The following is a 110,770-nucleotide window of genomic DNA, read 5'->3' as shown; positions in this document are numbered from 1 at the left end:
CCGACGTGTCTACTTTCCGGGGGTCAGGCCCTTCCGCAATTTCGGAGAACGATCAATCGTCTGCGCCAGCGCGGGGAAGGTTTGCAGCGTACAAGATAAAATTCGTTTGCCCTGGGTTAGATAATGATTGAGTTTCTCCGACTTGGACGTGGCATCGTTGGTGATGTTGATGACCATGCCCTCGGAAGCCTGGAGTAGCGAAAGCCCATCAGCGACGTTTTTATCCAGTACAGTGCGGTCAGTCACGACGATGACACAATCAAACAGTTTCGTGCCGTCCGTGTGGATCATCTTGTTCGCGCGGTGCGCCATCCACGCAATTGTTTTTGTCTTTCCAGAACCAGCAGAGTGCTGAATGAGATAGCGCTTGCCTGTTCCGTTTGCGACAACATCGGCGGTGACTCGCTCTACAGAGCGCAACTGGTGGAAACGCGGGAAGATTAAGCGTCCTTCATTTCCTTTCGAGGACGGCTCCCACAGCGCGTAATCCTTTAGGATGCGCAACAGTAGATCCGGCGAGCAGACCCATTCCCAGAGATAGGAAACGTTATAGCCTTTCGGGTTGTCGGGGTTGCCCGCGCGCCCTTCTTCGGTTCCCTGGTTGAACGGGAGGAAAACCGTTTCCGCACCCTTCAACTCGGTGGTCATCAAGACCTCGCGAGAAGACACCGCGAAGTGGACAAGGCAGCGTCCAGGGTTGAGCAGCGGGCGCTTCGCCTTATTCGGTTTACGATCCTGCCTGTACTGACGAACAGCATCATCGATGGTTTGAGTGTTGTCTGTCTTGAGTTCCATCGTGATGACGGGAATTCCATTGACCAACAAAACAAGGTCAATTTCATTACCGTCACCTTTTTCGAAGTGTACTTGTTGGAGCACACGTAGGCGGTTGTCTTTCGCCTTCTCGATAACGTCCGTTTTCGCCGGGTCGTAAGGGAAGAATCCCGCCATGTCCGGGAAATTGACGGTGCCAAGATCCGTCTGGGTGAATGAGAAACCATCTCGCAAAGTGCCGAGAAGTCCACCATTGACTTTTTTACTGATTCCGTCCAACAGCGGAGTGGAATCGAGCTCTTTTTTCAGGCGATTGAGCAGTCGGCGTTCGCGGGACTGACGTTCCGCGTCGTTCGCAGTCGGCGGGATAGCCCGCTCATATTTCTCGGGGTACTGGGCTTTCAGCCAGTGGAGCACGTCTTCAGGAAACAATCCCAGTTCGGGGGAGAAACCCTTGTCGTTGTCTCCCTTATTCCAAATCCAGCCTTGGTTATTGAGGGCTCGACAGATAGTCTCTTCCATTGCTTCTTCGTGGACTGGGTTCACCATGATTAGACCTCTTTTCGCCCGGTAACGACTTCAGTGATCAGAGCTGTCTTACGTGCTTTCAGGTTCTCGATGAGTCGAGTGGATTCCTCGATGAGGGAGTCCATTTTGGAGGTTTCTCGTCGCAATCGATCAGCGATCGACTGCTGCACTTCTAAAGCCAGAACCGGATAAGGAAGAGATTTGATGGAACTCACATTTATCCGCTTCAGAGTGGAACCTACTGTATTCATATCGACTGTTTGCTTAAGTGCATTGGATTGCAGAAAGTAAAACAGTAGACGAGAGTCGTTCTTTTCGTTGTTTTTGAAAATCACCACATCCTGCCCTAACGCAATTGGTGGGTCAGACTCCTTTACAATTGATGATTTTCCAACACTTGCATTTCGACTCATGATCACGTCACCTGGGGAGGGCTTTCGTTCGCCCTCCCGCAAGTTCGAGAAGGTACCGCTATCTGTTCGATTTGCACCATCCAAGATGAGATCCTCGGAACCGAGTTGCTCAATACTCACCAAATAGTTTTTACCACTGTCAATAAAAGGAGCTGTAATGTGAAGGCAATCGACTACCTTCCAGGAAAGTGCTAATGGTGCGACCGGGAAACCCGCAAGGAGGTTGTCGATTAGCATTGGCTTTCTAGCACGGAGATTCCGGACCAGCTCCTTGAACTCTTCGATCATCGCGTCCATCTCGCTGATTTCCTTATCGAGGTAATCCGCGATACGGTGCTGGGTCTCGAGATTGGGAAGTGGAATTGTCAATGACGAAACTACTTGCTGGGGAATCGAGACACGAGTAACTCCGTTTGCTCGCTTTTCCCAGTATTCGCCGGTCTCCCTAGTGAGCATCGAATAGTAGAGAAACTTTGGGAAAGCTTTTTGGGGATGAGCACGAAGAATTGTCAAGTGATAACCACAGACGAGCGAATCATGAGTTGAATCTACGTATGCAGGGATGCCGATATCATCCGCTGTTTCGGAGTCCTTTGTGATAATGACATCACCCTCGGACAACCGGAGCCTCTCAATCTGATCCGGGGAAGCGGTTGCTTTCATGAAAGCTAAATCCGCTGTGATTGTGTCGTTGTAGTAAACGTCCGTGTAATTGCACAGTTCGACAGCGGGTTCATCCGGCTTTGATTTTTTATCGACATTCGATTGCAAGATTGCGGAGATTAACCCCAACTTGCTTGGCTGGAACTCAGTCATCTGAACGTACCTCCCCAAACATTGCGTAAATACGTTCCAGGGAGGCAGCAATATCTGCGTCCAACTCTTCCAAGGAGCGCGACTCTTCCGGTTTGTAGAACAAACGGGTCAGTGGCAGTTCCGTTCCCACCTTCGCTAAGGACTCATCCCACTGCATATCTGGTACGAACGGCAACACTTCACGCTCCATGTGCTCGGATACGTCTTCTAGGTACGGCACGCGCTCAATCACCTTCGAAGATGTATCTACAACCGGATTCCCCTTCTCGTCCAGGGATGCGGGCGCGTTCTCATCTTCCGCAGCCAATGATTTCATGATGTGGCGAAGCAGTGGCGCGCCCATTTTCACCCCGTGCGACTTGGCGGAAGCCTTCAGCGCTTTTGGCAGATCGTTGTAATCGCGTCCCTGCATCTCGCGGATGACGTTTTCGTGTTCTGGAAAAGCGGACTTGTGCTTCATGGCTTCTGAAACGGTCTCGTCAGTCACGTTTACGGCGTAGTGCGCCACCTTAAACATCGGTACGTCCCGGTACGTGAGCTCATCAGCGGTGACGATGAGGGAGTGCTCGGATTCCGCGAAATCCTTGTAAATCTTCGTAATCTCGCGGATATTGTCTTCTGAAAATTCGACCCGCTTTTGTCCCATGTTCTTACGCATCGGAGCACAAATATCGGTCGCGTCGATGAACTGGATCTTGCCACGGCGACGCGGTTCCTTGTTCTGGTCCAAAATCCAGACGTAGGTGGCAATGCCGGTGTTGTAGAACATGTCATTTGGTAGCGCAATAATCGCGTCAAGAACTTCAGTCCCGCCTTGTGCACCGATGAGGTATTTGCGGATGCTGTCCGGGCCGGATTCGGCATCACCCGTAAAAAGTGGGGAGCCGTTTGTAACAACAGCAGCCCGCCCGCCCTTCGTGGCTCCATCAGCCGGCGCAAGTTTGTGCGCGATGTGCATCAAAAACAGCATCTGTCCGTCACTGACAGCGGGTAGACCTTCAGCAAAACGGGGATCGCCCTGGTCTTGCAGTTTCTTAACGTCCTTTTGGAACGCCTTCCAGGATGTGCCGTAGGGAGGGTTCGCCATGATGTAGTCGAACGTGTCACCGGCGTATTGATCGTTAGTCAGTGAGTTACCGAACTTGAGCACCTCTGGGTCTTTAAAACCCTGCATGAGCAGGTCGGACTTGCCCATTGCGAAGGAAGCTTCCTTCAACTCCTGTCCGGCAATAACAACCTCAATGCCTGGGTTGATTGCACGAAGCGCGTCACGAGCAGCGATCAACATGCCGCATGTACCGGCAGTTGGGTCATAGACGGAACGGATAATGCCGTCTTCCTCTAACTCGGTGTCATCTGAGGTAAACAAGATGGAAGTCATCAGACGGATCGCATCGCGTGGGGTGTAGAACTCACCGGCATCTTTCGCTTTGCGGGCGAAGGAGCGGTACATCAGGTTCTCAAAGATGTCACCCATCGTCTGGTCCTGGAGCGCTTCATCAGACATGTCGATGGATGCGAAATGGTTAACCACATTCCACAGTTGATTATTGCGGTCGAGGAAATCGATGAGTTTGTCAAACTCGAACGCATCCCAAACCTCAAGAATGTTCGGGGAGAAGGTGTTGAGATATTGCTTCAATCCTGGCTTGAGAGCGTCATCTGACGTTGCCAAGCGCTCTAGTGACAGTTCAGATGTGTTCCAGAAGCGGAGTTTGAACAGGTTCTCGATCTTGAGGGCGACGATTGCGGGGTCTGTCCCCTTCGCGTTCTCACGGTGAACGAGGTCAAGTACGCCCTGTTTGGTGGATTCCAAGCGTCCTTCGAGTCGGCGGAGCACTGTGAACGGGATGATGTAATCACCGTAATTTTCCGCGGGGACGATAAGGCGTAGGTAGTCATCGGCAGTCTGCCAGATTGCAGCATTAAGGCTGTTGACCTTGGAGTTTTGTTTCGGCGTAATAGAATTGAGAATTTCTGAAGTACTAGACATAAAGCATTACCAATTCGTGTGAATTGTTCTATCTACTAATTCTTTGATTGTTTCACAGTTCGTTGTCCTCAGAACGCCATACCTGGTGTTTCCAGCATGCGGGTTAGGGCTTCAGGGCGAATTCGTTGCGAGTACTGATGCGGCGGCCGAGTGTGTCTCCTATGCGCACTAGTGTTAGAGAACGAAGCTTCACTTCGTCTTTGACACCCCAAGGAGAACCACCCATGACGCACCGCGCAGACGCAGGGCTTGAGCCGGCTCGGGAAACGTCGGCGTCGCAGACGTCGTTTGTGCCGCAGCCAGGAAACCAGGAGGCGCGCCGGGCGGACCTGCGCCGCTGGAAGGCGATTGCGCTGTCCTTCCTGATTGCTGCGGCGGTGATCTTTCTGGGGTGCTCGTGGTGGCAGGCGTCGGCAAGCGGGGCTCCCGTCTGGGTGGGCTACGTGCGCGCGGCAGCGGAGGCAGGAATGGTCGGTGGACTGGCGGACTGGTTCGCAGTGACCGCGCTGTTCCGCCGGCCCATGGGGCTGCCCATCCCGCACACCGCGCTCATCCCCAACAACAAGGACCGCGTGGGTGATGCGCTCAAGGACTTCGTTGAGGAGAACTTCCTCACCGCGGATGCACTCAGCGCCAAGGTGCGGGAGGCAGAGATACCGCTGTGGCTGGCGCGCCAGGGCGTGGAGCCTGGGCGGGCGGAGGAGGTCTCCGCGTGGATTGGTGAGCGCGCAGCCAGCGTGGTCGCAGACCTAGACCCAGCGGAGGCGGAGCAGTTCATCCGCACCCAGGTCATGGACCGTCTGGCAGAGCCGGAGTGGGGTCCGCCGCTGGGCCGTCTGCTGGAGGGCTATATCGCCGAAGGCAAGGCGCGGCCGCTGGAGGATGACCTGATTGACTGGGCACACGGCAAGATCCTCGGAATGGAATCCACCGTGGTCACCGCCATCGATGAGCGCATGCCCGGCTGGGCGCCGCGCTTTGCCCGCGAGATGGTGGGGGAGAAGGTCTACGCCGAGCTCGTGGAATTCGCCGATGAGGTCCGCCGCAACGGCAACCACGAAGCCCGCCTGGCCATTCGCCGCAACCTGTCGAAGCTGGCTTCGGACCTGCAGTGGGATGAGGACATGCGCGGGCGAATCGAGGGAATCAAGCAGGAGATGCTGGCCTCCGATCAGGCGCAGAAGGCCCCGGCGGCAATGTGGGCGACGGTCTCCTCCACGCTCATTGAACAGCTCACCGACCCGGAGTCCTTCTTGCGCCAGAAGATCACCGCCAAGGTGAAGGAATTGGCGCACCGTCTGCTAGAGGATTCGGAGTTCCTGACCCAGGCCAACGAGCTGGTGGATAAGGCCGCGCGCTACGCGGTGGAGAAGTTTGCACCGGAGATCATCGCGATTATTCCAGAGACCATTAAGCGCTGGGATGCCCAGGAGGCTTCCGAGAACATCGAGCTCATGGTGGGCAAGGACCTGCAGTTCATTCGCCTGAACGGCACGGTCGTGGGTGCACTGGCTGGGTTGGTTATCTACACTGTTAATCATCTGCTTTTTGGCGTCTAACAAGGAGTGACGACCATGTCCGTATTTGACTCAATCAAGAATGCCGGTTCCTCTGCTTTTGATGTGGCCAAGGATTTTGGTGGCCGTTTCAAGGAAGAGCGCCAGAACCAGGCCCAGAGTGCGCAGGCGGATCGCATTGCCCGCGCCGCCGATGCGGCGGGCATGGGTGATGGCACCGCGAAGGAAGAGTCCTTCTTCGACCGCGTGACCTCCACGGCGAAGAACCTGGGGGAGTCCGTGTCCTCCGCAGCGCGTGAGACCCGCAACTCGGAGTCTTTTGAGAAGGCCCGTGAGGATTTCAACACCGCCTTCACCGAGACCCGTGAGGGTGTGCAGGGCGCTATCAACAACGCCAAGGAGCAGCGCGCGGAGGGCAAGCATGCCCAGCAGCCGCAGAGCCCACGCAACCCTTATGCCCCGAAGCCGAATGATGATGTCATTGACGGCGAAGTAGTTGACGAGAACTAGTTAGTCTTTCTTGATGCACACTTTTTTAAACATTATTGCGTCGATACCGCAGTACATTTTCATGGCGGTATCCCTCTTTGCCCTCATCGGTGCTGTCCTAGCGGCGATGACGCGGGAGGACGCTTTCCGCGCCGGTGACCGCCAGAACAAGTGGGTATGGGTGGGGCTGCTCTTTGGTTCCGCCCTGGTGATGAACCTGCCGCTGCCCTTTGTCAGCTGGATTGGTGCCATCATCACCGGCGTGTACTGGTTCGACGTGCGCCCGCAGCTCAAGGCCATCATCAACGGCGATTATTCCTACTAATGCTGAATTTGCTTGAGGCCTCCGTGGAGGAGGTGCGAAACCAATCGGCGGGGCAGCAGCGAGTGCTTGTCTCCCCGCATCACGTGCTTGCCGCTGAGGGCGCCGAGCACGTCATTGCCGTTGCCGGTTATCCCACCGGGCGCCACCACTCTTTGGTGAAGGCGGCGGAGGCGCGGCTGACCGTGCAATCAGGCGCCGCAGAGGTGTGGGTCGCGGTGGACGCCGTGCTTGGCGACGCCACCTCGCTCCTCTCCGAGCTCGTCACCCTCCGCGAGGCCTGCCCGCTGCCCGTGCGTTTGGGGCTCATTCTTCCTGAGCATTCGGCTCTGCCGTTGCCGGAGTATGTGCGTGCTGCAGAGCGGGCGGGCTATCAGTGTCTGGTGGATCCGGGGGCCGTCGTTCCAGACGACGAACCCTTGGATACGCAGCTCTCCGTGGAGAGTCTTAATTCTTAATTAGCCGGTGCCTGCTGTGCTGGTGCGGTGGCGGAATCGAGCTCGCTCATTGGAACGTCGTGGCCAATGAGGGTCAAAGTGAGCTCGCCAGCGCCAACGTCCACGGACTCAAAGGTCAGCTGCTGGCCCGCGAGCTGTTCCTCCATGCCTTCGGCCAAGGCATTCGAAATCGCGGAGGTTGCCTGCTCCGGCAGGTCGAAGCCGAAGAGTGATGCCTCCTTCGCATCGATGGCGAGCTTGCCGTCGCGAGCCTCCGGCTTGAGCTTGAGCGTGGCCAGGCCACCGGCGAATTCCACCTCGAGGTCATCCTCGGCATCGTTGGCGGTAATCGCGGTCACCACGAGGTTGCCCACAGAGTCATAGCCGGACTGCTCAGCAATGGCCTTCTGGAAGCTGGCCAGTAGGAATTGATCCGGGACCGTGGTCGAGGCCCGCAGGGTGCCCGCGACCGGCTCCTGGGACAGCGTCATGTCTTCGACGTGGACATCAGCGGCCGGCTGGCCGGTGATGGTGGTGCCCTCAATCTTCAGCGTGGACGGGGTCTTCATATCCATCTGCGGAATCTTGCCGTTGAGCAAACCAAAGACCATGGGGCTGGCACCAAAGCTCACCTCCGGTTCCTCGGAGGTCTCCACGCCTTGTTCCTTGGCCGACTGGGCGAATTCGCTCTTCATCTGTGAGCCCAAGAACCAGCGTATGCCGAGCTCCGCTACCAAGATGATGAGCAGGAGTACCACGAGCACGCCGATGAAGATTTTCCAGGCCGTCGAGGCGGGAGATTTAGAAGAAGCCATGACTACTAGTGTGGCGCACGGGCTTAAAGTTGGCCAACTACGAGGTCCCAATCCACTGTGAGCACGTTATCCCGCAGGCGGCGGTTCACCGGATGGATGGGCACTGATTGCCGGAGTTCTTCGCGCGCCATGCGCCAGCGCACTCGCGGGCCATAAGGAGACCAGCCGGCGGCACGGTCCCAGGCAGCGTCCGCTGCCTGCAAGAGCTCGTGGATCGGCTCGCCCGGCACGTTGCGGTGGATGAGGATTTTGGGCAGGCGCTCCGCGATATCGCTGGGGCGCTCAACGTCGAAGGGATCCCAGGCGAGGGTCAGGGAGCGGGGACCGGCGGCGCTGAGAAGCACCCAGGCCGCCCTTCGCCCCAGCTCGTCGCAGGTTCCCTCCACGAAGAAGCCGCCCGGTGCCAAGCGCGAGGTCACCGTCTCCCAGGCCTTCTCTACCTGGTCCACGTCGTACTGGCGCAGCACGTTGAAGGCCCGCACCAGCTGTGGGCGGTAGCCGGCCAGCTCGAAGCCTCCGAGCTCAAAGGTGACACCATCGCGCGGCGGCAGCACGCGCTCCGGGGAAATCTCAAGGCCCGTTACCCGAGTGTTCGGGTTAACGCTGCGCAGCCAGCCGGCCCACTCCACCGTGGTGGTGTGGGAGGCGCCGTAGCCGACGTCGAGAGCCAGCGGCTCATCCGAGGAACGCAGCAGCGAAGAGATTTCCGGGTGCGCCACCATCCACCGATCGCAGCGGCGCAGGCGGTTGGGATTGGTGGTGCCGCGGGTAATAACGCCAAAAGGCCGACCAGCGCTTTCCTGAGCTTTCAGGTTATGCGCGTGATCGGCCATAGCAACAACTGTGGTGTAGGGAGTTGTTTAGAGGTTGTTGGAGATCCACTCTTCGGTGAGCTTGCCCTCGTTGGTGTAGAGCTCCTGCAGAGCCTCAGCGACCTTCGGCTCGATGGCAGCGCCCATCATCGGGATGTTGACGGAAACCTCGGAGACATAGTCCAGAACGGTGGTCTCATCCTGGGACTTGTAGGTGATGTCACCCTTGAAGTCGACCGGGGTGCCCTTGACGTCAGCGGTGAAGGAGACGGAAATCTGATCGTCGACCAACTCGCCGATGGTCACGGTGCGCTTCTCCTTGAGGTCCTGGGAGACCATGGCGCGGACGGCCTCCGGCAGGAGGGAGGTCGGAAGAATCTCGTAGAGCACAGCGGTGTTGCCGGTGAACTCGTGCACGGTACCCGGTTCCGGGGACAGCTTGGCCACGATGAAGTCCCAGTACTCCCGAGTGGTCAGTGCCTTGTGCACCTTATCGATGGGCTGGTTGATGATAACGGTGTTTTCGCTACGGGTTGACATGAGTTACAGACTACCTTGGTAGACGTGCTAGATAAATTCCTGACCCTCGCTGATATTGACGGAGTCACTCTTGATTCCGAGACCACCTTCGCCGATCTCACGACGTTGCGCATCGGTGGTGCACCGCTGGTGACGGTGCGCTGCGACAGCGCTGAGGCCGCCATTGCTGCGTTGGCCGCGCTTGACGACGTCTCCCAGGACTACCTCGTCGTCGGCGGCGGCTCCAACCTCGTGGTGGCAGAAGGCCAGCTGGATATCGTGGTGGTCATCCTCGACTTCGAGGACATCGACGTCACCGTGGCCAACGGACTCGTGCGCGCTGATGCGGGCGCGGTGTGGGATGACGTGGTGGCCCTGACCGTGGACTGCGGCCTGGGCGGCATCGAGTGCCTTTCCGGGATCCCGGGCAATGCGGGTGCCGTGCCGGTACAGAACGTCGGCGCTTATGGCGCGGAGACCTCCGATGTCCTCACGCAGGTATATCTCTACGAGCGCGCCACCCGGACCGCACAGTGGGTACCGGCGGAAGAATTGGAGCTGGCCTACCGTTATTCCAACCTGAAGTTCACCGGGCGCGGCGTGGTGCTGGCTATTGAGCTCCAGCTGACCACCGACGGCCTGTCCAAGCCCTTGCGCTTTGGCCAGCTCACTCAGAACCCCGGTGAGCGCCGCCCCGTGGCCGACGTCCGCGAGGAAGTACTGAAGCTGCGCCGCGGCAAGGGCATGGTGCTTGACCCAGAAGACCACGACACCTGGTCTGCCGGCTCCTTCTTCACCAACCCCATCGTGGAGCCCGCGCTTGCAGATTCCATCCAGGAAGCAGTCCGCGCCGCCCGCGGCGACGAGGATGCGGACCGCATGCCCCGACATGCGGTGCCATCCACCGCATCTGGAGAAGAAAAGGAAAAGCTCTCCGCCGCGTGGCTCATCGAGCGAGCCGGCTTTGCCAAGGGCTACCCGGGTGAAGAATCGGGTGCGAAGGCAACGCTGTCCACCAAGCACACTCTGGCGCTGACCAACCGCGGTGAGGCCACTGCGGACGATATCGTTGCGCTGGCCCGCGACATCCGCGCCGGGGTTCAGAAGGCCTTCGGCGTGACTCTGGAGCCGGAGCCCATCTGGCTGGGCGTGAGCATTTAAGAAGAAGTGGAGTGGCTGAGCGGCTAGGCCATGACGTTAAGCCACTCATCCTTGGCCGCGAGGAAATCGCGTGCGGCCTCCTGTGCGCCCTCGAGTGAGTGGTGGGCGCCCCAGCCGCACTGCACCTCGTTGGCGGCGGGAACCTCGGTGGCGTTGAGGATGTCATTGAGCGCGCTCTCGACGGCACTGAGCAGCTCGTCCTGCTCCATGCCGTTGGTGATGGCGTAGAAGCCGGTGCGGCAGCCCATCGGGGCAAAACCAATGAGCTTGTCGGTGTAGTTGCGCATGAAGTTGGCCATCATGTGCTCCACCGAGTGGATTGCCTCGGTGCCGAGGTGCGCCTTGTTGGGCTGGCAGAAGCGCAGGTCATACTTGATAATCTCGACCCCGCCGCCCAGATCAGTGCGGTCGGCGACGCGGATATAGGGGGCGTCGACAAGCCGGTGGTCAAGCTCGAAGGACTTTACGTTGATCTTGTTCTCGGAGTTCTTCTCAGTCATGCCTCCCCAGTGTAACCACGGCTTAGCCTGTGGCCTGAGTGTCCTTCCCCTGAATGCGGGCTGTGCCGCATACGCTGGTCAGATATGAGCGAAGAGGAGACCCGAGGCAACGCTATGCCGGCCGAGGAGCCGGAGACCATCGTGCCGTTTAAAGGCCCGACCGTCTTGGAGGTCCAGGGACACGATGATGAGCGCAACCCCCTCGCCAAAGGTAATCGCCTGCGCAAGGAGAGCTGGGGGCTGGTCATCCGCCGCACGTGGAATGACTTCTTCCACGATGCTTTCATGGACCGCGCCGCCGGGATGACCTACTTCACGCTCATGGCTTTTGCGCCCACGGTGCTGGCTGCCTATTCCATCGCCACGCTCATCTTCTCCTCCCGCCAATCGGAAGTGGAGCAGCTGACGTCTGAATTCATTGAGCAATACGTTCCCGGCTCGCTATCAGAACAAGCCCATACGGTAGTTGGCACGATTATTGGATCCAGCGCGCAGGGCACGTTGGCACTGATCATCTCGCTGGCTATTTCGCTGTTTTCAGCGTCGGCATATGTGCGGGCCTTCTCGCGGACAGCCAATACCGTGTACGGCCGGGTGGAGGGCCGTGGCATCATCCGCACGTGGGCGCTGATGTGGGGGCTGACAGCAGTCATTGTGGTCGGCGCGGTGATCGTGCTCTTTGCCAACTTGCTGCGTGATGCAGTTCTTAATGAGGGGCTGATTCCGCTTGCACGCAACGTAGGACTGGAGGATGCCGCCACGTACTTGGTGCGAATCTTCCTCCCGGTGTGGAACTGGCTGCGCTTCCCAGTCACTGTGGTTGTGGTGCTCACGCTCATCGCGGTGCTTTATCACTTCAGCCCCAACGTGCGGCCCGGGCGCTTTAGATGGATTACCTATGGCTCCGTGGTGGCGCTCGTAGGCACGGTCGCGTCGTGGGGCTTGGTAGGCCTCTACCTGAAGTACCTCGCTGCGGCCACTGCCTATGGTGCATTGAGTACCGTCATGGCGGTCTTCGTGGCCACGTGGTTGATGAACACGGTGCTCATCGTCGGCATCAAGATTGATGCCGAGGTGCTGCGCGCTAAGGAGCTGCAGCTGGGATTGCACTCCGAGCGTTTCATCCAAGCTCCGCCGCGTTCCGATAGCTCCTCCCAAGCCCAGGCCCGCGCCCAGGAGAGCTTGGAACAGAGGGCGCGTGAGATTTCAGATAACGCGCGGCAGGCGCAGGATGAGCTTCCAGAGGAAGCAATGGAAGAACGCGCCTAGTTGACAAAACCTTGCCCTCGCGTTGCATGGATCGGCGCTAAGTTTGGCAGATAGGGCAGTTGTGAAGCTGGGCGGTTACTGCGCAGATTCTTCAGCTACCCGGCGGTGGCTAGAAGCTTTGTCTTGCCTGCTTTTATTGAGGAATGCTGAGACTAGGAACCCAAACCCCATCACCGTTGTGGCCCTGGTTGACCACTCGTAATCAGCGAAGAGCCAACCGGCAAGGGAAATCACGCTGAGCACGCCGACCGCTGTCATGAGGAATTTTTCAATATCCATGCTTCGTCCTCTGGTTCGTGGAAGTCTCGCAATTAAGTAAACGGTGCCTTATGGGAAAACTATCACGAGGCGAGGGGCGCAGGCAGAAAACAAGCCGAGGAGGCCCGCTTTTTAGCGGGCGTCCTCGGCTTGTTCTTAGCGCTTGTTGTTAGAGGCTAGCGCCTTAGGCGGAGGGATAGGTGCCGTCCTCGGTGAGGCGCGCGGAGTCGTCGAGAAGCATGGCAATCTCGGCGGCCTTGGCGTCGCGTTCCGGGAGGCGGCGGCCTTCGATGACCTCGAAGAGCGGGGCGCGGCCCAGCATGCCGGCCTCGAAGTGGGCGCGGCCGGCGCGCAGGCGCTGCTCGGCGCGCTCACGCCACTGGGCGGCGGCATTTGCCCCGCGCTGCTGGGACACGGCCTGCTCGAATACGCCTGGGTGGGCGTAGACAATGAGCGCGCTGACATGGCCGAAGCCAAGCGAGGTCAGTGCCGCGGCCTTCACGCTGTGGCCCGCCGCAGCGAGATCCAGCGGGGAGCGCAGCCACACCAGGTTCGGCGCCTTCGGTGCGATGAGCGGGTCGACGCAGTCCAGGGACACGTTCGCCGGGATGCGGTGCGTGCGGAAGACGTCGATGATGCCGCCGGTTTGGAAGAGCGCGGCACCTGCCTTGGAGTGGCCGGTGAGCGTCTTCTGGGAGATGACGAACATCGGCTGATCCTCATCGCGGCCAATCGCCGGCCACAGCAGGGAGTGCAGCTCCGACTCGTTGGGGTCGTTGGCGTTGGTGGAGGTGTCGTGCTTGGACAGGACACTGACGTCGTTGGGTGTGAGGCCCAGACCGCGCAGCGAGCGCGCCAGGCGGGAGTTCTCCCGGCCGCGGCCAGCACCCAGCGCACCCAGGCCAGGGGCCGGGATGGAGGTGTGGGCGCCGTCGCCATAGGAGGCAGCGTGGGCGACCACCGCGAGTACCGGCAATCCTAAGTCGGCTGCTAGTGAGGCGCGAACTAGCAGGACCGTGCCGCCGCCCTCGCCTTCGAGGAAGCCGCCGCGGCGGCGGTCGTTGGCGCGGGAGATGAAGCGATCATCGATTCCCTTGGCGGTCATCTTCGCGGTCTCCGCGGTGGCGTTCATATCGCCGAAGCCCTGGAGGGATTCCACCTGGACATCGTCGATACCGCCGGCCACGACCACATCGGCCTTGCCCAGGGCAATCTTGTCCACGGCCTCCTCAATCGAGACCGCCGCGGTAGCGCAGGCACCGATGGGGTGAATCATGGAACCATAGCCGCCCACGAGGGACTGCATGGTGTGCGCCGCGATGACGTTCGGCAGGGCCTCCTGCAGGATGTCGGACGGGCGCTCCTCACCGAGGAAGCGCGTGACGAAGACCTTGTGCAGGGACTCCATGCCGCCGATACCGGTGCCCTGCGTGGTGGCCACCTGGCCCGGGTGGATGGAGCGCAGCAGCTCCGCCGGGGAGAAGCCGGCCTGGGTGAAGGCATCCACCGCGCTGACCAGGTTCCACACCGCCATGCGATCCAAGGAATCGAGCATGTGCTCCGGGATGCCCCACTTGGCGGCGTCGAAGTCATCCGGCATCTGGGCAGCGACGGTGCGGGTCAGCGTAGCCTTGCGCGGCACCTTGACGGTGGCACCCTGGCGGCGGGTGACCTGCCATTCGCCGTCCACCTCGACGATGCTGACGAACTCCGGATCTGCTTCTTGGATATCGCGGGCGGTGACCTCCGAATCGACGGTGAAGGTGACGTCGCGGTCCAGGAAGACGGTGGTCAGGTCGATGGAGCCGCGGTCGGTGAGGTGATACTTATCCGTCAGCGTGCGCACACCGGAGCGTGCGACGACCTCATCGCGGAAGCGCTCGAAGATGTCCTCCTCAGCGATCTCCTCATCGCTCTCCACGACGAACCAGCCCGGGTGCGGGTCCTCGCGCCATTCCACCAGCCCGGTCATCCACGCCAGCTCCAGCACACCGGCGGCGGTCAGTTCCGCGGAACCATCGCGCTGCAGACCAAACTCGGCCTCGAAGCGCGTGCGGCCAGAGCCCCACGAGGAGACCTCGCCGATGCCGGCGATGACCACCATGTCCTCCAGATCCGTGGTGACCTGGCCAACTTCTTCCTCCAGGCCCGGCTGAACCGCCTGCACCTGGTTGGGCAGCGCGGTGATGGTCGCGGGGGCGTCCTGTTCCTCGTGCGGAACGACGTCAGTCGGCTCCACATCGGCAGCAAGCTCGGTGAGGGAGAAGCCCTCCAAGCCGCCGGTGAGGTCCTTCTCCACCGGTGCGTGGGCTGCCTGCTCGCGCGAGTCGGCGCTGGCCAGGTCCATGAGCTCGGCGGAAATCTCCTCCGGGCTCCACACCTTGATGCCGGCCTTCTCAGCGGCGGGCACCAGCCCATCGTTGCCGCCCATGAGGTGCGTGCCGGCAACCCAGCCGATCTTGGCCTGTGCCAGGGTGACACCCTGCGGCCAGCCGGCCTCGACCTTCCACTTATTGAGGATGGCATCGAGTGCCGCCTTGACCTCGCCGTAGGCGCCGTCGCCGCCGAAGGTGCCGCGGTTGGGCGAGCCCGGCAGGACAACGTGGCAGCGCTTGTCCACGTCCTCCTGGCTCAGCCTTGCCAGCCCCGCGATGGTGCGCTCGACGGACCACAGCAGCAGGCGGGCCTGCGTCTCGGTGGTGCCGGAGGCATCCGCCAGCGAGCCGGACACGCTCGGCGCGGCGAAGGGGAAGGCCAGCGTCGGGGTCAGCGCTGGCTTGAGGATCTTGACCTCGTTGCCCACCGACTCGCGCTGCTCGGAGCCGATCCAGTCGATGAGCGCGTCAATATCGCGGAAGCTCGACAGGTTCGCCGGGACAAGCCACAGGGCGGAACCGGCAGCGCCGTGCTCGGCGTAGAGCGTGCGCGCGAATTCCTTGCGGGCCTGGCTGACGCGGGAGGCGGTCATGATGACGGTCGCGCCACCCTCCAGCAGGCGCTCCACCAGCGCGGTGGCGATGGAACCGGGGGCAGCGCCCGTGACCAGGGCGACCTCATCGGCGAACGCGCCGGGCGTGGTGTCCACGGCGGCCTTGGCGATGTCCTCGCGCTTCCACCAGCGGGCCTGACGCGCCAGGTCCTCGCCGGCACCGCGGAAGCTGTCCACCGTGTACTCGGCCTGGCCCAGTGCCAGGCGGGCGAGGCGCTCGCGGGCGATGGCCCAGGAGTCGTCGAAAAGCACGGCCTTGTTGGCATCGAAGGAAGGCGTGACGGACTTGAGCCAGCCGGAGCCGAGCTCTGCCTCGACGGCATCGATGACGGTGGTATCAGGGGCTTCGATGAGCTCCGGCTCGGAGTCCAGGCCGAGCTGGGAGAGAACCTGGCGGGCGGCCGTAGCCAGCACGCCGTTCTCACCGGTGACGGTCTCGGCGAAGGCATTGAGCGCAGCGGAGTCCACCATGGCACCGCCACCTGCACCACCGGCGGCCGCGCCCTTGGATACGGACGCACCGTGGGTAGCGGCGACGGCCTGGACGGCGGCGTCGATCAGCTCGTGCGCCGCGGACTTGGAGGTTGCACTCGCCGGTACGGTGCTCAGCGAGCCGCCGCGCACCGAGTCCTCCTCGCGGGAGCCGAGCAGGATCTCCGCCTCGACGTGGGCAACCCAGGACTCGGGCAGTCCCCAGGTACCGGTGACATAGTCCGCCACGGCGGTGGGCTTGAGGCCCGCAGCGCCGAAGAGCTGGCGCAGGCGCGCGCCGACGGCCTCACCCAGTACCGGGCCGAAAGCGGAGTAGCCCGGGGCGGCGGTGGCGACCTTCTCGCGCAGCGTGGCCACGTCGGCATCGGCGGCGCCATCGATGGCGGGCACGCCGATTTCCGCGGACATGTCCATGAGCAGCTGGTTGCGGCGCGAGGATACGCCGTTGGTCAGCTCCTCCACGGTGTCGGAGTCCGTGATCTGGTCCACGCGAATCTTGTTCTGGAAGGCGAAGAGCACCATGATGGCCTCCGCAGCACCAAAGCGCAGCTCGGGGGCATCGCTCGCAGCTGCCGCGGTAGGTGTAGGGACCGGTGCTGGTGCTGCCTCAGTCGGTACTTCGGCTGGCGCTTCGCTCGCCTGCGGTGCATCCTCGGCGTCGGATTCCGGTGCCGGTTCGGCGGCGGGGGCTTCGGAGACGTCGGCAAGCATGACCTGCTCCTGGTCGCGCTCCACGTTGAGCACGCGGATGGTGCCCTCCGGGATGCCGGCGACGGCCAGCGAGCGGGTGGCCAGGTTGGTCAGCGTCGGGGAAGAAGCCAGGCCGACCTCGATGATCTGCTCGACCTTTCCGAAGAGGAGCTCCTGGGTCTCAATCCAGCGCACAGGGGAAGCGAACTGCCAGGACAGCAGCTCGATGAGTAGCAGGCGGGCGAGCTCGTGCTCGGAGAGGTCCTCCACCTTCAGCCCGTCCAGCTTGCCGGAGGGCGCCAGCGGGGCCACGGCATCGACGAAGTCCTGGGTCAGCTCGAAGGGGCGGGCCACCAGGTTCGGGATATAGCGGCCTACCAGGGCATCCAGGTCCAGCTCCTGAGGCAGCAGCTCATCGAGCTTCTCAGCGAAGGCCGGAACGCCCTCGCGCAGCACGCGGGAGTGGAAAGGAACATCGATGCCCGGGACCATGACGGCCGCGCGCGGGGCGATGGCATTGGCCTTGTCCACCAGGGTCTTGAGTCCCTTCTTGGTGCCGGCGACGGAGTACTGCTGGCCGCGGATGTTGTAGTTAACAATCTCCAGGAACTCGCCGGTGGCTGCGGCGACCTCAGCCACCCAGGCGTCGACGCTGTCGGCATCAATACCAGCCATGTTCGGGCGCAGTGCTGCCATGGCGTATTCGGAGTTGCCCTCCGCATCGCGCGGGACCAGGCTGCCCATGGCGGAGCCACGGGAGTAGACAATGTCGATGACACCCTCAAGGTCGAAGATATTCGCCAGCGAAGCCAGCGCGGTGTACTCGCCCAGGGAGTGGCCGGCGAAGTAGGAGGTCGGGGCCAGCGCATCCTCGGCGCGCAGGCGCTCGGTCTGGGCATAGGCCACAACAGCCAGGGCCACCTGTGTGAACTGGGTCAGGTGCAGCACACCCTGCGGGTGGCGGAAGGTGGTGCCACGAACGGTGAGCTCCGTCGGGTTCTCATCGATGATCTTTTGGATGCTAAAGCCCAGGTTCTCCCGGGTATGCGCATCCGCGCGGCGCCACGCTTCGCGCGCTGCCGGGGAGGCCTGGCGGTCGCCCTTGCCCATACCTTCGGACTGGATGCCCTGGCCGGGGTAGACATAAGCCGTGGTCGGCGCGGCGAGCAGGGCCTGGCCGCGGGAGACCACCTCGCCGTCGATGCGGCAGGTGACCTCGAGTGCTTGGTGGATGCCCTTGCGGCCGACGCGCTCGACGGTAACCTCGATGTCATCGCCCAGCTGCACCATGCCGTACATGGAGTAGGTCCAGCCCACCACGCGGCCGTGGCGTCCGGCCACCTGCTGTGCGGCGGCCGAGAGCCACATGCCGTGCACCAGCGGTGCCTGCAGGTTGACCAGCTGGGCCGCGTTATAAGAGGTATGGATCGGGTTGTAATCACCGGAGACCAGCGCGAAGGGCGTCATATCCTGCGGGGCGGTGACGGTGGCGCGGTCGACGAAGGAGCGCGGGGTCGGCACCACCTTGGTGGCGGACTTGCCGCCGCCCCACTCCGGTGCCTGGCTCGGCGCGGCGGTGCCGGTGGCGCGGCCGCGGATGGCAAAGCGGTGCATCTGCGTGGCCACGACATCACCGGAAGCGTGGTCCTTGAGCTCGAGCTCCACCGTGACGATGCGCCCGGAGACGGATTCCTCGATGGCGGTGCAGGAGGAGGTGACGTCGATCTGGCGGCCGTCGGCAAGCTGCTCCAGCGGCACGCGCACGTCGATGACGTGGTCCAGGTGCACCGCGTTGAGCAGACCTTCGATGACGGGGTAGCCATCCTCGAGACGTCCGGAGCCGAGCGCGGCGTAGATGGCCGGCCAGCACGGGCCGACCAGAACGTCAGGGGTGCCGGCCTTCTCGGCTGCAGTATCGCCGCAGGTCACCGCGCTGTGTGCGGAGAGCAGCGAAGCAGGGAAGTGGAAGGAGTAGCCGGACTCGACGGTGGGCATCTTCGTGATTTCATCGCCCTGCTCCGCCGTGGAGCCGACACCAGCAAGGCCCTCCAGGAGGGTGAAGACGGAGTTCGGCAGGCGCTCCTCGGAGACCACCGGGGAGCCACCCGTGGCCACATCCTCCGGCAGGTCCACCGGGACGGTGACCTCGCGGACGTAGAAGGGGCGCTGCTCCTCCGGCAGATCATCCCAGTAGGAGTCCGCCGTGATGACGATCTCCCAGTTGCCCTCGGCATCCTGGCGCAGGTCGAAGGCGTTCTCATCCATCTCATAAGCCGGGTTGGCCATGAGGTGGCCGTGCCACAACAGGGTAGGAGAAGTACGCAGGAACGCGGCCTCATCGGCGGCGGAATTCAGGCGGGAGAAGGCCTTCTGTGGGGTCGAGCCCTGTTCCAGCAGCGCATCCGTGGTGGCCTGTTCGAAGCGGGCAAGCAGGTCCGCCACCGGCTCGTTCTTCTTGGTAATGCCGGCCACGGCCACGGGGCCGGGGATGATGCGCACCTGGTCGGCGGTATAGCGCTCATCCTGGGCCTGCCAGAGGGTGTCCTTGCCAAACCAGCTCTTGAGATCACCATCGATGGCGGGCACCCACGGCATGGGCTTGACGTGCTTGTAGTGCAGGGAAATCCACCAGGCAGCATCGCGCGCGGAGACCTCGGTGTTGCGCGCGGCGGGGTACTCAGACAGCAGCTTAGCCACAGCCCGCGGTGCATCGTGGACGTCCTCAACGCTGGTGAAGAGAGTTTCAATCTGGCCATGATCAGCCGGGTTGAGGCGGGCCTCGACGCGGTGCAGGAGATCCAGGAAGCGGTCATCCCAGCTGGGATCCACGAACGGGTGGGCCAGCTCCACGAAGCGCTCCAGCCACTCCGCGTAGGTCATGGACTCGACATCGCCGAAGTAGGGCTTGCAGGTCTTGGCCAGGGCGTCGATGATTTCCTGGCGGTGTGCCGGGTACTCCTCGATGCTCAGGGAAGTAATCAGGCGTGAGGCCGCCGCGAAGGAATTATCCAGGTCGTGGATATCCGCCAAAAGGTGGGACTGCGAGGATGCTACGCCGTTCGCACCGGTGCCGCGACCTACCCAGCCGTCGTTCTGCTCTGGGCTGATACCGGTGGTGTTGACCAGCAGGTCCTTCACCGAATCGGTGGCCTTGGCTTCCTTGGTGGCCATGGCGACGGTGCCGAGGAAGACGGCGTCGACAGGCATGGCGGGCATAGCGTGCTTCTTCGCCCACTCACCGGTGAGGTAGGAGGTGGCGCGATCCGGGGAGGCGATGCCGCCGCCGACTGCCAGGTAGACGTTGGGGTGCTGGCGGATTTCGGCGTAGGTATCCAGCAGCATGTCATCCAGGTTGACCCAGGAGTGGTGGCCGCCGGCGTGGCCGTCCTCGACCTGCATGATGATGCGGTCCTCCGGGTAGGCCGTGGCGATGGCCAGGACATCCCGGATCTGCTTTGCGGTGCCGGGCTTGAAGGAGATGAAGGGGAAACCGTCGGCGTGGAGGCGGTCCAGCAGCTCGCCGGCCTCCTCTACCTCCGGGATACCGGCGGAGATGCACACGCCGTTGAAAGCCGCACCGGCCGCGCGGGCCTTGGGCACGATGCGCGCCTGGCCGAAGTGCAGGTTCCACAGGAAGCGGTCAAAGAACATGGTGTTGAACTGCGCCGTGCGGCCGGGGCGCAGGTGCTGCTCCATTGTGGCCAGGTGGGCGCGGAAGACCTCATCGGAGTACATGCCGCCGCCGGCCATCTCCGTCCAGTGCCCGGCGTTCGCCGCCGCGGCGACGATCTCACCATCAGCGGAGGTCGGCGTCATGCCGCCCAGCATGATGGGGGATAGACCCGTGAGATCGGAGAAGCGGGTCTGGGTATAGGTGCGGCCATTGGGAAGCTCGATGGTGCGCGGGGCGAAGTCGGCGTAGTTCAGGGCCTTGGGCAGTTCAGTGCCCGGCGTCGCCAGTGCATCGAGCTCCTGCGGGGTGGCGGCCGAGACCACTGTGACTCCCGTGCCTTCCACCACGCGGCGGGTGAGGTTGGTCAGCGCACGGTCGAGAACAATGAGGTGCTCCGAGTTGAGCGCGGCCAGCGTGGCCGGCCAATCATGTTCGTTGACCAGGATGGCTTCGGCCTGCGCGCGGGCCTCATCCACGTCGAGTTCGCACTTCTGAGCCAGCGCCACGGTGCGCTCGGCGGCCGGCGCTAGCACCGGGTTGTGGAAAGGAAGAGCCACGGGCAGCTCGTCAAAGCGCGGGCTGAGCTCATCGCCGCCGACGGTACGCTTCTCCAGCTCGGCGTTGAAGCTCTTGACGGCCTCCTCGATGGCGGTGCGGGTGGCAGCCAGGTCCTCCGGGCTGCCGGACAGCGCAAAGTGACGGCGGCCGTTGACCACAGCGATGGCGGCGGTGCCGTGCAGGTACTCGGTGACGAAGCTGCGCTCCAGGCCGCGAATGGACAGCATCTGGGAGCGCGGATCGGCGCCGTTGACAGCACTCGCGGCGGTGCCCATCAGGATGGCTAGGGCCAGGGCTTCTGCCGGCTTGTCGACGGCCATCGCCCCCAAACTTCCCTGCGAATGCCCAGCGCGCTCGTCGATGTCGACGCTGAGATCGCGCAGCTGCTCGATAGCGGCAATCTGGCCCAGGACGATGCCCGGGATGGATACCGCCGGCAGGGCGTCGAGGGACGTGGACTCGGTGGAACCAGCAATGAGCTGCTCGAGGCGCTCGAGCGCGCCGGGGCACGCGGAGGCGATGGTGCGTGCGGCGGGGCCGGTGAGGCTGCGTGCCTGGGCGAGGGTCTCGCGTAGGGAGTCGGCAGCGGCAGCAGTCTGCGCAGCGGTGGTGATGAAACCCTGCCAATCGGAGCCTTGTCCGGCGAAAAGTACGGCCGGGTGGGGCATGGAATGCAGCATAGTAACAGGCATCTTTCCTCTTTTGAGCTGATGGGGAACGGTTTTATGAAGAGTTGCGGGCAGAGTTAGTTAGCCCTACAGAACAATCATGATGTGCCACCGTAGTCGAAGCTTTCGTCCAAAGCTGCCTCCCGCGCGGAAAATGTGAGGTTTTTCTCACGTTTGGGTGTTGGGGGTGCTCGCCGCGTCTCCGCCGCGCGAAGTTGCGCAACCTTTTGTATTCTTGGCCTCACTGCAACGGCTCGGGGAGGAGCAGGGGTGGCTCAGCATCGGCTCGCGCAGCATAGAGAAAAGAAAATCAAGGGGGGACTATGTCTCAATCAGCAACTGAGAAAACAATCAAGACACCGGCTCGGATTAGCAAGAGCCGAGTTATCAAAACCATGACCAAGCTGGCAGGCAAGATTGAGGAGGATTCCTCAACCGGCCTGCCCACCATCAAGATTGCCGGCGGATTCTTAAGCATCGACGTCAACGAGGAGATGGGCGGCCTCTGCGTGCTCGGGTATTGGGGCGGTGCAGTGCGCTTCAACCCAGACCGGCAGCCTTTGCGCATGGAGGTCAACGATCTCAACGGCGGCGGGCTCTCCGGCAACCTCGTGGCCGAGTCCTGTGGAAGCTCCGCTATGCATACCCACCTGCGGATCTTCGCACCGCCTTATCTGCCGTCGACGGCCACGAATGCTCAGCTCAAAAGCATTATTGCGGGCTATGCGGCAGAAATGTCTGCGGTCTTCGCCCGTCTGGATGAGCAGTTTCCGGAGCATCCCTCGAAGCCGCGCAAAGGGGCCGGGATCAAGCCGGTCTCTCCCCACTATTTCAGTGAAGCTTATGGTGTTTCAGTAGTGGGGATGTGGCGGGTCCACGAGCGCGCCACGCGCCTGGCGATGATCGGCACGCCCGTTCACGTGGTGGACCACCGGAATGGGGCCGTGAGCATCCTCATCAACGAGCACTCGATCACTATTGAAACCGCTCGTGATGGCTCCGGGGACATTGAGCTCAGCCTCGTCACGCCCTCCGGCCGTTGTGTGTGCGACCTTGATGCGCTCGTGCGCTGGGCCGAGTTTATGAATGACAATCAGTATGTTTACTCCGCGCGCATCGAGGCGGTGAACCTCGATGGCGCCGACGAGCAGGACCTGGTCCTGGTGGCCACGGCCCGCATTCCCACGAAGTGGGGCTACACCGATGAGCAGCTGGATTGGCAGCTCAGCACGTTGGTGAGCCACCTTGTCGGTGCTGGTGAAGGGTTCTACCGAACCTTCAACCCCACGCGCGTGATGCGCTATATCGACCGCGCGGCTTAGGCGGAAGCTTCTTTGCCGAGCAGTTTCAGCAGGTCCTTCTGCACTTCGCGGCGGCGGACCTTGCCCAGCTGGTCAGAGGCTAGGTGCTCGAAGTGGTAGAAGGTGCGCGGCACCTTGTAGCGGGTCAGGCGCTCGCGGCAGTAATCCTTGAGGCCCTCCGGATCGAGCACCGCGCCATCCTCCAGGATGATGCAGGCCACGACATCCTCGGAACCGTCCGCGCGCGGGCGGCCAACGATGGCCACGTTGGTGACATCCGGGTGCTGGCGGATTACGTCTTCCACCTCGGCTGGGTACACATTGAAGCCGCCGGTAATGATCATCTCCTTGATGCGGGAGACGATCTTGATGAAGCCATCGGACTCCATGAGTGCCATGTCACCCGTGCGGTACCAGCCATTGTGGAAGGCATTCTCCGTGGCTTCTGGCATGTTGAAGTAGCCCTTGAATACTTGCGGTCCGCGTACGAGAAGCTCGCCCGCGGTGCCATCCGGCTGAGTTTCATCGAGGTTGTCTGGGTTGCCGATGCGCACCTCGGTATCCGGGAAGGGGATGCCGATATAACCGGGGCGGCGGTTCTTGTTGAGCGGGTTCGCGGCCACGATCGGCGAGGTTTCCGTGAGCCCGTAGCCTTCCACGAGCAGGCCGCCGGTGGCCGTTTCCCATTCCTCAACGATGTCTGCCGGTAGTGCTGCTGCACCTGAGAGGCTGTTCCCGATGCCGTGGAGATCGATGTTCTGTTCCTTGGCTGCCTCCATCACCTTGGAGTAAATCGTGGGCACGCCCGGCATCCAGGTGGGCAGGCGCTTCTTCATGATGTCGAGGAGCAGCGGCACCTTAGGCGCTGGGGTGAGGACGAGCTCGCCGCCAATGTGCACGCCGAGGGCGGCGATGAGGGTGAGGCCATAGACGTGGAAGAGGGGGAGGGCGGCGAGCATGCGCTCGGGCTTCTTGCCCAATTCGGGCACCCACGCTTCCGCCATCTTCATGTTGCAATACAGGTTGGAGTGGGTCAGCTCCGCACCCTTGGGCCTGCCGGTGGTTCCGGAGGTGTACAGGATTAGCGCGGTATCTTCGCGGTTGACCTTGGCATCTTCGAGCTTCTGGCCCTGCCCGCCGATGGCGCGGCCCGTGAGCGTGCCCCACGGAACAGTGTTGGGGGCGGGAACTGAAAGCTCGGCCCGCTTGTCCTTAATGAAAGGAAGGGGCAAGCGCAGTAGTAGCTGCTTGGGACGCGGCATGGCCTCAATCATGTTGACCGTGACGATCGTTTCCAGCGGCGTGGAATCACGCAATTCCTCGAAGACCGGGCTCGCCTTATCCCAGACCACGGCAACGCGGGCGGCGTGATCCTGGAAGAGGGGCTCGAGCTCAGCCGCGGTGTAGAGCGGGTTGTGCTCCACGACGGTCGCCCCGAGCTTCAAGATGGCATAGAAGACCGCCACGTGCTGGGGGCAGTTGGGGAGTGCTACGGCGACACGGTCGCCGGGGCGAATGCCGAAGGCCTTAAGCCCTGCTGCGGCGGCGCGCACGTGGGTATCGAGTTCGCGGTAGGTCATCTGGTGGCCAAAGAACCACGTGGCGGGTCTTTCGCCGAATTCCTCCACGGTTTCTCGGTAGGAGTCCAGAAGCGTTTCGGTGCCGTAATCCAGATTGGGTTTAGTCCACTCAGGGTAATACTGGAGCCAGGCTTTCGTCTCAAAGGCGGAGGGGGCCTGGGCAGGGGATCCGGTCATCTTCGCGAACTCCTTAGGTGGTCAAACTTGTTATGTGGGGAACAGTATAACCAATCTGTGACAGAAGTCTCGCAAAACTTAGCAAAGTTGCTTAAAGTAACGAAATCTTTCCGGGACAAATCAATAACCCCGGTGATGTGCGTCTAACGCGCAGGGATCGCTCCGGGGTTATGGAGTGCTATCTCTCTGTTTACTTCTCCGCGTTCAGGCGCTCGAGCAGATCCGCCTGTACTTCGCGGCGACGAATCTTGCCCAGCTGGTCGGTGGCCAGCTTCTCAAAGTGGTAGAAGGTGCGCGGCACCTTGTAGCGGGTCAAGCGCTCGCGGCAGTAGTCCTTGAGGCCCTCGGGGTCGAGCGCGGCGCCGTCGTTCAGCACGATGCAGGCCACGACGTCCTCGGAGCCGTCCGAACGCGGGCGGCCCACCACGGCGGCCTCCGCGACGTCTGGGTGGTCCAGCAACGTTTCCTCGACCTCGCCCGGGTAGACGTTGAAGCCGCCGGTGATGATGATTTCCTTGATGCGGCTGACCAAGCGGATGAAGCCATCTTCCTCCATCACGCCCATATCACCGGTGCGGAACCAGCCATTGTGGAAGGCCTTCTTGGTGGCTTCCTCATCGCTGAAGTAACCCTTGAAAACCTGTGGGCCGCGGGCGAGAACTTCGCCCTCCTGGCCATCGGGCATGGTTTCATCCAGGTTATCCGGGTTAGCGATGCGAATCTCCGTGTCCGGGAAAGGGAATCCCACGTAGCCGGGGCGGCGATCATCGTTCATGGGGTTGCCCACGATAATCGGCGAGCACTCCGTGAGGCCATAGCCTTCCACGAGCATGCCGCCGGTGTACTTCTCCCACTTCTCCACGGTATTGACTGGCAGGGTGGACGCGCCGGAGAAGGCCGCGCGCACGCCGTCGAGGGAGACGTCGTTTTCTTCCGCCTTCGCCACGATGCGCTCGTACAGAGTTGGCACGCCCGGCACCCAGGTCGGGGTGTGCTTCTTCATCAGGTCCATGATGAGCGGCATCTGCGGGCTCGGAAGCAGAACCAGCTCGCTGGCGATGAGCGGAGCCAAGAGGGCATTCATGGTCAGGCCGTAGGCGTGGAAGAAGGGGAGTGCGGCGAGCATGCGCTCAGGGGAATCGCCCAGGCCCGGTACCCAGTGCTTGCCCATCAAGATATTGGAGAAGAGGTTGCCGTGGGTCAGCTCCGCACCCTTGGGGCTGCCGGTGGTGCCGGAGGTGTACAGGATGAGCGCGGTGGTGTCCTTGGTGACTTCCTCCGGGGTGATGACATCGGAACCATCGCCACCGATCGCGTTGCCCACGAGGGATTCCCACGGCACCGTATTCGGAGCTGGGGCGGTGAGCTGATCGCGCTTGGACTTCAACGGCGGAATAGGCAGGCGCAGGGCCAGGCGCTGCGGAGTCGGCATCGCGTTGATCATGTTGATGGAGACGACGGTCTCCAGGGAGGTCGTCGGGCGCAGCTTCTCCAACGTGGAGGCCGTCTTATCCCACGCGATGGCGATTCGCGCGCCGTGGTTCTTAAACAGACCCTCCAGCTCGTGAGCGGTGTAGAGCGGGTTGTGCAGCACCGCGATGGCGCCCAGCTTAAGCACGGCCCAGAAAGCAGAGATGAACTGCGGGCAGTTGGGGGCGACGATGGCAACGCGGTCTCCCGGGCGCACGCCGAAGGCGCGCAGACCGGCGGCTGCGCGGCGGACCTGCTTGTCCAGCTCGGCGTAGGTCTGCGTGCGACCGAAAAAGTAGGTTGCCGGCTTGTCGGGGTGGAGCGCGAGGTTGTTGTCGTAAACGTCGAGAAGCGTGGTGTCCCCGTACTCCAAGCTATGCGGGGTCCACTCCGGGTAGTACTGGAGCCACGCCTTGGACTCGTATGCCGACATCGATTCACCTTTCGGTCGCGTAGGTTGAGGTACGGGCCAGTATAACGTGGCTCGTTTCGGGATACACTGGACAATTATGCGCATCGCGATGATTTCCATGCACACCTCGCCCCTTGAACAGCCCGGTTCCGGGGATGCGGGCGGCATGAACGTCTATGTTCTCAACACTGCCCGTCAGCTCGCGCGCCTCGGCGTGGAGGTCGATATTTTCACCCGCGCCACGCGCCCCAGTCAGGGCGAGGTGGTGGACGTCGAGGAGCGCCTGCGCGTCATCAACATTGTGGCGGGACCCTATGAAGGTTTGAGCAAAGAGGAACTGCCCACGCAGCTGGCCGCGTTCACGGGCGGCATCTTCAACTTCGCGCGCTGTTTTGAGGTGGACTATGACGTCATCCACTCCCACTACTGGCTCTCCGGCCAGGTGGGCTGGCTGTTGCGTGATCTCTGGGATATCCCCCTCGTCCATACCGCGCACACCTTGGCTGCTGTGAAGAATGTGCACCGCACGCTCGATGACACCCCGGAAACTGAAGCCCGCCGCATCTGCGAACAACAACTGGTGGATAACGCCGACATCCTGGTGGTCAACACCGCCCAGGAAACCCGCGATCTGATCGAGCACTACGACGCCTCGCCGGAGAATATCCTCGTGGTTTCCCCGGGTGCCGATACCGAGCTGTATACCCCGGGCACGGACCGCATGACGGAGCGTGCCCGCCGCCAGCTGGGCATCCCGCTGCACACCAAAGTTGTGGCCTTTGTGGGCCGCCTGCAAAAGTTCAAAGGTCCCGACGTGCTCATCCGCGCCGCCGCGGAGCTGATGGAGCGCGATCCGGATCGCCGTCTGCGCGTGGTCATCTGTGGCGGTGCCTCCGGGGCGAATTCCTCTCCGGATACCTATCACAATTTGGCCCGTGAGCTGGGCGTGGAGCGCGTGGTGCGTTTTCTCAGCCCGCGCCCGCCGCAGGAGCTCGTGGCCATCTATCAGGCCGCGGATATCGTCGCGGTGCCCAGCTACAACGAGTCTTTTGGGCTGGTGGCCATGGAAGCGCAGGCCTCCGGAACGCCCGTGGTGGCAGCGGCCGTCGGCGGCTTGCCCATCGCCGTCGCGGATGGTGACACGGGCTTGCTCGTCCACTCCCATTCGGCGCAGGATTGGGCTGACGCACTAGAGCAGTTGCTTGACGACGACCCCCGCCGCATCGCCATGGGCGAAGCCGCCGTCGATCACGCCCAGCAATTCAGTTGGGCGGCGGCCGCGGCCCAACTGGAGAATATTTATGCCGACGCGATGAGTATTGAGATTCCGGACTGTCACGCGCGCCGGGCAATCGGATACTAATCCCACACAAGTGGGCATAAACCCACACTTAGGGGTGATGTGCTCGGGTTCACAGGCGAGCCGCCGAAAAACGTGGCATGCTGGTGTTTATGAGTAACGGAAAGCTGATTCTACTTCGACACGGACAGTCCGAATGGAACGAGTCCAACCAGTTCACCGGTTGGGTTGACGTCAACCTCACCGCCAAGGGTGAGGGTGAGGCCAAGCGTGGCGGCGAGCTGCTCAAGGAACAGGGCATCTTGCCGAACGTTGTCTACACCTCCCTCCTGCGCCGCGCCATCCGCACCGCCAACATCGCGCTCAACGCCGCGGACCGCCACTGGATCCCCGTTGTGCGTGACTGGCGTCTGAACGAGCGCCACTACGGCGCCCTGCAGGGCCTCAACAAGGCTGAGACCAAGGACAAGTACGGCGAGGAGCAGTTCATGGCATGGCGCCGTTCCTACGGCACCCCGCCGCCGGAGCTGGAGGACGGTGCCGAGTACTCCCAGGCCGGTGACCCGCGCTACGCCAACCTGGATCAGGTTCCGCGCACCGAGTGCCTGAAGGACGTCGTCGAGCGCTTCGTTCCTTATTTCGAGGAGGAGATCCTCCCGCGCGCCAAGAAGGGTGAAACCGTTCTCATCGCCGCACACGGCAACTCCCTACGTGCGCTGGTCAAGCACCTAGATCAGATCTCCGATGAGGAGATTGCCGGCCTCAACATTCCGACTGGCATCCCGCTGGTCTACGAGATCACCGAGGATGGTTCCGTGGTGAACCCGGGCGGCACCTACCTGGATCCGGAAGCTGCCGCTGCCGGCGCTGCCGCCGTGGCCGCTCAGGGTGGAAAGAACTAACCACCGAGAGAGCTGCGTGCTGCGCACAATCCCCAGGGAGCATATACTCCTTGGGGATTCTTTGTAGGGGCGTGAATGATTGTGGAACTGGTTTTAGCTTTTCTAGCCGGCGTGGTGGCCTGTGGCCTGGCCATTCCGGTGCTGACTCGGTTCCGTGAACGCATGGAACGCCGCCGCGTCCGCGATGCGGACGCCAACCAGGTCACCAGCGTGAGCCAGGTCCTGCACCTCGCCGTGGCGGGATCGCCGGCCGGCATGACGGTGCTCTCGCGCGACAAAGAGGTCATCTTTTCCAACCCAGCGTCCCATGAAATGTCGATGGTGCACGACCGTGCCGTGAACCCCGATATTTGGAAGGTGGCGGAAGAAGTCTTCGACGATAAGGAGACCCGAACGCTGGACCTCGCCATTCCCAAGCGGCGCACCGGTAACCGCGTGATTCAGGTACGCGCGGTGGTTCAGCCGCTGACGCTTAACGACGATCGCTTCGTCATCGTCTATGGCACCGACGAGTCCGAATCGGTGCGCATGGAATCTGCCCGCCGTGACTTCGTGGCCAACGTGTCGCACGAGCTGAAGACCCCGGTGGGCGGCATCGCCCTGCTGGCCGAGGCCCTCCTCGAGGACACGGGGGATCCCGAGCACGTCGAATACTTCGGCAGCAGGGTGCAGAAGGAAGCCGCCCGCATGGCCGAGATGGTCAGCGAACTCATCTCCCTGTCCAAGCTGCAGGGCGCGGAGGCGCTGCCGGAGATGGAGCCGCTCGACCTCGATGATGTCATCGATGAGGCCATTACCCGCAACCAGCTCGCCGCCGATTCCCACCACAACCAGCTCACCCGCGGCGAATCCGCAGGGGTTCACGTGATGGGAGATAAATCCCTCCTGGTTACGGCGATCTCGAACTTGATCTCCAACGCCATCCACTATTCGCCGGATGAACTACCGGTGTCGGTGACGCAGAAGGTCGTTGGTGGGAAGGTCGTGCATATCCGAGTCACCGACCGCGGCATCGGCATCGCCCCCGAAGATCAGAAGCGGGTATTTGAACGCTTCTTCCGCGTCGACAAGGCGCGGTCCCGGCAAACCGGCGGGACTGGCCTCGGCTTGGCCATTGTGAAGCATGTCGTGGCTAATCACGGCGGCAATATCAAGCTGTGGTCGCGCCCCGGAACTGGCTCGACCTTCACTATTGAGCTCCCTATATACGCAGAAGAGAAGCCAGCAGATAATCTTATTAACCGGGATAATATAGAAGACGGAGCCGTCAGTTCCGCCGCCCCTGGTTTGCAGCGCGCCGTGGCGCGTGTAGCAGCTCGTCGAAAGGATAAAGCGCAATGACCACCATCCTCATCGTTGAAGATGAAGAGTCGCTGGCCGATCCCCTCGCCTTCCTCCTCCGAAAGGAGGGATTCGACGTTCTCCTCGCCCCCGACGGGCCCAGCGCGCTCGAACAGTTTGCGGCAAATAACGTAGATATCGTCCTGCTGGACCTCATGCTGCCGGGAATGTCTGGAACGGACGTGTGCAAGCAACTGCGCGCGACGTCCTCCGTGCCGGTGATTATGGTGACCGCGCGCGACTCAGAGATTGACAAGGTCGTGGGCCTGGAGTTGGGCGCGGATGACTATGTGACCAAGCCTTATTCCTCCCGCGAGCTCATCGCCCGCATTCGCGCGGTGCTGCGCCGTGGCCAGGATGTCTCTTCTGAGCACGCTGAGGAGGAGCCCGACGAGCAAATCCTGGAAGGCGGCCGCGTGCGCATGGACGTGGAGCGCCACACGGTTCTCGTGGCCGGCGAGCCGGTATCCATGCCGCTCAAGGAGTTTGATCTCCTCGAGTACCTGCTGCGCAATGCCGGGCGCGTGCTGACTCGCGGCCAGCTCATTGACCGCATCTGGGGAGCGGATTATGTGGGTGATACCAAGACCCTCGACGTTCACGTCAAGCGCCTCCGCTCCAAGATTGAGGCCGAGCCTTCCCGCCCACAGCAACTCGTGACGGTGCGCGGCCTGGGCTATAAGTTCGAGGCTTAAGCTCGGGGGTCCGCTGGGTGCCGCGGGAGCTCGACTCCGGAACGTGCTCGGGCCTCGCAGTGCGTGGCCAGAATTTCGTAGCACTCCTCTCCGAGTAGCGCGATCAGCTCGGTTTTCTGCGATTTCCACAGCGGTTCTTCCGCGATGTGGCAGGAGGGATCTGCCGAGCAATACCAATCGAAGTCCTCGCCGCCGTTGCCCCACCCGCGGCGGTCATATTCGCCGATAGTGGTGCGCAGGATTTCCTCCCCATCGGGGCGCTCCTCATAGTCTTCGTGCCGGCGAATCGGCAGCTGCCAGCACCCCTCGGGCTTGACCACGGTGAGTTCCTCACCCGCCTCGAGCGCCCATTGGTGGATAGCGCAGCCCGCGCCCGTGGGCCAACCGGCGCGGTTGGCGAAGATGCAGGCGCCGTCGACAAGCGGCGTCTTCAGTGCCGGTTCCGGCTCGCCATCCTCGCCGTCGAGCTCATCCCACTCCAGCCAGGGCTCCAACTCCTCAGGTTCTCCGTGTTTCAGGAACTCATCTACCCCCGCAGGGCGGTGCTGCCAGAAGCGGGCGGGCATGCGCGCGACGGCGTCGCGAAGCTGCTCCCGATCCGTCTCATCAGCCATGTAGGCACCGTGCACGCAGCAGCCGACGTCGGGCTGTTGCTTATCGATGCCGTGGCATCTCTCCGTCCCAAACTGGCAGGCATAGTGCGATTCGAGCCAAGTCAGGTCGATGGAAAAGATGTGGAGTGGATCGTTTGGATCCGTAAATTCAAACCACTCTCTGGGGAAGTCGGGGGCCTTTTCGCGGCCGGCCAAGATGGAAGCCGCCGCTGGGGAGGAGGCGGGAAATCCCAGGTAAACTTCATTTGATTTCGGGCGATTCACACCTACCCACGGTAGACCTACTACTCTAGAGGCGTGCGATTAGGTGTATTAGACGTCGGAAGTAATACCGTCCACCTCGTTGCGGTCGACGCCGCAACCGGTGGGCGGCCTTCGCCGATGAGCGATTGGAAGACCCCGCTGCGTCTGGTGGAACAGCTAGACAAGGACGGCAACATCCACGAGAAGGGTATGAAGAAGCTCATTTCCGCCGTGGGTGAGGCCGCTGAGCTGGGCCAGAAGTTGGGCTGTGATGAATTCATCGCCTTTGCTACCTCCGCCGTGCGCTCGGCCACGAACTCGGCCAAGGTTCTCGATGAAGTTGAGAAGCAAACCGGCGTCCGCCTAGAGATTTTGTCGGGTGAGGAGGAAGCGCGCTTGACCTTCCTCGCCGCCCGCCGTTGGTATGGCTGGTCCGCTGGCCGCATCACCAACCTCGATATCGGCGGCGGTTCGCTGGAGCTGTCCACCGGTACCGACGAACACCCGGAGATGGCTTTCTCCCTCGATTTGGGAGCTGGCCGTCTGACCCATAACTGGTTCGATACTGATCCTCCGCAGAAGTCCAAGGTGAACCTGCTGCGGGATTACATTGACGCGGAACTAGTCGGCGTGGCCGATAAGATGCGCGCGCTGGGTCCTGCCGGGTTGGCCGTGGGCACCTCCAAAACGTTCCGCACGCTGGCCCGTTTGACCGGTGCTGCGCCTTCGTCGGCAGGCCCTTATGTGAAGCGCACGCTCACGGCGCCGGGTCTGCGTCAGCTGATTTCCTTCATCTCCCGTATGACTGCAGCTGACAGGGCGGACCTTGAGGGTGTAAGTTCTACCCGATCGCATCAAATCGTCGCCGGTGCTTTAGTGGCGGAGGCGAGCATGCGTGCCCTGGGAATCGAAAAGTTGGAGATCTGCCCCTGGGCTCTCCGAGAAGGTGTCATTTTGCGCCGTACCGATAAGGGACTGGAATAGGAAAGAAACGTGGCTGACAAGAAACAGTTGACAGTTGCGGAGCTGCTGGCCCGTAACGCGAAGGACCGATCCGGCGAGGAGAAGACCCCGCGCCGCCGTCGCCGGAGCCTTGAAGAAGGCGGCATCTCGGTTGCGGAGCTGACTGGCAACCTCGAAAAGGTCAAGGCAACCCCTGCCGAGGCGAAGCACTCGAGTGTCTCCATCGATGAGACAGCCCCGGTTATTCCTGCGCCGAAGAAGGAGAGCAAGGAAGAGGCTCCAAAGAAGGTGGACAAGAAGGCCGACGACAAGGCCCAGGCTGCCGCCGTCTCTACGGAGAAGCCCTCTGACGATGACACGCGCGTCATCCAAAAGGTCAAGGACGAGCCTAAGAAGAAGACCGAGGACAAGCCTGAGCAGAAGGCTGATGCAAAGGCAGCTGAAAAGCCTGAGGTAAAGACGGCCACCAAGCCTGAAGCAAAGACCTCCGCACCGGTCGATGAGAAGCCACAGGACGCCGCCGAGGACACCTTCACCACGGGTGAGCTCGAGGCAGTCGACAACGACGTTGAAGAATACGACGACTATGACGAGGAGGAGGACGAGGACAAGCTCAACCCCTTCGCCGTCGTCCTGCTCGCCCTCGTGGGCATCGTGCTCGGTGCCATCGTGTTCAAGGGCTTCGAGATCCTCTGGGACCGCTTCGACCGCCTGGTCGTTCTGGTGCTCGGTGTTGTTGTCACTGGCGTCATCGTCGGAATCGTCCATGCACTGCGCACCAGCCGCGACGGCCTGTCGATGTTCCTGGCAGCAGTAGCTGGCCTCGTGCTGACCTTCGGCCCGCTCCTTGTGGTGATGTAAGAACCAGTTCCGCAGGGCACCTTCTCATAAGGCATCTGTCAAAAGACAGATGCCTTTTGCATGCGCGGGGTCAGTGAGGCAGCAGCTCAGATCGCAGGCAGCGCTCTTGCCTGGTGGCCGCATCCTGGCCTTTCTGGCACCCTGGAAAGCATGACAAAAATTGCAGTACTTGGTGGAGGACAAATCGGTGAAGCCCTAGTTTCCGGGCTGGTGAATGCGGGCTATGACGCCGCGGACATCGTGGTGACCAACCGTCGTTCCGAGCGTAGCGAGGAGTTAAAGAGCGCCTACGGCGTGTCGGTCACGAGCGATAATGCCGCGGCTATCGACGGCGCGAATTACATTTTTGCGTGTGTGAAGCCCTATGCCATCGAGGAGCTCCTTGAAGGCCTCGACATCCCCACGACGGCCGTGGTTGTGTCCATGGCTGCTGGCCTGACCCTCGAGACGTTGGAGAAGGCCGCCGGCGAAAGCGTGCCAGTCGTCCGCGTCATGCCTAACACCCCCATGTTGGTGGGCAAGGGTATGTGCACCTGCGCGGGTGGTTCCCACGTCACCGAGGAGCAGCAGGCTGGCGTGGTCAAGCTTCTGGAAGCCGTTGGCGAGGTTGCCGTCATCGAGGAAAAGCACATCGACGCCGCCACCGCACTGGCAGGCTCTGCTCCTGCCTACTACTTCCTTGTCACCGAAGCGCTGATCGACGCCGGCGTGCAGCTCGGCCTCACCCGTGACGTCGCCGAAAAGCTAGCCACCCGCACTGCCCAAGGCGCGGGCACCATGCTGGCTGAATCTGGCAAGGATCCCGTGGCTTTGCGCGCAGGGGTAACCTCCCCGGGGGGAACCACTGCTGCCGCCCTTCGTGAACTTGAGGAGTCTAGCCTGCGGGGCGCGTTCTTCCGTGCCGCCGAAGCATGTACCCAGCGTGCGCAGGAGCTTGCTTAAAATTTCCCGCCGTTCTGGTAGCCCTGTGGCATATGTTGTCACACGGGCTTGATGGGGAATAGCGGTGCGAAAGAGGAAAAAATTAGCTCTTGGGTCGCATTAGTCACACGTTTCACGCTAAGCTGGCAGGAGCGCGTGCGTGATAGTCCTGTGGGAGGGGAAGCCTACAGCGCGTCACGTGCTGAAGGGTTAAATAAACTATGACGAATGAAGATAAGGGAACTTTCCTGACCATCGCCGAAGTTGCGGAGATCATGCGTGTCTCCAAGATGACGGTGTACAGGTTGGTTCATGCAGGTGACATGCCGGCCGTGCGCGTGGGACGCTCCTTCCGCGTCCACGAATCTGCCGTCAAGGAATACCTTGAGGCCTCCGTATACGGAGCCTAGGGTTCACCTCTTTCTGGCAGCGCCCACCACTGCGGACCACTCGCGGTCCGTGGCGGTGGGCGCTGCCCTTAGTTTTGGTGCTGGGCAGGCCGCTAGGTAAGATAGTGAACATTCGTTTCGGCACTGGTATGCCTGTGTCTCCCTGTTTCGCAGGGGCCGCCACGAGTGCACCGTGTGTGGTTTCATTCCAGGCGTTGCCGGCCGGTTTACGTACGTACTGATACCGAAAGTGAGGAAACCTACTATGGGTTCTGTCATCAAGAAGCGCCGCAAGCGCATGTCCAAGAAGAAGCACCGCAAGATGCTGCGCCGCACCCGCGTTCAGCGTCGCAAGCTGGGCAAGTAAAACTTCGCCTGCAACTCCCCGCATGGTCCTTTTGGGATCGTGGCGGGGAGTTTCTGTTATTTTCTCCTTCCCGTCGTTTCGGATGACCGTGCCGTCGTTTCAGACGACGAAGCCGCTTAGAACGGAATGTCCTCCTGTGGGGAGGTCGGGGTGCGGGGTTCCTCGGCTGCGGCTTGTGCTTCCTGAGCTTCCTGCTGGGCGCGCTCGCGGGTGGCCGAAATCTTTTGAGCCACCGTCTGCGCCCAACGCTTCGTCTTCTTCGCCAGCGGACCAGTCGGCTCCGTCATGGCCCAGGTCCCGTCTTCGTAGAGCCACACGATGTCTCCGGTGTGCGGGTCCATGATGTAATGCGCGCGCCCATCAGTCTTCATATTGTGGTGGTGCTGGCACAAGCTGGCTAGATTGCGCGGGTGCGTGGCGCCGCCGTCGGCGTAGTTGACGCGGTGGTCCATCTGGCATAGGTAAGCCGGCCGGTTGCACCCCGGAGCGCGGCAGGTGCCATCCCGGCCTTCCACGTATTTACGGATGAGCTCCGAGGCGATGTAGCTGCGTGATTCCGGCGGCTGCGAGGAGAGGTCGCGCGTGCGTGTGGCGGGCATGTCCTGCGACGTCCATCCATAGCCTTGGACGAAGGTGGGGGCGTTGTCGATATCGCTGGCTTGATAGGTGTGCAGAATCACGGTCACCGGCGGGGAGATACTGCCGGCGATGAGCTTCTTTAAAGCATCGGCCTGCGAGAGCCCATTCTCCTTCGCTGCCTGTTTGATGTAGCCATCCAAAATCATGCCCGTGGCGCTATCCGTATTGAGCTCAAGGATGCCGCGCTGGCCGGTATCGGTGAAGGTATATGAGTCTTTCTTCGGGGATTCGCGGAAGGAGAAAGTCTTATCGATGCTCTTACAAATATCGCGCAGCTTGCGCCCAATCTGCGCCGGGGTAGGAAAGACCTGGTTCGGGGAGGTGGGGGTGAAGAAGGTGATCAAGGCATCGTCGATAAGCGCGAGCGTTTCCGGCGGCAACGCGCCCAGCTTTGTCAGGGTGCGGTCGATGGTGATGAGAGCCTTCATGTCCAGTAGGAATTGGCTGTCCTGTAATGCCTTGACCTGCGGGAGCTCCGTAAGGCGGTGCACGGCCAGGCAGCATTCACTCACGGTATAGTCGCCGACGCCAAGCTTGGCGACGAGCCTCTGGCACGCGACATCAAAATCCTCATCAAGGTCTGGCATGGCAGCTACCCACGAGCGGTAGTCTGCGCGGCGGGCGGCACTGCGCTCCACGGCGAGGGCGCAATCAGGATTCATATGGGAAAAGTAGGCGGTTTGGGTTGCGGTGTTCACGGTGTCCCCCGGGTTTGGCGTATCGGTTATATGTTCTAAACGCACTATAAAACATGCTCCGGACATCTATCCTGACCAGCCAATATGTCTGTATGTTAGTTCTCCCTATTGAGCGTGTATTTGACCTCAAAGTCGGGATGGGGAATCCTATTCCTCCGCCCCACAGGAGCCCATCACGTACGTAGAATGGCGAACTATGTTGCCTAGACTCCTCACCCTTGACAGCCTGGTTATCTCACAAACCAAGTCTTTTATGCAGGATGAATTCCTGATCGCCGATGAACAAGGTGTGCCCGTCGGGACGATTCTGCAGTCGACGAGCCTGAAGGACATGTTCTTCAACTCTTCCCGCAGCCTCGAGGTTGCTTTTACCGATGAACAAGGTAATCCGCAGCAGCCACTCATGGTGATTAAGGATCCGCCGAACTTTGTGCGGGATACCTATGAGGTGTACCTTCCGGGCGTCGAGAAGCCCATGGCGGTCGTGACCAAGAAATTCTCCCTCCTGAAGACGCGCCTGAGCTTGGAAATGGAGGGCTTCCCGGAGATTGAGATCGAAGGCGATGTGTGGGATTGGAATATCACGATTACCAGCCAGGGTCAGCCGTTGGCGGAGGTGCGCAACGAGTGGGGAGGAGTGGGCCGGTTCCTCGCTGGGGAGAATACGTACCGCCTCAGCATCGCGCCGGGGCTTGACCCGCAACAGCATGCCGGGCTGATTGGTGCGGTCATGTGCATGGACATGCTGCGCACCAAGGCTCAAAACAGTAGCTAGCGGCGCACGAAGCGCCAGCTGCCATAGGAGAAGAGCGCGGTGGCTAGCGCGGGGAGACCGTAGGTGCGCACGGCCTTGCGCACGGAGCGGTAATCGCGGATGAGCCAGCCTTTTTCTTCTGCAATATCGCGCAGCTTGGAATCCGGATTGATGGCCACGGGGGTTCCCACCATGGAAAGCATCGGGACATCATTGGCGCTGTCGGAGTAGGCGGTACAGCGCTCAAGATCGAGATTCTCCAAGGTGGCCAGCGCCGCCACGGCGTGCTTCTTACCCGGCCCGTGGAGGATATCGCCTACGAGGCGGCCGGTGAAGCGGCCATCTTTGACCTCCGCCACGGTGCCGAGAGCGCCGGTGAAACCGAAACGCTGCGCCAGAATCTGCGCCAGCTGCACGGGGGTGGCGGTGACCAGCCATACCTGCTGGCCGGCATCGAGGTGCATCTGCGCCAGCTGCTTCGTGCCCGGGTAGGCCTTGCGGGCCATGGATTGGTCCACGATGCTCTCGCACAACGCCACCATTTCCTCCACCGAGCGGCCCTTGACAAACTCGAGCGCTTGCACGCGCCCCGCGGCCACGTCGGCGGCATTCTCCGAACCGGAGACCCGGAATTTCAGCTGCTTCCATGCGATGGGAAGGATCTCAGAAAGTTTGAAATAGCGGCGGCGTGCAAGCCCCAGAGCGAAGGACACGAGCGAAGAGCCCTGGACCAAGGTGTTATCCACGTCGAAGAAAGCCGCAGCGCCGACGTCTTGGGGGATGTCCGGGTCTGGCTCAGTGATGGAGCGCGCGCCGGCGGATTCGAAGGAACCCCGAACAGAATCCACGCCAGAAGAAAAAGCTTCCAGGTCGATGCCGAAGAGGTGCTCCACCGCCGCGGCTGCCGACGCCTCACCGGCCGCGCGCTGGTGCTCTTCGCCGAGCGGGGCGAAAGCCTGTTGCTCCAGGAAATTGCGCAAGTTTCCCCTGCTTGCGGTCCAATTGGCAAGGAACTCGCGGGGAGAATCGGGCATACCAGGAGGGAGCGGGAGAGGCACGCGTTCAGCTTTCATAGGGTGGGAAGACTAACGTGTCCATAGTAAACCGCGAACCGTTCTACGTCCTATCGAGGAGTTCTTAATGTCTCACGTCGTCGAGCTGATGGTGCGTACCACGTGTGGCTCCTGCGCGCGCGTTCTGGAGCAGATTACCCCGGTGGTCCGGCAGGCTGGGGCAGAGCTTAAAGTACGCAACGTCGATGAGGATGCGGAGCTGGCCATGGAATATGGTGATCGCGTCCCCGTTGTAGTTATTGATGGCGAGGAGTTCTCCTGCTGGGAAGTGGACAACGAGGAGCTAGCGCAGGCGCTGGCGGAGTAGCTTTCCTCGGGGACTCCCGCGAGTTTCGGAAACGAGCTGAAAACTAGTAGTCTTTCGGATGATCTATGTCATCCAAAGGGATGATGCAAAACTGGAGGGTTGTGCATGAGTGTGCTCGTCGTGGGCATGTCGCATCAGTCGGCGCCGGTGGCGCTGCTGGAAAAGCTGAGCATGGACGAGACCGTGCAGAATGACACCTGCCGTGCCATGGTATCGGCAGGCTCGTTGAGCGAGGCGATGATTATCTCCACCTGTAACCGCCTCGAGGTCTATACAGTCACTAACTCTTTCCACACCGGCGTCCAGGATGTCGTGCGCAACCTCGCTGAAGTCTCCGGGGTGGAGGAGGAGAAGCTGCGCTCCTATCTTTATGTGCGCTATGCCGACGCCGCCGCCGAGCACCTCATGATGGTGACCTCCGGCTTGGACTCGATGGTGGTGGGTGAGCAGCAAATCATCGGCCAGGTGCGCACCGCCTACCAGTTTGCTTCGGAGCAAGGAACCGTCGGCCCGCGCATCCACGCGCTGGCACAGTCCGCGCTGCGTACCGGCAAGCGGGTGCATTCCGAAACTGAGATCGATGAGGCGGGCTCCTCCATGGTCTCCTTTGCTTTTGATCAGGCGCTAAGCCGCATGGGCAGGGAAGATCTCGCGGGCAAGCGAGTGCTCATTTTGGGCGCAGGTGCAATGGCTTCGCTGGCGGCAACGCACGCGGGGCGCCTGGGTGCGCACCTGATTATCGCGAACCGTACCATCGCCCGCGCGGAGCGTGTGGCGCAGCACGCCCATGAGGCGGGCGTGTACGCAGACGTCATTGAATTCTCGGAGCGCGCCCAAGCCCTGCGCGATGTGGACGTGGCGATTTCCGCTACGGGAGCCCAGGGTTTCACAATTACGGCTGCCGACGTCGAGCGTTATCACGTGGCCGACCGCGAACTCATGCTCGTGGACCTGTCCCTGCCGCGCGATATTGATGATGCCGTGGCAGAGGCAGAGGGGGTCGACCTGGTCAATATCGAGCGTCTCAACAACTCTCTGCAGGCGGCCGATACCGATCTGGCAGCGGGTACCAGCCCACACGCGCAGGCGCGGCGCATCGTCAGTGAAGAACTGGAAGCCTATGCTTCCGAGCAGCGCGTCCGCGACGTCGTCCCAGCCGTATCGGCACTGCGCAAGCGGGCGGCAAATCTGGTCCAGTGCGAGGTAGCGCGGATGGAGCAGAAGCACCCCGAGTTGGACGAGCGCCAGATGGGAGATATCAATCGCGCACTCAAGCGCGTTGCGGATAAGCTGCTTCACGAGCCCACGGTTCGCGCGAAGCAGCTCGCGGCCAACTCCGGCACGGTTAGCCATGAGACCGCGTTGCAAGAGCTTTTTGGACTCCAGCTGGAGGGCAGCGGCGTGGCGGTAGACATGGCGGAGCTGCCGGATGCCGCGCAGATGGAAGCCGCGGAAAATACTAAGGAAGAAAAGGACGCATAGATGTTGAAGATCGGTACCCGAGGATCCCTCCTGGCCACGACTCAGTCCGGCCACGTGCAGGAGTGGTTGCAGCAGGAAGGCTATGCGGCTGAGCTGCACATCGTTACCACGCAGGGTGACGTCAACATGGCTCCTGTGGAGCGCATCGGCGTGGGTGTGTTTACGCAGGCGCTGCGTGAGGCCGTCGACCGCGGCGAGTGTGAGATCGCGGTGCACTCCTTCAAGGACCTGCCCACGGCTGCCGACGAGCGTTTCGACCTCGTGGTGCCGCAGCGCCAGGACGTCCGTGAGGCGCTCATCGCCCGCGATGGCCTGACCCTCAAGGAGCTGCCGAAGGGCGCGCGCGTGGGCACCTCCGCGCCGCGCCGCATCAGCCAGCTGCGCGCTATGCGCCCGGACCTGGATATTCGTCCGCTGCGCGGCAATATCGATACCCGCATGGGCAAGGTCACCAGCGGCGAGCTCGACGCCGTCCTCCTGGCCTACGCAGGCCTCGTGCGCGCGGGTTACGCGGATCGCGCCACCGAGGTCTTCGATCCGGAGGTCTTCATGCCCGCGCCTGCGCAGGGCGCGCTGGCCATCGAGGCAGTGAAGGGAACTGAGGCGGCGAAGGCTATTGCTTTGCTTGCCGACGCCCCCGCCACCGCCGCCACTCGCGCCGAGCGCACCGTGCTCTCCCAGCTGGAGGCTGGTTGCACTGCGCCGGTCGCTGCTACTTCCCACTGGGAGGGCGAGCAGCTGGTAGTCCGCGGCGGTGTCTTCGCTCTCGACGGCTCCGGTCAGCTCATCGCTCAGGCCCAGGGCCCGGCAAGCGAAGCAGAAGAATTAGGACGTGCGGTGTCCAAGGAGCTCTTCGCACAGGGAGCTGCAGACCTCCTGGCAGCGGAGTAATCGCACGTAATTTTTGCTTTGGGGCCTTTTCCTTTAGTGTGTATCTAGCACACGATCATTGAGAGCAATGATTTAGGCCCCCTTAACTCGCGAGTGAGGGGCTTTCTTGTCTCCATTTCCCGCGCCTGCCACGCGTGGCGCCGGGGCACTCGGAACCCACAAACTAGAAAAGAACCTTATGAGCAATGCTGCGCCGGATACCCAGCCTGAGCTGGGTAAGTCTGATCTGGGCAAAGTCGTTTTCGTCGGCGCTGGTCCAGGCAACCCCGACCTGCTGACCGTTCGCGCCCGCGAGGTTCTGGAGACGACCGTCAACGTCGTCACCGACCCGGGGGTCTCGCAGGGCGTGCGCGACATGGTGGCGCAGCAGGTGCCGGTTCCGCAGGAGCTTCTCGACGCCGCCGAGGAAGAGTACGAGCGCATCTGCGCCGCCGCCAAGGAGGCGGGCGTGCGCCGCAAGCCGCCGCGCCCGGCACCGCCGACGGCAGCGGTCTTTGAGGAGGTCGAGGGGGACGTCGTCAAGCAACTGCGTAACGCGCTCGAGCGTGCCGAGGGGCATGACGTGATCCGTCTGGTGACCGGTAACCCGCTCAACCGTGAGTCCATCAAGGCGGAGATCACCGCCGTGGCCAATGCGGGTATGGAATTCCAGGTGGTCCCGGGCATGTCTCTGCCTTCGACGGTTCCTTCTTTCGCGGGCATCGCTCTCGGTGCGACCTATACCGAGGCCGATATCACGGAAGGCGCGGACTGGGACGCACTGGCCACCGCGACGCAACCGATGGTTTTGCAGGCCACGGCAGATGACCTGCCGGTCATTTCCGCCGAGCTGGTGGAGCGCGGGATGCCGGCGGAGACGGAAGCATACGTCACCGTCCACGGCACAACGCGCCTACAGCGCACACACGAGACCACGCTGGGAACACTCGGCAAGCTCGACGCTGAGCTGCCGGGCGAGCTCGTGGTCACGCTGGGGCGCAGCTTTGACGATCGTTCGAAGTATTCCTGGTGGGAAAACCGTTCGCTCTATGGTTGGCGCGTGCTGGTGCCGCGCACGAAGGAGCAGGCCGCAGCGATGAGCGCGCGCCTGGCTGGCCACGGCGCCATCCCACAGTCGGTTCCCACCATCTCCGTGGAGCCTCCGCGCAACCCGGCGCAGATGGACCGCGCCATCAAGGGCATTGTCGAAGGCCGCTACAAGTGGGTCGTGTTCACCTCCGTCAATGCGGTGAGCGCGGTGTGGAAGAAGATCGCGGAACTCGGCCTCGATGCCCGCGACTTCGCCGGCGTGCACCTCGCCGCGGTGGGGCAGAAGACCGCCGATGCGATTCGCGCCAAGGGCATGGTCCCGGAGCTTTTGCCGCCGGCAACGAAGCAGAACGCCGAGGGGCTCGTGGAGGTTTTCCCCAACTACGTCGAAGACATCGACGCCGTGGGGCGTGTGCTGCTGCCGCGCGCTGATATCGCCGGCGAGGCGCTGGTGACTGGCCTGCTGGACTTGGGCTGGGAAGTCGATGATGTGGTGGCCTACCGCACGGTGCGTGCGGCCCCGCCGGCGGCGGAGATCCGCGACATGATCAAGACCGGCGGCTTCGACGCAGTGGCTTTTACCTCGCCCTCGACGGTGCGCAACCTCGTCGGCATTGCCGGCAAGCCGCATGCCCGCACCATCATCGCCTGCATCGGCCCCTCCACCAAGGCGGCGGCTGAGGAGGTGGGTCTGCGCGTGGACGTGGTCCCGGAGGTCGCGGATGTGCCGATGCTTGTCGACGCCCTCGCCGAGCACGTCGCCGCCCTGCGCGCTGCCGGCAACCTGCCTGCTCCGCGCAAGAAGCGCCGCTCGCGCAAGAAGACGGCGTAGACCGCGTCTGGGCGGGCAGGTGACGGGCGACTAGAGTCGGGAAGGTAGTTCAATTTTCTCGTAGCTCAAAGGAGAGTTTTTACTCATGAGCATTGCTCGCCGCCCCCGCCGCCTACGCCAGAACCCGGCTTTTCGGGATTTGGTTGCGGAAACGTCGCTGCGTCCCTCCGACCTCATCCTCCCGATGTTCGTGGTCGACGGTCTGAATGAACCCCGTGACATCCCCTCCATGCCGGGCGTGCAGCAGCACAGCCTGGATTCCCTCAAACGTGCCGCGCACGAGGCCCTTGATGCGGGCGTGACCTGCGTTGACCTCTTCGGCGTGCCGCGTGAGGAAGATAAAGACGCGACCGGCTCCGTGGCCTGGGACCCGCAGGGCATCCTCAACGTGGCGATTGCGGAGCTGCGCCAGGAATTCGGCGATGACCTCATCGTCATGGCGGATACCTGCCTTGATGAGTTCACCTCCCACGGCCACTGCGGCGTGATTGATGACCAAGGCCGCGTGCTCAACGATGAAACCGTGGAGCTTTACCAGGATATGGCTCGCTCCCAGGCCCGCGCTGGTGCGCACATGGTTAGCCCCTCCGGCATGATGGATGGCCAGATTGCCGCCATCCGCGAGGCCCTCGATGAGGCCGGCCACGAGGATGTTGCGATCATGGCCTACTCGGCCAAGTATGCTTCGGCCTTCTTCGGCCCCTTCCGCGATGCCGTGGGCTCCTCCCTGGAGGGTGACCGCCGCACCTACCAGCAGGACCCGCGTAACTTCCGCGAGTCCATGCTGGAAGTGGACCTGGACATCGAGGAAGGCGCGGACATCGTCATGGTCAAGCCTGGCTTGCCGTACCTCGACGTGCTGGCCGGTGCCGTCGAGCGCTCCTCCGTGCCGGTGGCTGTTTACCAGGTCTCCGGCGAGTACGCGATGATTCAGGCCGCTTCCCAGAACGGGTGGATCGATGGCGAGGCCGTTATGCTGGAGTCCTTGACCGCGTTCAAGCGCGCGGGAGCGGATCAGATCCTGACCTACTTCGCCACGGACGCCGCCCGCTTGCTCAAGTAAAAGGAGAATCGTGACGTTCAGCCCGAACACGGCTTCGTCGGCGCCGAAGCCGACGGGGCAGAATAAGGAGCCGGATAAGGAGCAGGCCAAGCGTACAGAGGCCGTCTCCCTCATGCTTAAGGTGTGGACCGTTGCCTTGGTGCTTGAGGTGGTCCACCTAGTCTTGAGCATCGTGCTGACCCTGCTGAATAGGGATGAGCTCTTTGCCCAGGCCCGCAAGACCGCGGAGTCTGCGGCGGAGAAATCCGGGCAGGACGTGAGCGATGCCCTCGTACAACTCGTGGGCTATGGCTCGGTGGCCTTCAGCTCGCTGATTTCACTCGCCATCGTGGTGCTGCTGGGCATCATGCTGGGCTTTATCCACAAGAACTCCAAGGCAGCCGGTACTGGCCGGCGCCTGTGGTTCGCCTTCTCCCTCTACTTTGCCCTCCGCGTACTCATCGTCTTCATCAGCAGCCCCGCCGGGGCGAGCGCGCCGGATTGGCTCTTCCTGCTCGACGGTGCCGTGCAGATCCTCGTCGGCGTGGCGGCCGTGATGGGCTTGATGTTCTCCACCAAGGAAGAGGTACTCGAGTACACCGGCGAGATGGAGCAGCTGCGCCAGATGCGCAAGGAGATGGAGGAGCAGCGCCGCCAGGAAAACCTGGAGGAGCGCGAGAAGAAGAGCAAGGACCGGGAGAAAGAAGACAACAAGGACGGCAAGCGATGAGCGAGCGCCCCGGCCCCGCGGACTATAACCGCCGCCCACGCCGCCCCAAGAAGCAGGGGGAGCAGGATTCTTCCACCTGGCCGTCCCAGCTGCGCATTGCCTATTGGGTCTGCGTAGTTGCCGCAGTTGTCATGCTCACCGCCGGGATGGTGGGGCTCTTTGGTTCCTATACATCGGTGACGAACACCCAACTCAGCCCGGAACAAGTGGACTATATCCGCTTCAACACACGTTTCGCGGCCATCTCCAACGTGGTGGGCGCCGTCGTCATTGCGGCGTGCTCCGCGCAGTTGGCGAGCGGCTCGATATGGGCGCGCCGCATCATCACCGCGGTGTCTGCCTACATCATGTTCGTCAGCATTGCGGCGCTGATCGCGGGCGTGGGCGGGTTGCTCTTGTTGCTTATCCCGATGGCACTCTTGGTGGCCATCTACTTCCTCTTTCACCCGGATTCGACGGCTTTCATTAAGGCCCGCCGCGCCCAAAACTCCTGATTGGCGCCTACTCCAACTTTTGATTCATAATGGACGGTATGTCTCGACTGTCTGATGCGCCGCTGATTGCTGCCGCTACTGGCCACACGCCCTCCCGCCCGCCCGTCTGGTTCATGCGCCAGGCAGGGCGCTCTTTGCCGGAGTACCGCAAGGTGCGCGAGGGAATTAGCATGCTGGATTCCTGTTTCATGCCGGAGCTCCTCGCGGAGATTACCCTGCAGCCGGTGCGCCGCCACGATGTTGATGGCGCCATCCTGTTCAGCGATATCGTTGTCCCGCTCAAGGCCGCGGGCGTCGGTGTGGAGATCGTCCCCGGCCGCGGTCCCGTCATGGATGCGCCCGTGCGCACCACGGAGGACGTGGCCAACCTGCCTATCCTCGACGTCGATGTGCCCGAGGTACGCCAAGGCATTGAGATTATTCTGAGCGAGCTCACCGACAAGCAGGCCCTCATCGGTTTCGTCGGCGCGCCCTTCACCTTGGCCAGCTACCTCATTGAGGGCGGACCGTCGAAGAACCACGAGCGCACCAAGGCCCTGATGCATTCCGATCCGGAAACCTGGCACAACCTCATGAAGCGCCTCACCCCGACGATCATCTCCTTCCTGGAACTCCAGCTGGATGCCGGCATCGACGCGATGCAGCTCTTCGATTCCTGGGCGGGCTACCTCAACGAGCGCGATTACCGCGAGTTCGTGCTGCCCTATTCGGAGCAAATCCTCAAGGTCGCTGAAGGCCGCGTGCCGCGCATCCACTTCGGTGTGGGGACCGGCGAGCTGCTCGGCGCGATGTCTGAAGCTGGCTCTGAGGTCATGGGCGTGGACTATCGCGTGAGCATGAATGCCGCCGCGGCCCGCGTCAACGCGGACATCCTGCAAGGCAACCTAGACCCGGCTCTGCTGTTTGCCGGCGAGGATGCGGTGCGCAAGGAAGTACGCGCCATCAAGGCAGAAGTAGATGCCGCCCGCGCGGCAGGCAACCTGCATGGACACATCTGGAATCTCGGCCACGGCGTGCTGCCGACTACCGACGCTGACGCCATCACCCACGCCGTCGCCATCATCCACGAGGAGGGCTAAATGAAGATCGCAATCATCGGTGCGGGCCTGGCAGGCCTCACCGCAGCGTGGGAACTCAAGCAGAACACTGAGGACACCCACGAGGTCTACGTTTTCGAGGCGGCCGATCGCATCGGCGGCAAGCTGCACACCGTGGCTTTCAACGGCGGCCCCACGGACATGGGCGCGGAGGCCTTCATCCGCCGCCGCCAAGACGCCGTGGACTTCTTCACCGAGCTTGGCCTGCAGGATTCCTTCGTCGAGCCCAATCCGCAACTGCGCCCGCGCGTGTATACCCGCGGCGAGCTGCGCTTCCTCCCACAGGGCGGAGTCATGGGCATCCCGTCGGAGCCGCAGGACTTCTTCTCCGCGACGACCAACGAGCGCATCACCAACGAACAGCCCTTCGAGTGGGAAATCGGCGGGGACGTCTCCGTGGGCCAGCTCGTGCGCCAGCAATATGGTGATGACGTAGTGGACCACGTGGTCTCCGCGCTGCTCGGCGGTGTCTACTCCTGCTCGGCCGATGACCTGGGCCTGCGTGCCACGGTTCCGCACCTGGCAGCCACGCTGGACTCCCTGGCGAAGGACGGCCCCGTCACGCTGTCGGCCGCAATCAAGCAGATCGAGTCCGGCCGCAGCCCGGCCGAGGGCTCCGTCTTCGGCACCTTTAAGGGCGGCTATGCCGAGCTTTACGAAGCTCTGGCTGAGAAGTCCGGCGCGCAGATCCACCTGGACACCTTCGTCTCTGGCGTGACGCGCAAGGGTGATGCCTTCGAGGTCAAGGGCGCGCCGGGGGATATCGGTCCCTTCGACCGCGTGCTCTTTGCCACCCCGGCACCCACCACCGCGCGCCTGCTCAAGGCCGTGGCCCCGGAGGCCGCCCAGGAGTTATCTTCTGTCCAGCTGGCCTCCTCTGTGGTCGTCGGCTTCAACTTCGCCTCCGCCACGGACCCGGAAGGAAATTCCCTTCCGGAGGCCACCGGCATCCTCGTCGCCTCGGACGAGCCCGGTGTGCGCGCCAAGGCCTTCACGCTCTCCTCCAACAAGTGGCCGCACCTGGCAGAGCGCGAGGGCTTCCTCGTGCGCGCCTCCTTCGGCCGCTTCGGCGATGACTCCCTCGTGCGTGCGGAGGAGGATGACCTGGTGGACTATGCCCTCGATGACCTGCAGAAGATCACCGGCTTCGACGGCCGCGCCGCCGGTGTGGAGGAGATCTACACGCAGCGCTGGTTCGGCGGCATCCCCCGCTATGACGATAAGCACCTGGCCACTGTTGCCGCGGTCCGCGCCAAGCTTGCCGACGTCCCCGGTATCGTCACCGCCGGCGCCTGGGCTGATGGAGTCGGTGTGCCCGCCGTTATTGCCGGTGCCCGCGCTGCCGCGCAGGCGCTCGTCAGCTAGCTCGCTGTCGGCGCCTGCTTTTTAGCACCTCACAAAGGGCGCCCCGCAAAAGGCGTCTGATAAAAGGTATCTTTGGGTGTAAAAACGCCATCTGCAATGCGCAAAAGGCGTTTTTGGCCGTGAAAACGCCTTATGACTGATGCCTTTTGTCAGATGCCTTTTTGGGCAGAGGCGATAGGGGAAGTTGACGCTAGTTAGTAGTGGTATCTGCACCCAGCAATCTCGATGGTCGCGCCCTTAATGCGATAGATCAGTCGGTGCTCTTCCGTAATTCGCCGAGACCAGAACCCGGCTAACTCGAACTTGAGTGGTTCGGGTTTTCCTATCCCTTCATTGCCGTTTCGTGCAATGTCTTTAATGAGGCTATTGATTCTCTTGAGGATCTTCTTGTCGTGAGCTTGCCACCAGAGGTAGTCCTCCCATGCTTCCTCTGTCCACGAAAGAATCATGAAGCTTAGTCTTCCTCAATGAGTTCGTGCTCCGTTGCTTCCCCGGCGTTGAGGCTCTCGATGGAGTCAAGCAGGCGCTGGGCATTGCGAGGGGAACGCAGAAGGTATGCGGTTTCGCGAAGAGAGTTGTAGTCATCTAAGGAAACGATGACTGCAGACTCATGACCATTGCGAGTGATGATGACTTCTTCGCGGTCATCAACGACCGACTGTAGGACCTCCGCGTATCTTGCTCGCGATTCCGAGTAGGACATGGTTTTCATAAGCTATCTCCCTTCTTGTACAAGAAACTGTACAACGAAAAGAGGGTGAGTGCTAGAGAGGTTTCAGTTTATGGGGCCACGTGAACGGTGCGCGTCAGATCGAGCTGCTGGCATACATGCTCATCGTGGCTGACCAAGATGAATGCCCCGCGGTAGCTCGTGAGCACCTCAATCAGCCAATCAGTGGTGGGGATATCGAGGTTGTTGGTTGGTTCGTCGAGAAGCAGAAAGCGCGGGGCTGGGTCGCTGAGCAGGACGCGGGCGATTTCGACGCGGAAGCGCTCGCCACCAGAAAGCTGGCCCACGGGCTGATGGATCTTGTCGTTGATAAAGAGCATCTGGGCCAGCTGGTCGCGCAGGAACTGCGGGTCCGCGTTGGGATTGGCCTCCCGCACGATGTCGAGCACCGACTTCTCTGCGGGCAAGACGATGCGTTGGCGGATGTACCCGCAGGGCAGCGCGTACTCGACGTCGCCGCGGGCGATGCGGTTGAGGAAGGTGGTCTTGCCGCTGCCGTTGGGCCCGGCGAGGCGAACCCGTTCGGGGCCAGTAATGCTGAGCAGATCGCTGACCAGCACGCGGGTGCCCGCGGGCAGCTCAGTGCCGGGGAGATCGATGTGGACATGGGCGTCGTCGCGAAGCGCGCGCTGTGCCTTGTCATGCGCCGACTGGGCGGCAGCCACTGCATCGTTGGCCTGTTGAGAACGCCCAGCGGCCGAGCGCTCGGAACGGTTCTTGTCCAAGCCCATGGCCATGCCGGGTTTGCGCTTCGAGGCGGCGAAGTTCTTGCCGCGGCGGGCATCGCGCGCAATGCGGGTCTGCATGGCGGCGCGCTCGCGGATCTGTTTGCGGTGCTCAGCCTTGGTTTCCCTGACCTTGGCCTGCGCGGAATCCTGCTCGGCATCAATCGCTGCGCGGTAGGAGGAGTAGTTTCCCTCGAACTCGCGAAGAGTGCCGTGGTAGAGTTCCGCGATGCTATCCGCGTGCGCGAGGAGCTCGCGGTCGTGTGAGACGACGAGAACCGGCATCGGCGCGGTGCGAATGAGCTCGAGCAAGCGTTGACGTGAATCGGAGTCCAGGTTGTTGGTGGGCTCGTCGAGGATCAGGAAATCCGGCTTGCGGAAGAAGGCGGCGGTCAGCGCCACAGTCACGGCTTCACCACCCGACAATGTGCCGATAGTGCGATCCAGCGGGAAGGGGATACCCGCAGCGTCGAGAGCTGCTTCAATACGCTCTGCTAAATCCCACTGCTCACCAACAGTGGTGGCGAGCTCTTCCGAGTATTCGCCAGCCTCAATGCGGGCAATGGCGCTGAGGATCTCTGTTGCGCCAAAGACATTGGCGATGGTGTCAGACGTGTGGAGGCCTAAATCCTGGTCGACATAGAGGACTGAACCCGCGGATACCGTGCCCGAAGTCGGGGCAATGAGACCAGCAAGGACCTTGGCCAGCGTTGATTTTCCGGAACCATTCGCACCCACCAAGCCCGTGAAGCGGGAAGAAAACGTTCCGGTGAGGTCCGTGAAACATGGGGTGCCGTCGGGCCAGGTGACGGTGAGATGAGAAAAAGAAATAGGCATGAAGAAATCCACCTTCGAGTAAGTCGCGTAAAAAGTGTGACGTCGAATTAGGAAAAAATCTTCATGCCCGAAAGACTAGCCCCGGTTAATACCCCAGCGCAAGGGCCGCCACGCCAAGGCCGAGAGCGCCGCGGGCAATGTAGTGCAGCACCTCGGGGGAGAAGGAGACACCGAAGCCGCCGCTGTCCAGCATGGACATGCTGTCCACCCGTGCCGGGCGGGAGCGCTTAAACGACGCCCAGCTAAGGCCGGCGATGATGAGCGCCACTGCGATGGCAGAGAGCTTCCACACCAAGAGGAGGACACCGGCGCCAAGGAACGCCGTGCCCACAGAAGCGATAAGAGGAAGGCCCCAGTCGGGCCATGCATCGTCGCTGACGCGGCCGAAGGAGGCGGCGCGCCCAACCGCCGCGCCGACGATGCTCCACGCGGACATGAATCCGACGATAGCCAGCGCCCCGAGCTGTGGGGCAAACCCTAACGACAAGCCGAGGACCGCGAGCGCACCGACGCCGATGTACCACCGTCGTCCCAGACGACGGAAGAAGAGACCCATCAACGTGGAGGGCGCATGGGCACGACGAGGAATCCAGGCGGACTGGCTCGCAATGGCATCGGAGGTGACCTCCGAATCAAGCAGGCCAAGACCAGATCCACCGACCAGGCGCGTGCGCCCAGCGCTGAGAAGCGAAGCCAGCGTGAACGAGCGCCACCCCACGACAAAACGCAGGGCTGGGACTGCCAGCGCGAACCACGGGGATAGCCCGGTGGACACGCAGATGCCGAGGCCCAAGGCCCCGAACCCGATCAGCTGCGCCCACGTGATCCAGTCCGTGCCGCGGAGCCGGCCGCGCGGGCGGTCAACGTACACCCAACGCTCCCGGGATAGCGCCCGTAGGGGATAAAGAATCTCGGCGAACACGATGAGAGCGAGCAGTCCCACGATGCCGGCAATAGGAGCGACACCAGTCAGAGTGATACGCGCCGGGATGATAGGCAGGACTGCGTCGACTTCTTGCCAGACTGTATAACCGAAGCCGATGACGATACCGGCGAGGATGAGATACCAGATGCCATCACCTAGCCGGGATAGCGTGCGCATCACAGCTGCACCACCTCGTCGCAGGCCTGGGTGATGGTGTCGGAATGCGCGGCCACGACGATGCAGCGATTCTCCTCGTCGGCTAGGTAGCGCAATTCGCTGGCGAGGAACTCGGTCCAGGTGGCGTCGAGGTGGCGCTCGGGTTCGTCGATAAGCACTGCACGTGCCGGCTGGTACAGCTGTGCTGCCAGAAAGACGCGCTGGCGTTGGCCCGAGGACAGGCGCGAGGCGGGGTGCGGAAGGAGAGGCTCAAGCGCCCAGAGCTCGCAGAGCTTGGCGACGTCCACCCCTGCCGCTTTTCCTATCAAGTCCAAGTGCTCGCCCACAGTAAGGTCGGGAAGGAAAACCGGCTCGGCCACCGTAATCACAGCACCCGGCTGCTCCTTTGTACCGACGGGATAGCCGTCGCACTCCACTGCGCCTTCGAGAGGCGCAAGTTCACCGCCGAGCGTGGCTAGCACCGTGGATTTACCTGAACCGTTGGGCCCGGCGAGCCCATAGATGCGGCCTGGGGTGAAGTCCTTCTCAAGATGTCCAAGGGGAGTGGAATGCCCATAATCGGCGTCGATGGAAAGCATTGCTGGGCGGCGAGCTCCTTACATTGGGCGGCTAGACAATAGTTAAAACTTATTGATGAAGTTTAGCAAAATGCACGCCCTGAACGTTGTTCTCGAGATGGGAAGCGCCCTTGGGATTGGTGTTATGAGCTGCTAAAATGAGAGAAAATGTAGTTGAAAACTCGGGAGGATAACCACATGACAAGCACAGTAAGAACAGGGAAGAGCGTTGAAGATAGCGTGACGTTTGCCAAGGGGGTTTCTTTGTTGGCTGGACACGATATGGATGCGGAGCAGGAAGAGCTTGTCCGTGCCGTCGCTTCAGGAGAGATGACGGTCGACGAAGCTATCGCGAAGGCTAAGTCCCAGCTCAATTAAATTATGGGAGGAATCGGGGGATGAGACAAAAGAATTGGGATGACTACTACATTCCAGGTACGAGGACTCTACGCAACCTCTTTTTAAGTGAGGAACATCCCTTTGGGGAGCCAGACTTAGAACGACTGAATCATCTTGAAACCGTTGCCGTCAACGCTCGGATTGCTCAGCTTTGCATAGTGCCTGTGGAAGGTGCTTTTGACTACGCGCACTTCAAGGCTATACATCGACATCTGTTTCAGGATGTGTATGACTGGGCGGGGGAGGAGCGGACTGCCCCTACAGGTCAGTTCATGATTAAGGCTGGGCATGCCTACTATCCGGCGGGGCCGGAAATGACGAAGGCAGCAGAGAAGCTGTTCGCGGGGCTGGCGAAGGATGACTTTCTGCGTGGCCTAGAGATTGATGAGTTTGTGGCCAAGCTGGCGGAGCTGTGGGGCGAGCTCAATGTGGTGCACAGTTTTAGAGAAGGAAACACCCGCACACAGACGGTGTTCTTTGACGCGCTGGCTACGGCGGCAGGATACCGACTTAATGTGGAGCGGCTAGCGAGTGATAGCCGCGTGCGCGCGGAGTTTATTGCAGTGCGTTTCACAGCCAGGACACGGGGGATAACTCGCAGCTGGAGGAGGTGCTGCGCGGGCTCGTCGTAAAGCGGGGCGTCTAACTCTTGGCCCTAGCCCTTGTTGCGGAAGACGAAGATGGAGGAGAAGTCCTGGTCGCCGTGGCCCATGGCCTGCTGCTCCTCAAAGCGCTCGATGGCGGCGGCCACTGCAGGAAGTGGCTTGTTGGCGGTCATCTCCATGAGCTTGGCGTCCTTGCACAGGGCATCCACGGTGAAGTCACCCGGAGTGGTGTTGCGCTCGCCGGTGATGAACGGCCCCTTCATATTCTTCATAAAGGCCAGGCCAGTGATGTCGAGCATCTCGAGGATGACTTCGGAATCGAGGCCCTCAGACTCGCCGAGATGCAGTGCTTCCAGTACGCCCTCGGCGGTAACGGCGAGGGCTAGGTTGGCAAGGAGCTTTCCAATCGCCGCGGTGGCGGCGGATTCCACGCCGATGAGCTTGTTCTCATCGGCCCAGGACTCGGCGATGGTCATGGCGAGCTCACGGCGGTCGTCGTCAGGCGTGCCTACGTAAACACCGAGCTTGCCCTCGCGCGCTGGGCCCAGCGAGCCGACGACGGGCGCGTGGACATAAGAGTCAACCGCGGCGGCGAATTCGCGGGCGGCGTCGGGGGAGACGGTCGTGGTATCGATCCAGGTCACGCCCTCCGGGATGAGGTTGGTCTCGATGACTCGCTCACGGATGTCATCGGGGCCAAAGAGTGAGGTGATGATGACCTCTGCGCCCTCCACGGCGGCGGTGGGGGAATCGGCGAGGGTAGCGCCGCACTCAACCAGCGGCTGCGCGCGCTCGGCGGTGCGGTTCCAAACGGTGAGCTCATGGTTCTCGAGGAGGTGTCGGGCGAGCTCGGTGCCCATGCGGCCAGTACCCAGGAATGCAATCTTCATGCCGACCAGTGTGCCATTATTGTGGGCAGGCTCGCCGCGATTTATGCGAGCCCCGGACGAGGGAGCCGTACCCGGTGACGCGACAAGACGGCCAGAAAGGGCTGGCCATGTCGTGGTTCGTGTTGATTTTCTCCGGTGCCTTTGAGGCTGTGTGGGCAGCGGCGCTGGATAAGTCGGAGGGCTTTAGCCGCCTGTGGCCCTCGGTGATCTTTTTCGTTGCCTGCGCCATTTCCATGGGTGGGTTGGGCTGGGCCATGAAGTCCATCCCCGTGGGCACGGCCTATGCGGTGTGGGCCGGCGTGGGCGCGGTGGTCACCGTCATTTACTCCTTCGCCGCCGGGCACGAGGCGGCCACGGTGTGGAAGGTGCTATTCCTCGCCATGATCATTGGTGGGATTGTGGGGCTGAAGGTGGTGCACTAGGGGGCGTCGTCGTTTCACACGACGACGCGGGACCTATTCGTAGCGCAGCGCCTCAATCGGGTCCAGCTTCGCGGCCTTGCCCGCAGGGTAGTAGCCGAAGAAAAGGCCAATAGCCAGCGAGAAGAGCAGCGAGAGGATGACCGCCCACAGCGGCGGCGCCACGAGTGAGCCGATGGCGGCCGCGCCCGCCATGCCGGCGGCGGTGCCGATGGCGATGCCGATGACACCACCGATGAGGCAGACCACGATGGCCTCCGTGATGAACTGGATGCGGATATCGCGGCGGCGTGCGCCAAGCGCCTTGCGGATACCAATCTCGCGGGTGCGCTCCGTGACGGTGATGAGCATAATGTTCATCACGCCGATACCGCCGACGAGCAGCGAGATACCGCCGATGGCCGCGAGAACCAGGCTCATCGTGGTGAAGATCTGGTTCAGGGACGCGAGGTCATCGCTGAAGTCAGATACCTTCACCATGTAGTCAGGGTTGTCCTCGTAGTAGCTATCGAAGACGCGCTGCAGGTTGCTGGCTACCGCGGCCTTATCCAAATCCGGGTTGCCGCGAACGGTGACCTCGCTGAACGCGGTGCCAGCACCTGGGGAATCGGAAAGCTCGGCCTCCAGCGGGTAAGGAACGAAGGCGGTTTGGCTGGGGCCACCGCCCACCAGAGGCCCAGTTTGGGGCTCTTCAAAGACACCGATGACAGCGAGCTCAATGGGGGAGGCCTCCTGGCTTTCAAAGCTCACGTATTGGCCAATGGCGTCTTCAGGGGCGCCGAAAAGCTTGGTGGCTGTTTCCTTATCCAGCATGGCCACTGCCCGGCTGGAGTCGATATCGTCTTCGCTGAGGAAGCGCCCGGCCACGATGGAATAGGACGAGCCTGAGACATAGTCCGGGTTGGTCGGGCGGACCAGGAGGTTGGCGGTCTCCTCCCCAGACGTGCCCTCGACTACGAGGGCGCCGGAATAAGAGCTGTACTCGCCGATATTGATGCCGGCGATCTGATCTCCCAAGACCTCCTTGGCGCGGTCCAGCATGTCAGGGGTGAGCATGGAGGATTCGTCTTCGACGAAGCCGCCGCCCATGAAGGGATCATCGGCTTCTTCCTCTTCGCCCTCCTCAGGGCGCTCCTTGACCTGGACGGTGAAGTTATTGGCGCCGACCTTGTCCAAGTCCTTTTGCACGGAAGACTGCAAGGAGTGGCCGAGCGTGACGATGGCGATGACCGCGGCGATGCCAATGATGACGCCCAAGAGTGTTAGCGCCGAGCGCATCTTGTTGGTGCGCAGGCTGGTCAGCGCCATCTTGGTGGATTCAGCGAAATTCATGACAACACCCCGTCCTTCATCGTGACGGTGCGGCTGCATTCATCAGCCAATTCCGGGTTGTGGGTAATGAACAAAATGGTCTTTCCATGCGTGCGGTGCAGTTCGTGGAAGAGGTCCATGACCATGCGGCCGGTCTGCGAATCCAGCGCGCCGGTGGGCTCGTCCGCCAGCAGAATCTCCGGCTGGTTGGCCAAGGCGCGGGCCACCGCCACGCGCTGCTTCTGACCACCGGAGAGCTCATTGGGCAGGTGGTTCATGCGGTCACCCATGCCGACCATCTCCAAAAGCTCTTCCGCGCGCTGGGTGCGCTCGTGAGCCGAAACGCCCGCATAGACCATGGGCATCTCCACGTTCTTCAGCGCGGACATACGGCCGATCAAGTTGAAATTCTGGAAGATGAAACCGATTTTTTGGCCGCGGAAGGAGGCTAGTTTGTCGTCGCCAAGCGCCAGCGCATCCACGCCAGCCAGCTGGTACTCGCCGGCGGTGGGGCGGTCGAGCAAGCCGATGATGTTCATGAGCGTGGATTTGCCGGAGCCGGACTGGCCCACGACGGCCACGAACTCGCCCTCCTCCACACTGAAGTCGAGGCCTGGGATGACGGTCAGCTCGCTGTCGAGGCCCTCGTTGAAGCGTTTGACGATTCCCCGCATCTCAATGAGGCGGCTCATGCGTTCTCTTCCGCATCATCGGAGCCATCGACGGAGGCGGACATGCCGACCATGTCCTTGTGCGTATCCGCCTGGCTGATGACGGTCTCGCCTTCCTTGAGGCCGGAGGCGATGGCTGCGGAGAAATCAGATTCACTTGCGATCTTGACCTCGCGTGCCTGGATCGTGCCGTTGTCGATGACCAGGACGTTCTTCTTGCCACCTTCTTCATAGATGGCGGAGAGCGGCACGGTGATGGCGTTCTTGTCCTTCTCCGTGATGATCTTCACCTTCGTGGTGGAACCGAGGCGCAGGCCCTCGCGGTTGCCGTCGACGCGGATGTGCACGGGGAATTCGGGCTTGGTGGAACCAGATGGTTTGCCGGAGCCTCCCCCTGCGCCGGCTTCGACGTCGGGCTGCTCAGCGGTGGGGGAGATGAACGTGACCTTGCCTTTGTATTCCTTGCCGGGGCTCGACGGCGAGGTGAACGAAACTTCATCGCCGACCTTGATGCGGGCGATATCGCCCTCCTTGACCGTGGACTTCACCAACAGGGATGAATCATCCGCCACGGTGAGGATGGGGCCTTCGGCGGGCATGCCGGCCTCGCCATTGACGGCGGTGACAACGCCCGCCAACGGGGAGCGCAGGTCGGCCTGGGAGAGCCTGTACTCCAGAGGCCCATTTTCCTTGGCGTTGTTCGCGCTTGCCGACGCCGCCGATTCCACCGCATGGTTCACCGCTTGGGACTGGGAGGAAATCTGCTGTTCGATGGCCAGGTTGCTGGCTTGGAGTGCGCGTTCGGCATCGGCAACCGCTTGGTAGGAGGCGGCGGTGGCGCGCTGCTGTTCGCCCAGCTCGCGGTCGATGCCGCGGAGGACGCGGCCATAGGATTCCTCGGACTGCTTGAGCTGACGTTCAGAGTCCTGCACGGCCTCGTCGGAGTCGAGGTAGCTCAAGAAAGCGCTGGCGGTGTTGATTCCGGAGGGGTCCTCGGTGGCGGTGCCGATGGAGGCCAGTGCGGACTGGAAAGACTTGGACTCGGCATCGCGCACCCCGGAGCGCGCTTGTTCGACGGCCGCACGGGCCTCTGCAATTTCGGGGCGGTCGCCCTTGGCGGCGAGGGCATCATCGAGCTTGCGCTGCGCCTCGGCGTACTCGGTCTGCGCCGAGTTCACTGCGGACTGGGCGCTATTGACCTCCGGGTTGAGGCCTTGGTCGAGGGAATCCTGAAGCTGGCGCAGCTGGAGCTGAGCGTCCTCGATCTGGTGGACTGCCTCGAGCTTGCCTGCCTCCTGGGAGGTGCGCTGGGCTTCGAGCTCGCGCTCGGTCTCGGTGGTGTCCATGCGGCCGAGCAGCTGTTGGGCCTCGACGCGGTCACCCACCTTCGCGTCCAAGGACTGGATGGGGCCGGTCAGCGAGGTTGTCAGCGAGAGCTCGCGCTCGGCAGAAACCGTGCCGGTGGCGGAGACGGAGCTGATGAGGTCTTCTTTGGCAGTTTTCGTGACATCGGTTGCGGTGAGCTGAATATCGGAAGACCCACTGGTTAGTGCGTACATTCCACCACCGCCTGCGAGGAGAACCGCAGCGATAGCGCCAGCAGTGATGCCGAGAGCTTTCTTATTCATGAATCCCTTACTGTCAGGTTAACGCCGTCATTGAAAATCGGGTTCAGATTAACTCTCGGGCATGCTTCCTGTCATGCGCAGTGGGGGAATATAGGAGGTAGATCAGGGTCTACCCTTAGTTGGTGTGAGGCCATGAGGACTGGTGACGTTTCGATCAAATAAGGGCTCCAAAACGGGCGGTTTCCTGCCACTATTTGATCGAAACGTACGTGGCATCCGCCTTTTAGAGGGGCACATCGATGCGGATATCCTCCGCGCGCGGCAGCGGGGGAAGCGTAGGTATGTGGTTGAGGCCGTCCTGGACTTCCGGTGGGAGGGGGATCTGCGGAGGCTGGGGCAGTTCCAGCTTGGGTTTGGGTCGCTGCGGCGGGGCTGGGCGTGGCGCAGGAGCGGGCGCGGGCGCTGGCGCGCGGACGGTGACGGTTTCTACTTCGACGCGCGGCGTGGGTGTTTCGGCTACTGCGGGTGCGGGAGCTGGTGCTTCGGCTTCAGGTTCCGGTTCGGCTGGGGCGGGAGCAATAGAGGTGGTGCCGCCAAGGCGGTTGACCGGCTGGGGCACCGCATCAGGCTCCCAGGAAGGCAGCTGGGTCGAGGTGGTGGGACTGGGGTCGGTTTGCGGAGCGGGCTCCGCCTGCGTGGCAGCGCAGGCGGAAAGCGGAAGGCAAGCAAGAATGACAAGAATACGGCGCGATGCCATGGGAATCCCCCTTAAGTAGTGCCTCTCCACAGCGCACCCCAGCGCTTAATGAAGGAAAGGCAGAATCAACAGTGTGCTGCCAGCATAGCGTTCCCGTGGCGGGGGCGCAGCGCGAGCGCACTGAGGGTGCTCGCGAGGCGGTGGAGAGGCGGCTGCAGGACACGAGGGGAGTCCAACTTTTGTATAGGGCTAAAACCGATACAATGTGGGCTATGCCTAACTCCAGCCAGCTAAACCAGCAGAATACGTCCCAGTCCGCCGAGTGGTTCGAGCGCGCCACCAAGGTCACCCCGGGTGGCGTGAATTCCCCGGTTCGCGCCTTCGGTTCCGTGGGCGGCCAAGCCCGCGTTATCGCGCGCGGTGAGGGCTCCCGCCTCTGGGATATCGACGGCAATGAGTACGTTGACCTGGTCAGCTCCTATGGCCCGATGATCCACGGCAATGCCCACCCGGCCATCGTGGAGGCAGTGCAGAAGGCGGCTGCCGACGGCCTCTCCTTCGGCGCCCCCACCGAGGGCGAGACGCTGCTGGCGGAGCACATCGTCAAGCGCACCGCCGTGGAGCAGGTGCGCCTGGTCAACTCCGGTACCGAGGCCACCATGTCCGCCGTGCGGCTGGCCCGTGGTTTCACCGGCCGCGCCAAGGTCCTGAAGTTTGAGGGCTGCTACCACGGCCACGTGGACGCGCTGTTGGCGTCGGCTGGCTCCGGCGTGGCCACCTTCGCGCTCCCGGATTCCCCGGGCGTGACCGGCGCCTCGGCCGCGGATACCATCGTTGTTCCTTATAACGATCTCGACGCCGTCCGCGAGGCCTTTGCCGCGCACCCGGGAGAGATCGCCTGCATCATCGCCGAAGCCGCGGCGGGCAACATGGGCACCGTGGCCCCAGAGGAGGGCTTCAACGCGGCACTCAAGGAGATCGCGCATGCCGACGGCGCCCTGCTCATCCTCGACGAGGTCATGACCGGTTTCCGCACCTCCTACAAGGGCTGGTTCGGCGTCGATGGGGTAGCGGGTGACCTGGTGACCTTCGGCAAGGTGGTCTCCGGTGGCCTGCCCGCAGCTGCCTTCGGTGGCCGCGCCGACGTCATGGCATCGCTGGCCCCGGCTGGCCCCGTCTACCAGGCGGGCACGCTGTCCGGTAACCCGGTGGCGATGGCCTCCGGTCTGGCTTCGCTGGAACTGGCCAACGAAGAGCTGTACCCGCGCCTGCACTCCAATGCGGATCGCCTGACCGGCCTTATCACCGAGGCACTGAGCGCCGCCGGCGTGGAACACCACATCCAGCGCGCGGAGACGATGTTCTCCATCCGCTTTGCTGAGGGGCAGGGCCGCAACTTCGCCGATATGCAGACCGCCGATACCTGGCGCTTCGCCCCCTTCTTCCACGCACTGCTGGAGGGCGGCGTCTACGTCCCGCCGTCAGCCTTCGAGACCTGGTTTGTGTCTGATGCGCTCACGGACAATGATTTTGAGGTAATCGAGGCAGCTCTCAAGCCTGCCGCCCAGGCCGCCGCCAGCGCGCAGCGCCCGCAGTAAACCAACCATTTGAGGGGATAGACACAGGTATATGTCCACCACCATCGTCCACTTCGTCCGCCACGGCGAGGTTTATAACCCGGATAAGATCCTTTACGGGCGCATCCCGGGCTATCACTTGTCCTCACGTGGGCACTCGATGGCTGCGCGCACGGCGAAAGCCTTCGAAGGCCATGACGTGACCTACCTGGCGGCCTCGCCGCTGCAGCGCGCGCAGGAGACCGCGATGCCGATTGCACAGGTGACGGGCTTGGAGGTGGACGTCGACAAGGGCGTCATCGAGTCCGGCAACCGCTTCGAGGGCCTGCGCACCAAGGGCTGGAACTCGCAGCTGTGGAACCCGCAGCGCTGGCCGCTCATGGTCAACCCGCTTGAGCCCTCGTGGGGCGAGCCTTTCGAGGAGATCGCCGCGCGCATGATGGATGCCGCCGAGCGCGCTCGTGCCAAGGCAGAAGGCCATGAGGCCATCGTGGTTTCCCACCAGCTGCCCATTGTCATGGTGCAGCGCACTGTGCTGGGCAAGCGCCTGGCCCACGCGCCGTGGGACCGCACGTGTGCGCTGGCCTCGGTGACCTCGTTGGTCTACCGCGACCGCGAGATCATCGATATCTTCTACTCCGAACCTGCACAGGACATCTAATGGGACGCAGAACTATTCTCGCTGCGGTGGCCAGCGCTGTCGCTGTGTTGGCATTGGCTGGCTGTACACAGAGCGAGGAGAATGCACAGAACGCCGTTGCTTCCGGTGGCACCTTCGAGTTCATTTCACCTGGCGGGCAGACCACCATCCGTTATAGGGAGGAAGACCGCAAGCCGCTCAAGGATTTCTCCGGCGAGGACCTGCGGGATGAGTCCACGACGATCAAGCTCTCGGATTTTCAGGACCAGATCGTCGTCCTCAACTCCTGGGGTCAATGGTGCGCGCCGTGCCGCTCCGAATCAGATGACCTCCAGGCCATCCACTCGGAGCTGCAAAAGCGCAAGGTCGGCACCGTGCTAGGCATCAACGTCAAGGACTTCAACCCGGAGATCTCCCGGGACTTTATGGCCGATAACGGCCTGGAGTACCCCTCCATCTACGACCCGCCGTTTAAGACGGCCGCAGCGCTCGGCGGCGTGCCCACCTCCGTGGTGCCCACCACCATCGTGTTGGACAAGCAGCACCGCCCGGCCGCGGTCTTCCTCACGGAGATCACGGAGCAGGACGTCCTCGACGTCGTGGACGAGCTGGAGAAAGAACAGTGATCCTAGCCGCTGACGGCGTGGGACAAAGCTTTGCTGATGCCGCAGTGTCCGGCCCGCTCCTTATCGGAGTGCTCGCCGCCGCTGTGGCCGGGTTGGTCTCCTTCGCCTCGCCATGTGTGGTTCCACTGGTTCCGGGTTATATCTCCTACCTCGCCTCCGTGGTGGGCGGAGAGGTGAGTTATGACGAGGAGCTGGGGGTGGGCGTCGGCAAGCGCCGGCGTTGGGCCGTGGTCGGTGCCGCAGCACTCTTCGTGCTGGGCTTTACCATCGTGTTTGTCCTCGCTACGGTGTCGGTTTTCGGTGCCATTTCGGCGCTGACCCTCAACGCGGACACCCTCATGCGCGCCGGTGGCATCATCACCATCCTCATGGGCGTGGTGTTCATGGGCGTGGTGCCGGTGTTGCAGAAGGACACGCGCATGGCGCCGAAGCGCTGGACCACGTGGCTGGGTGCGCCCCTGCTCGGCGGGGTTTTCGCCCTGGGCTGGACCCCGTGCCTGGGCCCCACGCTGGCCGCCATCCTGTCCGTTTCTGTCGGCACCGAAGGGACCACCGCGCTGCGCGGCACGATCCTGATCATCGGCTACTGCCTGGGCCTCGGCCTGCCCTTCCTGCTCGTGGCACTGGGCTCCGCCAAAGCGATGCGCACCGTGACCTGGATGCGCAAACACTCCCGCGCCATCCAGATTGTTGGCGGCATCGCCATGATCCTCGTCGGTCTGGCGCTGCTGACCGGGCTCTGGGGAGATTTCATCAACGCCATCCGCCAGTGGACCGTGTCCTATGGCGCGACGCTGATTTAAAGGAGAATTTTCGTGAGATATATCCGCAAGGCCTGGCATTGGCTGACCAGCATGCGCACCGCGCTGGCGCTGCTCTTCCTGCTAGCCATTGCTGCCATTCCGGGCTCGCTCCTGCCGCAGCGCTCGCTCAATGAGTCCAATGTCAATGACTTCATTGAGACCAACGGTAAAGTCGCGGAGATCTACGATAAGCTGCAGCTTTTCGACGTCTTCTCCTCCGTCTGGTTCCAGGCCATCTATGTGCTGCTCATGATTTCTTTGGTGGGCTGCATCATCCCGCGATCGTGGGATCACTACAAGGCCTACCGCACACCGCCGACGCGCGCGCCGAAGTTCCTTGAGAAGATGCCGCTGAACGCCACGGGGCATTCGGAGAAATCCCCGGAGGAGATCGCGGCTGCCACGAAGGCCATGCTGAAGAAGTGGCGCGTCAATGAGGTTTCCCCGGAGAAGGACCGCGCGGGCGCGCAGTCTTTCTCCGCCGAGCGCGGCTATGCCCGCGAGCTGTGCAACCTCATCTTCCACATCGCGCTCGTGGCCATCCTGCTCACTATGGCAGCCGGGCGCTTGGTGCACTACGAGGGCCAGGTCATCGTGGTGACGGAGAAGAACTCCCAGGGCCAGACCCAGGAGCAGCCGCAGTCCACGGAGTTCTGCAATACCTCAACCTCCGTCTATGACTCTTTCCGCGCGGGCCCGCTTTTCGACGGCACCGGCCTGCACCCCTTCTGCTTCCTGGCTCACGACTTCACCGCGGACTACCTGCCCAATGGCCAGGCGGAGATGTTCACCTCGAACGTGTCCTATGCCGCAGGCGACGATATCTTTTCGGATCCGGAGACCTGGGAGGACTACCAGCTGCAGGTCAACCACCCGCTGCGCATTGACAACAACCGGGTCTACCTGCAGGGACACGGCTTTGCGCCGACCATGACGGTGGAGTGGCCCAACGGCGAAAAGCGCACGCAGACCATCCAGTTCCAGCCCAACGACACCACGTTCTTCCTCTCTTCGGGTGTTATGCGCTTCGACCCGCCGGCGGGCATGTACCCGGACCTGTTTGAGCGCCGCCAGAACCAGATCGCTATCCAGGGCCTGTTCGCCCCGACCGCCGAGTGGTCCGGTGAGAACGGCAAGCTCTTGCAATCCTCCTATCCGGCGATGCTGGCCCCAGCCGTGGCCATCGATATCTACCGTGGTGATGCCGGTCTGGACACGGGTACCCCGCAGTCCTTCTTCTCCCTCGATTCCAACCTGGTCCACACGGGGCAGTTGCAGAAGATCGACCGCGTGAACCTGAACCAGGGCGAATCGGTCACGCTGGACGACGGCACGAAGATCACCTTCGACGGTGCCTCCGAGTTTGCGAACTACCAGGTTTCCTATGACCCCTTCCAGAGTTGGGTCTTGGTGTCCTCGCTGGTCATGCTGGTCTCGCTTGTTGGCTCGCTGGTGATTAAGCGCCGCCGCGTGTGGGTACGCATCCGGCCGGGCGCCAACGGCGGCACCGACATCGAGATGGGTGGGCTTGCCCGTACCGACCGCGCCGGCTGGTCCGAGGAGTTCCACAAGCTGCACCGCGAGCTCTTGGAGTTGCCGGATCCTGATGAGGTGGAGGAAGACGAACTCTACTCCGCCGACTAAAGGCGCGGAATACATCCTTCAAAAGTTGGATACTGCAACGGTTGAGGGGTAGCCTTATGAGCACCATAAATCTCTCCGCTCATGCAGCCTCGTGCGCGAAGCACGGTGTAGGCACGATTGTGAAGGCAAGGTTTCCCACTCATGCAGGTTGATCAAAATCTGTCCAACTTTTCAGACATCGCGGTGCAAACCGCGTTCGTCATTTATGCTCTCGCCTTGGTGCTGTCCCTGGTCTACTACGGCCGGATGCACAGCATCATCGAGGCCATGCGCGCCCGCACGACTGCCGCGGCGCAGCAGCGCGAGCTCGCCACCGTGGGGGCTTCGGCAGATGGCGCCGTGCTTGGCGACGTCCCCCCGGCAACCAGCGCTGGCCCCGATGCTGACCTAGATGCGGATCTGGCGAAGAAGCGGGAGAACGCCGACAAGCTCGGTGGCATGACGCAGATGCTGCTGTGGCTGGGCATCGCCTTGCACTTGGCGGCCATCGTGCTGCGTGGTTTGGCTACCGGCCGCTTCCCGTTTGGCAACCTCTACGAGTACGTGCTCATGGTGACCGCCGGTGCCATGGTGGTGGCGACCATCGCCATGCAGCGCAAGGAGTGGCGCACCCTGTGGCCGTGGCTGCTCACGCCGATCCTGGCGCTGATGTTCTACGGCTCCACCAAGCTCTATGCGGAATCCGCTCCGGTGGTTCCGGCACTCCAGTCTCACTGGCTGCCCATTCACGTCACTGTGGTCTCGTTGGGTGCGTCCATCGGCGTGGTTTCCGGTATTGCTTCTCTGCTCAGCGTGCTGCGTGAATTCCAGCCGAAGGGCAATGAGTCTGGTTTCTTCGGTGCGCTTGCCCGCCCGCTTCCTTCGGCTAAGAAGCTGGACCGCTTGGCTTATCGCTTGGGCGTGGTGGCGCTGCCGACCCTGGGCCTGGGTATTGTGTTGGGCGCTATTTGGGCCGAGTCCGCATGGGGACGCTACTGGGGCTGGGACCCGAAGGAGACCGTATCCTTTGCCACCTGGATCCTCTACGCCGCCTACCTGCACGCCCGCGCGACGCCGGCCTTCCGCAAGGCCGCGCCGTATATCAACATCGCGGCGATGCTGCTCATGATCTTCAACCTGTTCTTCATCAACATGGTTGTCTCTGGCCTGCACTCCTATGCGGGGCTGAACTAAATGGCGGAGACCCCTAAGCCGCGGCACAAGCAGGGCAAGCCGGCGGGCGATAACCCGCAGCTCATCGCTCTCGGTGAGGGCTTTGCGCAGCGCCGCCGAGAACTCGGTATCTTGCAGCAGGCGCTGGCTGAGAAGGCCGGGATTTCGCGCTCCACGCTGCACACTATTGAGCACGGCGGCTCTGGCGTGCGCTGGGAAAAGGTGATTGCGGTGGCTGAGGCCCTCGGCCTTGAGATGACCTTCGAGCCGAAGGCTTAGGCTTCGTCGGCTTCTTCGCCTTTACCGTCTTTGTCCTCGGGGGCCTTGGGTTTCTGGGAACCTTGTGAACCCTGTGAGCGACGGCGGCGCTCTTCTTCTTGGCGCTCTGCCTCCCGCTCCCTGGCGCGGCGCTCTTTGAAGCGCTGCTTCTCTAGGTTCCACAGGAACTCTTCGTCATCGTCTGGGCCCTTGATTGCGGGGCGCTGCGGCTGCTGTGTCTGCTGCACCTTCTTATTCCAACTCGACGGACCAAAGGCCTTCCATACGAGGACCGCCGCGAGGACAAACAAGAGTAGTAGTATCAATCGACCCATGCGTTGTATTCTACGGAATGCCCGCAAAGCAAAAGTGAGAATTATGAGTCAGACAGAAAACACCACCAACGCCTCCCAGAACTCCGAACCGCCCCAGCCGGACCCGGCGCTCAAGCGCCGCTCCCGCGTCGCTTTGTGGAAGTACGGGGCTGCCCGCGTGGTGCTGTTCATTGTGCTCACCGCGGTGATTCAGCTGCTGGCCATGGCGGTTCTCGGGACCTTTCCGCTGCTGGTCTCCGCCCTGTTGGCGTTGTTTGTGGCGCTGCCGCTGTCCATGCTGATCTTCTCCACGTGGCGCATGGAAGCCACTCAGACGCTGGCGGAGTACTCCGCGCAGCGCAAGGCCCACAAGAAGTGGGTCCAAGAGGAGCTGGCTGGCCGCTAAATCGGTGGTTAAACCAGAGCCAGCGCTACAGCGTTGATAACCGCCCACACCAGCATCGCGCGGCCGGCCATGCCAAGTACTGGGATGAGTTTCGGGCCGCGTGCGCCGCGGTTGACGGTGCGGATAGCACCCAGCGCGAGGGGGAAGTAGAGCAGCGAAGCGAGCGCGGCCCAGGAATCGAAGGCTAGGCCGATGGTGAGTAGTACCGGCAGCAGCAAGAGTGTCATGAATAGCGTGCGGGACTTTTTATCACCCAGGCGCACCGCCAAAGTGATCTTGCCGGTGGCCTTATCGGAGGGGATGTCCCGGATGTTATTGGCCAGGTTTACCGCCGCACTCATACCGCCGATACCCACGGCTAAGGCAAGGCCTGTCCACGTGATGCGGCCGGCCTGTGTGTACTCGGTACCTAGGACCGCGACGAGTCCGAAGAACACGAAAACGGCGATTTCCCCGAACCCGCGGTAGCCGTAGGGGTTCTTGCCACCGGTGTAGAACCAGGCACCGGCGATACACACGGCGCCGACGAGGATGAACGAGGCGGCGTTGGCAGCTAGGGAGAGTGAGATGCCCGCGATAGCCGCCACGCCGAAGGAGGCGAAGGCGGCGAACTTGACGTGTTGCGGTTTGGCCAGCCCGCCGCCGGTAAGCCGCTGGGGGCCGGTGCGGTCATCATCGGTGCCGCGGATGCCATCGGAGTAGTCGTTGGCGTAGTTCACGCCGATGATAAGAGCCCAGGCCACGATGAGTGCCAGCAATGCGCGTCCCCAGTGCAGACCGTGGGCCGCGGCGGCGGCACCGGTACCAGCGATAACAGGAGCAAAAGCATTGGCCCAGGTGTGCGGGCGAGCACCCTGGAGCCAATCGGCAGGAGTGGCGGAATAGGCAGACATGCTCACTATTGTGCCACTGGTGTGGTGTGCTGCGGCAATGAGCTGGTGCGTTGGCGAAAGCGGTAGATGATGAGCACTGCAACGAAAATAACGGCATTGGTGACTGTCATTGCGGCAGAGGTAGCCGCGTCAAGGACATAGGTAACCCAAAATCCCACGACCGCGCTGATAGCGGCAACGCCACAGGCGGTCAACACCAGCGTGGGCACGCGCTGAGTAAGCAGCCGCGCGGTCATCGTCGGGAATACCATGAGAGCGATGACCAGCATGGCACCGGCAGCGTGAAAGGCGGCGGTGGCGGTGCAGGCAACCACGGTCATAAATATGATGTGAAGAACGCGCGTGGGCACCCCGCGTGCGGCACAAAAATCGGCGTCAAAAGTCGTGGCGGATAAACGCGGCAGTGTAAGGGCGAGGAAGAGAGCATTGATACCCAGCACTGCGGCCATGATGTAGCAATAGTTGGGATTGGAGAAGGCCGCGAGGTTGAGATCACCGACGAGAACGGCGTGGACATCAAGGTGCACGTGGCTCATGTGCGTAGAAATCAGGATGACTCCGGCGGCAAACAGGGCGGGAAAGACCAATCCGAGGGCGGAATCAGCAGTCACCAGCGGGCTGCGCTGTAGTGCGTCAGTTCCCAACGCCACCACCAAGGCGCCAGCGGCCGCGGTAACGAGCAAGATGGGTGAATCTAGATCTGCGGTAAAGAGGTAGCCGACGGCAATTCCGGGAAGGACGGCATGGCCGATGCCGTCGATCAGCATGGCCTGGCCTTTGAGGACAACAAAGGTGCCGGGGATAGCACAGGCCAAGGCGGTCAGGACGGCAAGGAGACAAGCGGTGGCGGCGAGGGTCATGAGGCGAGCTTTCTGCTGAGGAGGCTGATGGTGACGAGCGCCGCCTGAACCAAGACGATGACCGGACCGGTGGGCAGCGGGCCGTGTGCAATGGAGACATAGCAGCCGAGAGCAGCGGTGGCCGCGCCGAAGAACCCGGAGAGCGCGATGAAAGGTAGCAAGCGCGTGGTCCAGGGGCGGGCAGCGGCGGCAGGGCTGATGACCACGGCGACCATGAGCACTACGCCGACGACTTTGACGCCGAGCACCGTGATGGCGGTGAGGGCGAAGAAACTAGCCGCGTTGAGGAACGAGGTGCGGATGCCGGCTACCTGGGCAAAACTTGAATCAAAAGTGACTGCGGCCTGCCGGGTGTGAATGAGGAAAAGAAAAAGCAGCACGCAGCCACCGATGATGAGTGTGGACCGTACATCCGCGCGAGTGAGCGTGGAGGCATTTCCCAGCAAATAATCCTGGATTCCGGCCTTGCCAGGCAATGGTCGGCGGGAAATATACTGCATGAGCAGCATGCCCACCGAGAAAAATGTGGTTAGCGTGGCCGCCATCGCAGTGGTTTGCCCCAGGGGAGTTAACCGCGGGATGAGGTGAATGCACCCCACCGCGAGGGTTCCGGTGAGCAGGGCGCCGCAAGAAAGAAGCCAGACATTTCGCCCGTCCCAGCCAATGGCGGTGGCCACGAGGAAGGCGGTGAGCAGTCCAGGCAGGGAAGAATGCGAGATGGCATCGGCCAGCAGGCTGGTGCGGCGAACATATACCAGTGGGCCTAGCGCGCCAGCGCAGCCACCGATGAGCACGGTGCCCAGGAGTGCCTGGGTATAGGTGTAGTTCTGAAGAAGCTCGAGTGGGTTCATGATGGCAGGGAAAACATGTCGGCAATGGCGGACTCGGTAAGTACCTGCTCGGTGGGGCCAGCAGCAATGAGCCGGCCGTGGCCGACCATGAGGACCTCATCGCAAAAGTCGGCGACCTCCGCCAGGTTGTGATGCACCAGCAGGATGGTCACGCCGTTCTCGCGCAGTTCCTTGAGTACATCCATGATGGCGCGCTGACTCGCGGCATCGACACCAGCGAAGGGCTCGTCGAGGATGATGAATTCCGGCTCGCTAACGAGCGTGCGCGCCAACAACACGCGCTGGCGCTGACCACCAGACAGGGCGGAAATCGGCAGCTGCGCGTGTGCCTGCATTCCGGTGCGCGCAAGTGCTGCGTGGGCGGCGTCTTTGTCAGCGCGGCTGGGCCACTGCCACCAGCGCAGCCCGGCGGTGCGGCCCATCAGGGCGATGTCGAAGGCGGTGGCAGGGTAATTCCAGTCGATATCCGCATGTTGTGGCATATATCCGAGCCGCTGCCGAAAATGTGCCAGATCGACGCCATCGAAGGTCATCGACCCGCAGGCTAGAGGCGGAAGGAGCCCTACCAGCGTGCGGACCAGAGTAGACTTTCCCGACCCGTTCGCACCCACCAGCCCGGTGATAGTCGCGGGGGTGAGGGTGAAGGAGGCGTCGTGAAGCACCGGCGTGCGGGGATAGCCGGCGGTGAGGTTTCCTACGCTGAGCATTAGCTTAGTGCTTTCGCCACGGCGCTAGCGTTATGTTCGAAGGCTCCGAGGTAGGTATCGGTTGGGGCTTCCGGGCCGAGGGTATCGGCAAAGAGCTCTTCATCCGAGATGGTGACGGTCCAGTTGCGGGTTTCTACGGCTTCCTTGAGAGAAGTGATGGCCTGTGGGTTCGCCTGGTTATCTTGGAAGATAACGGGGACCTTCTTCTCCGCGATCGTATCCGCGAGCTCGGAGATCTCAGTGGCGGACTTGGTGGCTTCGGTGGTCACGAAGTCGGTGGCTTGGACTTCAAAGTCGAAGGTCTTGCCGAAGTAGTTGAAGGCGTCATGGCCGGTGATAAGAACGCGCGGGGAGGCGCTTTCGAGTTCCTTAGCGGCCTTGTCGTGCGCGGCTGCAATCTTGTCTTCATAAGCATCGGCGGCCGCGGCGTACTCTTCGGCATTGTCAGAGTCGATTTCGCCGAGTTTGGTGCCGATGTGATCGACGACCTGGCTCCACAGCTCGGGGCTATTCCAGATGTGCGGGTCGTAGAGTTTTTCGCCCTTGTCACCTTGCTCGGGCCACGGCAGGAGGTCAGCAGTATCGAGCTGTTCGCCGACAGCTAGCTGCTTTTCACCGAGGGAGGAGAGCTGGTCCACCATTTGCGCCTCGAGGTGAAGGCCGTTCCAGAGGACGAGGTCGGCGTCCTGCATCTTTTCAATATCGCGCGTGGTGGGCTGGTAGGTGTGTGGATCGCCGCCGGGGCCGACCATGGTGGTGATGTCGGCGTCCGGGGCGATGTTGGCGGCCGCATCAGCCAAGTAACCGGTCGTGGCGAAGATCGTCAGATTGTCGTCCTGGGCTTCGGCGGAGTCGCTGCTGGTGCAGGCAGTCAGCGCGGTGGCAGCCACGAGGGAAGCGAGGGGAAGCGCAATAAGTTTCTTCACGGGAAACCCCTCTTATTAAAAGTGAATGTCGATGTTCAATAGATTGAACTTGAAAGAGCATAAGTCCTGAAACCTTTGGAAGCAATAGGCTGAACTACGATGGGGGTATGCACATCAGTGAGCTGCCCGAACGCACCCAGGATTACCTCAAGATCCTCTGGACCTATGAGGAGAAAGAGGGCGCTAATACCGCGATGCCGCTGGGGGACCTAGCTAAAGCGGCGGGGCAGAAGCTGCCCACCACGTCGGAGGCGGTCAAGCGCCTGGCCGCGAAGGGGCTGGTGGAACACGAACGCTACTTCGGTGTTCGGCTTGTTGAGGAAGGCCGGCGGCTGGCTGTGGCAATGGTGCGCCGGCATCGGCTCCTGGAAACCTTCCTCGTGCGCACTCTGGGCTATACCTGGGATGAGGTGCACGATGAGGCAGAAATGCTAGAGCACGCGACGTCCGACAGGCTCGTTGAACGTCTTGATTCTTTCCTGGGCAACCCCGCCCGCGATCCGCATGGTGATCCCATACCTGCCCCGGATGGCACTGCCGAGCCGGTCTCGCGCATTACGCTTATCGACGTCCCCGCGCAGACCCCCGTCACCGTGGAGCAGGTCACTGACGCTGATGGCGAATTTTTGCGCTACCTGGATAAATATGGAGTGCGGCCGGGAGTAGAATTGACCGTCGTTGCCCCTTCGGTTGCGGGTGTGCTCGAGGTTGCCGTCGATGAAGGTTCACACTTCCCCCTCGGGGAATCCGCTGCGCGCGGCATTGCCGTACGCAGCTTTGGCGAAGCGGAGGCTTAGCTGTCCCACATGCGGGCGACGGCGAGGCGGTCAACCTTGCCGGGACCGGTGGTGGGGAGCTGGGCCAGGCGCTTGAAGTCCTTGGGGATTTGCCACCGGGGAAGGCCACTATCGTCGAGAGCCACAAGGATATCGCCGACATCCGCCCATCCGGTATAGGCAGCGACGATCATCTGTCCTAAGCGTGGGTGGGGGATGCCGGCCACGCACACGCTCTCCACTCCCGGCACGCGCAGGATGTGCTGCTCGAGCTGTTCTGGATGGAGCTTGAGCCCGCCGGTGTTCAGGATGTTGTCGAGGCGCCCGGTGACGGTGAGGTGGCCGTCGTGAAGCGCGCCGGTGTCGGAGGTGGCGAACCAGGAAGTGCCGGATTCATCGACCATGAAAGCATCCGAGTCCACGTTGCGGTAGCCCTGCGCAATCATGGGCCCGCCGAGGAAAACGCGGTTCTCCTCGCCGATGCGCACGCGCGCACTATCCAGGGGTTCACCGTTATAGACGCAGCCCCCGGCGGTTTCCGAGGATCCATACGTAGTGACGATGCTGATGCGCAGCTTCTTTGCCGAATTCAGCAACTGCGGGTGGGTGGCAGCGCCCCCGACGAGGATGGCATCAAAGGTGCGCAGGGCCTCGATTCCCTCTAGTGAATCCATGGCCTTGGCCAGCTGCATCGGGGTCAGTCCCGTGTATGAGCGATCCCCGGTGGCGGCCAGCTCGTGCGCGGCGCGGGCGAAATGAGGGACGGAGAACCCTTCTGAGAGATCAAGGCACAGCGGCTCCACTCCCGCGACGAGGGAGCGCACCAATACTTGGATGCCCGCGATATGGGAGGCGGGCATGGCTAGTAGCCACTGACCGGTGCCGCCTAAAGTCCGGTGCGTGGCATCGGCACTAGACACCAAGTTGGCGGCCGTGAGTTGCGCGCCCTTCGGTGTGCCCGTGGACCCAGAGGTGGCCACGACGAGTGCGATGGAGGAGTCAATAGGTTCTCCTGCGCGCATGTGGTTGCGCAGCAGCTGCGCGCGGGTGCGGTCCTCCGCCGGAATGGGCAGGAAGGTGGCTTGTCCTGCGATGGCCGCTTCCAGATCAGGGAGGATGGCGGCAGGGTCACGCGGATCGACGGGCAGAGGAGAGAGGAAAGTCACGGTTAGTTAGGTTACCGCCCGCGGTGTTCGTAAGGGTTGATGAGCTCATCCTCCTGATCGAAGGGGCGCTCACCGTCCCTTTGGGCCTGTTGGATGTGGCGCAGCATCCACACACGGGAACCGATGACGGCAACCAGCGCGATGGCCGCGAGGGCAATGGCAAAGTACAGCACTTCGGCTTCTCCTTGGGACTAGTAGTAGTACGGGAAGTCATCCCAGTTGGGCTCGCGCTTTTCCAGGAAGGACTCCTTGCCCTCGACGGCTTCATCGGTCATATAAGCCAAACGGGTGGCTTCGCCGGCGAAGACCTGCTGGCCCATGAGTCCGTCGTCAGTGAGGTTGAAGGCGAACTTGAGCATGCGCTGGGCGGTGGGGGACTTCATGTTGATCTCGCGCCCCATCTGGATAGCAGCGTCCTCCAGCTCGGCGTGGTCAACTACCTCGTTGACGGCACCCATCTCGTACATGCGCTGCGCGTCGTAGGTGCGTCCCAAGAAGAAGATCTCGCGGGCGTACTTCTGGCCCACCATCTTGGCCAGGTAGGCCGAGCCATAGCCGGCGTCGAAAGAGCCGACGTCGGCGTCGGTCTGCTTGAAGCGGGCCTCCTGGCGGGAGGCAATGGTCATATCGCACACTACGTGCAGGGAGTGTCCGCCGCCGGCGGCCCAGCCGTTGACCACGGCGATGACCACCTTGGGCATAGTGCGGATGAGGCGCTGGACCTCCAGGATGTGCAGGCGACCGCCTTCAACTTTTTCGCGGGCGGTGTCGACAGTGGACTCGTCGGCAGTCGCGTCATCGTGTGCGTGCTCCGTGGCATAGCGGTACCCGGAGCGGCCGCGGATGCGCTGGTCACCGCCGGAGCAAAACGCCCAGCCGCCGTCCTTCTGGGAAGGCCCGTTGCCGGTCAGCAACACCGTGCCAACATCTGGCGTGCGGCGTGCGTGGTCCAGCGCGCGGTAAAGCTCATCCACCGTGTGCGGGCGAAACGCATTGCGCACCTCGGGGCGGTCGAAGGCGATGCGGACGATGCCGTCCTTGCGCTGGGGCTTCGGACCATCACTGATGAGCCGGTGATAGGTGATATCCGTCAGGTCCTCAAAGCCCTCGACGGGGCGCCAGAGCTCCGGCTTGAAAGGATTATCGGTGCTGTAGTTCTTCTGCTCGCTCATGGCACACAAGCTTAATTGGAAAGCGGTGCGCCGGAAGTATAGTCCCCATTCCCAAACCCTCACCCACACTCTCCGCCCAGCGCGGCGGTGATAAACAATAAACAATACTGCGGGATTATCCCCGTCAATGTGCACGTGTACTCCGTACCAGCGCGGTACACCATACAGTGGGACGGAATCGAACCTCCCTGCCTTCTTGCGCTACGAAGGCGCCTGAGAAGCACTGGACTTTTCCCTGCCCAGTAAGGGTTGCGCTCGCTGCGAAGAGTGTGGGCTACCGTCGTGTGCGGCAAGGCGCACACGACATGACTAAATGTCGAACGACATGACGTGCCGCAAGGATGCGGCACAACTAGCGGCAGTCGCTATTTAGTTATCAGTTCCGTATTCCAGTTCAACTGCTGGATGCGGGTATCCAGTTCGCGGTACTGGCGGGCCAGATCGTCGGCACGCTCGCGCAGCTTCGGCACGGGCACGGTGGCCACGAACTTGATCTCCGAGCGGGAGTAGCGGTCCTGGCGCGCACCCGCGCGCTCGGCCAACCCCTGGTAGATACGGCGCTTGCGCAGCAGGCCATCACGCAGAGCCAGCGCTTCCATCAGCGTGATCTCATCGTCGAATGCGGTGGCCGTGTTCGTAGCGTTGATCGCGATGACGAGCTCATCGATGCGCTTAGTCACGCCCTCGAGCTCACGGAGCAGATCCGTCGGGTTCTCATCCGGTTCATCGCCTTCCTGAATGCGGACCGTCGCCGCGAGTCGGTCACTCAGCGAGTTGAGGCGCTCCTGCGCCTGGGCGCGCTCGGCCAAGGCTTCAGCAAGTAGCATGGTTCCTCCTTTAACCCTTAATGGGATTGATTGTCTGTGCAATTGTACGGCAGGCAGGAGGCTTCGCATTGGCGGCGTGACACTTCTAACAAATAGCGGCCGAAAACTTCGATGATCTGGGGCCTTATTTGATCGTTGTGTACGTCATGTTTGGTTGCTCGCTACGGCTGGCCTTCGGTAGACAGCCGGTTAGTCCACGTCTGGCGATTGGCCTCTTCAAAGCTGGCGTAGACAGAATTGTCGCCGTCGATGCCGCAGTAGAAAGTTCGAGTGTCAGAGCCCATGGCGCAATACAGGTCGTAGGTTTGTTTGGTCGCCGGGCTCATGGCTGTAATGCGGGTGTTGTAGGAGCCATTCACGGTAGAACTGCGCTGCGACCAGGTGAAGGTGTGCTTGATGGCCTCATCAAACATAGCGGCGGCGAACTCACAGGAGGTGTTTTCTCCTGCGTGGATCTTGTCTCCTTGATTGGTATAGCCGCATGCACCGCCGACTTGCCCGACGTTGATGTTGTGGCCGCCCGGGTTGGGGTTGGCGTTGTCGTCCGCGGCGGGAGTGCCGCTCGGGGCATCGTTAAGAGTCGGCGCGGGGCCGCTGTCCTCGGGGGCCTCGGAAGTGGAGGCAGTCACTGGGGCCACAACGGAGGTTAATTGGCTGTCGGCAGAAGCCTCACTAGCAGGTGTAGAGGAGTCAGAAGTATCGCCGCAGGCGTTCAATGCAATTCCGGCGGCAACGAGTAAAGAGAGAGTAGAGAGTTTTCGCATGAGTTGTAGCCTAGCGCCCCGCATGGTGGTTTAAAGGGGCGCTAAGGCCACAGCCGGGGAGTGTTACCCAATAAACATGAACGCAAACAGCGTGTTGAGCACCGTCGCCACAATCATGGGCACGGAGGTGCGCTTGACCAGCTGGATGGGGTTGACCTTGATGGCACCGGCAACAATGAGCACCGCGGCGTTGACCGGGGAGACCTGGCGCATGAGGTTGGAGGTTCCCCAAATGGCGGTGAGCATCTGTGGGGCGTGGATGGAGGTCTGCGAGGCCAGGTTGGGTACTACCTCAGAGAAGGCGAAATAAGGCGCGGTGCCGGAGCCGGTGAGCGCGGCCATCGCGGCGGTGGCGGCGACGAAGATGAGAACGATGATGACGGCGGCTCCGGAGGAGCCTTCGGCGGCGTCGATAAGCATGTCGATGACACCCATCTGCGTGATGCCCTCCACGAGGACGGCGGCGGCGACCAACAGGGCCACGACGCCCGCAGCACCTTCGCCCATGCCCTTGAAGAAGCTGGAGATTGAATCCACCGCACCCGTGACGGTGCGCTTGCGGATGGACTCGATGATCATCGCGATGAACAGGGAGACCACAGTCACTGGGAGGATGCCGCCCTCAAAGGGGATAACGCCCATGCGGTTGAGGATGGCGGAGATGATGATGAGCAGCAGCGGCATGAGCGGGAGCACGGCGTAGTAACCCGGCAGGGAGGCGGCGCGGGCGATAGCTTCTTCAGTGGCTTTGTCATTCATCGAGTCAGCGGTGACTTCACCGGAGGCCAAAGCCTTGCGGGCATCCGCCTTATCGCAGCGGTGCTGCCACCACATGTGGACGAAGGCCGTGATGAGCAGCGTGGGAACCGTGGCGTAGGCAACGGCGCCGTAGACGAATTCCGTCGGAGTCATGTTGGTGAGGTCGGCGCCCTGAATGAGGCCTGCCTCCAGCGGGGTGGGAACGATGGTGGAGGAGGTCACCACGATGGCGCCCACGGTTAGGGGTGTCAGGCCCGCAGCGATGAGGGCCGGTAGAAGCGTGGCCACGAGCAGTAGGGACAGTGCCGCGGCAGATGGAATCACCAAGGACAGGAGCGTACCCAAAATGAAGCCCACCGGAACCAGCCAGTAGGAACCTTTGAAGCGCTTGAGCGGTGAGGAGAGCACCACGACCGTCTTGGCGTCGGCGCCGATGTGCCGCATGTAGGACACGAAGCCGAAGAGCACCATGATTGCCATGCCGATACCGGAGAAGCGTGCCTTGAACAGTGCGTCCACAACCAACAGCTGGTCGTAGAAGGCATTGCCGGTGGCTTCGATTTCGGTGGTGCGGAAGTCGGCGCGCCCGGTGAGCGCGGCGAGCATGAGCAGGACTACGCCAACGGCAAAAATGGAGGCCGCGGCGTGGACTTTCTTATAGATGAGGTAGACAACTGCGGCGATGGCCAGTAGCGCGATGAGAAGGTAGAGCATGTAAAGATCCTTCTTCTGGTTATATCCACTTACTGTTTAAAGGTAACACCGGCTATGACAGGTGTCGCGCTCAACCCCCCACACGTACGATGAACGTCATGCACATTGATGACGTCCTTGACCGCGCCCACGTGGTCTCCCTTCCACTCGCCGTGAAGTTCCGTGGCATTACGACCCGGGAAGCATTGCTTATCGATGGCCCCGCGGGCTGGGGTGAGTTCGCCCCCTTCCTGGAGTACGGGGCGGAGGAATCCGCCCGCTGGCTCGCCGCCGGGCTGGAAGCGGCCTACGAAGGCTTTCCGGAACCCGTGCGCGAGTGGGTAGAAGTCAACGGCACCGTCCCTGCGGTTCCTGCCGAGCAGGTGCCGGAGGTCATGGAGCGCTATCCCGGCTGCCGCACCTTCAAAATCAAGGTGGCGGAGAAGGGGCAGACCCTAGAGGACGATATCGCGCGCGTTCACGCTGTCCGCGCCTACATCGAGGCACAGGGTCGCGTGCCGGTTTTGCGCGTCGACGCCAACTGCGGCTGGAGCGTTGAGGAAGCCGTCACCGCGGCCAAGGAGCTCATGCCGCTGGATTACATGGAGCAGCCGTGCAAGACCGTTGAGGAACTCAAGGAGGTGCGCACCCAGCTCATGCGCGCCGGGATTTTCGTGCGGGTGGCGGCGGATGAATCTATCCGCAAGGCCAGCGACCCTTATCGGGTGGCGGAATTGCAAGCGGCTGATGTCGCCGTGGTTAAGCCCGCGCCGCTGGGCGGGGTGCGCAAAGTACTCGAGGTAGCCTCCCACCTGCGCGAGCGCCACATGGACATCACGGTGGCCTCTGCCCTGGATACCTCGGTGGGAATCTCCATGGGACTTGCCGCAGTGGCCGCCTTGCCGCAAATCTATGACGACGAAGACATCGACGTCACCCCGGCCGCTGCGGGCCTGGCCACCGGGTCGCTGTTCCTGGAGGATGTGACAGCACCACGCGAGCTTGTCGACGGTCACCTGCGCGCCGAAGCCCTCACCCCCGACCCGGATCGCCTGAGCACACTCGCCGCGCCGGGCGAGCGCCGCGAGTGGTGGTTCGAGCGCGTGCGCGAGTGCTGGCCGCACCTTTAAAAACACAGCTCACGGTACATGTCCGGAGGGCAGCGTAGGCTGGCGGGCATGACCATTTCCGTGAAAGACGCGCACCTGCACAACCTTCGCAACGTGGACGTGGATTTGCCGCGCGGCCAGCTCGTGGCCGTAACCGGGGTGTCCGGCTCCGGAAAGTCCTCGCTGGCTTTCGGCACCATCCACGGTGAAGGTCAGCGCCGCTATTTGGAATCCGTCGCGCCTTTCGCCCGCCGGCTCATTGCCTCGGCGGTGGACCCGCAGGTAGGCCGCATCGAAGGCCTGCCGCCGACGGTGGCGCTGCAGCAGTCGGCGTCGGCAAGCAGCGCGCGCTCCACGGTGGGGACCATCTCCGCCATGTCTAACTCCGTGCGCTTGCTGTACTCGCGCTGCGGTGACAATCCGGAGGGCTTGTACTCCGATTCCTTTTCCCCAAATACCCCGGAGGGCATGTGCCCGGAGTGCCAGGGCACCGGCGTGGTCCACGAACCCACGGAGGCCTCCATGGTGCCGGATCCCTCCTTAAGCATCGAGGAAGGCGCGATTGCTGCGTGGCCAGGGGCCTGGGCGGGCAAGAATTTCCACGACATCCTGCAAGAACTGGGCTATGACCTGGATTCGCCGTGGGAGCAGCTTTCTAAAAAAGACCGCGAGTGGATCCTCTTCACCGAGGAACGCCCGGTGGTGACCGTCAAGCCGCGCCGCGGAGCGGATCAGATTCAGCGCAATTACGAGGGCACGTGGCGTTCCGTGGCCAGCTACCTGACCAAGACCTATGCGGAGACGAAGTCGGACACACTCCGCGCCCGCGTCTTGAGCTTCATGGAAACCCGCCAGTGCGATACCTGTCAGGGGCGCCGGCTGACGGCGAAGGCCCTCAAGGTTACTTACGCCGGGCTGCCTATCGACGAATTCAATGCCCTCCCGCTGAGCGAAGTCTTCGAGCTCCTCAAAGCCCAGAAACCGCAACCGAATGACGCGGAAGACCTGCTCCTCAAGGCCCTCCTTCCGGCTTTCGAATCGGCCTTAGAACTCGGACTTGGGCACCTCAGCCTGGATAGGCCGACGGAAACGCTCTCAGGAGGTGAGGTGCAGCGCCTGCGCCTGGCTGCGCAGCTGCGCTCCGGGCTCTATGGCGTGACCTATGTTCTGGATGAGCCCTCTGCGGGCCTGCACCCGGTGGAACGAGGTGCGGTGCTGGATATGTGCCGTCGCTTCATTGCGGAGGGGAACTCGGTGCTGCTGGTGGAGCACGACATGGAACTGGTCAAGCAGGCCGATTGGATCGTGGATGTCGGCCCGCTCGCCGGTGAGCGCGGCGGCCAGGTGGTGTACTCGGGTCCCGTCGCCGATTACATAGAGGCGGCGGACTCTGCAGATACTCCCACCGCGCGTGCCTTGGCGCGCCCGCGCCCCACGCCCAAGGTCGAAGCGCGATCGGCGCACGGTGATATCGCGCTGCGCCGGGTGCACTCGCACACCATCGATGGCCTCAACGTGGACTTCGGACTCGGCCAGTTTACGGCCATTACTGGGCTTTCGGGTTCCGGCAAATCCACGTTGCTGGCCGCACTCCATGACATGCTCACGGGGCCGGACTGTCCGAAGCAGGTCAAGCGCGTGGTCTCCATTACCCAAAAGCCAATCGGCCGAACCCCGCGCTCCACGGTGGCGACGTACACCAACCTCTTCGACAACGTGCGCAAGCTCTTCGCGGCCACCCCGGAGGCCAAGAAGAAGAAATGGACGGTCTCGCGCTTTTCCTACAACGTTAAGCAAGGCCAGTGCCCCACCTGCGGTGGCGCCGGCCAGATCGAGGTCGAGCTGGTCTTCCTTCCAGGCTCCTATACCCAGTGCCCGGATTGCCAGGGACAGCGCTATAACGATGACACCTTGTCCATCCGCTGGAAGGACAGGACCATCGCGGACATCCTCGACCTTACGGTGGAAGAGGCCCTGGAGGTCTTTGCAGATGAAGCGCCGATCCTCCACGCGCTGCAAACCTTGGAAGCGGTGGGGCTAGGTTACCTGCGCTTGGGCCAGGGCGCTCCGGAGCTTTCCGGCGGTGAAGCGCAGCGCATCAAGCTTGCCACGGAGCTGCAGCGCTCCCGAAACTCGCGCCGGGGCCATACCGTCTACCTGCTGGATGAGCCCACCGTCGGGTTGCACCCGGCCGATATCGACCTGCTCATCGCTGAGCTGCACTCGCTGGTGGAGGCCTCCCATACTGTCGTGGTGGCAGATCATGACCGTCACCTCATTGCCGGCGCTGACCGGGTTATTGAGATGGGCCCGGGGTCTGGTTCGGATGGCGGAAAGATTGTGGCGGATGGCACGCCGGGTCAGGTTTCCACGGGACTAACGCCCACCGGGCGGGTGCTAAGTGGCGCGGGTGCACGATAAGGTAAATCCCATGACCAACAACAACGGCGACAACGAGACGCGGCAGTTCGGCCGCGTCACCGGTGAGAACGAAACCCGCCAGTTCGGCGCGCCCCAACAGCAGCCGCCACAGCGTCCCCAACAACACTTCCCGGAGCCCGGATCCCAAAACACGCAGGCCTATGGTCAGCCCTATCAGCAGGGCTATGACCAGAACTATCAGCAGCCGCAATATGACCCGGTCCCGTCCAGCTACCAGGTGGAGCAGCCGAAGAAGGGCGGGGGAGCCCTGTCCTATGTCTTCGCGGCCATCGCTGCTATCGCCGTCGTTTTCGCCGGCGTGCTGTTCTTCCTGTGGCGCGGTGCGGCAGCGGATGCTGACAAACCCGCCCCGGAGCCGGTTACCGAGACCGTGACCACCGAGGTTCCCACCACGGTGACCACCACCAAGAGCTCGCCGCGGGATAACCTCCCCACCGATATTCCGACGGAGCTGCCGACGGAGCTGCCGCCGGACGTCCAGGACCGTGTGGACCAGGGTGGAGCCGAATTGGAAGGGTTGATCAATGACCTCTTCGAGCAATTCGATTCGGGCATGGAAGAGCTCGATACGGGTGGTGCAGGCAATGCCTAATACTGAATCTCACACCGAGCCCACTGCCTCCGCGCAGCCGGAGTCGATGCAGCTGGCCGAAGCACTGGCGGCCCAGCTTTCGCGGCACCTCACCGACGTGGTTATCTGCCCGGGTTCGCGCAACGCACCGCTGTCTTTGGCGCTTCTCGCGCGCAGCGATATTCGCGTGCATACCCGCCTGGATGAGCGCTCCGCCGCCTTCGCTGCTTTAGGTTTGGCACGCGTCCAACGCCGGCACGTCGGCATCGTGATGACCTCCGGCACCGCGGTGGCTAATGCCCTGCCCGCGATGGTGGAGGCGCATTACTCGCATACCCCGCTGGCCGTCATCAGCGCGGACCGGCCGGCCCGCTTGGTGGGCACGGGGGCCTCCCAGACTATTGAGCAGCCCGGCATCTTCGGCGTGTATGCGGAGACCACCCAGGTGGAGAGCACGAGTGATATCCCGCTTATCGCGGAGCGCTTTTTGAATGACCGCCAGGTGCACATCAACGTGGCTCTCGATGCCCCGCTGGTAGGCGAAGAGCTGCCCGGTAGCCCGACGGATTACACGCAGCACCGCGCTCGTACCCCGCGGTGGGCGAATCACGGAGAGGTGGCCGTCGATCTCAGCCGCAACACGCTCGTCATCGCCGGCGATGAGGCCTGGGAAGTCGAAGGCCTGGAGGATGTCCCCACCATCGCCGAGCCCACGGCACCTGCGCCCTATCACCCGGTGCACCCGGCCGCAGCACACCTCTTCCGCCGCGCCCAAGTCTCCGCCAACGACTACGTGGTCAACACCAAGGTGGAGCAGGTCATCGTCGTGGGCCATCCCACCCTGCACCGCGGTGTCCTGGCACTGCTGAGTGATCCCGATATCGACCTCATCTGTCTGTCGCGCACGGAAGATTTCACCAACCCCCGTGGCGAGTCCGCGCAGCTGGGTACCACCGCCAAAACCAGCGGCGAGCCCACGCGAGAGTGGATGAAGATCTGCGAAGGCGCGGCCCAGATGGCGGCCGACGGTGTTCGTGAGGTTCTGGCGGAGACCACCGGTGAGGATGCCACCAAGCCCGAGATCGGCTTTACCGGCCTCCACGTCGCCGCCGCGGTGGGGGACACCCTCGCCGTCGGAGATACCCTCGTCCTGGGCGCCTCCAACGCGGTGCGGGATGCGTCCTTCATCGGCCTGCCCTTCGACGGTGTGGAGACCTACTCGCCGCGCGGGGCCGCCGGCATCGACGGCACCATCGCGCAGGCTATCGGCATCGCGCTGGCCACCCAGTCCCGCGAGGCCGACGCGCCCCGCGCACCGCGCACCGTGGCGCTCATGGGGGATGTCACCTTCCTCCACGACGCCACTTCGCTCATCCTCCCCGAGGATAACCCGCGCCCGGAGAACCTCACCATCGTCGTCTCAAATGACGACGGCGGCGGCATCTTCGAGGTGCTCGAACAGGGCCGCGAGCCCCTGCGCGACTCCTTCGAGAAGGCGTTTGGAACGCCGCATGGGGTGGGCGTCGCCAAGCTGGCAGAAGCCTGCGGCGCTGAGCACCGAGAGGTGAGCTCGGCGCAGGAGCTGCTTGATGTTCTCGCAGAGCTCAAGGAATACTCCACCGGCATCACTGTCGTGGAGGCGCATACCACGAGGTCCTCGCGCCGCGCGCTGCAGGAAGCACTGAACGCCAAGGTGGGTCAGTAAATGGTGCGGCGCCGGGTGCGCCAGCTGCTCCTGGTGCTGTATGTCGCAGCACTGGTGGGCATAGCGGGAATGGTCATCGGTCCTCTTCTCAATGACCGCACCATCGGCGCCAACCCCGGGCGCGCCCTGGCCACGGTGACGGATGTCGGCACCTTGCGTACCTTCGTGGATTTCCAGGACTCCGAGGGGATCTATCACACCCCGCCCACCGGCCTGCTCTATCCCACCGGGCTGGGGGAAGGACAGCAGGTCTGGGTGCTCTATGCCAAGAACAACCCGGACCTGGTCAAGGTAGAAGGCCGAGAATGGACGCTATCGATCATCCCGGCGCTGTCCTCTGCGGCCGTGGCTACCCTAATCGCCGGTGCGTTGTGGTGGGGAAGCGGGAAAATTAACCGGAATTTAGCGCGTGCTTTACCAGCAGAGCACCCGGGAAAGGAATGATGAGGCACATGCGTGTAGCCATCGTCGCGGAATCCTTCTTGCCTAATGTCAACGGAGTGACCAACTCCGTGCTGCGTGTCCTCGAACACCTCCACGAGCACGGCCACGAGGCCATCGTCATCGCCCCCGGTGCCCGGGATGGGCAGGAGGAGATCCCCGATTACCTCGGCTTCACCATCGTGCGCGTGCCCACCGTGCGGGTGCCGCTGGTGGATTCGCTTCCGGTCGGAGTGCCCACCTCCGCTGTGGACGAGGCGCTGCGCGAGTTTAAGCCGGACATCATCCACCTGGCCAGCCCCTTCGTCCTGGGAGCTGCGGGAGCATTCTCTGCACGTCAGCTGCGCATTCCGGCAGTGGCGCTGTACCAGACGGACGTTGCGGGCTTTGCCACCAAGTACCACGCTTCCGCGCTGGCCTATGGGGTGTGGGAGTGGCTGCGCACCATCCATAACGCTTGCCAGATGACTCTCGCGCCGTCCTCGCTCACCATCTCCGATTTGGAGAAACACCACATCAAGAACGTGCGCCACTGGGGCCGCGGCGTGGACTCGGAGCGCTTCCACCCCTCGAAGCGCTCGGCGGCGCTGCGCCGCGAGTGGGAGCCCACGGGGAAGAAGAAGATCGTCGGCTTCGTCGGCCGCCTGGCCGCAGAGAAGGGAGTGCACCGCCTGTCCGCGCTTAACGGTCGCGAGGACATTCAGCTCGTCATCGTCGGTGATGGCCCCGAGCGCCCGCTGCTGGAGGCACAGCTGCCGGATGCTGTCTTTACCGGGGCATTGGGAGGCGAGGAGCTGGCCGCGGCCTATGCCTCCCTGGACATCTTCGTCCACGCCGGCGAGTTCGAGACCTTCTGCCAGGCCATCCAGGAAGCACAGGCCTCGGGCGTGCCCACCATTGGCCCGCGCGCGGGCGGCCCGGTGGATCTCATTGAGGAAGGTTACAACGGGCTGCTTCTCGACGTCCCCACGTTCGTCGAGGACCTCCCCAACGCAGTGGACGCTCTGCTCAACCCGGAGATCCACGAGGAGTTGCGGGAGAACGCCCGGAAGTCGATTGCCTCCAAGACTTGGCCGGCTCTCTGCGAGCAGCTGCTGGGTTACTACGAGGAAGTTCTGGAGGGTGTTCGCGAGGTGCCGCTGACCATTCTGGGCCAGCGCCCGGAGCTGCCGCGCTGGGCCGCTCGCGCTCTGGGAGCGCGGGTCGCCTAAACTAGGCGCTTGTGTCTAAGGCAGATCTGGAGAAAAAGCCCTTCGATGTCGCGCGCATGTTTGACGCGGTGGGCAAGAAGTACGACATCACCAACACGGTGCTGTCCTTTGGTCAGGACGCGCGCTGGCGCCGTCTGACGCGTGAGCGGCTCAACCTGAAGCCGGGGGAGAAGGTCCTCGACCTGGCTGCCGGAACGGCTGTTTCCACGGAGGAGCTGTCCAAGTCCGGCGCGTGGTGCGTGGCCTGTGATTTTTCACTCGGCATGCTCGCGGCTGGCGCGGAGCGCGATGTTCCCAAGGTAGCCGGCGATGGAATGCGCCTGCCTTTTGCGGATAACACCTTCGATGCGGTGACCATCTCCTATGGTTTGCGCAATATCCACGACTTCGAGCTGGGCCTGCGGGAGATGGCGCGCGTGACCAAGCCCGGCGGGCGTCTGGCGGTGGCGGAGTTTTCTAAGCCGGTCATCCCGGTCTTTGGCACCGTCTACAAGGAGTACCTGACCCGCCTGCTGCCGCCGATTGCCAAGGTGGTCTCCTCCAACCCGGAGGCCTATATCTACCTCGCAGAATCCATCCGCGCGTGGCCGGAGCAGCACGAGCTAGCCGCTGCCATCAACCGCAACGGCTGGGAGCAAGCAGGCTGGCGCAACCTGACCTTCGGGATCGTGGCGCTGCACTCCGCGGTGAAGCCTGCCTAGGGGCCTAAGCCCAATGGGCTTAGGCCCAGAGCGGGGTATCGCGCCGCAGCGCGGAGACCGTCCCGCCGGCCAGCCGCCAGGCGCGGGCGAGGAGGTCCTTGTCTTCTTCCGTAATGAGGTTGCCCATGAGGCGTGCAGCGGCCGGCATGAGCATGCGGCCGATGGGTCCGCGCATGGCCACAGGTCCGGCCAGCGGCAGGAATTGCGGGTAAGTCAGCAGGCGTGCCGCGGTGCGGGCGAGCAGGAAGGCCTCGCCATATTCGGCGCGCAAACGGTCTGGCCACGCCAAGGTCAGGTCCTTGGTGCCGAGCATCTCCACGGCGAGTGCTGCCGTTTCCAGGCCATAGTCGATGCCCTCGCCGTTGAGCGGGTTAACGCAGGCCGCCGCGTCACCGATGAGCATCCAATTGGCGCCGGCAACTCCAGACATCGCACCGCCCATCGGCAGCATCGCCGAGGTAACGTTGCGCAGCTCGCCCAAGCCCCACTCCGAACGCTGCTGTTCAGCGTAGAAATCCAGCGCCTTCTTCGTGTTGAGGCGGGCCGGGCGGGCGGCCGTAGAGAGCGCGCCCAAGCCGATGTTGACGCCGTTTCCCAACGGGAAGATCCAGCCATAGCCCGGCTGCACTACACCCTCGGGATCCTTGAGCTCGACGTGGGAGTGCATCCACTCCTCGCCGTCGTGGGGCGAATCGGCGTAGGCGCGCGCGGCGATGCCATAGACCTCCTCGCGGTGCCAGGTGCGGCCCAGCTGCTTACCAAACGTCGAACGCACGCCGTCGGCCACGATGATCCATCGCGCGCGCACGCGGCGCTTGCCGACGGAGAACTCCACCAGCCGGTTGCCGTCGAGCTGCGGGGCCGTTGCCGTGCCGGTGAGAAGCTGCGCGCCGGCTGCCTGCGCGGCCCCAACCAACAGTGCATCGAATTCATAGCGCGGCAGCGCCGTGCCTTCGTGCGAGGGGTAGGTCTCAGGCCACGGGGCGGTCACGGTGCCGCCGAAGCCGTGCAGCTTGAGCCCGCAGTTGCGGTAGGAAGCATTGACCTCGATGCCGAGGAGCTCCAGCTGGTGCATGGCGCGCGGGGTCAGTCCATCGCCACAGGTCTTGTCGCGGGGGAAGGGGGAGGCGTCGACAAGCAGCGTCTCATGGCCGGCGCGTGCGGCGTGGATAGCGGCGGCAGCGCCAGCGGGCCCAGCGCCTACGATGGCGACGTCAACAAGGGTGGAATCGATCTGCTCCGACATGGGGACTATCATTGCACGGGATAGTGGCTACGAGTGTGTTGAGGGCCGTGCCATGGGCTACGGTAAGTAAACACTAGGATTTTTGAGCTTAAAGGAACACGTTTAATGTCACACGGCCAAACTCACGCCAAGCACGTGGACTTGGGGGATGCGCAGCTCACCGAGCGTATCAACGCCGGGATGGCTGCTGTAGAGGACCTGCTGAATACGGAGCTCGACCGCGGGCAGGACTTCATTAAAGACAAGGTGCGCCACCTCTCCCTGGCCGGGGGCAAGCGTTTCCGCCCGATGATGGCGTTGTTGGCCTCCGAGTTTGGTGAACGCTCACAGTCCCCTGAGGTGGTTAAGGCAGCAACCGTCGTGGAAATGGTCCACGTGGCCACGCTCTACCATGACGATGTCATGGATGAGGCGGACCGCCGCCGCGGCGTGGATTCCGCGAACTTCCGGTGGACCAACTCGGTGGCCATCCTGGCGGGCGATGCACTGCTCGCGCACGCCTCGCGGCTGATGAGCCAGCTGGACACCCACACGGTGGAGCACTTCGCGGAGACTTTCGAGGAGCTCGTCACCGGCCAGATGCGGGAAACCATCGGTGCTGGCGAAGCCAATGCCGTGGAGCACTACACGGCGGTGATCCGGGAAAAGACCGCGGTGCTGATCGCATCCGCCGGCTACCTGGGTGCCTACCACGCGGGTGCGGGCCCGGAGCAGTGCGAGGCCCTGCGCCAAATCGGTGCGGCCGTGGGCATGATCTTCCAGATCGTCGACGATGTCATCGACATCTTCTCCGACTCCGAGGAATCCGGGAAGACCCCGGGCACGGACTTGCGCGAGGGTGTGTTCACCCTGCCGGTGCTCTATGCCCTGGAGGAGGAAGGTGAGGTCGGCGATGAGCTGCGTGCGCTGCTGACGGGCCCGCTTGAGGATGACGCCTCCGTACAGCGCGCCATCGAGCTGCTATGGCAGTCGGGCGGCCGCGATAAGGCGCTGGCCGACGTCAACGCGTACCTCCGCGTGGTGGAAGACCAGCTCTCCCTGCTGCCGGAGTGCACGGCTAGTGAGGCTCTGCGCCAGCTGGCTGACTACACCGTTCAGCGCGTGGGTTAAAAGCCCCTCCTGCCTGGCGATTTGCATGTTAGGTGGGAGTTCATAGTAAAGTACATAACCGCACTCAAGAGTGCTTGCCAGGTTGCCCGAGCGGCCAAAGGGAGCGGACTGTAAATCCGCCGGCATTGCCTTCAGAAGTTCGAATCTTCTACCTGGCACAAAACAAATCCCGCAGACGCAAAGATGTGTCTGCGGGATTTTCTTATCGCTATCGCTGGAAGTCCGTGGGGTTCTTTAACCGCTCGGCCTCAGGCAACGGCCCCGGCAGGGTGGTGCCTTCGGCGAATGGTGCACCCGGCAGATGATCGCGGCCGTGAGGCTGGGCCAACCCAGACAGATCCGGACCGGCCGGCACGATTTGGGTGGGATTAATTTCGCGGTGGACGATGTAGTAGTGCTGCTTGATCTCCGTGAAGTCGGTGGTATCGCCGAAGCCCGGGGTCTGGAAGAGTTCGCGAAGGTAGCCGTAGACATTCGGCATCTCGCTGATTTTGTTCCGGTTCGTCTTGAAGTGGCCGTGGTAGACGGCATCAAAGCGGATCAGGGTGGTGTATGCCCGGATGTCGGTCTCCGTGATGTGATCGCCCATGATGAAGCGGCGGTGGGCTAGTCGCTCTTCCAGCCAGTCGAGGACCTCAAAGACATCCGCATAGGCTTCTTCGTAGGCCTCCTGTGATGCGGAGAACCCCGCGCGGTACACGCCGTTGTTGAGCTTCCTGAAGATGAAGTCGTTGATTTCTTCCATCTCCTCCTGCTGCTCGGATGGCGGCAGCAGGTTGGGTGCGCCTTCTCGCTGGAACTCGGGCCACTCCGTTTGGAAGTCCCGCACCATGGAGTTGAAGTCGTTGGTCACGACCTTGCCGCTGGATTCTTCCACCAGTGCTGGCACGGTGATTCCCCGTGGGTAGTCCGGGAAGCGCTTGAAATACGCATCCTGCAGGCGGGGGATGCGCAGGACGGGATCGAGTCCGTCGGGGTCGAGATCGAAAGTCCAGGAGCGTTTGTCATGGGTCGGGCCTGCCAAGCCTAAGGAGATGACATCCTCCAGTCCCAACAAACGCCGAACGATGACCGCGCGGTGCGCCCACGGGCAAGCGCGCGCGGCGATGAGACGGTAGCGGTGGGGTTGCACCGGCCAGTGCAGGGCTTCTCCACCCTCGTTATTGGCGGGCTGTGGCTCATCGCTGGTGATGGAGGCGAGAATGCGATCGCCGATGTAGTTGGTATCCCGCTTGAATTCGCCCTCCGTCGAGGCATTCTGGGCGTCCCCGGCCCAGTCCTTCGATGGTTCTTTGTGGATGTCAGTAGTCATTTTTCCTCCCTGTAGCCGGCAAAGTATTTGATACGTCAACAATAGCTGGATTTGGCATACAGGTGGCAAGAGGTGGATTGCCGCGAGTGTGACGAAGGGGTTGTTAGGGATGGATTTACGTGTTTAAAAGGCCCCTAAAAACCAATGGTGTACTGGCGATTTGTGTTGTTTAAGCGTTTCGGGTTAATCTTTTCAAGGCTTCAACGAGAGCACAGCGGAGAAAATCCGTGACTCTAAGAGGCTGTGCCCCCTTAGCTCAGTCGGCAGAGCGTTTCCATGGTAAGGAAAAGGTCGACAGTTCGATTCTGTCAGGGGGCTCCATTCATGTTTCTGGAAGCTTTCAGAAAGTGAATATGGCGGTGTAGCTCAGTGGTAGAGCAAGCGACTCATAATCGCTGTGTCGCGAGTTCAATTCTCGCCATCGCTACCGGGAAAGAAAAGCGTCCGCGCACGGGCGCTTTTTCACTACCGACTCCCAGCCTTATACGGCACGTGGTTTCCATGGGGAATCACCGTTCTGGTAGGGTTGTGCGTTGTCCCAAAAGGGCACGCAGAGGGGCGTGGCGCAATTGGTAGCGCAACGGTCTCCAAAACCGTAGGTTGCAGGTTCGAGTCCTGTCGCCCCTGCCACATCACTTCCAAGGAGGGAATCGCCGTGAGCGATGAAAAGCAGCCGAGCACCGGGGCTCCGCGCCCAACCGGCAAGCGTCAGCTCTCTGGCGCAGCGACCACCTCTACTGATTCCTACACCGACAAGCGCGTCGTGCGCGTCGAGGATAAGAAGGAAGATTCTTTCGGCGGATCCGTCGGCTCCTTCCCGGGTGAAGTCGTCTCTGAGATGAAGAAGGTCGTGTGGCCTACCGGCAAGGAAATGCTTCAGTACGTTCTGGTGACCTTCGCCTTCCTTATCGTCCTCACCGCTCTGGTGTGGGGCGTGGACACGCTGACCGGCCTTGGAGTTGAAGCAATCCTCGCGCCTTAGTAAACTAATCTCATACTTTCATCCCGCCGCCTTCCCGCTAGCTCGACTAGGGGAAACGGCGGGATACTTTTTGCCCTAGTCCCGCCGAGTACCCTGGTGGGGGACTAGAAGAATGAACACCAATTTGGAGTAGCAGACAATGAGCGAAGAAAACACTGGCACCTCCCTCGAGCAGGCCATGATCGATAACGTCCAGGAACAGGCCGCCGAGGCGGTCGAGGCTACTGAGGAAGCCCAGCAGCCGCAGGAGGAACTGTCCGCCGAGGAGAAGGAAGCCGCTGAGAAGGAAGCTGCTACCAAGGCCGCTGAGGCCGCTCTCGGTGGCGTCTCGGATGAGGCTGGAGGCGAGGGTGCGGGGGAGACGTCGGCAAGCGCTGAGGCAGACGCCGCCGCTGCCGCAGACGCCGAGTACAAGTCCCGCCTGCGCGCCTTTACCCGCGAGCTGAAGAAGCAGCCGGGCCAGTGGTACATCATCCAGTGCTACTCCGGTTATGAGAACAAGGTAAAGACCAACCTCGACATGCGCGCCCAGACCCTTGAGGTGGAGGATTCCATCTTTGAGGTCGTCGTGCCGGTCGAGCAGGCCATTGAAAAGAAGGACGGCAAGAAGAAGGTAGTTAAGCGCAAGCTGCTGCCGGGCTACGTGCTGGTGCGCATGGAGCTTAACGACGCCGCCTGGTCCGTCGTCCGCGATACCCCAGGCGTGACCTCCTTTGTGGGCAACGAGGGCAACGCTACCCCGGTGAAGATCCGCGACGTGGCTAAGTTCCTCATGCCGAACGATCCAACGGTCTCTCCGGAGACCTCCGCTGCCGACTCCGAGGGCGAGCAGGTTGTGGCCATGCCGGAGAAGGAGGCCGCCAAGGCCTACGCGCACGACTTCGAGGTGGGCGAGGCCGTCACCATCCTGTCCGGCCCGCTGGCTTCCGTGTCCGCCACCATCTCCGAAATCGATCCGGAGACCGGCAAGATGCAGGGCCTGGTGTCCATCTTTGGCCGCGAGACCCCGGTGGAGCTGTCCCCGACGGAAATCGAGCGCATCTCCTAAAAAGCGATTTTGAGCTGGGCGCACGGTGTTCTAAACTTGAACGCCGTGCGCTTTCGCGCATGTTGAAACGTTCATCCTCCGGTGGCCCACAATGCGTGAGCATCCGGACGGGGCGCTGTTATTCATCGTGGCGGCACTCCGGTACCACAGGAAAGAGGTAATTCGATGGCTCCCAAGAAGAAGGTCACTGGCCTGATCAAGCTCCAGATCGAGGCAGGCGCTGCTAACCCGGCTCCGCCGGTCGGCCCGGCACTCGGTGCCCACGGCGTCAACATCATGGAGTTCTGCAAGGCCTACAACGCTGCGACCGAGTCCCAGCGCGGCAACGTCGTGCCGGTGGAGATCACCGTCTACGAGGACCGCTCCTTCGACTTCAAGCTGAAGACCCCGCCGGCAGCGAAGCTCCTGCTCAAGGCTGCTGGCATCAAGAAGGGCTCTGGCGTTCCGCACACCGACAAGGTTGGCTCCGTGACCTGGGATCAGTGCAAGGAGATTGCACAGACCAAGTTCGAGGACCTCAACGCTCGTGACATCGAGAACGGCGCCCGCATCATCGCTGGTACCGCTCGCTCCATGGGCATCACCGTTGACGGCGTCCCGGCTAAGTAAAAATTCGATTTAATGCGCGATACGTTCTGTGTCGCGCGTGGCAGGGCCAGCTTCGGCCCGCTAACACCACATCAATCCAAGAAAAGGAATTGCACTTATGAGCACCAAGTCCAAGGCATACAAGGCTGCCGCTGAGCTGGTAGACCGCTCCCGTCAGTACCGTCCGATCGAGGCCGCCAAGCTGGCCAAGGAGACCTCCTCCAAGAACTTCGACGCCACCGTTGACGTTGTCTTCCGCCTGGGCGTTGACCCGCGTAAGGCTGACCAGCTGGTTCGCGGTACCGTTTCCCTGCCGCACGGCACCGGTAAGGACGTCCGCGTGGCCGTCTTCGCTGAGGGCGACAACGCTGAGGCCGCTAAGGCTGCTGGCGCCGACATCGTGGGCACCGAAGAGCTGATCGCTGCCATCAACGAGGGCAACATCGACTTCGACGTTGCTATCGCTACCCCGGATCAGATGGCCAAGGTTGGCCGCGTTGCCCGCGTGCTGGGCCCGCGTGGTCTCATGCCGAACCCGAAGACCGGCACCGTGACCGCTGACGTGACCAAGGCTGTTGCTGACGTCAAGGGCGGTAAGATTTCCTTCCGCGTGGACAAGGCTTCCAACCTGCACGCCATCATCGGCAAGGCTTCCTTCGATGCTGAGAAGCTGGCTGAGAACTACGGCGCGCTGTACGACGAGATCATTCGCCTGAAGCCGTCCTCCGCTAAGGGCGTCTACGCCAAGAAGATCACCATCTCCACTACCTCCGGCCCGGGCATCCCGGTCGATGCTTCCGTGGAGAAGAACTACACCGACTAATTGATGTCTGTGTTAACGGCGTAAAGGCCTCGGCTCATTCGTGAGCCGGGGCCTTTTCCTATGCTTCACCTGCGCTTGGCTGCAGAGCACTACGCGGATCTTCGCGAAACGGATTACATTCTTTGTTCCTCTTGTAACTCGCAACGTCTGCGTGCCTCCATCGACGTGCTAGAGCCATCGGACAAATGGCGTCTGATAAAAGGCATCAGTCATAAGGCGTTTTCACGGCGGAAAACGCCTTTTACTCATGGCAGATGGCGTTTTTAGACCCAAAGACGCCTTTTACCAGATGCCTGTAGTCAGATGCCTTTTGTGGGACGCCCTCCTGACGTAAACCAATGTAGTGCGGAAGAATCCCATCCCACCGCCGAATAACACTAGGTAGCAGCGGTAGGAGTGGCGTTGTTCATCCGCCCATGGCCTCAATCGGAAAGCCTTCGTTTATGCAGGTTAAGCGACTGGGTTTCACTGACAGGTAATTGGCAGTAAAGTGCGATGGCCTTATAAGGAAAGTGCTGCATACTAATTCTTGTGCGTTTGAGAGAGGCGCATGAGAGATAGAGAGAACACCCTGAGTCTTGCAGGGCGGGCGGCGTGAGAAACCGCCTGATAGACAAGACCCCTTACAACGCGGGTTCCGGATTTCACTGGGACCCGCGTTGTGCTGTGTGTCCCAAGTCAGGTGCTCCACGTCGTGGACTTAAGCGGAGATACATCAGGCCTAGGGCAAGCGCGGACGCTGGATGTAGATGGTTCTAGTCAAAAGGTTTTCTTGGGGGCAAACAAACCATATGGAGGAGCGAAGAAGGTTCATTTGGGGGGGCAGGTGAACCTTCTGACTGAAACCTCTTGACTGCAACCTTCTGATGGAAACCATGTGGCAGCGCACCGAGTTATTCACCGGCTATCCACTGCCGGTTAAAAGGATTAGATGCGTGCGAAGTCCGCTTTAAGGCCGCGGCTTGCCTTTCATCCAGTACACGGACCAGATGACGTCCTCGCGCGGTACACCCCAGTCATGCACGGCTATCGAGCGCACTGCTTTCGCCAGGTCCCCTTCGCCGGACACCCACACCGAATCCGGCGCTGTATCCGCGGAGAAACGGGAACTAAGAAGCTGAACGGCGCGTGCGCTGTGTTCGTCGTGTGGAGCGACAATCATGGTGAGCGAGCGAACCTTTCCGCGCCACGTCTTTTCAAAGCCGTCTTCAATTTCATCGTCGTCCGCAATCATGGCAACGACGTCGACGCTGTCCAAGGTTTCCGGTGAAGAGGCTTCGTAGTGCTCCAGGATGTGCCACAGTGCTGGAAGAGCGGAGGCGTCCGCGAGTAGCAACTGTGACTTCTTAGGGGCCTGCCACCGTGCTTGCCCGGTATAAAGTCCAGCGGTATCCCCGGGTTGGGCCTTAAGGATCCACCGCGAGCCCGGGCCATTATCGCCATGGGTCACCACATCGACATCGATGGTGCAGGTTTTATGGTTGAGCCTGCGAATTGTGTACCACCGCAATGCCGGGCGGACGTCGTCGGGCAATCCAGTGGCGGCGGCGCGCACATTGGCATCCTCTACTGGGAAGGGGAAAAACTCCTGCCCGTCCTGGGGCATGAGGAGGCCAAAATACTCATCAGGCCCGGCTAGGGGGTAGGAGCCGAAGGCGGGCGAGTGAAAAGTAAGGCGGTGCAGCCGCGGCTTGAGGCGGGTGTTCCCCGTGAGGGTGACGGGGAATAAGCGGTGATTCGTCAAAGGAATTGTTCCTAGGTATAAGGGAAATTTGAATCCATGATAAAGCAGAGGTTAGGCTAGCCTCAAATAGGTTAGGGGTGCGAACGCTTGTCCGCTCGTTCCCATTGAAGGAAAGGTTTATTCCATGGTTGCTATCCATCGGCGCGCGAAAGCCGTGCTCGCGATTGTCTCGGCGGCAGCGATTGCTCTGACGGGGTGCTCGCGCGGAAGCGGCGAGGACAACGGCGCTGCAGGCAGTGCTGAGGAGGTGCGGGTTGCCAGCCTGGGGCTGGGTGACGCCGATACCGTACTCGCACTCGGAATCACTCCCGTTGCTGTGGCGCCGTGGGGTTCGCAAGGCGACGGCGATGGCTCCGGAGTTGGCCCGTGGGCGAAGGAGCTTTTGGGAGATGCACAGCCCGAGGTCATCTATAACACCGCTTCCGGTTTCACGGCCGAGGTTCTTGAACAGGTCACTGCCTCGGATCCCACGCAGATCATCGCCGTGAACCAGGCAGTGGACCAGGAGGCAAAGAAATCCCTCGAGGATATCGCCCCGCTGACCGTGAAGCCAGAAGGTTTCGAGGACTGGCAGATCCCCTGGGAGGAGCAGGTCAAGACCATCGCCGCTGCTGTGGATAAGGAAGAGGAGGGCGAGAAGCTCATTGACCAAGCGGAGGACGCCTTTGAGCAGTTCAGGGACTCCCACCCGGAGCTGGAGGGCAGGCGAGCAGCCATCGTCATGCCCTATGACGGGAAGCTGGGTCTCTACACGGCAGAAGACGGCCGCGGCCAGTTCATTGAGAACCTGGGCTTTGAGATCCCACAGGAACTGCAGGGCGATGGTTCCAGCTTCTTCGTGGACTACGCACCAGAAAACTACTCCCAGCTCAACGACGTGGACTACCTGTTCGTCTTGGACTACAACGGCGCGGCCGATGAGCTGAAGAAGGATTCCACGTTCCAAGGCCTAGACGTTGTTAAGGATGGTCGCGTTCGCTACCTGGACACGGACACCGGTAATGCGATGAGCATGCCGAACCCGCTGACTATTCCGTGGGCCGTCGACAAGTTCGAAGAGAAGCTCTAAGTGCTCGCGCTACCGAGGAAGGCTGACGCTATCCACGGTGCTGCGGGTGCGCGCCACGGTGGCACGGCAGTCGCGCTGGATTCGAGGGGGAGAAGCCGTGCACTGCTCACCATGGCCCTAGTGGTGTCGACCCTCCTCCTTCTACTGTGCTCATTGGCGGTGGGCTCGAGGGCTATCCCGTTGCCTGATCTGTTTTCTGCCCTCCTCCGCGGAGGCGAAGCAGATATCGAGAACATCCTGTGGGATTTGCGTATCCCCCGCACCTTCGTGGCCTACTTCGCGGGCGCAGCAATCGCGGTATCGGGTGCTATCGCTCAGTCCTGGACTAGAAACCCCCTGGCCGATCCGGGCTTCATTGGTATCACTGCGGGAGCCTCGTTCCTGGTTGCCCTCGGCACGGCGCTAGGTATCGCCACCTCAACCGGGATGCGGACCGCGCTCGCCCTCGTAGGCGCCGGCCTGGCCACAGCATTAGTGCTGGGTGTATCCCGGCGGTTTCAGGATCCCCTGACGCTGGTCCTAGTGGGCGCAGGAGTTGCTGCTGCCTTGAGTTCTGGCGCCATGCTGATCGGCCTGTACTCCACGGATGTCCTCGACAGCATGCGCCGGTGGACCATCGGCTCTACGTTTGGGCGGGGACCAGAGGATGTCGCCATCGCAGGTGCCGGATTGCTCATCGGGTTTATCATCGCCGCACGCGTGGCGCGACCGCTCGATCTTCTGGCAATGGGGGAGGAATCCTCGGTTGCTCTAGGCGGTTCTCCCACGCTGGCGCGGCGCGGCGCTGCCTTGAGCATCGTTGTTCTAGCAGGATGCGCAACTGCGGCAACAGGTCCCATTGCCTTCGTCGGGTTTGCCATCCCCCATCTGCTGCGACGGTTCACAGGGCCAGAAGTTACCGCGATGATTGCTCCTGCCGCGTTGCTCGGTGGTTGCTCCGTACTCGCTGCAGATATTCTGGGCCGCCTCATCGCGGGCCCCTCTGAGCTGGAGATGTCCATCGTCTTGGCCTTTGTTGGCGCACCATTCCTCATCTGGGCCGTACACCGTGGGGAGCACAAGCTATGAGCGGGCGGGTGAAGGGGGACGTCGCCAAGCAACTGCGTTCCCAAGAGCGGCAGCGCCGGACGTGGATATGGGCGGCGACCTGCTTCTTTGTTCTGGTCGCGGCAAGCTCCTATGTCCTCCTGCTGGGGCAGGGCCCTGTGGCCTTGAGCCCGGGGCGGGTCCTGGAGATTCTCAACGGCGGGGGAAGCCGCAGCGAAATCCGCGTTGTCTGGGACCTGCGCATGCCGGTAGCTCTAGCGACCCTCATCGTGGGTGCCGCGCTCGGACTGGCGGGGTCGTGGACGCAATCAATGTCGCGTAATCCGCTGGCCTCGCCCGACATTCTTGGCGTGACTGGTGGCGCGTCCGTCATGGTGGTCCTCGGAACGGTGTTCTCTCGGCCGCTGCTTGCCGACGGGCTCTCCATGTTCTGGTGGCGGGCCGGGCTCGCGCTGTTGGGCGCCGTGCTGGCGGCCATCCTGCTGGTGGCGCTTGGGGGAATCGGCACGAGCAACCGCATCGTCATCGTTGGAATCGCGCTCTCCCTGCTGTTCCAAGCACTGGTGGCGTATCTCTTGCGCGCAGCCGAGCTCCTCCGCGCGGCGCAATCGCAGCTGTGGCTGGCGGGAACCACGGGTTTTGTGCGGATGGAGGTCATTGTTCCACTGCTCGTAGGGTTGACTCCTTTCGTGGTGCTTGGCCTGTGGTGTGCTCGGGAGCTACCACTCCTTGCGCACGATGATTTCTCGGCCCTATCCCTCGGGGTCAACATCACGCGAACACGCGCGCTGCTGCTGGTGGCAGCAACGGGCATCTGCGCGGTGACCGTATCCGTGGCCGGCCCCATTGGCTTCATCGCGCTTCTCGCCCCGCATGTGGGGCGCATTGTTGCCCGGACGCCCACGCCTGTGCCGCTGGTTTCGTGTGCTGCTGGCGCCGCCTTGTTGAGCGCGTGCGCTGTCATTGCTGGAGCGCTGCCGATGGACGCTCCAGTGGGTGCGGTTTCCTCCATCATTGGAGGGTGCGCCCTGGTCATTTTGGTGTGGAATGCCGCGCGGCGGAGAGGATAAAAGCTTGTGAAAGACAGAGAAATTACGGCCACCGGTATTCATGCCGGCTATAAGGACGGGGAAGACATCCTGTCGGGCGTTGACTTGCTGGCCCGCCCGGGTGAAATCACCACGCTCATTGGGCCGAATGGTTGCGGCAAGTCCACGTTGCTGAAGACCTTGTCTAAAATTCTTCGCCCGCGGCAGGGGAGAGTACACATCGGCGAGCTAGACGTGCACGCCATGAGCCCGAAGGAAGCTGCTGCCCACGTGGCGCTCCTTCCACAACAGCCGACGGCGCCGGATGGGCTGCGGGTAGGCGAGCTCGTGGCACGCGGCCGCTACCCGCACCTGGGCCGCGGTCGGGGCCTGTCCGCAAAGGACCGCGATATCATCGCGCAGGCCTGCGTGGAGACTGGCATTACTGACTTCATCGACCGTGACATCGCGGCGCTCTCGGGCGGCCAGCGCCAGAGGGTGTGGCTCGCGCTGGCCTTGGCGCAGGACACGCCGGTGCTGCTTCTCGACGAACCCACGACCTTCCTCGATCCTGCCCATGCCATCAGCGTTTTGCAGCTCGTGCGCAAGCAAGCCGACGCGGGGAAGACAGTCGTCGTCGTGTTGCACGATCTCATGCTGGCCGGGCAGTACTCCGACACCATGGTGGTCATGAACAACGGCGAGGTTATCGCGCAGGGAACACCCCGCCAGGCGTTGCGGAAAGACGTGCTGGCAGCCGCCTATGGCATTGACGTCGAGATCTGGGACGACCCGCGCAGCGACGCCCCCGTCATCGTTCCGCGTGGGGTGCTCAGTGACTAGACATGCTCATGCACGAGCCCGAGTCGACAGCTCCAACAGGAGCGATTTGGAGTTGTGGTAGGTCGGGTTGTAACGTACCTAGCGAAGTTTGAACGGCCCGCTGAGGCCGAGTCAAAGTTCACCGAAGACCGTCGGTCATCCGGACATCCGGATCGAAGGTTCCTCATCCTAGAGGGCGGCCCACGCAGGAGACACTTTGCGAATGAGCGCGGATTTCCGCGCGCGCCCTGTGCTCTTGCACGGGGCTTTTGTTATTTCGGTTGTCCATCGGGCAAGCGGAGTAGGGAAGGCCCCGGCGGAAAACACAAGAGATGTTTCGAAAGGAGGCGAAGTAGAAAATGGCAAACCCGAAGAACACCGCAGACCTGGCGGCACTGAAGGAGAAGCTCGAGGGTGCAAACTCCATCGTGCTTACCGAGTACCGTGGCCTGACCGTGGGTCAGCTCCAGGAGCTGCGTAACAATCTCGGCTTTGACGTTGAGTACTCCGTCGCCAAGAACACCCTTTTCAAGATCGCTGCCAACGAAGCTGGCATCGAGGGTCTTGACGAGCACCTGACTGGCCCGACCGCTATTGCGTTCATCAAGGGCGAGGCAGTGGACGCTGCGAAGGTCATCACCAAGTTCGCTGATGACAACAAGGCACTCGTTATCAAGGGTGGCTACATGGACGGCAACGCTCTGTCTGCCGACCAGGTTGAGGCCATCGCCAAGCTGGACAACCGCGAGACCACCCTCGCAAAGCTGGCTGGCGCCATGAAGGGTTCTATGGCAAAGGCTGCCGCCGTATTCAACGCTCCTGCAACCAAGATGGTCCGCACCGCTGCGGCCCTGCAGGACAAGAAGGCTGCGGAAGCTTAAGACGCCAACTACAGGCGCACAACTTAAACACACACACTTATCTGGCTGCCTAGCGCGGCCAGGAACAATGAGAAAGGATGCCAATCATGGCTAAGCTCACCAAGGACGAGCTCATTGAAGCTTTCAAGGAAATGACCCTCATCGAGCTCTCCGAGTTCGTTAAGGAATTCGAGGAGGTCTTCGACGTTGAGGCCGCCGCTCCGGTTGCTGCCGTTGCTGCTGGTGCCCCGGCTGCCGGCGGTGCCGCTGAGGAAGAGAAGACCGAGTTCGACGTCGTTCTGACCGACGCTGGCGCTAAGAAGATCGGCGTTATTAAGGCTGTCCGTGAGATCGTCTCCGGCCTGGGTCTGAAGGAAGCTAAGGAGCTCGTTGAGGGTGCTCCGAAGGCTATCCTCGAGGGTGCTTCCAAGGACGACGCTGAGGCTGCTAAGGCTAAGCTCGAAGAGGCTGGCGCTTCCGTCGAGCTCAAGTAATTCACCTGAATTACTCAGCTTTCCCGCGCAGCACACTCGCTGCGCACCAACAACCCCGTTCCGCTTGTGGCGGTGCGGGGTTGTTCCCGTTTTGATGGGGATGGGCTGTAGAATGAGCCACCATGCTGCCCAAGTCCCGCATCTTCTCCGTCCTCCTGCTTGGCCTCGGCGTTGCGCTGCTCGCTGCCGGCTTGGCGGCGTCGAGCTTCTTGAGCTTTAGTCCGCGCCTGCCGCTGGATATCAAGGACACCACGTGGACGATGCAGGATGAGAACGCCACCGCGCAAGCGCTGTCCGCGGAGGGTGCTTCGCAGTACGAGGGGCCGATGACCTATCAGCTCAATATGGACATCCAGGATCCGGCGGATAAGGACACCGCCACGCTGCGAGTCGGCGAATCCGCCATCCGCGGCGGCACCGGCAACGTGGAAGACTTGAGCTTTGCGCGCGTATGGAACTACCCCGTCGATCGCCTCAGCGGTGAGGCCACGGGCCCGGCGGCGCTTTCCCACACCATGGGCTCGCCCACGGCGGAAGTCCCGGTCGAGGGCTACTGGCTAAAGCTTCCCGCCGATGCCGAGCAGACTACCTACCCGGTCTTTGACCCGGTGCTGCGCAAGGCGGCCGACGCCGTCTTCGAAGAATCCCTCGACATCGATGGCCGCACGGTCTACCGCTACCGCCAGGAGATTGAGCCCACCAACGTGGCTACCCTCTATGCCGGTACAACGACCACCACGCTGAGCAACGAGGATGGTTCCACCGAGCAGGGCTACCTCTTCCACGCCGCAACGCGGGACCTCTTCGTAGACCAGGCCACCGGACTCGTTGTAGGCATGGACGTTGACGTGCGGGACTACTGGGCTGACCGCGAGGGCAACGAGCGCGAGGTCCAGTTCGCCTTCAATGGCGCAACTGATGAGGAATCCCGTGCGGAGCTGCTTCAGCAGGCCGAGCGCTTCCCGCGGAGTGCTGTGGGGCAGTGGCTGCGCTGGGGTGGCGTCGGAGTCGGCGCGCTTCTGGCGTTGCTCGGGGCGCTGGGAGCTTTCCGTCGTTCCACGAGCCGTCACGCCCGCTAGCCGCGCGTGCTAGAGGCCCGCGCGAGCGGATCTGTGTAGCGACACGCCAATAGCGCGTTTCGCCTTTACAAGGCCGCCATTATGCTATAGGCTATTTCGTTGCGCTGGAATCTGGATCTTTAGTGCACATTTAGCCTTTCGAGCGGTGATGGTAAAACCGACTTGACAAGGTGATTTTGTGCATTCTAAACCCAGTCATTCCACAGCAGACCGAATGCTAAATCTACCAGCGGTTTTGCACCTCACCGGCCAGGGTGGGGCCGCAATCCGCCAGAGGTACTGGAAGGACCCATCTTGGCAGTCTCCCGCCAGACCAAGTCAGTGGCCAACATCCCTGGAGCCCCGAAGCGATACTCCTTCGCTAAAATCAGCGAGCCTATCGCTGTCCCGGGCCTCCTCGATCTACAACTCGATTCTTACGCGTGGCTCATCGGCACCCCCGAGTGGCGCGAGCGCGAGCAGGCAGAGCGCGGCGAAGACGCACGCGTGACGAGCGGCCTTGAGGATATCCTCGAGGAGCTTTCTCCGATCCAGGATTACTCGGGCAACATGTCCCTGTCCCTGTCGGAGCCTCGCTTCGAGCCGGTGAAGAACACCGTGGACGAGTGCAAAGAGAAGGACATCAACTACTCGGCGCCACTGTACGTCACCGCAGAATTCATCAATAACGACACCCAGGAAATTAAGTCCCAGACCGTCTTCATCGGCGATTTCCCGATGATGACCGAGAAGGGCACCTTCATCGTCAACGGCACCGAGCGCGTTATCGTCTCGCAGCTCGTGCGTTCCCCGGGTGTCTACTTCGACCAGACCATCGACAAGTCCACCGAGCGCCCGCTGCACTCCGTGAAGGTCATTCCTTCCCGCGGTGCATGGTTGGAGTTTGACGTCGACAAGCGCGACACCGTTGGCGTTCGTATCGACCGCAAGCGCCGCCAGCCGGTGACCGTGCTGCTCAAGGCCCTGGGTTGGTCCGAGGAGCAGATCAAGGAGCGCTTCGGCTTCTCCGAGCTCATGATGTCCACGCTCGAGTCCGATGGCGTGGCCAACACCGATGAGGCTCTGCTGGAGATCTACCGTAAGCAGCGACCGGGCGAGCAGCCCACGCGTGACCTCGCGCAGGCACTGCTGGATAACTCCTTCTTCCGCGCCAAGCGCTACGACCTGGCCAAGGTGGGCCGCTACAAGGTCAACCGCAAGCTCGGCCTGGGCGGAGACCACGATGGTCTGATGACCCTGACCGAGGAAGACATTGCCGTCACCCTCGAGTACCTCGTGCGCCTGCACGCCGGCGAGCGTGAGATGAAGGCCCCGAACGGTGAGATGATCTCCATCCACACCGACGACATCGACCACTTTGGTAACCGTCGTCTGCGCACCGTCGGCGAGCTCATCCAGAACCAGGTCCGCGTGGGCCTGTCCCGCATGGAGCGCGTCGTCCGCGAGCGCATGACCACCCAGGATGCAGAGTCGATTACCCCGACCTCCCTGATCAACGTTCGCCCGGTTTCTGCTGCCATCCGCGAGTTCTTCGGTACCTCCCAGCTCTCGCAGTTCATGGACCAGAACAACTCCCTGTCCGGCCTGACCCACAAGCGCCGCCTGTCTGCGCTGGGCCCGGGCGGTCTGTCCCGTGAGCGCGCCGGCATTGAGGTGCGAGACGTTCACGCTTCGCACTACGGCCGCATGTGCCCGATTGAAACCCCGGAAGGCCCGAACATTGGCCTGATCGGCTCGCTGGCTTCCTACGCTCGCGTGAACGCTTTCGGCTTCATCGAGACCCCGTACCGCAAGGTTGTGGACGGCAAGGTCACCGACCAGGTGGAGTACCTCACCGCCGATGAAGAGGATCGCTTCGCCATCGCGCAGGCTGAGGTTGAGAAGGATGCCGACGGCACCCTGACCGGCGACCGCATCGAGGTCCGCCTCAAGGACGGCGATATCGGCGTGACCGATGCCGCCGGCGTTGACTACGTTGACGTTTCCCCGCGCCAGATGGTCTCCGTGGCTACCGCCATGATTCCGTTCCTCGAGCACGACGATGCTAACCGTGCCCTCATGGGCGCGAACATGCAGCGCCAGGCCGTGCCGCTGGTTCGCTCCGAGGCCCCGTACGTGGGCACCGGTATGGAGCAGCGCGCTGCCTACGATGCCGGTGACCTCATCATCACCCCGAAGGCGGGCGTGGTGGAGAACGTCACCGCGGACCTCATCACCATCATGGATGACGAGGGCCAGCGCGATACCTACATGCTGCGCAAGTTCGAGCGCACCAACCAGAACACCAACTACAACCAGACCCCGCTGGTGTCCCTGGGCGAGCGCGTCGAGGCAGGCCAGGTGCTTGCCGACGGCCCCGGTACCCACAACGGTGAGATGTCCCTCGGCCGCAACCTGCTGGTTGCCTTCATGCCGTGGGAAGGCCACAACTACGAGGACGCCATCATCCTCAACCAGCGCATCGTGGAGGAGGACATCCTCACCTCGATCCACATCGAGGAGCACGAGATCGATGCTCGCGATACCAAGCTGGGCCCGGAGGAGATCACCCGCGAGATCCCGAACGTCTCCGATGACGTTCTGCGTGACCTCGACGAGCGCGGCATCGTCCGTATCGGTGCTGACGTCCGCGCGGGCGACATCCTCGTCGGTAAGGTCACCCCGAAGGGTGAGACCGAGCTGACCCCGGAGGAGCGCCTGCTGCGCGCCATCTTCGGTGAGAAGGCTCGCGAGGTGCGCGATACCTCCATGAAGGTGCCGCACGGTGAGACCGGTAAGGTCATCGGCGTTTCCCGCTTCTCCCGCGAGGATGATGACGACCTGGCCCCGGGCGTCAACGAAATGATCCGCGTCTACGTGGCTCAGAAGCGCAAGATCCAGGATGGCGATAAGCTCGCCGGCCGCCACGGTAACAAGGGCGTTGTGGGCAAGATTCTCCCGCCGGAGGATATGCCCTTCATGGAGGATGGCACCCCGGTGGACATCATCCTTAACACCCACGGTGTGCCGCGTCGTATGAACATCGGCCAGGTTCTCGAGGTTCACCTCGGCTGGCTGGCACACGCTGGTTGGAAGATCGACACCGAGGATCCGGCCAACGCCGAGCTGCTCAAGACCCTGCCGGAAGAGCTTTACGACGTCCCGCCGGAGTCCCTCACCGCAACCCCGGTCTTCGACGGTGCTACCAACGAGGAGATCTCCCGCCTGCTGGCTTCCTCCAAGCCGAACCGCGATGGCGACGTCATGGTGGATGAGCACGGTAAGGCCCGCCTCTTCGACGGCCGCTCCGGTGAGCCGTACATGTACCCGGTTTCCGTCGGTTACATGTACATGCTCAAGCTGCACCACCTCGTCGACGAGAAGATCCACGCCCGCTCCACCGGTCCGTACTCCATGATTACCCAGCAGCCGCTGGGTGGTAAGGCACAGTTCGGTGGCCAGCGCTTCGGTGAGATGGAGGTGTGGGCAATGCAGGCATACGGCGCTGCCTACACCCTGCAGGAGCTGTTGACCATCAAGTCCGATGACGTGGTCGGCCGCGTCAAGGTCTACGAGGCCATTGTCAAGGGTGACAACATCCCGGATCCGGGCATCCCGGAGTCCTTCAAGGTCCTCCTCAAGGAGCTGCAGTCCCTCTGCCTGAACGTGGAGGTTCTCTCCACTGACGGCACCCCGATGGAACTGTCTGGCTCCGACGATGATGACATGGACGGCGCTCCGTCCTTGGGCATTAACCTGTCCCGCGACGAGCGCTCCGACGCAGACATCGCCTAGCTTCTTGGTCCGCCGCTTATCAAGGCGGCGGGCATAACGAAACACCACCTACATACAAAGCCATCAACTTCCCCCCTGACGGGGGATGAAAGGGAGACATTACGTGTTTGACGTAAATCTCTTCGACGAGCTCCGCATCGGGCTGGCCACCGCAGAGGACATCCGTCGCTGGTCCAAGGGCGAGGTCAAGAAACCCGAAACCATTAACTACCGCACCTTGAAGCCGGAGAAGGACGGCCTCTTCTGTGAGCGCATCTTCGGCCCAACCCGTGACTGGGAGTGCGCCTGCGGTAAGTACAAGCGCGTGCGCTACAAGGGCATCATCTGTGAGCGCTGTGGCGTCGAGGTGACCAAGTCCAAGGTGCGCCGTGAGCGCATGGGCCACATTGAGCTGGCCGCGCCGGTTACCCACATCTGGTACTTCAAGGGCGTTCCTTCCCGCCTGGGCTACCTGCTGGACCTGGCTCCGAAGGACCTTGAGCGCATCATTTACTTCGCCGCCAACATCATCACCTCCGTGGACGAGGAAGCTCGCCACAATGACCAGTCCACTCTGGAAGCAGAAATGCTGCTGGAGAAGAAGGACGTGGAGGATGACGTCGAGGCAGAGATCGCTGAGCGCGCTGCCAAGCTCGAGCAGGATCTGGCCGAGCTGGAGGCCGCCGGCGCTAAGGCCGACGCCCGCCGCAAGGTCCAGAACGCTGCCGACAAGGAGATGCAGCACATCCGCGAGCGCGGTGAGCGTGAGGTCGCTCGCCTCGATGAAATCTGGAACACCTTCATCAAGCTGGCTCCGAAGCAGATGATCATCGATGAGACCATCTACGAAGAGCTGGTTGACCGCTACGAGGATTACTTCACCGGCGGCATGGGTGCAGAGGCTATCCAGACCCTCATCCGCAACTTCGACCTCGAGGCTGAGGCCGAGGAGCTCAAGGAGATCATCAACAACGGCAAGGGCCAGAAGAAGATGCGTGCCCTCAAGCGCCTGAAGGTTGTTGCAGCCTTCCTGCGCTCGGGCAACGACCCGGCCGGCATGGTCCTGGATGCTATCCCGGTGATCCCGCCGGAGCTGCGCCCGATGGTGCAGCTGGACGGCGGCCGCTTCGCCACCTCCGACCTCAACGACCTCTACCGTCGCGTGATCAACCGCAACAACCGCCTCAAGCGCATGATCGACCTCGGCGCTCCCGAGATCATCGTGAACAACGAGAAGCGCATGCTGCAGGAGTCCGTTGACGCGCTCTTCGACAACGGCCGCCGCGGCCGTCCGGTCACCGGCCCGGGTAACCGCCCGCTGAAGTCCCTGTCTGACCTGCTCAAGGGTAAGCAGGGCCGCTTCCGCCAGAACCTGCTGGGTAAGCGCGTGGACTACTCCGGCCGTTCCGTGATTATCGTTGGTCCGCAGCTCAAGCTGCACGAGTGTGGTCTGCCGAAGCTCATGGCTCTGGAGCTGTTCAAGCCCTTCGTCATGAAGCGCCTGGTAGAGAACGACTACGCGCAGAACATCAAGTCCGCTAAGCGCATGGTAGAGCGCCAGCGCCCTGAGGTGTGGGACGTCCTCGAAGAGGCCATTTCCGAGCACCCGGTGATGCTGAACCGTGCACCTACCCTGCACCGCCTGGGTATCCAGGCCTTCGAGCCGAAGCTCGTCGAAGGTAAGGCCATCCAGCTGCATCCGCTGGCTTGTGAGGCTTTCAACGCTGACTTCGACGGTGACCAGATGGCAGTCCACCTGCCGCTGTCCGCCGAGGCACAGGCTGAGGCCCGCGTGCTGATGCTGGCTTCCAACAACATTCTGTCTCCGGCCTCCGGTAAGCCGCTGGCTATGCCGCGCCTGGATATGGTTACCGGCCTGTACTACCTCACCATGGATAAGGGTGAGGACGAGATCGGTGGCGAGGGCCGTTACCAGCCCGCCACCGAGGACCGCCCGGAGCAGGGCGTGTACTCCTCTTACGCGGAGGCCATCATGGCCCGTGACCGCGGCGTTCTGGGCCTGCAGGCCCCGATCAAGGTGCGCATCTCTCACCTGCGTCCGCCGTCAGACATCGAGGCAGAGCAGTTCCCGGATGGTTGGCAGAAGGGCCAGGCTTGGCTCGCTGAGACCACCCTGGGCCGCATCATGTTCAATGACCTGCTGCCGTGGAACTACCCGTACCTTGAGGGCGTCATGGTCCGTAAAGGCGGCGCTGGCAACAAGATGCTGCTGGGTGACGTCATTAATGACCTCGCTGCCAAGTACCCGATGATCACCGTTGCCCAGGTTCTGGACAAGATGAAGGACGCGGGCTTCTACTGGGCCACCCGTTCCGGCGTGACCATCACCATGCACGACGTTCTGGTTCTGCCGAACAAGACCGAGGTTCTCGAGTCTTATGAGAAGGAAGCAGAGCGCATCGAGCGCAAGTACTGGGAGCAGGGTGCCCTGACCGAACGCGAGCGCTACGACCGCCTGGTGGAGCTGTGGAAGGACGCCACGGACACCGTGGGTAACGCCGTCGAGGAGCTGTACCCCGACGACAACCCGATTCCAATGATCGTGAAGTCCGGTGCTGCCGGTAACATGCGTCAGATCTGGACCCTGGCCGGTATGAAGGGCATGGTTGTGAACTCCAAGGGTGACTACATCACCCGTCCGATTAAGACCTCCTTCCGCGAGGGCCTGTCGGTTCTGGAGTACTTCAACAACTCGCACGGTTCCCGTAAGGGTCTGGCGGATACCGCTCTGCGTACCGCTGACTCCGGCTACCTCACCCGTCGTCTGGTGGACGTGGCGCAGGACGTCATCGTCCGCGAAGAGGACTGTGGCACCCGCCAGGGCGTGCGCGTCCCGCTCGGTGTCGAGGTGGCCGAAGGCTCCTACGACCTGCACGAGCTGTGGGAGACCTCCGCATCCGGCCGCGTCGTGGCTAATGACGTCAAGGATGAAAACGGTGAGGTTATCGCCGAGGCCGGCGCTGACCTGACCGAGGAGCTCAGCCGCAAGATCGTCAACGCTGGTGTTCTGGAGATCAAGGTCCGCTCCGTGCTGACCTGCCAGACCCCGGCCGGTGTATGTGCCAAGTGCTACGGCAAGTCCATGGCCTCCGGCAAGCTCGTCGATATCGGCGAGGCAGTCGGCATCGTGGCCGCACAGTCCATTGGTGAGCCGGGTACCCAGCTGACCATGCGTACCTTCCACCAGGGTGGTGTCGGTGGCGATATTACCGGCGGTCTGCCGCGTGTTCAGGAGCTCTTCGAGGCCCGTAACCCGAAGAACCGCGCTCCTATCGCCTCCGTCGACGGCACCGTGTCCCTGTCCGATGAGGGCAACTTCTGGACGCTGACCATCACCCCGGATGACGGTTCCGACAACGTGGTCTACGAGAAGCTGTCGAAGCGTCAGGGCCTGGCTCAGGTCCGCCGCCCGATGGAGTCCAACCCGGACGCCATGATCGAGCGCTCGCTGCGCGACGGCGACCACGTCACCACCGGTGACCGCCTCATGCGCGGTGCGGCTGACCCGCACGACGTGCTTGAGGTCCTCGGCCGCCGCGGTGTGGAGAAGCACCTCATCGACGAGGTTCAGGCCGTCTACCGTGCACAGGGTGTGGCTATCCACGACAAGCACATCGAGATCATCATCCGCCAGATGCTGCGTCGCGGTACCGTCATCGACGCCGGTACCACCGACCTGCTCCCGGGCAACCTCATTGACCTCTCTGAGGCCAAGCAGGTTAACGCCGCTCAGGTTGCTGAGGGCGGCCAGCCGGCTCAGCTGCGCAGTGAGATCATGGGTATCACCAAGGCCTCCCTGGCTACCGAGTCCTGGCTTTCCGCGGCCTCCTTCCAGGAGACCACGCGCGTGCTTACCGACGCCGCCATCAACAAGCGCTCGGATCAGCTCATTGGTCTGAAGGAGAACGTCATCATCGGTAAGCTGATCCCGGCCGGTACGGGTATTTCCCGCTACCGCAACATCAGCGTCAAGCCGACTGAGGCCGCACGCAATGCTGCGTACTCCATCCCGACCTACGGTGATTCCATCTACGGCGACGATGGCTTCGGTGAGTTCACCGGCGCTTCCGTCCCGCTGGAGGAGGACTACACCTTCTAGGACCTAGTCCTTAGCCCCTTAACGGCAAAGGGAAACCAAGACCCGCACTTCACCCCGCCACACGCTGGTGGGGAAGAGGTGCGGGTCTTTTTGGACTGCGGGATTATTTGGCTTTGCTTAGAATAGTGCCAACGACACAGTAGATCACCAGCACTCCTGTCAAGAAGGGCCCTAACCTATGACCCACGCCAACAAGAGCTCCAAGGATACGAATTCATCCACGGCTGTGACTGCCGAAAAAACTAAGACGTGGACAGGCATTGACGCCGTTGTGGTCATGGCTTTCTCCCTCATGGGCGCACTTCTGCTGTGGGGAAAAGCCGCCGTTTTTCAGCGAGCGGCGACGGGGGAGGGCATTCCCCTCGGTTGGGACAACCTTATGGCTCTGCTCTCTGCGTTATGGGTGCTGCAGTTTATGGGTGCCCTGTGCGCGGCCTTGACCACACGCAAGCCGGGTGCGGCGTTCGTGGGGTATGTCATGACCGTCATTTTGTGCCGTGCGCTGGTTGGGAGCTTTGAGCAGCTGAGCTGGCCAACAATCCTCCTTACCGCCCTGGCAATGGAGGCAGCCTTCCTCGCCTTCAAATACAAGCGCTTCACCATTCTTACCGGCGCACTGTCCGGCGCTGCCGCGGTGGTCGTTACCGGAATCGCAACCTTCACCACCCACGACCTCGCTCCAGGGACTGCCGCGCTCCAATTCCGCGCCGAAGTCATTCAGCTACTCGTCACCGTTGTGACCGTGGCACCGGTGTCCTACCTTCTTGCCATGGCGGTGCGGTCGGCGTTCTATAAAACTTCTTAGATTCAACCTCAGGTTGATACCCCCGTCAAGCCCCCTCCATGGGGGCCTTGATGGGGGTAACTTATGTGCGGCCCAAATTACGAACCTAAATAAACCTGTGAACGTTATGAACATGGGAGCCGACTGTGGCCTGCAGCTTTACAGAGTTCTACCTACGGAAACTCCGTGACATGCATGGACACCGTTAACTGCCGGCGAAATTAGCTCTTGCGGAGAGTGGCGGGGGGGGGTAACGTCTCAGCTTGAGTCCAGTCTGCCTTCAGGAACGCTTAAGAGGCTTCGAAATCTGACCTAGGGCAGCAGTTGACCCATTCCCTAATTGTTCTCATGAAAGGATTCTTCATGGATTTGAAGAGTTTCAACGGTTCCGCTCGTCGCCGTGGTACGACGATTGCTGCCGCCGCGCTCTCTGTCGCGATGGTTGCGCCCTTCGTTCACCCAGTCGTAAGTCCGAATGCTGCGCCGGCAGCTATTGCTCAGGACGCCACGCCTGATCAGAAGCCCAGTGTGGATACCCGAGGCACTTCGGAAGCGACCGCTATCCGAGCAGATGGTACTTGGGGTCAGAAGCAGGGATACCAAGGTACGGTCTATTTGGATCGCGACTCCGGCCCGGAGGCCCAGAATGAAGCTGACGAAGCTATGTCTGGTGTCAAGGTCTTCTTGCAGTACGTCAATGGCAAGGGTCAAGTTTCGCCAATCTACTACACCACATCGGATTCCGAGGGCAAGTTCGTCTTCGACCTCTCTAATGCGCCGAAGGATGGCCTGGGTAACCCTATCGAGTTTAAACTGGCCGGAGATTCGAAGTTCCAGGTTCGAACCTGGGCTGAGAACCCGGATCCGGCAAAGTACACGCTAGCAGGCGGTGGCGACATGTACAGCGGCCGCTTCCACAACCGTTTGACCCGTAAATGGGAAAGCTGGGACTTTACGGCTGGCATTAACCGCATCGTGGGCGCCAAGGTAGTATTCCAGGAGCGTCCGAACGTGGATGGTTGGCTCGCCAAGCCTGAAACTGAGTGGACCGAAGCGCCCACTGTCGATAAGAAGTGGCCAGAGGGTGGTATCTTCGGCACGGCGCGTGGCAGTGTTTGGTGGGAGAATAACGAAAACGGTGGCACCCTAGCGCAGAGATACTTTAAGGATTCTTCAGACCGAGCTGCTACCGACGTTAAGGTTGTTGGGTCTTATGTTAACGACGAAGTGGCCCGTCAGTTCGATGCTTGGAAGGACTCCAACAAGAACTACACTCGTGAGCAGTTCCGTGTCGCACAAAAGGAAATCGTCGACAAGTACCAGGCTGAGCACGGCGTAGGATCCCACATTGCTGAGTCGCGCGTAGCCTATGTAAAGGATGATGGTACCTTCTACCTGCCGTTTGCTGGCTTGTATGGCGCAACTCACGACAAAAAGGGAAAGCAGACCACTGATGAGGAGTGGGGCAAGCTCGTTTCTGCTGAGGAAGAAGAGCATGGCAATCTGATGCAGTGGAACGGTACAGCTGGCCAGCGTCACCGCCACATCAACGAGGACTATATGTACCTGTATCCGGTAGTTGGTGAGAACCGCGACCTGTGGATGGGTAACTACCAGGACAACATGTTCCAGCCCTCGAATGAATGGTTCCTCGGCCAAGCGAACACGTCAGCGAATATTTCTGTCCAGAACTTCGCTCTGCTGACTCCGCGCCCGATTCACGACGTAATCAACTACGATAACGCGTCTGCTATTGCAGCTCCTGGTGATACCGCTAAGTCGAAGACCACTGGTTTGGTTCCCAACCAGGAGTACGCTATTGAGTGGTTTGCCGACGGTGAATCCACTGGTGAATTCTGCACCGTTACCGCTAACGAGCTCGGCGAGCTGGAGTCCTGCGACTTCACCGTTCCGAACGATCTCTCCAAGCCGACTGTATACTCTTCTCAGGTATTCGCCGCCGATGCTTCGGGTAAGCCAACGGGCACCCTCCTTTTGGCCGACTCCTTCTTGGCAGACCCGACCGTCGTGAACTACGACGAGACCAAGGGGACTGCCAAGGAAAAGGATCTTGAAGTAAAGCCTTCCTTCGACAACCCGAATACTGATACCGAAGAGAAGGTACCGGAAGGTACAACTTTCGAGTTCGTAGATCCTGCCGCTGCCGAGAAGCTGGGCCTGGAAATCGACGATAAGACCGGTGTTATCACCTGGCCTGCAGATAAGCAGGTTGAGGGCCAAAATGAGGCTTTGGTAAAGGTTACTTGGACCCCGGCTGAGGGGGCCGACCCGGTATCTCGCGAGGTTCCTGCGAAGTTTGACCTGGATGCACCTGCTGCAAAGGACAATGAGACCTTTGAGCCTGGTTATGAGGATGGTTCTGGTAAGCCTGGCGAGGATGTAACTGTTCCGGCTCCGGAGTTTAAGGACAAGGACGGTAACCCGACCGATGCCCCTGATGGCACGACCTTCAAGCCGGGTGACAATCCTCTCGATGGCGTGACCGTCAATGAGGACGGCTCCATTAAGGTTGCGGTTCCTGAGGATGCTAAGCCTGGTGACAAGATCACCGTTCCGGTTGTTGTGACCTACCCGGATGGTTCTACTGATGAGGTTTCGGTGGAGATCACCGTGACTGAGGAGGATGTAACTCCTCCTTCGAACCCGGATGCTTCTGTGGTGACGGATAAGGTC

The 110,770-nt window shown here is 62.0% G+C and carries 100 protein-coding genes, 4 tRNA genes and 1 riboswitch; of the genes, 65 read left to right on the top strand and 39 right to left on the bottom strand.

Annotated features, from left to right (window positions below; genetic code table 11):
- Window positions 1–9 precede the first annotated feature (9 nt).
- From HMPREF2978_RS05620 to HMPREF2978_RS05610, 3 genes are read right to left on the bottom strand one after another with little or no spacing between them, the layout of a single operon-like run.
- Window positions 10–1,323, bottom strand: coding sequence for a type I restriction endonuclease (locus HMPREF2978_RS05620; protein ID WP_246818733.1), 1,314 nt, complete (start codon window positions 1,321–1,323; stop codon window positions 10–12).
- 2 nt (window positions 1,324–1,325) lie between these two features.
- Complete coding sequence (locus tag HMPREF2978_RS05615; protein ID WP_070527632.1) at window positions 1,326–2,531, bottom strand: restriction endonuclease subunit S; 1,206 nt, start codon at window positions 2,529–2,531, stop codon at window positions 1,326–1,328.
- A complete protein-coding gene (locus HMPREF2978_RS05610; protein WP_070744531.1) occupies window positions 2,524–4,524 on the bottom strand; it encodes a type I restriction-modification system subunit M in 2,001 nt (666 codons plus the stop codon). The genes HMPREF2978_RS05615 and HMPREF2978_RS05610 overlap by 8 nt, the downstream gene beginning before the upstream one ends.
- 224 nt (window positions 4,525–4,748) lie before the next feature.
- Between HMPREF2978_RS05610 and HMPREF2978_RS05605 the strand changes: the two genes are divergently transcribed.
- From HMPREF2978_RS05605 to HMPREF2978_RS05590, 4 genes are read left to right on the top strand one after another with little or no spacing between them, the layout of a single operon-like run.
- Window positions 4,749–6,083, top strand: coding sequence for a DUF445 domain-containing protein (locus HMPREF2978_RS05605; RefSeq protein WP_070526159.1), 1,335 nt, complete (start codon window positions 4,749–4,751; stop codon window positions 6,081–6,083).
- A gap of 15 nt (window positions 6,084–6,098) precedes the next feature.
- Entirely contained in the window at window positions 6,099–6,551 is a 453-nt protein-coding gene (locus tag HMPREF2978_RS05600) for a CGLAU_01105 family protein (protein ID WP_070526157.1), read from the top strand.
- Window positions 6,552–6,564: 13 nt separating this feature from the next.
- Window positions 6,565–6,855: a DUF2516 family protein gene (locus HMPREF2978_RS05595; protein ID WP_070744529.1), complete on the top strand. Its 291-nt coding sequence runs from the start codon at window positions 6,565–6,567 to the stop codon at window positions 6,853–6,855.
- Window positions 6,855–7,310, top strand: coding sequence for a deoxyribose-phosphate aldolase (locus HMPREF2978_RS05590; RefSeq protein ID WP_070744527.1), 456 nt, complete (start codon window positions 6,855–6,857; stop codon window positions 7,308–7,310). The genes HMPREF2978_RS05595 and HMPREF2978_RS05590 overlap by 1 nt, the downstream gene beginning before the upstream one ends.
- Here the strand turns inward: HMPREF2978_RS05590 and HMPREF2978_RS05585 are convergent.
- Genes HMPREF2978_RS05585 through HMPREF2978_RS05575 form a run of 3 tightly spaced genes read right to left on the bottom strand, consistent with a single transcriptional unit; the run spans window position 7,307 to window position 9,456 of the window.
- A complete protein-coding gene (locus HMPREF2978_RS05585) occupies window positions 7,307–8,104 on the bottom strand; it encodes an LmeA family phospholipid-binding protein (protein WP_070744525.1) in 798 nt (265 codons plus the stop codon). The genes HMPREF2978_RS05590 and HMPREF2978_RS05585 overlap by 4 nt on opposite strands.
- Before the next feature lie 23 nt (window positions 8,105–8,127).
- The gene (locus HMPREF2978_RS05580; RefSeq protein ID WP_070744524.1) at window positions 8,128–8,937 is read right to left on the bottom strand and encodes a class I SAM-dependent methyltransferase; all 810 of its coding nucleotides are present in this window, start codon (window positions 8,935–8,937) and stop codon (window positions 8,128–8,130) included.
- Between the two features lie 27 nt (window positions 8,938–8,964).
- On the bottom strand, window positions 8,965–9,456 hold the full coding sequence (locus HMPREF2978_RS05575; protein ID WP_070744522.1) for a DUF2505 domain-containing protein: 492 nt from the start codon (window positions 9,454–9,456) through the stop codon (window positions 8,965–8,967).
- Window positions 9,457–9,480: 24 nt separating this feature from the next.
- On the opposite strand from HMPREF2978_RS05575, the gene HMPREF2978_RS05570 reads away from it, so the two are divergent.
- Window positions 9,481–10,596 (top strand): UDP-N-acetylmuramate dehydrogenase, encoded by a 1,116-nt coding sequence (locus tag HMPREF2978_RS05570; RefSeq protein WP_070744520.1) that lies wholly within the window; start codon window positions 9,481–9,483, stop codon window positions 10,594–10,596.
- 23 nt (window positions 10,597–10,619) lie between these two features.
- Here HMPREF2978_RS05570 and HMPREF2978_RS05565 read toward each other — a convergent pair whose 3' ends face one another.
- Window positions 10,620–11,096 (bottom strand): S-ribosylhomocysteine lyase, encoded by a 477-nt coding sequence (locus tag HMPREF2978_RS05565; protein WP_070744518.1) that lies wholly within the window; start codon window positions 11,094–11,096, stop codon window positions 10,620–10,622.
- 114 nt (window positions 11,097–11,210) lie between these two features.
- On the opposite strand from HMPREF2978_RS05565, the gene HMPREF2978_RS05560 reads away from it, so the two are divergent.
- The gene (locus HMPREF2978_RS05560; protein WP_070744517.1) at window positions 11,211–12,365 is read left to right on the top strand and encodes a YihY/virulence factor BrkB family protein; all 1,155 of its coding nucleotides are present in this window, start codon (window positions 11,211–11,213) and stop codon (window positions 12,363–12,365) included.
- Window positions 12,366–12,440: 75 nt separating this feature from the next.
- Here HMPREF2978_RS05560 and HMPREF2978_RS05555 read toward each other — a convergent pair whose 3' ends face one another.
- Window positions 12,441–12,644, bottom strand: a complete 204-nt coding sequence (locus HMPREF2978_RS05555) for a hypothetical protein (RefSeq protein ID WP_070744515.1) — start codon at window positions 12,642–12,644, stop codon at window positions 12,441–12,443.
- A gap of 163 nt (window positions 12,645–12,807) precedes the next feature.
- On the bottom strand, window positions 12,808–21,717 hold the full coding sequence (locus tag HMPREF2978_RS05550) for a type I polyketide synthase (RefSeq protein WP_070744513.1): 8,910 nt from the start codon (window positions 21,715–21,717) through the stop codon (window positions 12,808–12,810).
- A gap of 371 nt (window positions 21,718–22,088) precedes the next feature.
- On the opposite strand from HMPREF2978_RS05550, the gene HMPREF2978_RS05545 reads away from it, so the two are divergent.
- Window positions 22,089–23,015 (top strand): hypothetical protein, encoded by a 927-nt coding sequence (locus HMPREF2978_RS05545; RefSeq protein ID WP_070744511.1) that lies wholly within the window; start codon window positions 22,089–22,091, stop codon window positions 23,013–23,015.
- Here the strand turns inward: HMPREF2978_RS05545 and HMPREF2978_RS05540 are convergent.
- Window positions 23,012–24,751 (bottom strand): long-chain-fatty-acid--CoA ligase, encoded by a 1,740-nt coding sequence (locus HMPREF2978_RS05540; RefSeq protein ID WP_070744509.1) that lies wholly within the window; start codon window positions 24,749–24,751, stop codon window positions 23,012–23,014. The genes HMPREF2978_RS05545 and HMPREF2978_RS05540 overlap by 4 nt on opposite strands.
- Before the next feature lie 190 nt (window positions 24,752–24,941).
- The gene (locus tag HMPREF2978_RS05535; protein WP_070744507.1) at window positions 24,942–26,654 is read right to left on the bottom strand and encodes a long-chain-fatty-acid--CoA ligase; all 1,713 of its coding nucleotides are present in this window, start codon (window positions 26,652–26,654) and stop codon (window positions 24,942–24,944) included.
- A gap of 76 nt (window positions 26,655–26,730) precedes the next feature.
- Here HMPREF2978_RS05535 and mshA point away from each other — a divergent pair, with 76 nt between their 5' ends.
- From mshA to HMPREF2978_RS05515, 4 genes are all read left to right on the top strand, one after another.
- The gene (gene mshA / locus HMPREF2978_RS05530; RefSeq protein WP_070744505.1) at window positions 26,731–27,996 is read left to right on the top strand and encodes a D-inositol-3-phosphate glycosyltransferase; all 1,266 of its coding nucleotides are present in this window, start codon (window positions 26,731–26,733) and stop codon (window positions 27,994–27,996) included.
- Between the two features lie 89 nt (window positions 27,997–28,085).
- Window positions 28,086–28,835 (top strand): phosphoglyceromutase, encoded by a 750-nt coding sequence (locus HMPREF2978_RS05525; RefSeq protein ID WP_029158966.1) that lies wholly within the window; start codon window positions 28,086–28,088, stop codon window positions 28,833–28,835.
- Between the two features lie 75 nt (window positions 28,836–28,910).
- Window positions 28,911–30,176, top strand: coding sequence for a sensor histidine kinase (locus HMPREF2978_RS05520; protein ID WP_070526130.1), 1,266 nt, complete (start codon window positions 28,911–28,913; stop codon window positions 30,174–30,176).
- On the top strand, window positions 30,173–30,871 hold the full coding sequence (locus tag HMPREF2978_RS05515) for a response regulator transcription factor (RefSeq protein ID WP_070526129.1): 699 nt from the start codon (window positions 30,173–30,175) through the stop codon (window positions 30,869–30,871). The genes HMPREF2978_RS05520 and HMPREF2978_RS05515 overlap by 4 nt, the downstream gene beginning before the upstream one ends.
- Here HMPREF2978_RS05515 and HMPREF2978_RS05510 read toward each other — a convergent pair.
- Window positions 30,868–31,749 (bottom strand): DUF3109 family protein, encoded by an 882-nt coding sequence (locus tag HMPREF2978_RS05510; protein WP_070744503.1) that lies wholly within the window; start codon window positions 31,747–31,749, stop codon window positions 30,868–30,870. The genes HMPREF2978_RS05515 and HMPREF2978_RS05510 overlap by 4 nt on opposite strands.
- 33 nt (window positions 31,750–31,782) lie before the next feature.
- On the opposite strand from HMPREF2978_RS05510, the gene HMPREF2978_RS05505 reads away from it, so the two are divergent.
- The 5 genes from HMPREF2978_RS05505 (at window position 31,783) to HMPREF2978_RS12800 (ending at window position 35,229) form a co-directional block, all read left to right on the top strand.
- Complete coding sequence (locus tag HMPREF2978_RS05505; protein ID WP_012714802.1) at window positions 31,783–32,712, top strand: Ppx/GppA family phosphatase; 930 nt, start codon at window positions 31,783–31,785, stop codon at window positions 32,710–32,712.
- A 9-nt stretch (window positions 32,713–32,721) separates the two neighbouring features.
- Entirely contained in the window at window positions 32,722–33,552 is an 831-nt protein-coding gene (locus tag HMPREF2978_RS05500) for a hypothetical protein (RefSeq protein WP_070744501.1), read from the top strand.
- A 150-nt stretch (window positions 33,553–33,702) separates the two neighbouring features.
- Window positions 33,703–34,494: a pyrroline-5-carboxylate reductase gene (proC, locus tag HMPREF2978_RS05495; protein ID WP_070744534.1), complete on the top strand. Its 792-nt coding sequence runs from the start codon at window positions 33,703–33,705 to the stop codon at window positions 34,492–34,494.
- 200 nt (window positions 34,495–34,694) lie between these two features.
- Window positions 34,695–34,883 (top strand): helix-turn-helix domain-containing protein, encoded by a 189-nt coding sequence (locus HMPREF2978_RS05490; RefSeq protein ID WP_010189818.1) that lies wholly within the window; start codon window positions 34,695–34,697, stop codon window positions 34,881–34,883.
- A 244-nt stretch (window positions 34,884–35,127) separates the two neighbouring features.
- On the top strand, window positions 35,128–35,229 hold the full coding sequence (locus tag HMPREF2978_RS12800) for a 30S ribosomal protein bS22 (protein WP_003855542.1): 102 nt from the start codon (window positions 35,128–35,130) through the stop codon (window positions 35,227–35,229).
- 116 nt (window positions 35,230–35,345) lie between these two features.
- Here HMPREF2978_RS12800 and HMPREF2978_RS05485 read toward each other — a convergent pair whose 3' ends face one another.
- Window positions 35,346–36,530 carry an HNH endonuclease signature motif containing protein gene (locus HMPREF2978_RS05485; RefSeq protein WP_070744532.1) on the bottom strand — a complete coding sequence of 395 codons (1,185 nt, stop codon included), beginning with the start codon at window positions 36,528–36,530 and terminating at the stop codon, window positions 35,346–35,348.
- A 232-nt stretch (window positions 36,531–36,762) separates the two neighbouring features.
- On the opposite strand from HMPREF2978_RS05485, the gene HMPREF2978_RS05480 reads away from it, so the two are divergent.
- Window positions 36,763–37,341, top strand: a complete 579-nt coding sequence (locus HMPREF2978_RS05480) for an LURP-one-related/scramblase family protein (RefSeq protein ID WP_070744500.1) — start codon at window positions 36,763–36,765, stop codon at window positions 37,339–37,341.
- On the opposite strand, the gene HMPREF2978_RS05475 is transcribed toward HMPREF2978_RS05480, so the two are convergent.
- A complete protein-coding gene (locus HMPREF2978_RS05475) occupies window positions 37,338–38,354 on the bottom strand; it encodes an HAD-IB family hydrolase (protein ID WP_035117287.1) in 1,017 nt (338 codons plus the stop codon). The genes HMPREF2978_RS05480 and HMPREF2978_RS05475 overlap by 4 nt on opposite strands.
- A gap of 106 nt (window positions 38,355–38,460) precedes the next feature.
- Between HMPREF2978_RS05475 and HMPREF2978_RS05470 the strand changes: the two genes are divergently transcribed.
- The 9 genes from HMPREF2978_RS05470 (at window position 38,461) to HMPREF2978_RS05430 (ending at window position 47,662) form a co-directional block, all read left to right on the top strand.
- Window positions 38,461–38,700, top strand: coding sequence for a glutaredoxin family protein (locus HMPREF2978_RS05470; protein WP_070744498.1), 240 nt, complete (start codon window positions 38,461–38,463; stop codon window positions 38,698–38,700).
- A 105-nt stretch (window positions 38,701–38,805) separates the two neighbouring features.
- Window positions 38,806–40,182, top strand: a complete 1,377-nt coding sequence (locus HMPREF2978_RS05465) for a glutamyl-tRNA reductase (RefSeq protein ID WP_070744496.1) — start codon at window positions 38,806–38,808, stop codon at window positions 40,180–40,182.
- A complete protein-coding gene (gene hemC, locus HMPREF2978_RS05460; RefSeq protein ID WP_070744495.1) occupies window positions 40,183–41,073 on the top strand; it encodes a hydroxymethylbilane synthase in 891 nt (296 codons plus the stop codon).
- Between the two features lie 178 nt (window positions 41,074–41,251).
- Window positions 41,252–42,934, top strand: a complete 1,683-nt coding sequence (locus HMPREF2978_RS05455; protein ID WP_070744493.1) for a bifunctional uroporphyrinogen-III C-methyltransferase/uroporphyrinogen-III synthase — start codon at window positions 41,252–41,254, stop codon at window positions 42,932–42,934.
- Window positions 42,935–43,019: 85 nt separating this feature from the next.
- On the top strand, window positions 43,020–43,997 hold the full coding sequence (hemB, locus tag HMPREF2978_RS05450; RefSeq protein ID WP_010189806.1) for a porphobilinogen synthase: 978 nt from the start codon (window positions 43,020–43,022) through the stop codon (window positions 43,995–43,997).
- Window positions 43,998–44,007: 10 nt separating this feature from the next.
- The gene (locus HMPREF2978_RS05445; protein ID WP_070744491.1) at window positions 44,008–44,706 is read left to right on the top strand and encodes an MFS transporter; all 699 of its coding nucleotides are present in this window, start codon (window positions 44,008–44,010) and stop codon (window positions 44,704–44,706) included.
- Window positions 44,703–45,200, top strand: a complete 498-nt coding sequence (locus HMPREF2978_RS05440) for a tellurium resistance protein TerC (protein ID WP_070744489.1) — start codon at window positions 44,703–44,705, stop codon at window positions 45,198–45,200. Before HMPREF2978_RS05445 ends, HMPREF2978_RS05440 begins: the two co-directional genes overlap by 4 nt.
- A 38-nt stretch (window positions 45,201–45,238) precedes the next feature.
- The gene (gene hemE / locus HMPREF2978_RS05435; protein ID WP_070744488.1) at window positions 45,239–46,279 is read left to right on the top strand and encodes a uroporphyrinogen decarboxylase; all 1,041 of its coding nucleotides are present in this window, start codon (window positions 45,239–45,241) and stop codon (window positions 46,277–46,279) included.
- Complete coding sequence (locus tag HMPREF2978_RS05430; protein ID WP_070744487.1) at window positions 46,280–47,662, top strand: protoporphyrinogen oxidase; 1,383 nt, start codon at window positions 46,280–46,282, stop codon at window positions 47,660–47,662.
- A gap of 194 nt (window positions 47,663–47,856) precedes the next feature.
- Here the strand turns inward: HMPREF2978_RS05430 and HMPREF2978_RS05425 are convergent, their stop codons facing one another.
- From HMPREF2978_RS05425 to HMPREF2978_RS05405, 5 genes are all read right to left on the bottom strand, one after another.
- Complete coding sequence (locus tag HMPREF2978_RS05425) at window positions 47,857–48,111, bottom strand: Txe/YoeB family addiction module toxin (RefSeq protein WP_070526092.1); 255 nt, start codon at window positions 48,109–48,111, stop codon at window positions 47,857–47,859.
- A gap of 5 nt (window positions 48,112–48,116) precedes the next feature.
- Window positions 48,117–48,374 (bottom strand): type II toxin-antitoxin system Phd/YefM family antitoxin, encoded by a 258-nt coding sequence (locus tag HMPREF2978_RS05420; RefSeq protein ID WP_070526090.1) that lies wholly within the window; start codon window positions 48,372–48,374, stop codon window positions 48,117–48,119.
- A gap of 68 nt (window positions 48,375–48,442) precedes the next feature.
- A complete protein-coding gene (locus HMPREF2978_RS05415; RefSeq protein ID WP_070744485.1) occupies window positions 48,443–49,954 on the bottom strand; it encodes an ABC-F family ATP-binding cassette domain-containing protein in 1,512 nt (503 codons plus the stop codon).
- Between the two features lie 85 nt (window positions 49,955–50,039).
- Window positions 50,040–51,056, bottom strand: coding sequence for an ABC transporter permease (locus HMPREF2978_RS05410; protein ID WP_070526085.1), 1,017 nt, complete (start codon window positions 51,054–51,056; stop codon window positions 50,040–50,042).
- Window positions 51,056–51,634 (bottom strand): ABC transporter ATP-binding protein, encoded by a 579-nt coding sequence (locus HMPREF2978_RS05405; protein WP_070526083.1) that lies wholly within the window; start codon window positions 51,632–51,634, stop codon window positions 51,056–51,058. Before HMPREF2978_RS05405 ends, HMPREF2978_RS05410 begins: the two co-directional genes overlap by 1 nt.
- A 177-nt stretch (window positions 51,635–51,811) precedes the next feature.
- On the opposite strand from HMPREF2978_RS05405, the gene HMPREF2978_RS05400 reads away from it, so the two are divergent.
- Both HMPREF2978_RS05400 and HMPREF2978_RS05395 read left to right on the top strand, forming a co-directional pair.
- The gene (locus HMPREF2978_RS05400) at window positions 51,812–51,991 is read left to right on the top strand and encodes an antitoxin VbhA family protein (protein WP_070526080.1); all 180 of its coding nucleotides are present in this window, start codon (window positions 51,812–51,814) and stop codon (window positions 51,989–51,991) included.
- A 20-nt stretch (window positions 51,992–52,011) separates the two neighbouring features.
- The gene (locus HMPREF2978_RS05395; protein WP_210383622.1) at window positions 52,012–52,644 is read left to right on the top strand and encodes a Fic/DOC family protein; all 633 of its coding nucleotides are present in this window, start codon (window positions 52,012–52,014) and stop codon (window positions 52,642–52,644) included.
- Window positions 52,645–52,667: 23 nt separating this feature from the next.
- Here HMPREF2978_RS05395 and HMPREF2978_RS05390 read toward each other — a convergent pair whose 3' ends face one another.
- Window positions 52,668–53,507 carry an NAD(P)-dependent oxidoreductase gene (locus tag HMPREF2978_RS05390; RefSeq protein ID WP_070526078.1) on the bottom strand — a complete coding sequence of 280 codons (840 nt, stop codon included), beginning with the start codon at window positions 53,505–53,507 and terminating at the stop codon, window positions 52,668–52,670.
- A 25-nt stretch (window positions 53,508–53,532) separates the two neighbouring features.
- Window positions 53,533–53,603, top strand: a riboswitch (guanidine-III (ykkC-III) riboswitch).
- An 11-nt stretch (window positions 53,604–53,614) separates the two neighbouring features.
- On the opposite strand from HMPREF2978_RS05390, the gene HMPREF2978_RS05385 reads away from it, so the two are divergent.
- The gene (locus HMPREF2978_RS05385; RefSeq protein WP_070447941.1) at window positions 53,615–53,929 is read left to right on the top strand and encodes a DMT family transporter; all 315 of its coding nucleotides are present in this window, start codon (window positions 53,615–53,617) and stop codon (window positions 53,927–53,929) included.
- 33 nt (window positions 53,930–53,962) lie between these two features.
- On the opposite strand, the gene HMPREF2978_RS05380 is transcribed toward HMPREF2978_RS05385, so the two are convergent.
- From HMPREF2978_RS05380 to HMPREF2978_RS05365, 4 genes are all read right to left on the bottom strand, one after another.
- Window positions 53,963–55,258, bottom strand: a complete 1,296-nt coding sequence (locus HMPREF2978_RS05380) for an ABC transporter permease (RefSeq protein WP_070526076.1) — start codon at window positions 55,256–55,258, stop codon at window positions 53,963–53,965.
- Complete coding sequence (locus HMPREF2978_RS05375; RefSeq protein ID WP_070526074.1) at window positions 55,255–55,929, bottom strand: ABC transporter ATP-binding protein; 675 nt, start codon at window positions 55,927–55,929, stop codon at window positions 55,255–55,257. The genes HMPREF2978_RS05380 and HMPREF2978_RS05375 overlap by 4 nt, the downstream gene beginning before the upstream one ends.
- Window positions 55,926–57,536, bottom strand: a complete 1,611-nt coding sequence (locus HMPREF2978_RS05370) for a permuted SH3 domain-containing protein (RefSeq protein ID WP_070526072.1) — start codon at window positions 57,534–57,536, stop codon at window positions 55,926–55,928. The genes HMPREF2978_RS05375 and HMPREF2978_RS05370 overlap by 4 nt, the downstream gene beginning before the upstream one ends.
- Window positions 57,537–57,759: 223 nt before the next feature.
- Complete coding sequence (locus tag HMPREF2978_RS05365; protein ID WP_070526070.1) at window positions 57,760–58,233, bottom strand: hypothetical protein; 474 nt, start codon at window positions 58,231–58,233, stop codon at window positions 57,760–57,762.
- 203 nt (window positions 58,234–58,436) lie between these two features.
- On the opposite strand from HMPREF2978_RS05365, the gene hemL reads away from it, so the two are divergent.
- The 7 genes from hemL to HMPREF2978_RS05330 all read left to right on the top strand — a co-directional run bounded on the left by hemL (window position 58,437) and on the right by HMPREF2978_RS05330 (window position 64,894).
- Window positions 58,437–59,771, top strand: a complete 1,335-nt coding sequence (gene hemL, locus HMPREF2978_RS05360) for a glutamate-1-semialdehyde 2,1-aminomutase (RefSeq protein WP_070526068.1) — start codon at window positions 58,437–58,439, stop codon at window positions 59,769–59,771.
- A 31-nt stretch (window positions 59,772–59,802) separates the two neighbouring features.
- The gene (locus HMPREF2978_RS05355; RefSeq protein WP_070526066.1) at window positions 59,803–60,411 is read left to right on the top strand and encodes a histidine phosphatase family protein; all 609 of its coding nucleotides are present in this window, start codon (window positions 59,803–59,805) and stop codon (window positions 60,409–60,411) included.
- A complete protein-coding gene (locus HMPREF2978_RS05350; protein WP_070526063.1) occupies window positions 60,411–61,016 on the top strand; it encodes a TlpA disulfide reductase family protein in 606 nt (201 codons plus the stop codon). Before HMPREF2978_RS05355 ends, HMPREF2978_RS05350 begins: the two co-directional genes overlap by 1 nt.
- Entirely contained in the window at window positions 61,013–61,819 is an 807-nt protein-coding gene (locus HMPREF2978_RS05345) for a cytochrome c biogenesis CcdA family protein (protein ID WP_070526061.1), read from the top strand. The genes HMPREF2978_RS05350 and HMPREF2978_RS05345 overlap by 4 nt, the downstream gene beginning before the upstream one ends.
- Before the next feature lie 12 nt (window positions 61,820–61,831).
- Window positions 61,832–63,463 (top strand): cytochrome c biogenesis protein ResB, encoded by a 1,632-nt coding sequence (locus tag HMPREF2978_RS05340; protein ID WP_070526059.1) that lies wholly within the window; start codon window positions 61,832–61,834, stop codon window positions 63,461–63,463.
- Between the two features lie 141 nt (window positions 63,464–63,604).
- Window positions 63,605–64,636 (top strand): c-type cytochrome biogenesis protein CcsB, encoded by a 1,032-nt coding sequence (gene ccsB, locus HMPREF2978_RS05335; RefSeq protein WP_070526057.1) that lies wholly within the window; start codon window positions 63,605–63,607, stop codon window positions 64,634–64,636.
- Window positions 64,637–64,894: a helix-turn-helix domain-containing protein gene (locus HMPREF2978_RS05330; protein WP_070447960.1), complete on the top strand. Its 258-nt coding sequence runs from the start codon at window positions 64,637–64,639 to the stop codon at window positions 64,892–64,894.
- On the opposite strand, the gene HMPREF2978_RS05325 is transcribed toward HMPREF2978_RS05330, so the two are convergent.
- Complete coding sequence (locus HMPREF2978_RS05325; RefSeq protein WP_070526055.1) at window positions 64,891–65,208, bottom strand: hypothetical protein; 318 nt, start codon at window positions 65,206–65,208, stop codon at window positions 64,891–64,893. The genes HMPREF2978_RS05330 and HMPREF2978_RS05325 overlap by 4 nt on opposite strands.
- 43 nt (window positions 65,209–65,251) lie before the next feature.
- On the opposite strand from HMPREF2978_RS05325, the gene HMPREF2978_RS05320 reads away from it, so the two are divergent.
- The gene (locus HMPREF2978_RS05320) at window positions 65,252–65,593 is read left to right on the top strand and encodes a DUF4229 domain-containing protein (RefSeq protein WP_046647785.1); all 342 of its coding nucleotides are present in this window, start codon (window positions 65,252–65,254) and stop codon (window positions 65,591–65,593) included.
- Window positions 65,594–65,601: 8 nt separating this feature from the next.
- Here the strand turns inward: HMPREF2978_RS05320 and HMPREF2978_RS05315 are convergent, their stop codons facing one another.
- The 5 genes from HMPREF2978_RS05315 to HMPREF2978_RS05295 are packed head-to-tail and all read right to left on the bottom strand — an operon-like array spanning window position 65,602 to window position 69,830.
- A complete protein-coding gene (locus HMPREF2978_RS05315) occupies window positions 65,602–66,486 on the bottom strand; it encodes a 1,4-dihydroxy-2-naphthoate polyprenyltransferase (RefSeq protein ID WP_046647783.1) in 885 nt (294 codons plus the stop codon).
- Between the two features lie 5 nt (window positions 66,487–66,491).
- Window positions 66,492–67,346, bottom strand: a complete 855-nt coding sequence (locus tag HMPREF2978_RS05310; protein ID WP_070744484.1) for a metal ABC transporter permease — start codon at window positions 67,344–67,346, stop codon at window positions 66,492–66,494.
- A complete protein-coding gene (locus HMPREF2978_RS05305; protein WP_070526052.1) occupies window positions 67,343–68,197 on the bottom strand; it encodes a metal ABC transporter permease in 855 nt (284 codons plus the stop codon). The genes HMPREF2978_RS05310 and HMPREF2978_RS05305 overlap by 4 nt, the downstream gene beginning before the upstream one ends.
- The gene (locus tag HMPREF2978_RS05300; RefSeq protein WP_046647782.1) at window positions 68,194–68,904 is read right to left on the bottom strand and encodes a metal ABC transporter ATP-binding protein; all 711 of its coding nucleotides are present in this window, start codon (window positions 68,902–68,904) and stop codon (window positions 68,194–68,196) included. Before HMPREF2978_RS05300 ends, HMPREF2978_RS05305 begins: the two co-directional genes overlap by 4 nt.
- A complete protein-coding gene (locus HMPREF2978_RS05295) occupies window positions 68,904–69,830 on the bottom strand; it encodes a metal ABC transporter substrate-binding protein (protein ID WP_070526050.1) in 927 nt (308 codons plus the stop codon). The genes HMPREF2978_RS05300 and HMPREF2978_RS05295 overlap by 1 nt, the downstream gene beginning before the upstream one ends.
- Window positions 69,831–69,937: 107 nt before the next feature.
- On the opposite strand from HMPREF2978_RS05295, the gene HMPREF2978_RS05290 reads away from it, so the two are divergent.
- Entirely contained in the window at window positions 69,938–70,627 is a 690-nt protein-coding gene (locus HMPREF2978_RS05290) for a metal-dependent transcriptional regulator (RefSeq protein WP_046647781.1), read from the top strand.
- On the opposite strand, the gene menE is transcribed toward HMPREF2978_RS05290, so the two are convergent.
- The 6 genes from menE to dcuC all read right to left on the bottom strand — a co-directional run bounded on the left by menE (window position 70,624) and on the right by dcuC (window position 76,008).
- A complete protein-coding gene (menE, locus tag HMPREF2978_RS05285; protein WP_070526047.1) occupies window positions 70,624–71,772 on the bottom strand; it encodes an o-succinylbenzoate--CoA ligase in 1,149 nt (382 codons plus the stop codon). The genes HMPREF2978_RS05290 and menE overlap by 4 nt on opposite strands.
- A gap of 11 nt (window positions 71,773–71,783) precedes the next feature.
- Window positions 71,784–71,945 (bottom strand): hypothetical protein, encoded by a 162-nt coding sequence (locus HMPREF2978_RS13230; protein WP_168162401.1) that lies wholly within the window; start codon window positions 71,943–71,945, stop codon window positions 71,784–71,786.
- A gap of 18 nt (window positions 71,946–71,963) precedes the next feature.
- Window positions 71,964–72,944, bottom strand: a complete 981-nt coding sequence (locus tag HMPREF2978_RS05280; RefSeq protein WP_070526045.1) for a 1,4-dihydroxy-2-naphthoyl-CoA synthase — start codon at window positions 72,942–72,944, stop codon at window positions 71,964–71,966.
- Between the two features lie 365 nt (window positions 72,945–73,309).
- Window positions 73,310–73,771, bottom strand: coding sequence for a DIP1984 family protein (locus HMPREF2978_RS05275; RefSeq protein WP_049154842.1), 462 nt, complete (start codon window positions 73,769–73,771; stop codon window positions 73,310–73,312).
- A gap of 161 nt (window positions 73,772–73,932) precedes the next feature.
- A complete protein-coding gene (locus HMPREF2978_RS05270; RefSeq protein ID WP_070526043.1) occupies window positions 73,933–74,535 on the bottom strand; it encodes a hypothetical protein in 603 nt (200 codons plus the stop codon).
- A gap of 63 nt (window positions 74,536–74,598) precedes the next feature.
- A complete protein-coding gene (gene dcuC, locus HMPREF2978_RS05265) occupies window positions 74,599–76,008 on the bottom strand; it encodes a C4-dicarboxylate transporter DcuC (RefSeq protein ID WP_070526041.1) in 1,410 nt (469 codons plus the stop codon).
- A gap of 89 nt (window positions 76,009–76,097) precedes the next feature.
- Here dcuC and HMPREF2978_RS05260 point away from each other — a divergent pair, with 89 nt between their 5' ends.
- Genes HMPREF2978_RS05260 through HMPREF2978_RS05230 form a run of 7 tightly spaced genes read left to right on the top strand, consistent with a single transcriptional unit; the run spans window position 76,098 to window position 84,167 of the window.
- Complete coding sequence (locus tag HMPREF2978_RS05260; protein WP_185963243.1) at window positions 76,098–77,117, top strand: o-succinylbenzoate synthase; 1,020 nt, start codon at window positions 76,098–76,100, stop codon at window positions 77,115–77,117.
- Between the two features lie 48 nt (window positions 77,118–77,165).
- Window positions 77,166–79,517: an ATP-binding cassette domain-containing protein gene (locus HMPREF2978_RS05255; protein ID WP_070526033.1), complete on the top strand. Its 2,352-nt coding sequence runs from the start codon at window positions 77,166–77,168 to the stop codon at window positions 79,515–79,517.
- 10 nt (window positions 79,518–79,527) lie between these two features.
- Entirely contained in the window at window positions 79,528–80,130 is a 603-nt protein-coding gene (locus tag HMPREF2978_RS05250) for a hypothetical protein (protein WP_070447990.1), read from the top strand.
- On the top strand, window positions 80,123–81,814 hold the full coding sequence (gene menD, locus HMPREF2978_RS05245) for a 2-succinyl-5-enolpyruvyl-6-hydroxy-3-cyclohexene-1-carboxylic-acid synthase (protein ID WP_070526031.1): 1,692 nt from the start codon (window positions 80,123–80,125) through the stop codon (window positions 81,812–81,814). The genes HMPREF2978_RS05250 and menD overlap by 8 nt, the downstream gene beginning before the upstream one ends.
- Window positions 81,815–82,258, top strand: coding sequence for a DUF3592 domain-containing protein (locus HMPREF2978_RS05240; RefSeq protein ID WP_070526029.1), 444 nt, complete (start codon window positions 81,815–81,817; stop codon window positions 82,256–82,258).
- Window positions 82,259–82,266: 8 nt separating this feature from the next.
- Complete coding sequence (locus tag HMPREF2978_RS05235) at window positions 82,267–83,466, top strand: glycosyltransferase family 4 protein (RefSeq protein WP_070526027.1); 1,200 nt, start codon at window positions 82,267–82,269, stop codon at window positions 83,464–83,466.
- An 11-nt stretch (window positions 83,467–83,477) separates the two neighbouring features.
- Complete coding sequence (locus HMPREF2978_RS05230; protein ID WP_046647771.1) at window positions 83,478–84,167, top strand: demethylmenaquinone methyltransferase; 690 nt, start codon at window positions 83,478–83,480, stop codon at window positions 84,165–84,167.
- Window positions 84,168–84,186: 19 nt separating this feature from the next.
- On the opposite strand, the gene HMPREF2978_RS05225 is transcribed toward HMPREF2978_RS05230, so the two are convergent.
- The gene (locus HMPREF2978_RS05225; protein WP_070744482.1) at window positions 84,187–85,425 is read right to left on the bottom strand and encodes a geranylgeranyl reductase family protein; all 1,239 of its coding nucleotides are present in this window, start codon (window positions 85,423–85,425) and stop codon (window positions 84,187–84,189) included.
- A gap of 93 nt (window positions 85,426–85,518) precedes the next feature.
- Between HMPREF2978_RS05225 and HMPREF2978_RS05220 the strand changes: the two genes are divergently transcribed.
- Together HMPREF2978_RS05220 and HMPREF2978_RS05215 are read left to right on the top strand one after the other, a co-directional pair.
- Window positions 85,519–86,523 (top strand): polyprenyl synthetase family protein, encoded by a 1,005-nt coding sequence (locus HMPREF2978_RS05220; RefSeq protein WP_070744480.1) that lies wholly within the window; start codon window positions 85,519–85,521, stop codon window positions 86,521–86,523.
- Window positions 86,524–86,599: 76 nt separating this feature from the next.
- Window positions 86,600–86,681, top strand: a tRNA-Tyr gene (locus tag HMPREF2978_RS05215).
- Between the two features lie 50 nt (window positions 86,682–86,731).
- Here HMPREF2978_RS05215 and HMPREF2978_RS05210 read toward each other — a convergent pair.
- Window positions 86,732–87,835 carry a glutathione S-transferase C-terminal domain-containing protein gene (locus HMPREF2978_RS05210; protein ID WP_070744478.1) on the bottom strand — a complete coding sequence of 368 codons (1,104 nt, stop codon included), beginning with the start codon at window positions 87,833–87,835 and terminating at the stop codon, window positions 86,732–86,734.
- A 245-nt stretch (window positions 87,836–88,080) separates the two neighbouring features.
- Between HMPREF2978_RS05210 and HMPREF2978_RS05205 the strand changes: the two genes are divergently transcribed.
- The 7 genes from HMPREF2978_RS05205 to rplA all read left to right on the top strand — a co-directional run bounded on the left by HMPREF2978_RS05205 (window position 88,081) and on the right by rplA (window position 91,276).
- A tRNA-Thr gene (locus tag HMPREF2978_RS05205) sits at window positions 88,081–88,156 on the top strand.
- Window positions 88,157–88,190: 34 nt separating this feature from the next.
- Window positions 88,191–88,262 (top strand) — tRNA-Met (locus tag HMPREF2978_RS05200).
- Window positions 88,263–88,389: 127 nt separating this feature from the next.
- A tRNA-Trp gene (locus HMPREF2978_RS05195) sits at window positions 88,390–88,465 on the top strand.
- Window positions 88,466–88,490: 25 nt separating this feature from the next.
- Window positions 88,491–88,817 carry a preprotein translocase subunit SecE gene (gene secE, locus HMPREF2978_RS05190; protein WP_070520982.1) on the top strand — a complete coding sequence of 109 codons (327 nt, stop codon included), beginning with the start codon at window positions 88,491–88,493 and terminating at the stop codon, window positions 88,815–88,817.
- A 139-nt stretch (window positions 88,818–88,956) separates the two neighbouring features.
- The gene (gene nusG / locus HMPREF2978_RS05185; protein WP_070744476.1) at window positions 88,957–89,865 is read left to right on the top strand and encodes a transcription termination/antitermination protein NusG; all 909 of its coding nucleotides are present in this window, start codon (window positions 88,957–88,959) and stop codon (window positions 89,863–89,865) included.
- 165 nt (window positions 89,866–90,030) lie between these two features.
- Complete coding sequence (gene rplK / locus HMPREF2978_RS05180; RefSeq protein WP_010189723.1) at window positions 90,031–90,474, top strand: 50S ribosomal protein L11; 444 nt, start codon at window positions 90,031–90,033, stop codon at window positions 90,472–90,474.
- A gap of 97 nt (window positions 90,475–90,571) precedes the next feature.
- On the top strand, window positions 90,572–91,276 hold the full coding sequence (gene rplA, locus HMPREF2978_RS05175; RefSeq protein ID WP_070744475.1) for a 50S ribosomal protein L1: 705 nt from the start codon (window positions 90,572–90,574) through the stop codon (window positions 91,274–91,276).
- 949 nt (window positions 91,277–92,225) lie between these two features.
- Here the strand turns inward: rplA and HMPREF2978_RS05170 are convergent.
- Window positions 92,226–93,020: a siderophore-interacting protein gene (locus tag HMPREF2978_RS05170; protein WP_070744473.1), complete on the bottom strand. Its 795-nt coding sequence runs from the start codon at window positions 93,018–93,020 to the stop codon at window positions 92,226–92,228.
- Between the two features lie 124 nt (window positions 93,021–93,144).
- Here HMPREF2978_RS05170 and HMPREF2978_RS05165 point away from each other — a divergent pair, with 124 nt between their 5' ends.
- The 11 genes from HMPREF2978_RS05165 to HMPREF2978_RS05115 all read left to right on the top strand — a co-directional run.
- Entirely contained in the window at window positions 93,145–94,089 is a 945-nt protein-coding gene (locus tag HMPREF2978_RS05165) for an ABC transporter substrate-binding protein (RefSeq protein WP_070526009.1), read from the top strand.
- On the top strand, window positions 94,090–95,157 hold the full coding sequence (locus HMPREF2978_RS05160; protein ID WP_070526007.1) for a FecCD family ABC transporter permease: 1,068 nt from the start codon (window positions 94,090–94,092) through the stop codon (window positions 95,155–95,157).
- Window positions 95,154–96,206, top strand: coding sequence for a FecCD family ABC transporter permease (locus HMPREF2978_RS05155; RefSeq protein WP_070526005.1), 1,053 nt, complete (start codon window positions 95,154–95,156; stop codon window positions 96,204–96,206). Before HMPREF2978_RS05160 ends, HMPREF2978_RS05155 begins: the two co-directional genes overlap by 4 nt.
- Window positions 96,207–96,212: 6 nt before the next feature.
- Window positions 96,213–97,007, top strand: coding sequence for an ABC transporter ATP-binding protein (locus HMPREF2978_RS05150; RefSeq protein WP_070526003.1), 795 nt, complete (start codon window positions 96,213–96,215; stop codon window positions 97,005–97,007).
- A 338-nt stretch (window positions 97,008–97,345) separates the two neighbouring features.
- A complete protein-coding gene (gene rplJ, locus HMPREF2978_RS05145; protein WP_010189711.1) occupies window positions 97,346–97,867 on the top strand; it encodes a 50S ribosomal protein L10 in 522 nt (173 codons plus the stop codon).
- Between the two features lie 86 nt (window positions 97,868–97,953).
- Window positions 97,954–98,340, top strand: coding sequence for a 50S ribosomal protein L7/L12 (rplL, locus tag HMPREF2978_RS05140; protein ID WP_010189710.1), 387 nt, complete (start codon window positions 97,954–97,956; stop codon window positions 98,338–98,340).
- A 122-nt stretch (window positions 98,341–98,462) separates the two neighbouring features.
- Window positions 98,463–99,419: a cell envelope lipid trafficking protein PgfA gene (locus HMPREF2978_RS05135; RefSeq protein WP_070744471.1), complete on the top strand. Its 957-nt coding sequence runs from the start codon at window positions 98,463–98,465 to the stop codon at window positions 99,417–99,419.
- Between the two features lie 294 nt (window positions 99,420–99,713).
- On the top strand, window positions 99,714–103,193 hold the full coding sequence (locus HMPREF2978_RS05130) for a DNA-directed RNA polymerase subunit beta (RefSeq protein ID WP_070744470.1): 3,480 nt from the start codon (window positions 99,714–99,716) through the stop codon (window positions 103,191–103,193).
- A 103-nt stretch (window positions 103,194–103,296) separates the two neighbouring features.
- Window positions 103,297–107,292: a DNA-directed RNA polymerase subunit beta' gene (locus HMPREF2978_RS05125; RefSeq protein ID WP_070744468.1), complete on the top strand. Its 3,996-nt coding sequence runs from the start codon at window positions 103,297–103,299 to the stop codon at window positions 107,290–107,292.
- Window positions 107,293–107,470: 178 nt separating this feature from the next.
- Entirely contained in the window at window positions 107,471–108,097 is a 627-nt protein-coding gene (locus HMPREF2978_RS05120; RefSeq protein ID WP_070624541.1) for an ECF transporter S component, read from the top strand.
- A gap of 342 nt (window positions 108,098–108,439) precedes the next feature.
- Window positions 108,440–110,770: YPDG domain-containing protein (locus tag HMPREF2978_RS05115; protein ID WP_210398338.1), on the top strand; the 2,331-nt coding region annotated here is incomplete at its 3' end.

This window comes from Corynebacterium sp. HMSC074C01 (assembly GCF_001814605.1).
Classification (GTDB): Bacteria; Actinomycetota; Actinomycetes; order Mycobacteriales; family Mycobacteriaceae; genus Corynebacterium.
The sequence above is the reverse complement of the archived record's forward strand: the minus strand, read 5'-3'. Positions and strand labels throughout refer to the sequence as shown.

Coding starts and splice junctions, on each gene's coding strand:
- hemL (WP_070526068.1), top strand. CDS start 58,437: ATGTGGGCTATGCCTAACTCCAGCCAGCTAAACCAGCAGAATACGTCC.
- HMPREF2978_RS05580 (WP_070744524.1), bottom strand. CDS start 8,937: ATGGCCGATCACGCGCATAACCTGAAAGCTCAGGAAAGCGCTGGTCGG.
- rplK (WP_010189723.1), top strand. CDS start 90,031: ATGGCTCCCAAGAAGAAGGTCACTGGCCTGATCAAGCTCCAGATCGAG.
- HMPREF2978_RS05600 (WP_070526157.1), top strand. CDS start 6,099: ATGTCCGTATTTGACTCAATCAAGAATGCCGGTTCCTCTGCTTTTGAT.
- HMPREF2978_RS05400 (WP_070526080.1), top strand. CDS start 51,812: ATGACAAGCACAGTAAGAACAGGGAAGAGCGTTGAAGATAGCGTGACG.
- proC (WP_070744534.1), top strand. CDS start 33,703: ATGACAAAAATTGCAGTACTTGGTGGAGGACAAATCGGTGAAGCCCTA.
- HMPREF2978_RS05350 (WP_070526063.1), top strand. CDS start 60,411: ATGGGACGCAGAACTATTCTCGCTGCGGTGGCCAGCGCTGTCGCTGTG.
- HMPREF2978_RS05545 (WP_070744511.1), top strand. CDS start 22,089: ATGACCAAGCTGGCAGGCAAGATTGAGGAGGATTCCTCAACCGGCCTG.
- HMPREF2978_RS05565 (WP_070744518.1), bottom strand. CDS start 11,096: ATGACTGAGAAGAACTCCGAGAACAAGATCAACGTAAAGTCCTTCGAG.
- HMPREF2978_RS05380 (WP_070526076.1), bottom strand. CDS start 55,258: ATGAATTTCGCTGAATCCACCAAGATGGCGCTGACCAGCCTGCGCACC.
- HMPREF2978_RS05310 (WP_070744484.1), bottom strand. CDS start 67,346: ATGACCCTCGCCGCCACCGCTTGTCTCCTTGCCGTCCTGACCGCCTTG.
- rplJ (WP_010189711.1), top strand. CDS start 97,346: ATGGCAAACCCGAAGAACACCGCAGACCTGGCGGCACTGAAGGAGAAG.
- HMPREF2978_RS05355 (WP_070526066.1), top strand. CDS start 59,803: ATGTCCACCACCATCGTCCACTTCGTCCGCCACGGCGAGGTTTATAAC.
- HMPREF2978_RS05120 (WP_070624541.1), top strand. CDS start 107,471: ATGACCCACGCCAACAAGAGCTCCAAGGATACGAATTCATCCACGGCT.
- HMPREF2978_RS05555 (WP_070744515.1), bottom strand. CDS start 12,644: ATGGATATTGAAAAATTCCTCATGACAGCGGTCGGCGTGCTCAGCGTG.
- HMPREF2978_RS05575 (WP_070744522.1), bottom strand. CDS start 9,456: ATGTCAACCCGTAGCGAAAACACCGTTATCATCAACCAGCCCATCGAT.
- HMPREF2978_RS05305 (WP_070526052.1), bottom strand. CDS start 68,197: ATGAACCCACTCGAGCTTCTTCAGAACTACACCTATACCCAGGCACTC.
- HMPREF2978_RS05485 (WP_070744532.1), bottom strand. CDS start 36,530: ATGAATCCTGATTGCGCCCTCGCCGTGGAGCGCAGTGCCGCCCGCCGC.
- HMPREF2978_RS05290 (WP_046647781.1), top strand. CDS start 69,938: ATGCACATCAGTGAGCTGCCCGAACGCACCCAGGATTACCTCAAGATC.
- HMPREF2978_RS05520 (WP_070526130.1), top strand. CDS start 28,911: ATGATTGTGGAACTGGTTTTAGCTTTTCTAGCCGGCGTGGTGGCCTGT.
- HMPREF2978_RS05250 (WP_070447990.1), top strand. CDS start 79,528: ATGACCAACAACAACGGCGACAACGAGACGCGGCAGTTCGGCCGCGTC.
- HMPREF2978_RS05395 (WP_210383622.1), top strand. CDS start 52,012: ATGAGACAAAAGAATTGGGATGACTACTACATTCCAGGTACGAGGACT.
- HMPREF2978_RS05280 (WP_070526045.1), bottom strand. CDS start 72,944: ATGAGCGAGCAGAAGAACTACAGCACCGATAATCCTTTCAAGCCGGAG.
- HMPREF2978_RS05440 (WP_070744489.1), top strand. CDS start 44,703: ATGAGCGAGCGCCCCGGCCCCGCGGACTATAACCGCCGCCCACGCCGC.
- mshA (WP_070744505.1), top strand. CDS start 26,731: ATGCGCATCGCGATGATTTCCATGCACACCTCGCCCCTTGAACAGCCC.
- HMPREF2978_RS05365 (WP_070526070.1), bottom strand. CDS start 58,233: ATGGCATCGCGCCGTATTCTTGTCATTCTTGCTTGCCTTCCGCTTTCC.
- HMPREF2978_RS05525 (WP_029158966.1), top strand. CDS start 28,086: ATGAGTAACGGAAAGCTGATTCTACTTCGACACGGACAGTCCGAATGG.
- HMPREF2978_RS05275 (WP_049154842.1), bottom strand. CDS start 73,771: ATGCTACTTGCTGAAGCCTTGGCCGAGCGCGCCCAGGCGCAGGAGCGC.
- HMPREF2978_RS05300 (WP_046647782.1), bottom strand. CDS start 68,904: ATGCTCAGCGTAGGAAACCTCACCGCCGGCTATCCCCGCACGCCGGTG.
- HMPREF2978_RS05415 (WP_070744485.1), bottom strand. CDS start 49,954: ATGCCTATTTCTTTTTCTCATCTCACCGTCACCTGGCCCGACGGCACC.
- HMPREF2978_RS05595 (WP_070744529.1), top strand. CDS start 6,565: ATGCACACTTTTTTAAACATTATTGCGTCGATACCGCAGTACATTTTC.
- HMPREF2978_RS05390 (WP_070526078.1), bottom strand. CDS start 53,507: ATGAAGATTGCATTCCTGGGTACTGGCCGCATGGGCACCGAGCTCGCC.
- HMPREF2978_RS05155 (WP_070526005.1), top strand. CDS start 95,154: ATGAGCGGGCGGGTGAAGGGGGACGTCGCCAAGCAACTGCGTTCCCAA.
- hemC (WP_070744495.1), top strand. CDS start 40,183: ATGTTGAAGATCGGTACCCGAGGATCCCTCCTGGCCACGACTCAGTCC.
- HMPREF2978_RS05385 (WP_070447941.1), top strand. CDS start 53,615: ATGTCGTGGTTCGTGTTGATTTTCTCCGGTGCCTTTGAGGCTGTGTGG.
- HMPREF2978_RS05410 (WP_070526085.1), bottom strand. CDS start 51,056: ATGCGCACGCTATCCCGGCTAGGTGATGGCATCTGGTATCTCATCCTC.
- HMPREF2978_RS05605 (WP_070526159.1), top strand. CDS start 4,749: ATGACGCACCGCGCAGACGCAGGGCTTGAGCCGGCTCGGGAAACGTCG.
- HMPREF2978_RS05430 (WP_070744487.1), top strand. CDS start 46,280: ATGAAGATCGCAATCATCGGTGCGGGCCTGGCAGGCCTCACCGCAGCG.
- HMPREF2978_RS05135 (WP_070744471.1), top strand. CDS start 98,463: ATGCTGCCCAAGTCCCGCATCTTCTCCGTCCTCCTGCTTGGCCTCGGC.
- menD (WP_070526031.1), top strand. CDS start 80,123: ATGCCTAATACTGAATCTCACACCGAGCCCACTGCCTCCGCGCAGCCG.
- HMPREF2978_RS05475 (WP_035117287.1), bottom strand. CDS start 38,354: ATGCCCGATTCTCCCCGCGAGTTCCTTGCCAATTGGACCGCAAGCAGG.
- HMPREF2978_RS05420 (WP_070526090.1), bottom strand. CDS start 48,374: ATGAAAACCATGTCCTACTCGGAATCGCGAGCAAGATACGCGGAGGTC.
- rplA (WP_070744475.1), top strand. CDS start 90,572: ATGAGCACCAAGTCCAAGGCATACAAGGCTGCCGCTGAGCTGGTAGAC.
- ccsB (WP_070526057.1), top strand. CDS start 63,605: ATGCAGGTTGATCAAAATCTGTCCAACTTTTCAGACATCGCGGTGCAA.
- HMPREF2978_RS05490 (WP_010189818.1), top strand. CDS start 34,695: ATGACGAATGAAGATAAGGGAACTTTCCTGACCATCGCCGAAGTTGCG.
- HMPREF2978_RS12800 (WP_003855542.1), top strand. CDS start 35,128: ATGGGTTCTGTCATCAAGAAGCGCCGCAAGCGCATGTCCAAGAAGAAG.
- HMPREF2978_RS05235 (WP_070526027.1), top strand. CDS start 82,267: ATGCGTGTAGCCATCGTCGCGGAATCCTTCTTGCCTAATGTCAACGGA.
- HMPREF2978_RS05255 (WP_070526033.1), top strand. CDS start 77,166: ATGACCATTTCCGTGAAAGACGCGCACCTGCACAACCTTCGCAACGTG.
- HMPREF2978_RS05325 (WP_070526055.1), bottom strand. CDS start 65,208: ATGGGTCGATTGATACTACTACTCTTGTTTGTCCTCGCGGCGGTCCTC.
- rplL (WP_010189710.1), top strand. CDS start 97,954: ATGGCTAAGCTCACCAAGGACGAGCTCATTGAAGCTTTCAAGGAAATG.
- HMPREF2978_RS05550 (WP_070744513.1), bottom strand. CDS start 21,717: ATGCCTGTTACTATGCTGCATTCCATGCCCCACCCGGCCGTACTTTTC.
- HMPREF2978_RS05425 (WP_070526092.1), bottom strand. CDS start 48,111: ATGATTCTTTCGTGGACAGAGGAAGCATGGGAGGACTACCTCTGGTGG.
- HMPREF2978_RS05560 (WP_070744517.1), top strand. CDS start 11,211: ATGCCGGCCGAGGAGCCGGAGACCATCGTGCCGTTTAAAGGCCCGACC.
- HMPREF2978_RS05590 (WP_070744527.1), top strand. CDS start 6,855: ATGCTGAATTTGCTTGAGGCCTCCGTGGAGGAGGTGCGAAACCAATCG.
- HMPREF2978_RS05210 (WP_070744478.1), bottom strand. CDS start 87,835: ATGACTACTGACATCCACAAAGAACCATCGAAGGACTGGGCCGGGGAC.
- nusG (WP_070744476.1), top strand. CDS start 88,957: ATGAGCGAAGAAAACACTGGCACCTCCCTCGAGCAGGCCATGATCGAT.
- HMPREF2978_RS05225 (WP_070744482.1), bottom strand. CDS start 85,425: ATGATAGTCCCCATGTCGGAGCAGATCGATTCCACCCTTGTTGACGTC.
- HMPREF2978_RS05480 (WP_070744500.1), top strand. CDS start 36,763: ATGTTGCCTAGACTCCTCACCCTTGACAGCCTGGTTATCTCACAAACC.
- HMPREF2978_RS05330 (WP_070447960.1), top strand. CDS start 64,637: ATGGCGGAGACCCCTAAGCCGCGGCACAAGCAGGGCAAGCCGGCGGGC.
- hemE (WP_070744488.1), top strand. CDS start 45,239: ATGTCTCGACTGTCTGATGCGCCGCTGATTGCTGCCGCTACTGGCCAC.
- HMPREF2978_RS05240 (WP_070526029.1), top strand. CDS start 81,815: ATGGTGCGGCGCCGGGTGCGCCAGCTGCTCCTGGTGCTGTATGTCGCA.
- HMPREF2978_RS05370 (WP_070526072.1), bottom strand. CDS start 57,536: ATGAATAAGAAAGCTCTCGGCATCACTGCTGGCGCTATCGCTGCGGTT.
- HMPREF2978_RS05405 (WP_070526083.1), bottom strand. CDS start 51,634: ATGCTTTCCATCGACGCCGATTATGGGCATTCCACTCCCCTTGGACAT.
- dcuC (WP_070526041.1), bottom strand. CDS start 76,008: ATGCTCTACCTTCTCATCGCGCTACTGGCCATCGCCGCAGTTGTCTAC.
- HMPREF2978_RS05620 (WP_246818733.1), bottom strand. CDS start 1,323: ATGGTGAACCCAGTCCACGAAGAAGCAATGGAAGAGACTATCTGTCGA.
- hemB (WP_010189806.1), top strand. CDS start 43,020: ATGAGCATTGCTCGCCGCCCCCGCCGCCTACGCCAGAACCCGGCTTTT.
- HMPREF2978_RS05465 (WP_070744496.1), top strand. CDS start 38,806: ATGAGTGTGCTCGTCGTGGGCATGTCGCATCAGTCGGCGCCGGTGGCG.
- HMPREF2978_RS05470 (WP_070744498.1), top strand. CDS start 38,461: ATGTCTCACGTCGTCGAGCTGATGGTGCGTACCACGTGTGGCTCCTGC.
- HMPREF2978_RS05615 (WP_070527632.1), bottom strand. CDS start 2,531: ATGACTGAGTTCCAGCCAAGCAAGTTGGGGTTAATCTCCGCAATCTTG.
- HMPREF2978_RS05540 (WP_070744509.1), bottom strand. CDS start 24,751: ATGACCGGATCCCCTGCCCAGGCCCCCTCCGCCTTTGAGACGAAAGCC.
- HMPREF2978_RS05610 (WP_070744531.1), bottom strand. CDS start 4,524: ATGTCTAGTACTTCAGAAATTCTCAATTCTATTACGCCGAAACAAAAC.
- HMPREF2978_RS05270 (WP_070526043.1), bottom strand. CDS start 74,535: ATGCGAAAACTCTCTACTCTCTCTTTACTCGTTGCCGCCGGAATTGCA.
- HMPREF2978_RS05535 (WP_070744507.1), bottom strand. CDS start 26,654: ATGTCGGCATACGAGTCCAAGGCGTGGCTCCAGTACTACCCGGAGTGG.
- HMPREF2978_RS05260 (WP_185963243.1), top strand. CDS start 76,098: ATGAACGTCATGCACATTGATGACGTCCTTGACCGCGCCCACGTGGTC.
- HMPREF2978_RS05220 (WP_070744480.1), top strand. CDS start 85,519: ATGTCACACGGCCAAACTCACGCCAAGCACGTGGACTTGGGGGATGCG.
- HMPREF2978_RS05315 (WP_046647783.1), bottom strand. CDS start 66,486: ATGTCTGCCTATTCCGCCACTCCTGCCGATTGGCTCCAGGGTGCTCGC.
- HMPREF2978_RS05515 (WP_070526129.1), top strand. CDS start 30,173: ATGACCACCATCCTCATCGTTGAAGATGAAGAGTCGCTGGCCGATCCC.
- HMPREF2978_RS05165 (WP_070526009.1), top strand. CDS start 93,145: ATGGTTGCTATCCATCGGCGCGCGAAAGCCGTGCTCGCGATTGTCTCG.
- HMPREF2978_RS05455 (WP_070744493.1), top strand. CDS start 41,252: ATGAGCAATGCTGCGCCGGATACCCAGCCTGAGCTGGGTAAGTCTGAT.
- HMPREF2978_RS05585 (WP_070744525.1), bottom strand. CDS start 8,104: ATGGCTTCTTCTAAATCTCCCGCCTCGACGGCCTGGAAAATCTTCATC.
- HMPREF2978_RS05320 (WP_046647785.1), top strand. CDS start 65,252: ATGAGTCAGACAGAAAACACCACCAACGCCTCCCAGAACTCCGAACCG.
- HMPREF2978_RS05375 (WP_070526074.1), bottom strand. CDS start 55,929: ATGAGCCGCCTCATTGAGATGCGGGGAATCGTCAAACGCTTCAACGAG.